The sequence below is a fragment of the Jiangella gansuensis DSM 44835 genome, from assembly GCF_000515395.1.
Taxonomy (GTDB): Bacteria; Actinomycetota; Actinomycetes; order Jiangellales; family Jiangellaceae; genus Jiangella; species Jiangella gansuensis.
Map to the genome: position 1 here is coordinate 3,134,682 of NZ_KI911782.1, position 115,343 is coordinate 3,250,024.

99 protein-coding genes, 1 other RNA gene and 3 pseudogenes (2 of these 103 cut by a window edge) are annotated in these 115,343 nt (G+C 70.9%); 68 read left to right on the forward strand and 35 right to left on the reverse strand.

All coding sequences use genetic code 11. From position 1 onward, the window contains the following. The 3 genes from JIAGA_RS29970 to JIAGA_RS0115040 form a co-directional block, all read left to right on the forward strand. Positions 1–140, forward strand: partial view of a patatin-like phospholipase family protein gene (locus JIAGA_RS29970; protein ID WP_084469699.1) — the 3' portion only. Its footprint begins 856 nt before the window's first position; the window shows 140 of its 996 coding nt (coding positions 857–996); the start codon falls outside the window, past its left edge; it ends in the stop codon at positions 138–140. Positions 141–232: 92 nt separating this feature from the next. After that, positions 233–1,873 carry an L-glutamate gamma-semialdehyde dehydrogenase gene (gene pruA / locus JIAGA_RS0115035; RefSeq protein ID WP_035814362.1) on the forward strand — a complete coding sequence of 547 codons (1,641 nt, stop codon included), beginning with the start codon at positions 233–235 and terminating at the stop codon, positions 1,871–1,873. A gap of 34 nt (positions 1,874–1,907) precedes the next feature. Then, entirely contained in the window at positions 1,908–2,486 is a 579-nt protein-coding gene (locus JIAGA_RS0115040) for a hypothetical protein (protein ID WP_157553193.1), read from the forward strand. A gap of 89 nt (positions 2,487–2,575) precedes the next feature. Here JIAGA_RS0115040 and JIAGA_RS33190 read toward each other — a convergent pair whose 3' ends face one another. Further along, complete coding sequence (locus JIAGA_RS33190; RefSeq protein ID WP_051426122.1) at positions 2,576–3,070, reverse strand: DUF2505 domain-containing protein; 495 nt, start codon at positions 3,068–3,070, stop codon at positions 2,576–2,578. Between the two features lie 32 nt (positions 3,071–3,102). Here JIAGA_RS33190 and JIAGA_RS0115050 point away from each other — a divergent pair, with 32 nt between their 5' ends. After that, positions 3,103–3,927 carry a tryptophan 2,3-dioxygenase gene (locus tag JIAGA_RS0115050; protein ID WP_035812565.1) on the forward strand — a complete coding sequence of 275 codons (825 nt, stop codon included), beginning with the start codon at positions 3,103–3,105 and terminating at the stop codon, positions 3,925–3,927. 223 nt (positions 3,928–4,150) lie between these two features. After that, positions 4,151–9,037, forward strand: a complete 4,887-nt coding sequence (locus JIAGA_RS0115055; RefSeq protein WP_026876303.1) for an NAD-glutamate dehydrogenase — start codon at positions 4,151–4,153, stop codon at positions 9,035–9,037. Positions 9,038–9,221: 184 nt separating this feature from the next. On the opposite strand, the gene JIAGA_RS29980 is transcribed toward JIAGA_RS0115055, so the two are convergent. Next, a complete protein-coding gene (locus tag JIAGA_RS29980) occupies positions 9,222–11,486 on the reverse strand; it encodes an MMPL family transporter (RefSeq protein WP_051426123.1) in 2,265 nt (754 codons plus the stop codon). Between the two features lie 146 nt (positions 11,487–11,632). On the opposite strand from JIAGA_RS29980, the gene JIAGA_RS29985 reads away from it, so the two are divergent. The 8 genes from JIAGA_RS29985 (at position 11,633) to JIAGA_RS0115100 (ending at position 20,169) form a co-directional block, all read left to right on the forward strand. Further along, entirely contained in the window at positions 11,633–12,424 is a 792-nt protein-coding gene (locus JIAGA_RS29985; RefSeq protein ID WP_157553195.1) for a TetR/AcrR family transcriptional regulator, read from the forward strand. A 61-nt stretch (positions 12,425–12,485) separates the two neighbouring features. Continuing rightward, complete coding sequence (gene prfB / locus JIAGA_RS0115070) at positions 12,486–13,604, forward strand: peptide chain release factor 2 (protein WP_026876304.1); 1,119 nt, start codon at positions 12,486–12,488, stop codon at positions 13,602–13,604. Positions 13,605–13,752: 148 nt separating this feature from the next. Then, positions 13,753–14,442, forward strand: coding sequence for a cell division ATP-binding protein FtsE (gene ftsE / locus JIAGA_RS0115075; protein ID WP_026876305.1), 690 nt, complete (start codon positions 13,753–13,755; stop codon positions 14,440–14,442). A gap of 57 nt (positions 14,443–14,499) precedes the next feature. Next, positions 14,500–15,405, forward strand: coding sequence for a permease-like cell division protein FtsX (ftsX, locus tag JIAGA_RS0115080; RefSeq protein WP_026876306.1), 906 nt, complete (start codon positions 14,500–14,502; stop codon positions 15,403–15,405). A 486-nt stretch (positions 15,406–15,891) separates the two neighbouring features. Beyond that, entirely contained in the window at positions 15,892–17,307 is a 1,416-nt protein-coding gene (locus tag JIAGA_RS29990) for a M23 family metallopeptidase (protein ID WP_035812567.1), read from the forward strand. A gap of 45 nt (positions 17,308–17,352) precedes the next feature. Further along, a complete protein-coding gene (gene smpB, locus JIAGA_RS0115090) occupies positions 17,353–17,826 on the forward strand; it encodes an SsrA-binding protein SmpB (protein ID WP_026876307.1) in 474 nt (157 codons plus the stop codon). 176 nt (positions 17,827–18,002) lie between these two features. Further along, on the forward strand, positions 18,003–19,265 hold the full coding sequence (locus JIAGA_RS0115095) for a Glu/Leu/Phe/Val family dehydrogenase (RefSeq protein ID WP_026876308.1): 1,263 nt from the start codon (positions 18,003–18,005) through the stop codon (positions 19,263–19,265). A 208-nt stretch (positions 19,266–19,473) separates the two neighbouring features. Continuing rightward, the gene (locus tag JIAGA_RS0115100) at positions 19,474–20,169 is read left to right on the forward strand and encodes an APH(3') family aminoglycoside O-phosphotransferase (protein WP_035812568.1); all 696 of its coding nucleotides are present in this window, start codon (positions 19,474–19,476) and stop codon (positions 20,167–20,169) included. A 91-nt stretch (positions 20,170–20,260) separates the two neighbouring features. Here the strand turns inward: JIAGA_RS0115100 and JIAGA_RS0115105 are convergent, their stop codons facing one another. Further along, entirely contained in the window at positions 20,261–22,204 is a 1,944-nt protein-coding gene (locus tag JIAGA_RS0115105; RefSeq protein ID WP_026876310.1) for an acyl-CoA dehydrogenase family protein, read from the reverse strand. 149 nt (positions 22,205–22,353) lie between these two features. Here JIAGA_RS0115105 and ssrA point away from each other — a divergent pair. Together ssrA and JIAGA_RS36460 are read left to right on the forward strand one after the other, a co-directional pair. Continuing rightward, positions 22,354–22,725: a transfer-messenger RNA gene (gene ssrA / locus JIAGA_RS33870) on the forward strand. 397 nt (positions 22,726–23,122) lie between these two features. Then, positions 23,123–23,584 (forward strand): NsdA family TPR-like regulatory protein, encoded by a 462-nt coding sequence (locus JIAGA_RS36460; protein WP_483790129.1) that lies wholly within the window; start codon positions 23,123–23,125, stop codon positions 23,582–23,584. Positions 23,585–23,693: 109 nt separating this feature from the next. On the opposite strand, the gene JIAGA_RS0115110 is transcribed toward JIAGA_RS36460, so the two are convergent. Then, positions 23,694–24,047 carry a winged helix-turn-helix transcriptional regulator gene (locus tag JIAGA_RS0115110; RefSeq protein ID WP_026876311.1) on the reverse strand — a complete coding sequence of 118 codons (354 nt, stop codon included), beginning with the start codon at positions 24,045–24,047 and terminating at the stop codon, positions 23,694–23,696. A 116-nt stretch (positions 24,048–24,163) separates the two neighbouring features. On the opposite strand from JIAGA_RS0115110, the gene JIAGA_RS0115115 reads away from it, so the two are divergent. The 3 genes and pseudogenes from JIAGA_RS0115115 to JIAGA_RS34595 all read left to right on the forward strand — a co-directional run bounded on the left by JIAGA_RS0115115 (position 24,164) and on the right by JIAGA_RS34595 (position 25,941). Continuing rightward, positions 24,164–24,847 carry an SDR family oxidoreductase gene (locus tag JIAGA_RS0115115; RefSeq protein WP_026876312.1) on the forward strand — a complete coding sequence of 228 codons (684 nt, stop codon included), beginning with the start codon at positions 24,164–24,166 and terminating at the stop codon, positions 24,845–24,847. A gap of 88 nt (positions 24,848–24,935) precedes the next feature. After that, a pseudogene (locus JIAGA_RS36135) lies at positions 24,936–25,245 on the forward strand (NUDIX hydrolase); the annotation flags it as partial. A gap of 537 nt (positions 25,246–25,782) precedes the next feature. After that, positions 25,783–25,941, forward strand: coding sequence for a hypothetical protein (locus JIAGA_RS34595; protein WP_157553197.1), 159 nt, complete (start codon positions 25,783–25,785; stop codon positions 25,939–25,941). Between the two features lie 104 nt (positions 25,942–26,045). On the opposite strand, the gene JIAGA_RS0115125 is transcribed toward JIAGA_RS34595, so the two are convergent. Beyond that, positions 26,046–26,540: a GNAT family N-acetyltransferase gene (locus JIAGA_RS0115125; RefSeq protein ID WP_051426126.1), complete on the reverse strand. Its 495-nt coding sequence runs from the start codon at positions 26,538–26,540 to the stop codon at positions 26,046–26,048. Between the two features lie 215 nt (positions 26,541–26,755). On the opposite strand from JIAGA_RS0115125, the gene JIAGA_RS0115130 reads away from it, so the two are divergent. The 7 genes from JIAGA_RS0115130 (at position 26,756) to JIAGA_RS0115160 (ending at position 40,054) form a co-directional block, all read left to right on the forward strand. Beyond that, complete coding sequence (locus tag JIAGA_RS0115130; RefSeq protein ID WP_157553199.1) at positions 26,756–29,347, forward strand: LuxR C-terminal-related transcriptional regulator; 2,592 nt, start codon at positions 26,756–26,758, stop codon at positions 29,345–29,347. 86 nt (positions 29,348–29,433) lie between these two features. Continuing rightward, positions 29,434–31,968 (forward strand): helix-turn-helix transcriptional regulator, encoded by a 2,535-nt coding sequence (locus JIAGA_RS35945; protein WP_157553201.1) that lies wholly within the window; start codon positions 29,434–29,436, stop codon positions 31,966–31,968. Positions 31,969–32,303: 335 nt separating this feature from the next. Then, complete coding sequence (locus JIAGA_RS0115140) at positions 32,304–33,614, forward strand: MFS transporter (protein ID WP_051426127.1); 1,311 nt, start codon at positions 32,304–32,306, stop codon at positions 33,612–33,614. 176 nt (positions 33,615–33,790) lie between these two features. Next, positions 33,791–36,634, forward strand: coding sequence for a LuxR family transcriptional regulator (locus JIAGA_RS0115145; protein WP_157553203.1), 2,844 nt, complete (start codon positions 33,791–33,793; stop codon positions 36,632–36,634). Positions 36,635–36,738: 104 nt separating this feature from the next. Further along, on the forward strand, positions 36,739–37,188 hold the full coding sequence (locus tag JIAGA_RS0115150) for a helix-turn-helix transcriptional regulator (protein ID WP_026876318.1): 450 nt from the start codon (positions 36,739–36,741) through the stop codon (positions 37,186–37,188). 5 nt (positions 37,189–37,193) lie between these two features. Further along, a complete protein-coding gene (locus JIAGA_RS0115155) occupies positions 37,194–37,604 on the forward strand; it encodes a VOC family protein (protein ID WP_026876319.1) in 411 nt (136 codons plus the stop codon). A 59-nt stretch (positions 37,605–37,663) separates the two neighbouring features. Then, on the forward strand, positions 37,664–40,054 hold the full coding sequence (locus JIAGA_RS0115160; protein WP_026876320.1) for an ATP-binding cassette domain-containing protein: 2,391 nt from the start codon (positions 37,664–37,666) through the stop codon (positions 40,052–40,054). A 69-nt stretch (positions 40,055–40,123) separates the two neighbouring features. Here JIAGA_RS0115160 and JIAGA_RS0115165 read toward each other — a convergent pair whose 3' ends face one another. The 9 genes from JIAGA_RS0115165 to JIAGA_RS30010 all read right to left on the reverse strand — a co-directional run bounded on the left by JIAGA_RS0115165 (position 40,124) and on the right by JIAGA_RS30010 (position 48,219). Further along, positions 40,124–40,390: a hypothetical protein gene (locus tag JIAGA_RS0115165; RefSeq protein WP_051426128.1), complete on the reverse strand. Its 267-nt coding sequence runs from the start codon at positions 40,388–40,390 to the stop codon at positions 40,124–40,126. Next, on the reverse strand, positions 40,387–41,694 hold the full coding sequence (locus tag JIAGA_RS29995) for a nucleotidyltransferase family protein (protein ID WP_051426129.1): 1,308 nt from the start codon (positions 41,692–41,694) through the stop codon (positions 40,387–40,389). Before JIAGA_RS29995 ends, JIAGA_RS0115165 begins: the two co-directional genes overlap by 4 nt. A gap of 111 nt (positions 41,695–41,805) precedes the next feature. After that, entirely contained in the window at positions 41,806–42,753 is a 948-nt protein-coding gene (locus JIAGA_RS0115175; RefSeq protein WP_026876322.1) for a zinc-binding dehydrogenase, read from the reverse strand. Then, positions 42,750–43,571, reverse strand: a complete 822-nt coding sequence (locus tag JIAGA_RS0115180; RefSeq protein WP_051426130.1) for a carbohydrate ABC transporter permease — start codon at positions 43,569–43,571, stop codon at positions 42,750–42,752. Before JIAGA_RS0115180 ends, JIAGA_RS0115175 begins: the two co-directional genes overlap by 4 nt. Beyond that, positions 43,568–44,521: a carbohydrate ABC transporter permease gene (locus JIAGA_RS30000; RefSeq protein WP_035812569.1), complete on the reverse strand. Its 954-nt coding sequence runs from the start codon at positions 44,519–44,521 to the stop codon at positions 43,568–43,570. Before JIAGA_RS30000 ends, JIAGA_RS0115180 begins: the two co-directional genes overlap by 4 nt. Further along, complete coding sequence (locus JIAGA_RS0115190) at positions 44,518–45,936, reverse strand: ABC transporter substrate-binding protein (RefSeq protein WP_026876324.1); 1,419 nt, start codon at positions 45,934–45,936, stop codon at positions 44,518–44,520. The genes JIAGA_RS30000 and JIAGA_RS0115190 overlap by 4 nt, the downstream gene beginning before the upstream one ends. Beyond that, the gene (locus tag JIAGA_RS33195) at positions 45,923–46,615 is read right to left on the reverse strand and encodes a Gfo/Idh/MocA family protein (protein ID WP_084469702.1); all 693 of its coding nucleotides are present in this window, start codon (positions 46,613–46,615) and stop codon (positions 45,923–45,925) included. Before JIAGA_RS33195 ends, JIAGA_RS0115190 begins: the two co-directional genes overlap by 14 nt. Positions 46,616–46,633: 18 nt before the next feature. Continuing rightward, positions 46,634–46,996, reverse strand: a complete 363-nt coding sequence (locus JIAGA_RS33200; RefSeq protein WP_026876326.1) for a Gfo/Idh/MocA family protein — start codon at positions 46,994–46,996, stop codon at positions 46,634–46,636. Next, positions 46,993–48,219, reverse strand: coding sequence for an ROK family transcriptional regulator (locus JIAGA_RS30010; protein ID WP_051426131.1), 1,227 nt, complete (start codon positions 48,217–48,219; stop codon positions 46,993–46,995). Before JIAGA_RS30010 ends, JIAGA_RS33200 begins: the two co-directional genes overlap by 4 nt. A gap of 229 nt (positions 48,220–48,448) precedes the next feature. On the opposite strand from JIAGA_RS30010, the gene JIAGA_RS35300 reads away from it, so the two are divergent. Continuing rightward, on the forward strand, positions 48,449–48,715 hold the full coding sequence (locus JIAGA_RS35300) for an SH3 domain-containing protein (RefSeq protein WP_051426132.1): 267 nt from the start codon (positions 48,449–48,451) through the stop codon (positions 48,713–48,715). A gap of 132 nt (positions 48,716–48,847) precedes the next feature. Then, positions 48,848–51,649 (forward strand): glycoside hydrolase domain-containing protein, encoded by a 2,802-nt coding sequence (locus JIAGA_RS30020; RefSeq protein WP_084469703.1) that lies wholly within the window; start codon positions 48,848–48,850, stop codon positions 51,647–51,649. Positions 51,650–51,734: 85 nt separating this feature from the next. Here JIAGA_RS30020 and JIAGA_RS0115220 read toward each other — a convergent pair whose 3' ends face one another. Together JIAGA_RS0115220 and JIAGA_RS0115225 are read right to left on the reverse strand one after the other, a co-directional pair. Next, positions 51,735–52,532 (reverse strand): alpha/beta fold hydrolase, encoded by a 798-nt coding sequence (locus tag JIAGA_RS0115220; RefSeq protein ID WP_026876327.1) that lies wholly within the window; start codon positions 52,530–52,532, stop codon positions 51,735–51,737. Positions 52,533–52,551: 19 nt separating this feature from the next. Beyond that, a complete protein-coding gene (locus tag JIAGA_RS0115225; protein WP_026876328.1) occupies positions 52,552–52,848 on the reverse strand; it encodes a DUF1905 domain-containing protein in 297 nt (98 codons plus the stop codon). Between the two features lie 119 nt (positions 52,849–52,967). Here JIAGA_RS0115225 and JIAGA_RS0115230 point away from each other — a divergent pair, with 119 nt between their 5' ends. From JIAGA_RS0115230 to JIAGA_RS30025, 9 genes and pseudogenes are all read left to right on the forward strand, one after another. After that, positions 52,968–53,627 carry a TetR/AcrR family transcriptional regulator gene (locus JIAGA_RS0115230; RefSeq protein ID WP_026876329.1) on the forward strand — a complete coding sequence of 220 codons (660 nt, stop codon included), beginning with the start codon at positions 52,968–52,970 and terminating at the stop codon, positions 53,625–53,627. 157 nt (positions 53,628–53,784) lie between these two features. After that, positions 53,785–53,979: a hypothetical protein gene (locus JIAGA_RS0115235; protein WP_169738872.1), complete on the forward strand. Its 195-nt coding sequence runs from the start codon at positions 53,785–53,787 to the stop codon at positions 53,977–53,979. 16 nt (positions 53,980–53,995) lie between these two features. Beyond that, positions 53,996–54,115: pseudogene (locus JIAGA_RS35675) on the forward strand (ribosomal protein bL36); the annotation flags it as partial. Positions 54,116–54,140: 25 nt separating this feature from the next. Continuing rightward, positions 54,141–54,305 carry a 50S ribosomal protein L33 gene (gene rpmG / locus JIAGA_RS35680; protein WP_026876331.1) on the forward strand — a complete coding sequence of 55 codons (165 nt, stop codon included), beginning with the start codon at positions 54,141–54,143 and terminating at the stop codon, positions 54,303–54,305. 203 nt (positions 54,306–54,508) lie between these two features. Continuing rightward, entirely contained in the window at positions 54,509–54,964 is a 456-nt protein-coding gene (locus JIAGA_RS0115245; protein WP_026876332.1) for a GNAT family N-acetyltransferase, read from the forward strand. 23 nt (positions 54,965–54,987) lie between these two features. After that, positions 54,988–55,317, forward strand: a complete 330-nt coding sequence (locus tag JIAGA_RS0115250) for a type II toxin-antitoxin system Phd/YefM family antitoxin (RefSeq protein ID WP_211239671.1) — start codon at positions 54,988–54,990, stop codon at positions 55,315–55,317. A 3-nt stretch (positions 55,318–55,320) separates the two neighbouring features. Further along, positions 55,321–55,710, forward strand: a complete 390-nt coding sequence (locus JIAGA_RS0115255) for a type II toxin-antitoxin system VapC family toxin (RefSeq protein ID WP_026876334.1) — start codon at positions 55,321–55,323, stop codon at positions 55,708–55,710. Between the two features lie 278 nt (positions 55,711–55,988). Next, positions 55,989–56,990 carry a LacI family DNA-binding transcriptional regulator gene (locus JIAGA_RS0115260; protein ID WP_026876335.1) on the forward strand — a complete coding sequence of 334 codons (1,002 nt, stop codon included), beginning with the start codon at positions 55,989–55,991 and terminating at the stop codon, positions 56,988–56,990. Beyond that, the gene (locus JIAGA_RS30025) at positions 56,987–58,447 is read left to right on the forward strand and encodes a mannitol dehydrogenase family protein (RefSeq protein WP_051426135.1); all 1,461 of its coding nucleotides are present in this window, start codon (positions 56,987–56,989) and stop codon (positions 58,445–58,447) included. The genes JIAGA_RS0115260 and JIAGA_RS30025 overlap by 4 nt, the downstream gene beginning before the upstream one ends. A gap of 376 nt (positions 58,448–58,823) precedes the next feature. Here JIAGA_RS30025 and JIAGA_RS35305 read toward each other — a convergent pair. Beyond that, positions 58,824–59,009, reverse strand: a pseudogene (locus JIAGA_RS35305) (aminoglycoside phosphotransferase family protein); the annotation flags it as partial. 112 nt (positions 59,010–59,121) lie between these two features. On the opposite strand from JIAGA_RS35305, the gene JIAGA_RS0115280 reads away from it, so the two are divergent. The 15 genes from JIAGA_RS0115280 to JIAGA_RS0115355 all read left to right on the forward strand — a co-directional run bounded on the left by JIAGA_RS0115280 (position 59,122) and on the right by JIAGA_RS0115355 (position 71,778). After that, on the forward strand, positions 59,122–59,610 hold the full coding sequence (locus JIAGA_RS0115280; protein WP_026876337.1) for a cupin domain-containing protein: 489 nt from the start codon (positions 59,122–59,124) through the stop codon (positions 59,608–59,610). A gap of 73 nt (positions 59,611–59,683) precedes the next feature. Further along, positions 59,684–59,977, forward strand: coding sequence for a DUF1905 domain-containing protein (locus JIAGA_RS0115285; protein WP_026876338.1), 294 nt, complete (start codon positions 59,684–59,686; stop codon positions 59,975–59,977). Between the two features lie 162 nt (positions 59,978–60,139). After that, positions 60,140–60,799, forward strand: coding sequence for a winged helix-turn-helix domain-containing protein (locus JIAGA_RS30035; protein ID WP_051426136.1), 660 nt, complete (start codon positions 60,140–60,142; stop codon positions 60,797–60,799). A 15-nt stretch (positions 60,800–60,814) separates the two neighbouring features. Then, a complete protein-coding gene (locus tag JIAGA_RS0115295) occupies positions 60,815–60,997 on the forward strand; it encodes a hypothetical protein (protein WP_026876339.1) in 183 nt (60 codons plus the stop codon). 79 nt (positions 60,998–61,076) lie between these two features. Further along, positions 61,077–62,306, forward strand: coding sequence for a cytochrome P450 (locus JIAGA_RS0115300; RefSeq protein ID WP_211239673.1), 1,230 nt, complete (start codon positions 61,077–61,079; stop codon positions 62,304–62,306). Beyond that, positions 62,303–62,503 (forward strand): ferredoxin, encoded by a 201-nt coding sequence (locus tag JIAGA_RS0115305; RefSeq protein ID WP_035812571.1) that lies wholly within the window; start codon positions 62,303–62,305, stop codon positions 62,501–62,503. The genes JIAGA_RS0115300 and JIAGA_RS0115305 overlap by 4 nt, the downstream gene beginning before the upstream one ends. Then, positions 62,500–63,741 (forward strand): NAD(P)/FAD-dependent oxidoreductase, encoded by a 1,242-nt coding sequence (locus JIAGA_RS30040; protein WP_051426137.1) that lies wholly within the window; start codon positions 62,500–62,502, stop codon positions 63,739–63,741. The genes JIAGA_RS0115305 and JIAGA_RS30040 overlap by 4 nt, the downstream gene beginning before the upstream one ends. 11 nt (positions 63,742–63,752) lie before the next feature. Then, entirely contained in the window at positions 63,753–64,703 is a 951-nt protein-coding gene (locus tag JIAGA_RS0115315) for a MurR/RpiR family transcriptional regulator (protein ID WP_026876341.1), read from the forward strand. Further along, on the forward strand, positions 64,700–65,746 hold the full coding sequence (locus JIAGA_RS30045) for a Gfo/Idh/MocA family protein (RefSeq protein WP_051426138.1): 1,047 nt from the start codon (positions 64,700–64,702) through the stop codon (positions 65,744–65,746). Before JIAGA_RS0115315 ends, JIAGA_RS30045 begins: the two co-directional genes overlap by 4 nt. Beyond that, complete coding sequence (locus JIAGA_RS0115325) at positions 65,743–67,107, forward strand: ABC transporter substrate-binding protein (RefSeq protein ID WP_084469707.1); 1,365 nt, start codon at positions 65,743–65,745, stop codon at positions 67,105–67,107. The genes JIAGA_RS30045 and JIAGA_RS0115325 overlap by 4 nt, the downstream gene beginning before the upstream one ends. Continuing rightward, on the forward strand, positions 67,085–68,065 hold the full coding sequence (locus JIAGA_RS0115330; protein WP_051426139.1) for a carbohydrate ABC transporter permease: 981 nt from the start codon (positions 67,085–67,087) through the stop codon (positions 68,063–68,065). Before JIAGA_RS0115325 ends, JIAGA_RS0115330 begins: the two co-directional genes overlap by 23 nt. Then, on the forward strand, positions 68,066–68,935 hold the full coding sequence (locus JIAGA_RS0115335) for a carbohydrate ABC transporter permease (protein ID WP_051426140.1): 870 nt from the start codon (positions 68,066–68,068) through the stop codon (positions 68,933–68,935). Further along, positions 68,932–69,783 (forward strand): sugar phosphate isomerase/epimerase family protein, encoded by an 852-nt coding sequence (locus JIAGA_RS33205; protein ID WP_084469708.1) that lies wholly within the window; start codon positions 68,932–68,934, stop codon positions 69,781–69,783. Before JIAGA_RS0115335 ends, JIAGA_RS33205 begins: the two co-directional genes overlap by 4 nt. A gap of 82 nt (positions 69,784–69,865) precedes the next feature. Beyond that, positions 69,866–70,792: a fumarylacetoacetate hydrolase family protein gene (locus tag JIAGA_RS30055; RefSeq protein WP_084469709.1), complete on the forward strand. Its 927-nt coding sequence runs from the start codon at positions 69,866–69,868 to the stop codon at positions 70,790–70,792. After that, the gene (locus JIAGA_RS0115355) at positions 70,789–71,778 is read left to right on the forward strand and encodes a hydroxyacid dehydrogenase (RefSeq protein ID WP_026876345.1); all 990 of its coding nucleotides are present in this window, start codon (positions 70,789–70,791) and stop codon (positions 71,776–71,778) included. The genes JIAGA_RS30055 and JIAGA_RS0115355 overlap by 4 nt, the downstream gene beginning before the upstream one ends. 46 nt (positions 71,779–71,824) lie before the next feature. Here JIAGA_RS0115355 and JIAGA_RS0115360 read toward each other — a convergent pair whose 3' ends face one another. Beyond that, positions 71,825–74,056 (reverse strand): sialidase family protein, encoded by a 2,232-nt coding sequence (locus JIAGA_RS0115360; RefSeq protein ID WP_169738873.1) that lies wholly within the window; start codon positions 74,054–74,056, stop codon positions 71,825–71,827. A 341-nt stretch (positions 74,057–74,397) separates the two neighbouring features. On the opposite strand from JIAGA_RS0115360, the gene JIAGA_RS0115365 reads away from it, so the two are divergent. Continuing rightward, the gene (locus JIAGA_RS0115365) at positions 74,398–75,171 is read left to right on the forward strand and encodes an SDR family NAD(P)-dependent oxidoreductase (protein WP_026876347.1); all 774 of its coding nucleotides are present in this window, start codon (positions 74,398–74,400) and stop codon (positions 75,169–75,171) included. 25 nt (positions 75,172–75,196) lie between these two features. Then, positions 75,197–75,955, forward strand: coding sequence for a hypothetical protein (locus JIAGA_RS0115370; protein ID WP_026876348.1), 759 nt, complete (start codon positions 75,197–75,199; stop codon positions 75,953–75,955). 105 nt (positions 75,956–76,060) lie between these two features. Here the strand turns inward: JIAGA_RS0115370 and JIAGA_RS0115375 are convergent, their stop codons facing one another. Continuing rightward, positions 76,061–76,249: a hypothetical protein gene (locus JIAGA_RS0115375; RefSeq protein ID WP_026876349.1), complete on the reverse strand. Its 189-nt coding sequence runs from the start codon at positions 76,247–76,249 to the stop codon at positions 76,061–76,063. A gap of 93 nt (positions 76,250–76,342) precedes the next feature. After that, positions 76,343–77,698 (reverse strand): FAD-binding oxidoreductase, encoded by a 1,356-nt coding sequence (locus tag JIAGA_RS0115380; protein ID WP_035812574.1) that lies wholly within the window; start codon positions 77,696–77,698, stop codon positions 76,343–76,345. A gap of 98 nt (positions 77,699–77,796) precedes the next feature. On the opposite strand from JIAGA_RS0115380, the gene JIAGA_RS30060 reads away from it, so the two are divergent. The 7 genes from JIAGA_RS30060 to JIAGA_RS0115415 all read left to right on the forward strand — a co-directional run bounded on the left by JIAGA_RS30060 (position 77,797) and on the right by JIAGA_RS0115415 (position 88,272). Further along, positions 77,797–78,702: a LysR family transcriptional regulator gene (locus JIAGA_RS30060; RefSeq protein WP_051426144.1), complete on the forward strand. Its 906-nt coding sequence runs from the start codon at positions 77,797–77,799 to the stop codon at positions 78,700–78,702. Positions 78,703–79,020: 318 nt separating this feature from the next. Further along, a complete protein-coding gene (locus tag JIAGA_RS0115390; protein ID WP_026876351.1) occupies positions 79,021–80,019 on the forward strand; it encodes an ABC transporter substrate-binding protein in 999 nt (332 codons plus the stop codon). 115 nt (positions 80,020–80,134) lie between these two features. After that, entirely contained in the window at positions 80,135–81,676 is a 1,542-nt protein-coding gene (locus JIAGA_RS0115395) for a sugar ABC transporter ATP-binding protein (RefSeq protein ID WP_026876352.1), read from the forward strand. Next, entirely contained in the window at positions 81,673–82,740 is a 1,068-nt protein-coding gene (locus JIAGA_RS0115400; RefSeq protein ID WP_026876353.1) for an ABC transporter permease, read from the forward strand. Before JIAGA_RS0115395 ends, JIAGA_RS0115400 begins: the two co-directional genes overlap by 4 nt. Further along, positions 82,737–83,777, forward strand: coding sequence for an ABC transporter permease (locus JIAGA_RS0115405; RefSeq protein ID WP_026876354.1), 1,041 nt, complete (start codon positions 82,737–82,739; stop codon positions 83,775–83,777). The genes JIAGA_RS0115400 and JIAGA_RS0115405 overlap by 4 nt, the downstream gene beginning before the upstream one ends. Before the next feature lie 127 nt (positions 83,778–83,904). Then, positions 83,905–86,994: a beta-L-arabinofuranosidase domain-containing protein gene (locus tag JIAGA_RS0115410; protein WP_026876355.1), complete on the forward strand. Its 3,090-nt coding sequence runs from the start codon at positions 83,905–83,907 to the stop codon at positions 86,992–86,994. 87 nt (positions 86,995–87,081) lie between these two features. Next, entirely contained in the window at positions 87,082–88,272 is a 1,191-nt protein-coding gene (locus JIAGA_RS0115415) for a cytochrome P450 (protein WP_026876356.1), read from the forward strand. Positions 88,273–88,296: 24 nt separating this feature from the next. On the opposite strand, the gene JIAGA_RS0115420 is transcribed toward JIAGA_RS0115415, so the two are convergent. The 12 genes from JIAGA_RS0115420 to JIAGA_RS0115475 form a co-directional block, all read right to left on the reverse strand. Continuing rightward, complete coding sequence (locus JIAGA_RS0115420; protein WP_211239674.1) at positions 88,297–88,929, reverse strand: GntR family transcriptional regulator; 633 nt, start codon at positions 88,927–88,929, stop codon at positions 88,297–88,299. A gap of 125 nt (positions 88,930–89,054) precedes the next feature. Continuing rightward, positions 89,055–90,056 carry a proline racemase family protein gene (locus tag JIAGA_RS0115425; RefSeq protein ID WP_026876358.1) on the reverse strand — a complete coding sequence of 334 codons (1,002 nt, stop codon included), beginning with the start codon at positions 90,054–90,056 and terminating at the stop codon, positions 89,055–89,057. 21 nt (positions 90,057–90,077) lie between these two features. Next, on the reverse strand, positions 90,078–90,971 hold the full coding sequence (locus JIAGA_RS0115430) for a dihydrodipicolinate synthase family protein (protein ID WP_026876359.1): 894 nt from the start codon (positions 90,969–90,971) through the stop codon (positions 90,078–90,080). A gap of 79 nt (positions 90,972–91,050) precedes the next feature. Continuing rightward, positions 91,051–92,496: an aldehyde dehydrogenase (NADP(+)) gene (locus tag JIAGA_RS30065; protein ID WP_084469710.1), complete on the reverse strand. Its 1,446-nt coding sequence runs from the start codon at positions 92,494–92,496 to the stop codon at positions 91,051–91,053. A 125-nt stretch (positions 92,497–92,621) separates the two neighbouring features. After that, on the reverse strand, positions 92,622–94,076 hold the full coding sequence (locus JIAGA_RS0115440) for an FAD/NAD(P)-dependent oxidoreductase (RefSeq protein WP_084469711.1): 1,455 nt from the start codon (positions 94,074–94,076) through the stop codon (positions 92,622–92,624). Then, positions 94,057–94,329 (reverse strand): (2Fe-2S)-binding protein, encoded by a 273-nt coding sequence (locus JIAGA_RS0115445; protein WP_026876361.1) that lies wholly within the window; start codon positions 94,327–94,329, stop codon positions 94,057–94,059. The genes JIAGA_RS0115440 and JIAGA_RS0115445 overlap by 20 nt, the downstream gene beginning before the upstream one ends. Positions 94,330–94,483: 154 nt before the next feature. Then, positions 94,484–95,614 carry an NAD(P)/FAD-dependent oxidoreductase gene (locus JIAGA_RS0115450; RefSeq protein ID WP_026876362.1) on the reverse strand — a complete coding sequence of 377 codons (1,131 nt, stop codon included), beginning with the start codon at positions 95,612–95,614 and terminating at the stop codon, positions 94,484–94,486. After that, on the reverse strand, positions 95,604–96,728 hold the full coding sequence (locus JIAGA_RS30070) for an ABC transporter ATP-binding protein (RefSeq protein ID WP_051426146.1): 1,125 nt from the start codon (positions 96,726–96,728) through the stop codon (positions 95,604–95,606). The genes JIAGA_RS0115450 and JIAGA_RS30070 overlap by 11 nt, the downstream gene beginning before the upstream one ends. Next, positions 96,725–97,741 (reverse strand): ABC transporter ATP-binding protein, encoded by a 1,017-nt coding sequence (locus tag JIAGA_RS0115460; protein WP_026876363.1) that lies wholly within the window; start codon positions 97,739–97,741, stop codon positions 96,725–96,727. The genes JIAGA_RS30070 and JIAGA_RS0115460 overlap by 4 nt, the downstream gene beginning before the upstream one ends. Before the next feature lie 4 nt (positions 97,742–97,745). Beyond that, positions 97,746–98,687, reverse strand: coding sequence for an ABC transporter permease (locus JIAGA_RS0115465; protein ID WP_026876364.1), 942 nt, complete (start codon positions 98,685–98,687; stop codon positions 97,746–97,748). Further along, a complete protein-coding gene (locus tag JIAGA_RS0115470) occupies positions 98,684–99,688 on the reverse strand; it encodes an ABC transporter permease (protein WP_026876365.1) in 1,005 nt (334 codons plus the stop codon). Before JIAGA_RS0115470 ends, JIAGA_RS0115465 begins: the two co-directional genes overlap by 4 nt. Positions 99,689–99,695: 7 nt before the next feature. Then, complete coding sequence (locus JIAGA_RS0115475; RefSeq protein ID WP_026876366.1) at positions 99,696–101,363, reverse strand: ABC transporter substrate-binding protein; 1,668 nt, start codon at positions 101,361–101,363, stop codon at positions 99,696–99,698. A 572-nt stretch (positions 101,364–101,935) separates the two neighbouring features. Here JIAGA_RS0115475 and JIAGA_RS30075 point away from each other — a divergent pair. The 4 genes from JIAGA_RS30075 (at position 101,936) to JIAGA_RS0115495 (ending at position 106,690) form a co-directional block, all read left to right on the forward strand. Next, the gene (locus JIAGA_RS30075) at positions 101,936–104,047 is read left to right on the forward strand and encodes a metallopeptidase domain-containing protein (protein WP_051426147.1); all 2,112 of its coding nucleotides are present in this window, start codon (positions 101,936–101,938) and stop codon (positions 104,045–104,047) included. Positions 104,048–104,234: 187 nt separating this feature from the next. Beyond that, positions 104,235–104,681, forward strand: coding sequence for a hypothetical protein (locus JIAGA_RS34600; protein WP_026876367.1), 447 nt, complete (start codon positions 104,235–104,237; stop codon positions 104,679–104,681). Beyond that, entirely contained in the window at positions 104,678–105,247 is a 570-nt protein-coding gene (locus JIAGA_RS0115490; protein WP_026876368.1) for a TlpA family protein disulfide reductase, read from the forward strand. Before JIAGA_RS34600 ends, JIAGA_RS0115490 begins: the two co-directional genes overlap by 4 nt. A 90-nt stretch (positions 105,248–105,337) precedes the next feature. Next, positions 105,338–106,690 (forward strand): PucR family transcriptional regulator, encoded by a 1,353-nt coding sequence (locus JIAGA_RS0115495; protein WP_026876369.1) that lies wholly within the window; start codon positions 105,338–105,340, stop codon positions 106,688–106,690. Between the two features lie 73 nt (positions 106,691–106,763). Here the strand turns inward: JIAGA_RS0115495 and JIAGA_RS30080 are convergent, their stop codons facing one another. Next, positions 106,764–109,070, reverse strand: coding sequence for a M6 family metalloprotease domain-containing protein (locus tag JIAGA_RS30080; RefSeq protein ID WP_051426148.1), 2,307 nt, complete (start codon positions 109,068–109,070; stop codon positions 106,764–106,766). 266 nt (positions 109,071–109,336) lie between these two features. Beyond that, positions 109,337–111,451, reverse strand: a complete 2,115-nt coding sequence (locus JIAGA_RS0115505) for an OmpL47-type beta-barrel domain-containing protein (RefSeq protein WP_026876370.1) — start codon at positions 111,449–111,451, stop codon at positions 109,337–109,339. Positions 111,452–111,696: 245 nt separating this feature from the next. On the opposite strand from JIAGA_RS0115505, the gene JIAGA_RS0115510 reads away from it, so the two are divergent. Next, positions 111,697–112,077, forward strand: a complete 381-nt coding sequence (locus tag JIAGA_RS0115510; protein ID WP_026876371.1) for a PIN domain-containing protein — start codon at positions 111,697–111,699, stop codon at positions 112,075–112,077. 11 nt (positions 112,078–112,088) lie between these two features. Here JIAGA_RS0115510 and JIAGA_RS0115515 read toward each other — a convergent pair whose 3' ends face one another. Continuing rightward, entirely contained in the window at positions 112,089–112,631 is a 543-nt protein-coding gene (locus JIAGA_RS0115515) for a methylated-DNA--[protein]-cysteine S-methyltransferase (RefSeq protein WP_026876372.1), read from the reverse strand. 247 nt (positions 112,632–112,878) lie between these two features. Here JIAGA_RS0115515 and JIAGA_RS30085 point away from each other — a divergent pair, with 247 nt between their 5' ends. The 3 genes in view from JIAGA_RS30085 to JIAGA_RS0115530 are tightly spaced (at most 8 nt apart) and all read left to right on the forward strand, a layout consistent with a single transcriptional unit that may run on beyond the window. Next, on the forward strand, positions 112,879–113,481 hold the full coding sequence (locus tag JIAGA_RS30085; RefSeq protein WP_051426149.1) for a biotin transporter BioY: 603 nt from the start codon (positions 112,879–112,881) through the stop codon (positions 113,479–113,481). 8 nt (positions 113,482–113,489) lie between these two features. Next, positions 113,490–114,776, forward strand: a complete 1,287-nt coding sequence (locus JIAGA_RS0115525; protein WP_026876373.1) for an AMP-binding protein — start codon at positions 113,490–113,492, stop codon at positions 114,774–114,776. After that, a protein-coding gene (locus JIAGA_RS0115530) for a thiolase family protein (RefSeq protein WP_026876374.1) crosses the window boundary here: on the forward strand, positions 114,773–115,343 show its 5' portion. Its footprint extends 587 nt past the window's final position; the window shows 571 of its 1,158 coding nt (coding positions 1–571); its start codon is at positions 114,773–114,775; its stop codon lies beyond the right edge, outside the window. The genes JIAGA_RS0115525 and JIAGA_RS0115530 overlap by 4 nt, the downstream gene beginning before the upstream one ends.

Genomic DNA, 115,343 nt, shown 5'->3' on the forward strand with positions numbered 1-115,343 from the left:
TCGGTCCCGGACCGGAGGACCTGGCCGCCATCGGCGCCAACGTCATGGACACCGGCCGGCGGTTGCGGGTCCTGGAGACGTCGCTGCGGACGTCGGCAACGGCGTTGGCGCGCGGCCGGTTCTGGGCCGACGCTGGTTGACGGGGACCCGTCGGCGATACTGGCAGTGAGCGGGATGACCTCAGCGGGACCGCCCCACGACATCGACCATGACGATCGGAGCTCTGAGTACCATGCCTGGCGCCCTTGATGCCGTGACCAACGTGCCCGCCGCGAAGAACGAGCCGGTGCTGACGTACGCGCCGGGCTCGCCGGAACGGGCCGACCTGGAGAGCGCACTGACCGGCGTCGCTTCCCGCCACCACGAGCTGACCTGCACCATCGGCGGCGACCAGAAGCTCGGCAGCGGCGCGGAAGCCGACGTCGTCCAGCCGCACGCGCACGGGAAGGTGCTGGGAACCTTCCGGCACGCCGGGACCGACGACGCGCAGGCGGCCATCGATGCCGCGCGCGAGGCCGCACCCGGGTGGCGGGCGCTCTCCTACGACGACCGCGCCGCCGTGTTCCTCAAGGCCGCCGAGCTGCTGTCCGGCCCATGGCGGCAGACGCTCAACGCCGCGACCATGCTGGGCCAGTCGAAGACGGCCGCGCAGGCCGAGATCGACGCCGCCTGCGAGCTCATCGACTTCTGGCGGTTCAATGTCGAGTTCGGCCGGAAGCTCCTCACCGAGCAGCCCGTCGCCAACACGCAGGGCATCTGGAACCGGGTCGAGTACCGCCCGCTCGAGGGCTTCGTCTACGCCGTCACGCCGTTCAACTTCACCGCCATCGCCGGCAACCTGCCGACGGCGCCGGCGCTCATGGGCAACACCGTCATCTGGAAGCCCAGCCCCACCCAGCAGCTGGCCGCGCACTACACGATGCGGCTGCTCGAGGCGGCCGGACTGCCGCCGGGGGTCATCAACCTGCTGCCCGGCGACGGCCTGGCGGTCTCCGAGGTCGCGTTGGCGCATCCCGACCTGGCCGGCATCCACTTCACCGGCTCCACGGCCACCTTCCAGAAGCTGTGGCGCACGGTCGGCGAGAACATCGCGTCGTACCGCACCTACCCGCGCCTGGTCGGCGAGACCGGCGGCAAGGACTTCGTACTGGCACACCCCACTGCCGACACCGACGTGCTGCGCACCGCACTGGTGCGCGGTGCCTTCGAGTACCAGGGCCAGAAGTGCTCCGCGGCCTCCCGCGCCTACGTCCCGCGCAGCCTGTGGACCCGGATGCGCGACGACTTCCTGTCGCTCACCGAGTCGCTGAGCATGGGGCCGGTCACCGACCTGTCCAACTTCATGGGCGCGGTCATCGACGAGCGCGCGTTCGCCAAGCACACCGCGGCCGTCGAACGTGCGAAGGCGGACCCGTCGGTCGACGTCGTCGCCGGCGGAGTCCTCGACGACAGCGAGGGCTGGTTCGTCCGGCCCACGGTGATGGAAACCACGGATCCGGAGAACGACGTCCTCACCACCGAGTACTTCGGCCCGCTGCTCGGCGTGTACGTCTACGACGACGCCGAGTTCGACACCGTCGTCAGCCGGATCGAGAACACGTCGACGTACGCGTTGACCGGTGCCATCATCGCGCAGGACCGGACGGCTATCGCCACTACCACAGAAGCGCTACGCTTCGCAGCCGGTAACTTCTATGTCAACGACAAACCAACCGGAGCGGTTGTCGGCCAGCAGCCATTCGGTGGAAGTCGGGCCAGTGGGACGAATGACAAGGCGGGTTCGGTGCAGAATCTTCTACGGTGGACGAGCACGCGTGCCCTGAAGGAGACGTTCGTGCCGCCGACCACGCACGAATACCCGCACATGGGTTGAGCGCACAGCGAACTATGGACATGAGGTGTCAAGCGTGATGGATGACCGGCTGTCGACCAGGCCGTATGTCGCACGAGCGGTGCGGTTGCTCTCCCAGCCCCGGCGGAGCCCGGCGGACGGAGCCCTGGTCACCGCGGTGGCCCTGCGGCTGGCTTCGCTCGACAGCGACAGCGAGACGGCCGAGCGTCTCGTCGCCGCGTCCGACCGGGTCATGGCCGGGGTTGCCGGCCTCATCGGCGAGCAAGCCCCGGCATCGGACTGGAGCGACACCGCCGAGGCGCTGGCGCTCATGATCGCCGGCAGGCCGCTGCAACGCGGCCACCTCATGGCGGCCCGCGCCACGCTGGGCACCGCCGACAAGGTCATCGACTTGTCCGACCGGCTTCGCCGCACTGCCGAGGAGCCCATCGACCGCGACGACCTCGGCCGCGCGCTGGCCATGGCCGTCACCGGCCCGGCCGAGCTGGCAGAGGCACTGCTGGAGCGGGAGAACACCGAGGGCGCTCCGGCGGCCCCGGAGGCTCCGGCTCCACGCCAGCCTGGACGCCGTGCCGGCGCCGCCGAGCGCAACGTTTCGCTGCGGGCACTCGACGGGGGCGTTCCGGGCCGCTGAGCGGTCCAGCCGGCGGCCGCCGCAGCGGTCCCGCCGGCGATGCACCGGCTCAGGCGGCGACGCGGCCGCTCAGCCGGTGTGACATCGGCTCACCGCCGGCCGGCGAGCCAGTCGCGGCCGACCTGCTCCTCGATCTTGGCCGCCTCGGTCAGGCCCTGGTGCACGGCCTGTTCGATCTTGCCGCCGACCAGTGGCAGCGACGCCTTCACCGTCGCCTTGATGGTGACCACGGTGGCGATTCCGTTGGCCGCCAGGCGCATCGTCCCCGTGCACGTGACCGGGGCGCCCAGCATGTCCAGGTCGATGCTGCCGTTGCGTGAACCGTCGGCCGCGGCCGCCTCCCAGATGTCGCGCTGCTTGATGTCGATGGTGTCGCCGACGAACCGGCGGACGAAGTCGGGCACGTCCGGCGGCATGATCCGCTTCAGGTCGATGGTGACGCGGTCGCCGTCGCGGCTGACGTTGACCTCGTGCCGCAGGGCCTTCGCGGCCGTGGTCTTGCGGGCGATGTACGCCTCGTCGGTCAGCATCGCGAAGACGGTCACCGGATCGGCGTCGAAGCGGAGCTCGCTGTACAGGTCCATGGGTCCCAATCCTGGCCCATACGCTGGACGGTGTGACACACGACCACGACTTCAGCGCGGCGGACGCGGCCGTCCAGCCGCCGTCCGCGCGCTTCGGCGAGGACGGTGCCCGGCTCACGTACGGCACCTACCTGCGTCTCTCTGAGCTGCTCGACCAGCAGCGACTGGAGACCGATGCTCACGACGAGCTGCTGTTCATCACGATCCACCAGGTCTACGAGCTGTGGTTCAAGCAGTTGCTGCACGAGGTCGAGGCCGCCCGCGACGCGATGTTCGCCGACCGGCTGTGGTGGGCGCGGCATCTGCTGAAGCGGGTGCACGAGATCGAGCGGATCCTTGTCGAACAGGTCGGCGTACTGGAGACCATGACGCCGCAGGACTTCCTGCAGTTCCGCGCCCAGCTGGCGCCGGCGAGCGGCTTCCAGTCGGTGCAGTTCCGTGAGCTGGAGTTCATCTCCGGGGCGAAGGACGAGGCGTTCGTGCAGCGGTTCCGCGGCCTCACCGACGACGAGCGGGCCCGGTTGCGTCGCCGGCTGGACGAGCCGACCCTGTGGGACGCGTTCCTCGCGGTCCTGCGCGCCCGCGACCTGCCCTCGGGCTCCGACGAGGAGCTGGCCGCGTCGCTGCGGCTGGCCGCCCACGACCGCGCCGAGCACGGCGACGTGTGGGAGCTGGCCGAGGCGTTGCTGGCGCATGACGAGATGGCCGCGGGCTGGCGGGCCCGGCACGTCACCATGGTGGAGCGCATGATCGGCACCAAGACCGGCACCGGCGGGTCGTCCGGTGCCTCGTACCTGCGCAGCCGGCTCGACCTCCGCTACTACCCGCTGCTGTGGGAACTGCGGTCCTGGCTCTAGCCGCCCCGGCCGGAAATGATCACGTCCACCATGGGTGTGTTCGCCTCACCAGGCATGCATCCATGGTGGAGCGTGAGCACCCATGCCGGACGTGATCATTTCCAAGGCGAGGGGATGATCATGAAAGCGGGGGTACGGGGAGCGTAGGAAAGCGCGAACCACTAGTGTCTGAGGCGTTCCGCACAACGGCGTGTGGGGTGTAGCCCCGGGGGTTGGAAAGATCATGCGTAATCGGCTCGACGAAGCCAAGTCCGAGCTTCTCGCCAAGGCCGCGCTCGTCGGCGATCGTGGGCACCGTGGGGACGACGAAGCGTTCCTCCGCCGCTATTTCCGGCATGTCGCCGCCGAGGACCTCGTCGATCGCGACGTCATCGACGTGTACGGGGCGGCCGCCTCGCACCGGCGCTCCGCCCAGCACCGTCCGCAGGGCACCGCCGTCGTCAACGTGTACACCCCCACCATCGACGAGCACGGGTGGGCGTCGGGTCACACCATCGTCGAGGTCGTCATCGACGACATGCCGTTCCTGGTCGACTCCGTCACGATGGCGCTGGCCGAGCACGACCACGCGATCCGGCTGGTCGTGCACCCGCAGCTGGTGGTGCGCCGTGACATCACCGGCCAGTTGGTCGAGATCTGCGACCTCAACGAGAACGACCCGCGCCGCGACCCAGACACCATCGTCGAGTCGTGGATGCACGTCGAGATCGACCGCACCGACGACCCCGAGGACCAAGCGGCCATCGAGCGCCTGCTGGGCGATGTGCTCCGAGACGTCCGGGAGGCCGTGGAGGACTGGCCGCGGATGCGCCAGCGCGCGACCGACATCGCCGACGAGCTGGAGAAGCCGCCCTCGTCCATTGCGCAGCCGGAGGTCGACGAGGCGCGTGAGCTGCTGCACTGGCTCGCCGACGACCACTTCACGTTTCTCGGCTACCGCGAGTACGTCCTGGACAAGGTCGAGGGCGAAGACGTGCTGCGCGCGGTCACCGGCACCGGCCTGGGCATCCTGCGCTCCGATCAGGACCTGTCCGGCTCGTTCGCGAAGCTGCCCCGCGAGGTGCGCGCCAAGGCGCGCGAGAAGCGGCTCCTGGTGCTCACCAAGGCCAACTCCAAGGCGACGGTGCACCGTCCCGCCTACCTCGACTACGTGGGGGTGAAGACGTTCGACGATGCCGGCGAGGTGGTCGGGGAGCGGCGCTTCCTGGGGCTGTTCTCGTCGGCGGCGTACACCGAGAGCGTGATGCGCATCCCGGTGCTTCGGCGCAAGGTGCAGGAGGTCATCGAGCAGGCCGGGTTCGCGCCGTCGGGGCACTCGGGCAAGGACCTCCTGCAGGTGCTGGAGACCTACCCGCGTGACGAGCTGTTCCAGATACCCACCGGCGAGCTCCTGCCGACGGCGCTGGCCGTCGTACATCTGCAGGAACGCCGGCACCTGCGGATGTTCATCCGCCGCGACGACTACGGCCGGTATCTGTCCATCCTGGTCTACCTGCCGCGCGAGCGGTACAACACCGACGTCCGCGAGCGCATCCAGCGCATCCTGCTGGCCGCGACGGAGGGCGACTCCATCGACTTCACCGCCCGGCTCGGCGAGTCGGTGCTGGCCCGGTTGCACTTCGTCATCCGGATGCGCCGCGACCAGGAGCTGCCGGAGATCGACGTGCCAGGGCTGGAGAAGCAGCTGGTCGCGGCCACCCGGTCGTGGACGGACGAGCTCTCCGACGCGCTGGTCGAGCAGGTGGGGGAGGAGGCCGCGGCGAAGCTGCTGCGCCGCTACCGTGGCGGCTTCCCGGAGGGCTACAAGGAGGACTTCCCGGCCCGCACCGCCGTCGCCGACGTGCGCCGCCTGGAGGAACTGCCCGACGACGACGGCCTCGGCATGAACCTCTACCAGCCGGTGGGCGGGCTGGCCACCGAGCGGCGGTTCAAGATCTACCGCACCGGCACGCCGATCTCGCTGACCCAGGTGCTGCCCATCATGTCGCGGATGGGGGTCGAGGTCGTCGACGAGCGGCCGTACGAGATCGTGCGCCGCGGCGGGGACGGCGAGTCCTCCGCGTGGATCTACGACTTCGGGCTGCGCTACCAGGGCCTGCGGGCGGCCGACGCCGACCGGCTCAAGCTGCTGTTCCAGGAAGCGTTCCAGGCGGTGTGGCGTGGCGACGCCGAGAGCGACGGGTTCAACGCGCTGGTGCCGCAGGCGGGGCTGTCATGGCGGCAGGCCTCGATCCTGCGGGCGTACGCCAAGTACCTGCGCCAGGCGGGGTCGACGTTCAGCCAGAACTACCTGGAGGAGGCGCTGTCCGGGCATGTCGAGGTGGCCCGGATGCTCGTGGAGCTGTTCGAGGTCCGGTTCGACCCGGACCGTTACGCCGCCGACGACGACGGGCGCGCCGCCCGTCAGGCCGCGGTCGAGCAGGTGACCGAGCGAGTCGAGGAAGCGCTGGACCAGGTGGCCAGCCTCGATCAGGACCGCATCCTGCGCTCGTTCCTGCGTCTCGTCAACGCGACGCTGCGCACCAGCTACTACCGGCCGAGCGTGGGCGGCCCGCAGACCGTCACCAGCTTCAAGCTCGATTCCCGGTCACTGCCTGACCTGCCGGAGCCGCGGCCGAAGTACGAGATCTGGGTGTACTCGCCTCGGGTCGAGGGCGTGCACCTGCGCTTCGGCGACGTCGCCCGCGGCGGTCTGCGCTGGTCCGACCGGCGCGAGGACTTCCGCACGGAGATCCTCGGACTGGTGAAGGCGCAGGCGGTGAAGAATTCCGTCATCGTGCCGGTCGGTGCCAAGGGCGGCTTCGTCGGGAAGCGGCTGCCCGACCCCGGCGTCAACCGGGAGGCCTGGCTGGCCGAGGGTGTCGAGTGCTACAAGACGTTCATCCGGGCAATGCTCGACATCACCGACAACCGGGCGGCCGACCGCAGCATCGTCCCGCCGCCGCAGGTGGTCCGCCACGACGGCGACGACCCGTACCTGGTGGTCGCGGCCGACAAGGGCACAGCGTCGTTCTCCGACATCGCCAACGACGTGTCCAGAGAGTACGGGTTCTGGCTCGGCGACGCGTTCGCGTCGGGCGGCTCGGCCGGCTACGACCACAAGGCGATGGGCATCACGGCCCGCGGCGCCTGGGAGTCGGTCAAGCGGCACTTCCGGCAGTTGGGCCGGGACATCCAGAGCGAGGACTTCACCGTCGTCGGGGTCGGCGACATGTCCGGCGACGTGTTCGGCAACGGCATGCTGCTCTCGGAGCACATCCGGCTGGTGGCGGCGTTCGACCACCGGCACATCTTCCTCGACCCCGACCCGGATGCGGCGACGTCGTACGCCGAGCGCCGGCGCCTGTTCGAGGTGCCGCGGTCGAGCTGGAGCGACTACAAGACCGAGCTCATCAGCCCTGGTGGCGGGGTGTTCCCGCGCACCGCCAAGACCATCGAGCTGAGCCCCGAGGTCAAGCGAGCACTGGGCATCGACGAGCAGGTGGCGGCCATGACGCCCCAAGAGCTCATGCACGCCATCCTCACCGCGCCGGTCGACCTGCTGTGGAACGGCGGCATCGGCACGTACGTCAAGGCGTCGACGGAGACGCACGGTGACGTCGGCGACAAGGCCAATGACGCCATCCGGGCCGACGCCGCCGAGCTGCGCTGCAAGGTGGTGGGCGAGGGCGGCAACCTGGGGTTCACCCAGCGTGGCCGCATCGAGTTCGCTCTGCGGAGTCCAGAGGGTGGTCGAGTAAATACGGATGCCATCGACAACTCCGCCGGGGTCGACACCTCCGACCACGAGGTCAACATCAAGATCCTGCTCGACAGCGTGGCCCGGGCCGGTGACCTGACCGACAAGCAGCGCAACCAGCTGCTGGCGCAGATGACCGACGAGATCGCCGACCTGGTGCTGGCCAACAACTACGGCCAGAACGTCGCGCTGGCGGAGGAACTGGCCCAGGCCGCCAACCTCGCGCACGTGCACCGTTCGTACCTGTCCAAGCTGGAGGGCAAGGGTCTGCTCGACCGCGCGCTCGAGGCGCTGCCCACGGACCGGCAGATGGCCGAGCGGGTCACCTCCGGCAAGGGCCTGACCAGCCCGGAGCTGTCGGTCGTCCTCGCGTACACGAAGAACCTCATGTACGAGGACCTCCTGGCCAGCGACATGCCCGACGACCCGTACCTGGGTGCCGCGCTGCACGCCTACTTCCCGACGGCGTTGCGCGAGCAGTACCCCGGCCCGATCGACGAGCACCCGCTGCGCCGCGAGATCATCACCAACGTCGTCGTCAACGAGTTGGTGAACACCGCAGGGACGACGTTCGCGTATCGGCTGGGCATGGAGACCGGCGGCACCGCCGACGACCTCGCCCGGGCGCACACCGTCGCCGGTGTGGTCTTCCGGATCCCGGAGCTGATGGCCGCGGTGCAGGAGCTGGACAACGCCGTCGCCGACGACGTCCAGATCCGGATGCGGCTGGAGGGCCGCACCATCGCCGAACGGGCCACTCGATGGCTCACGGTCAACCGGCGCCCGCCCATCGACATCGCCTGGCAGATCGGGTTCTTCGAAGAACCCATCGCGCGGCTGCTGGTGGCGTTGCCGGAGGTCCTGGTCGGCCGCGAGCTCGACCTGTTCCAGGAGCGGCAGGCATCGCTGCGGGAGGCCGGCGTCCCGGCGCCGCTGGCCACCCGGGTCGCGGTGCTGCCGCCGGCCTACTCCGGCCTCGGCATGGTGGAGAACTCGCTCGCCACCGGCACCGACCTGCTCGAGGTGGCGCGGGTGCACTTCACCCTCGGTGCGTTCCTCGAACTCGGCCGCCTGCTGGAGCGCATCATCTCGCTGCCGCGCCACGACCGGTGGCACACCATGGCCCGGGCGGCGCTGCGCGACGAGCTGCATGCGCTGCAGGCATCCCTGACGGCGCAGGTCATCCAGCACACCGACGAGGACGCCGAACCGCAAGCCCGGGTGGAGACGTGGGCGGGTCAGGACGAGGTGGTCGTCGCGCGCACGCAGGAGATCCTGCGCGAAATCGTCGACAGCGACAGCTTCGACCTCGCCCGGCTCTCCGTGGGGTTGCGCGCCGTGCGTGGCCTCCTGCGCCCGGACGGGTCGTAGAACCGCCCCCGCCCGGCCCCGGGCCTTGCCGCCACCCGACCGCCTCCGGTCGCCACGGCCCCGCCCGGCCGACCCCGACCCCGTTGATCTTGGAGTTTGCGCGGAATCAATCGGGCATTTCGCCCCGCGATTGCGCGGAAACTCCAAGATCAACCAGGTGCGATCGGGTGGAGCCAGGGTGGGCTCAGCGGGTGGTGGCGAGCTCCAGGTCCGCGCCCGGCTCGCCCGGCCCGGCCGGAGCGTTCGCCGCCGGCAGGTACACCTCGGGGCGGCCCTCGACGTGCAGCTGCGGCAGCCGGCGCTCCAGCCAGCCCGGCAGCCACCAGTTCGCCCGGCCGATCAGGTGCATCACGGCCGGCACCAGCAGCATCCGCACGACGGTGGCGTCGACGAGGATGGCCGCGGCCATGCCGACGCCGATGACCTTGAGGAAGACCTCCGGGCTCGGGATGAACGCCGCGAACACCGCGATCATGATGGCCGCCGCCGCGGTGATGACCCGCCCCGTTCCGGCCAGGCCTTCGACGATGGCGCGGGCGTTGTCGCCGGTGCGGGTCCATGCTTCGCGCATCCGGCTGATCAGGAACACCTCGTAGTCCATGGACAGCCCGAACAGCACCGCGAACACCAGCACGGGGATGAACGCCGGCATGGGAGTCTCGGTGTCGATGCCGATGAGCTGGCCGGCCCAGCCGCCCTCCAGCACCAGCGCGACCACGCCGTACGCGGCCGCGACGGACAGCAGGTTCATGGCCGCCGCCGTGATCGGTATGACGATGCTGCGGAACGACACCAGGAGCAGCAGCATCGACAGCGTCACCACGCCGCCGATCAGCAGCGGGAGCCGTTCGGCCGTGTTCTCGGTCGAGTCGATGGAGGTGGCTGTCACGCCGCCGACGTGCACGTCCAGCCCGGTCGCCGGCAGGACGTCGTCGCGCAGGGTGTGGATGAGGTCCTCGGTGGCGGCGTCCTGTGGACCGCTGTCGGGGAGGACGGTGAGCATGGCCGCGTCGCCGGCGGGGTTGACGGCAGCGGGCAGGACGGCGGCGACCCCGTCGGTCGCGGCGACCGCCTCGCCCAGCGCCGGCAGCGCGTCCGTGTCCGACGGCGACTGCAGGTCCGTGACCAGCAGCAGCGGGCCGTTCGCACCCGGACCGAAGCCCTCGGAGAGCAGGTCGTATGCCTGCCGCGACGAGCGGTCGGCTTCGTTGTTTCCGGCGTCGGGGAACCCGAACCGGACGCCCAGGAACGGCGCGGCCAGCGCGAGCAGTAGCCCGACGCCGACGACGGTGGCGATGATGCTGTGCCGGTCGATCAGCCGGCCCCACCGCAGCCAGGCTCGGGACGGTTCGACGTGGCCGCCGGCGGCGAGGGTGGCCGGACGCCGTCGTCCCCATGGCAGCCGGAGCCGGTCGACCCACGAGCCGAAGAACCCCAGCAGCGCGGGGAACAGCGTCGCGGCGGCGGCCATGACCACCAGGACGGCCGCGATGGTGACCAGCGCCGCGCCCTGCATGAACGTCAGACCCATGGCGAACAGGCCGAGCATGCTGACCATGACGGTGCTGCCGGCGACCATGACGGCACGCCCGGCGGTGTCGAGGGTGGCCACCGTCGCTCGCTCCGTCTCCAGCCCGGCGGCGCGCCATTCGCGGAAACGGGTGACCATGAGCAACACGTAGTCGATGCCCAGCGCGATGCCCATCATCGTGGCCAGCGCCGTCGACCAGTCCGGCACGTCGACGACGGCTGCGATCAGCCCGGTGAGCATGCCGCTGAGTGCCAGTCCGGCGACGGCCACCAGCAGCGGGAGCCCAGCGGCCACCACCGATCCGAAGGTGATGAGCAGGATGACGGCGGCGGCCGCCATGCCGATGGCCTCCGAGCCGATCTCACCCTGCTCGGCCAGTGCGATGCTCTGGCCGCCGAGAGCGACCTCCAGTCCGTCGCGTTCGGCGGCGTCGGCGGCAGCGATGAGCCGCTCGGTGTCCTCGACCGGCATCGCGTCGGGGTTGGGGACGTCGAGGTTGGCGCGGGCGACGAGGATGTCGCCGTCCGCGGAGATGCCGCCGGGAACGGCGTACGGGTCCTCGACGGCGGCCACGTGCGGCAGCCCGCGCAGCTCGTCCAGGAGCGCCGTCACGTCGGCCTGGATCTCTGGGTCGGTCACCGGGCCGTCGGCGTGGACGACCACGTCGACGGTGTCGCCGGACTGCGTCGGGAATCGAGCTTCCAGCAGGTCCTGGGCCTGCCGGGAGTCCGAGCCAGGGGCGGAGTAGTCCGCCGCGAAGTCGCCTGCGTAGGCCGTCGACAGCCCGACGGCGGCGGCGATGGCCACCAGCCAGGCGGCGACGACGCGCCAGCGGTTCCGGAAGGAGACCCTGGCCAGCCTGCCCAGGAGACCCGGCCCGGGCGGTGGGCCGTCGGATGTGGTCGTGAAGTGGTTCATCGTGCAGTCCCTCGAAACGTCGCGTGACTACGGTGACGTGGCGTCATTGCCGTTATGAGTCGTAACAAACACGATGGCACTGAACTTGTCAAGAGCCTTAACGTCTGTGACGATGCTTAACGGAACGGTCGTGCGAGGAGGTGTACATGGTCGGCGAGGAAGCCGGCGCCAGCGGTGACCCGGAACGGGCCCCGTCGCGGCGGGAACGCGCCCGGGCGGCGACGATCGAGGAGATCAAGCAGGCAGCCCTGAGCCTGATGCGCGAGCAGGGCACCACCGATTTCCGGTTCTCCGACATCGCCCGGCTCATGGGTATGACCGCGCCCGCCCTCTACCGCTACTTCGCCGACCGCGACGAGCTGATCACCGCCATGATCGTCGACGCGTACGACGACCTCGGCCGGGCCGTCGCGGAGGCCCGTGACGAGGTCCCGACCGACGATCCGGGCAACCGGTTCGTCGCTGTCGCTCAGGCGTACCGCCGGTGGGCCCGGGACGAGCCGGAGCGGTTCGCGCTCATTCTCGGGCTACCGGTCCCGGGCTATCACGCGCCCGAGGAAGGTCCCACCACTGAGGCCGCCCGGCGCGCGATGGCCCAGCTCAAGGCGCTGTTCTTCGAGGCCGCCCAGCAGGGTTTGCTACGGCCGCCGCTGTTGCGGGACGTCTCCGACACCGTGACGACATTCCTGGCCACCTCGCCCGGCCCCGAGGTCGAGGCGAAGGTCGCGCCGCCGGAGTTCATCGACGGCCCGCCGGTGCCGCCCGCGACGTTCCAGGCCATGATGCACTGCTGGGCGAGCATGCACGGCTTCGCCAGCCTCGAGGCGTACGGCCATATGGAATGGCTCCCCGAAGAGGTGCGTGAGGCGATCTTCCAGGCGAGCGTCAGCACCGTCGCCGCCGTCGCCGGCCTGCCCGATCCCCGCCCGGCGGACTGAACTGGCGAGGGTAGACCGGCCATGAGGGCGTCGGCCCCAATAGCGCGTACCCTTGTGCGACGTGGCAGTACGTGACTTCGACGCCGAGATCGCCGACCTCTCCCAGACCCTGTCCAGCATCGAGCAGGTTCTCGAGCTGGACAAGATGCGCGAGCGCATCACCGACCTCGAGGAGCACGCCGCCGCGCCGGACCTCTGGGACGACGTCGAGAAGGCGCAGCAGGTCACCAGCCAGCTGTCGTACCTCCAGGCAGAGCTGCGCAAGGTCACGGAGCTGCGTCAGCGCATCGAGGACCTGCCGGTCATGCTGGAACTCGGCCGCGACGAGAGCGACGCCGACGCCATGGCCGAGGTCGAGCGTGAGATCGACGACCTGCGCAAATCCGTCTCCGACCTCGAGATCCGCACTCTGCTGGCGGGGGAGTACGACGAGCGCGAGGCGGTCGTCACCATCCGGGCCGGTGCCGGTGGCGTCGACGCCGCTGACTTCGCCGACATGTTGCTTCGCATGTACCTGCGCTGGGCCGAGCGGCACGGCTACAAGACCGAGGTCCTCGACACGTCCTACGCCGAAGAGGCTGGCCTGAAGTCGGCGACGTTCGAGGTCAAGGCGCCGTTCGCGTACGGCACGCTGTCGGTCGAGGCCGGTACGCACCGGCTGGTGCGCATCTCGCCGTTCGACAACCAGGGCCGCCGGCAGACGTCGTTCGCCGCGGTCGAGGTGATCCCGCTGATCGAGCAGACCGATCACATCGACATCCCGGAGTCCGACATCCGCATCGACGTGTTCCGCTCGTCCGGGCCGGGCGGGCAGAGCGTCAACACCACCGACTCCGCCGTGCGCATCACCCACCTGCCCACCGGGACCGTGGTGTCGATGCAGAACGAGAAGTCGCAGATCCAGAACCGCGCGGCCGCCATGCGCGTGCTGCAGTCGCGGCTGCTCCTGCTGCGTCGTGAAGAGGAGCAGGCTCAGAAGAAGGAGCTGGCCGGCGACGTCAAGGCGTCCTGGGGCGACCAGATGCGCTCCTACGTCCTGCACCCGTACCAGATGGTCAAGGACCTGCGCACCGAGCACGAGGTCGGCAACCCGCAGGCCGTGTTCGACGGCCAGATCGACGACTTCCTCGAGGCCGGTATCCGCTGGCGCATGCACGAGCAGGCCGGTTCGTCGTCGTGACCGCGACCCGTCGAATGGGAACCTTCGTGGTGACTCGCCACGTTGGTTCTCCCAGCGCCGGGACACCGGCGGACGTACACTCACAGACGAGCTTCAGGCGGTCGACGAGCATCGCGGGAGCATCAGGCATCCAGATCGGCGAGGCATCGTGATCCTTTTCGACAACGTCAGCAAGCTGTACCCGACGCAGAACCAACCGGCCCTCGACAGCCTCTCCATGGAGGTCGAGAAGGGCGAGTTCGTGTTCCTCGTCGGGCCGTCGGGCTCCGGCAAGTCCACGTTTCTGCGCCTGACCCTCAAGGAGGAGAAGCCCTCCGGTGGGCGCATCCGGGTGGCCGGCAAGGACCTGCACCGGCTGTCCAACTGGAAGGTCCCGCACCTGCGCCGGCGCATCGGCACGGTGTTCCAGGACTTCCGGCTGCTGCCGAACAAGACGGTGTTCGAGAACGTGGCGTTCGCGCTGCAGGTCATCGGCAAGCCACGGCGGCAGATCAACCGCGACGTCCCCGCCGTCCTCGAGCTCGTCGGCCTCGACGGCAAGGAAGACCGGCTGCCCGACCAGCTCTCCGGTGGTGAGCAGCAGCGTGTCGCCGTCGCCCGCGCGTTCGTCAACCGCCCGCTGATCCTGCTGGCCGACGAGCCCACGGGCAACCTCGACCCGGGCACCAGTGTCGGCATCATGAAGCTGCTCGACCGGATCAACCGGACCGGCACCACGGTCGTCATGGCGACACACGACCAGTCGATCGTCGACCAGATGCGTAAGCGCGTGATCGAGCTCGAACACGGCAAGCTCGTCCGCGACCAGTCGCGCGGCGTGTACGGCTACACCCGCTAGCGCCGACCCCCCCACAGCCAGGGCCGCTCGCGGCCGCCAGCCGAACCGGAAGAAACGATGCGCTTCCAGTACGTCCTGTCCGAGATCGCCACCGGACTACGCCGCAACCTGACGATGACCATCGCCCTGGTCATCGTGGTCGCGATCTCCATCGCGATGTTCGGCACCGGCCTGCTGGTCCGGTCCCAGGCCGAGACCACCAAGGGTTACTGGTACGACCGCATCGAGATCTCGGTCTTCATGTGCAACGAGTACTCCACCGGCGCCGGCTGCGCCGACGGAACGGTCACGGACGCACAGCGCGACACCATCCGGCAGACGCTGGAATCGCACCCCGAGGTCGACGAGGTCTTCTACGAGAACCAGGAGCAGGCCTTCGCTCGGTTCCGCGAGCAGTTCGACGACTCCGACGTCGAGAACATCATCACCCCCGACCAGCTGCCGGAGTCGTTCCGGGTCGCGCTGCAGGACCCGGAGGAGTACGACGGCGTGGTCTCGGCGGTGGCCGGACTGCCCGGAGTCCAGGAGGTCACCGACCAGCGCCAGCTACTGGAGCCGCTGTTCCAGACCCTTGACGGCGTGCAGGTCAGCGCATTCGCCATCACCCTCATCCAGGTGGTCGCGGCGGTCCTGTTGATCGGCAACACCATCCGGCTGGCCGCGTTCAGCCGCCGCCGCGAGACCGGCATCATGCGACTCGTCGGCGCGTCGAACTTCTACATCCAGCTGCCGTTCATCCTGGAGGCGGCCATCGCGGGTCTGCTGGGATCATTGTTCGGTGTGATCGCGCTGTTCTTCGGCGTGGAGCTCGTGGTCGGGCGGTTCATCGCGCCCAACCTGCAGTTCACGTCGTGGGTCGACAGCAGCGACGTGTGGTCCGCGGTGCCATGGCTCCTGCTGGCCGGGGTGGTCATCTCGGTGGTGGCGTCGTTCGTCACCCTGCGCCGCTACCTCCGCGTCTGACCACTCCGCCCAGCGGCGTCGTTGCTGCGCGGGGCGTCCACCGTCCCAGCCGTTGGAAATGATCACGTGGACCATGGGTGTGTTCGCGTCACCAGGGATGCTTGCCTGGTGACGCGAGAAATCGCCTAGGACTGGGCTGTCAGTGGGGCCCAGCGTTCTTCCGCGATATTGACGCGAGCCGGTCCGTCGTCGTCGGCGACATTACCGGCGCGTCGCGCGTGGCCGCCCGTGCCAGGATCACCAGCGCGCCGCGCGAGGGCTGCCCGCACCAGGATCTCTCCCGCTTCACCAGGTCAGCATGCCTGGTGGCGCGAACACACCCATGCCGCACGTGATCATTTCCGCCCCAACCACGAGGAATGACAGATGTGTAATTAGCGCGGGTGGCCTTCGCGCCAGGAGTGAATGATGTTACGGTCATGCACGAGTGGTGCGAAGGGGGCAGCTGTGAAAGCTGTGACTGATGAGATGTCTTGGGGTCGACGGTTGACCGTTCTGGTCGTCACCGTCGGCATTCTGTGTACCGGTCTCAGTCAGGCATGGGCGTCCTCAGATGCCGAAGAACGGCTCAAGGATGCCCAGAACAGCCTGTCCCGCGCGGAGGACGAGCTCGCCCACTCCGCCCAGGCGCTGGCCGCCGCCACCCGCGACTATCAGGCCGCGACGGCGCAGCTGCCGGCGGCGGAGGCGGGGCTGGCCACGGCGCAGCAGAACCTGGCGGTCGCGGAACAGGAGCTGGAGGTCGCGCGTGGCGAGGTCGTCGCGGCGAGGGCCGCCGACAAGGCCGCCGCCGACCGGCTGGCCGAGGCGGAGCAGAAGGTCGCCGACCAGCTCGCCAAGATCGACGACGTCTCTCAGCGCATCGACGACAAGCGGGCATCGATCAGCCAGGTCGCGGTGCAGGCCTACACCCGTGGCGCCGGCGGGGACCTGGCGACCATCGCGGCGATGATGCAGTCGTCGAGCCTCGACGAGATGGCGGCTCGTGCGGCCGCGTCGCGGTCGGTCATCAACGCCGAGAGCAGCATCATGGGCGACCTCAAGGACGACCGGGCGGTGCTGTCCAACGAGCGTGTCGTGCTCGAGGAACTGGAAGCCGAGGCCGAGGTGCTGCGTCAGCAGGCCGCGGAGCAACTGGCGTTGACCGAGGAGCGGGAGCGGGCGGCGGAGGCCGCGCGCTCAGCTGCTCAGGCCGCCAATGACGCCGCTGTCGCCGCCAAGGCCCAGGTCGACCAGTTGATCGCGGCGCAGGGCACCGCGCTGGCCGCCGCCGAAGCGGCCAAGGACGAGGATGCGGCACAGGCCGCGGCGTGGGAGGCCGAGCGCGACCGCATCGCCGCTGAGATCGCGGCCATCGAGCAGCGGCAGCGCGAGGAGGCCGAGCGCCAGAAGCAGGAGCAGGAGCAGGCCGAGCAGGAGCAGGAAGACTCCGGCAACGGCAACGGCGGCGGCGGCTCCGGTGGCGGAGGTGGCGGTGGTGGCGGCTCCGGCGGTGGAGGCGGAGGCGGCGGCAACTCGGCCGCGCTGCAGTTCCCCACGGCCAACCCGCACGTGACGTCGCCGTATGGCATGCGGACCCACCCGATCACCGGTGTGTACAAGCTGCACGACGGCACCGACTTCCGGGCCTACTGCGGCACGCCGATCCGCGCCGTCGCGTCCGGCACGGTCGAGTGGGCTTACTACCGCGGTGCGTACGGCAACCAGGTCGCCGTCAGCCACAGTGGGAAGGTCAGCACGTACAGCCACCTGTCCCGGTTCGCGGTCTCCTCGGGCGAGCGGGTGTCGCAGGGTGAGGTCATCGGCTACTCCGGCACCACTGGCAGCTCGACGGCGTGCCACCTGCACTTCATGCTCTACGTGGGCGGCGACCTCGTGAACCCGATGAACTACCTGGGCTGAAAACGCGTTGGTCGCGGCGCCCGCGGAAATGGGATCATTGGCGTCATGGCACGAGAGCGCGGACGCACCATGGTGGCCCAGAACCGCAAGGCCCGTCACGACTACCACATCGACGACACCTACGAGGCCGGCATCGTGCTCACCGGAACCGAGGTGAAGGCGTTGCGGGCGGGCAAGGCGTCGCTGATCGACGGCTTCGCGGAGGTCCGTGACGGTGAGGTGTGGCTGCGCAACGTCCACATCCCCGAGTACGACCTGGGCACGTGGAACAACCACGCACCCAGGCGCTCGCGCAAGCTGCTGCTGCGCAAGGACGAGATCAGCCGGCTCATCGGCAAGACCCGTGAGACCGGCTTCACGCTCGTCCCGCTCGCGCTGTACTTCAAGGACGGCTACGCGAAGGTCGAGATCGCGCTGGCTCGAGGCAAGAAGCACTACGACAAGCGGCACACCATCGCCGAGCGTGAGGCCAAGCGGGAGGCCGAGCGCGCCATGGCGCGGGCGCGCCGGCGCGGCTGAACGGCGCCGCCGGCTCCCGGCTGACGTCAGACGCGAGCGCCTGTGCGACCGCTGACCATCCGTCCGGCGGTCAGCGCTCGTGACCCATGCCTCACTCCGCGGCCTTGCTTCCCGGCTAAAAAGAAGGAATATTCGTTTTTGAAGTTGCCGTTCGCCTGGAGGCCAGCACCGTGAGCATGGATACCGTCGCCCCCGTCCGCACCCAGAGCCCTGACGTCGCCGTTCGCCGCTACGTCGCCGACGCCGCCCGCGCGGTGCGCCTGCCGGACGACGTCGCCGAGATCCTGGAGACCAGCTACCGCGAGGTGAGCGTTCAGGTCCCGTTGCGTCGCGACGACGGCAGCCTGCTGGTCGCGCACGGCTACCGGGTCCAGCACAACGGCGCCCGGGGGCCGTACAAGGGCGGGCTGCGCTACCACCCGCATGCCGATCTCGACGAGGTCCGGGCGCTGGCCGCGCTCATGACCTGGAAGACGGCGCTGCTCGACCTGCCGTTCGGCGGCGCGAAGGGCGGCATCCAGATCGACCCGACCACCCTGTCCGCACGCGAGCTGCAGTCGGTGACGCGTACGTTCGCGTTGTCGCTGAGTCACGTGCTGGGTGCGTACCGCGACATCCCAGCACCCGACGTCAACACGAACGCCCAGGTGATGGCCTGGTTCATGGACGCCTACAGCAGCCGCCACGGCTACACGCCCGCCGCGGTCACCGGTAAGCCGGTGGAGCTGGGCGGCGCGCCCGGCCGCGAGCAGGCGACCGGGCGCGGGCTGGTGTACATCGTCGAGGCGGCGGCCCGCCGGTGGGGCTGGGATCTCACGGGTAAGCGCGTCGTCATCGAGGGCTTCGGCAACGTGGGCTCCTGGGTGGCGCGGGAGCTGGATGCGCTCGGTGCCCGGGTGGTCGCCGTCAGTGACGTGCGTGGCGGGGTCTTCAACGACAACGGGCTCGACGTCGGCGGTCTGGTCGCCACTGTCGCCGCCGGCGGCACCGTCCCGGACGCCGACGTCGCGCACACCCCGGTCACCCACGACGAACTGCTCACACTCGAGTGCGACATCCTGGTGCCGGCCGCGCTGGGTGGCAGCATCACGGCGGACAACGCCGACGACATCACCGCCTCGCTCGTCGCGGAGGGCGCGAACCACCCGGTCACGCCGGAGGCCGACCGCATCCTCGCTGACCGCGGCGTGCGCGTCATCCCCGACATCCTCGCCAACGGCGGCGGCGTGACCGGCTCCTACTTCGAGTGGACCCAGAACATCCAGCAGTTCCAGTGGAAGGAGGAACGCTTCAACACCGAGCTGCGCGAGCGGCTCGAGGACGCCTTCCACGCCGTCGCCGAGTACGCCGAGCGAGACGGCTGCACCTACCGCCTGGCCGCGTATGCCATCGCTCTCGACCGGGTGGCGAGGGCAGCGCGCACCCGCGGGTACATCTGAGCCCGGCCAGGACGAGGACAGCGGAGCCGGCGGTGACCGTGCGCGAAGTCCGGGTGGACGGGCGATGGTGGTGGGTCCGGTACGACCGGGGCGGCCGGGTCGCGGCGATGGCGGCCGATCTCGCCTCGGTGCAGGTTCTCGACGTCGCCGTGGTGAGATGGCCCCGACGGCCGTCTCACACCGCGCCCCCCGTGACATCCTGACGCCTGTGTGGGAACGCGTGACCGCCGGCGAGTCCGGCGCCGACGTGAGCCGCCGCGACGGCGTCTACCGCAAGCGGTCCGACGACCCGGCCGACGATCTGGTGGGCGAGGCGGAGCGGCTGCGATGGCTGCGCCGCCACGGGATCCCGGCCGCTGAGGTACTCGAATGCCGGCCGGGGCTGCTGGTCACGGCCGAGGTGCCGGGCCGGCCGGCCGCCCAGCCGTGGCCGCGCGACACGCTGCCCCGAGTGGTCGGCGCCCTGGCCGAGCTGGTCCGGGCGCTGCACGCGGTGCCCGTCGCGGAGTGCCCGTTCGACCGCCGGCTGACGACGACGGTCCCGGCCGCTCTGGCCGCCGAGCCCGACCTGGACGATCTCGACGACGAGCGCCGCGGCTGGACGCGCGACCAGCTGGCCACTCAACTGCTAGACACCCGGCCTGGGGACGAGGACCTCGCGGTGTGCCACGGCGACCTCGACCTGCTCAACGTCCTGGTGGAGCCGGAGACGTGCACGGTGACGGGCGTGATCGACGCGGGGCGGCTCGGCGTGGCCGACCGCTGGCTCGATCTGGCCATCGTGACCCGCTCCCTGGAGAGCAATCACGGCGCTGACAGCGCGACACGGTTCCTTGAGTGTTACGGCATCGCGCCCGATCCGGCCAAGCAGGCGTACTACCGCCTGCTCGACGAGTTCTTCTAGGGCGTCTTGTGGATCTTGATGGACGCCGGCGGCGTCCAGGCGTCGATCCGCGGCCGTAGAAGATCCACAAGACATCCCGAGCCCACCCGGATCACTCCGGACGCGTCGACGGCAGCATCCGGCGCGCGACGTTCTCGGACGGTGGCCCTGCGGGGGGCGGCGAGATCCATGGGCCGGTGCCTTCGCTGGCGTCGAGCACGTCGGCGTCGAACCAGCTGTGCTCGCCGGCGAGGACGGCGCGGGCGAGGCTTTCGTCGGCGCGGTCGGTGTTGTGCCACAGCGCGTCGAAGAGCCGCTCGCTGCGCAGCCGCGACTGACGTGCGAATGTGTCGGCCAGCTGGACGGCGGCGGGCTGGCCGTTCTCTCGCAGCATCTGCGCCCGGACACAGCTGGCGGCGACGGCGAACAGTTCGGCCCCGATGTCGACGACCCGCGCCAGGAAGCCCTGCTTCTTCTCCAGCCCGCCCTGCCAGCGCGCCATGGCGTAGAACGTCGAGCGGGCCAACCGCCGCGACGCCCGTTCGACGTAGCGCAGGTGTGTCGCGAGCAGGCCGAACTCCTGGTACGACCTGGGTAGCTGGCCGGCGCCGGTGACCAGTTGCGGCAGCCAGCGCGCGTAGAACCCGGTGGCTTTCACCGCGGCCTTCGCCTTGCCGGACAGGGCGACGTCGGGGTCGATGATGTCGCCGGCGGCCTGCAGGTGGGCATCGACGGCCTCACGGGCGATCAGCAGGTGCATGATCTCCGTGGAGCCTTCGAAGATGCGGTTGATGCGCAGGTCGCGCAGGATCTGCTCGGCCGGGACCGCTCGCTCGCCGCGGGCCGCGAGTGACGCGGCGGTCTCGTAGCCGCGACCGCCGCGGATCTGCACGAGCTCGTCTGCGACCTGCCAGGCGGTCTCGCTGCACCACAGCTTCGCCAGCGCCGCCTCGATACGGATGTCGCGGCGGCCCTCGTCGGCCAGGTGCGCGGACAGGTCGAGGACCGCCTCCTGCGCGAACGCCGTCGCCGCGATGAACGAGACCTTGTGCGCGACGGCGGCGTGCTCACCCACCGGGCGGCCCCACTGCACCCGCTCGGCCGACCACTCGCGTGCGATCTTCAGGCACCACTTCGACGCGCCGGTGCACAACGCCGGGATGGACAGGCGGCCGGTGTTGAGCGTCGTCAGCGCGATCTTCAGCCCGTCGCCTTCGCCGCCGAGGCGGTTCGCCGCCGGCACCCGGACCCGGTCGAACCGGGTGACGCCGTTCTCGATGCCCCTGAGACCCATGAACGCGTTGCGGCGCTCGACGGTGATGCCGGGGCTGTCGGCCTCGACGACGAACGCCGTCACGCCGCCGCGTCCGCCGTCGTGCGCAGGCACCCGAGCCATCACCACGAGTAGTTCGGCCACCACGCCGTTGGTGGTCCACAGCTTGGTGCCGCTGATCTCGTACGTCTCGCCGTCGTCGACGGGTTCGGCGACGGCGGCCAGCCGGGCCGGGTCGGAGCCGACGTCGGGCTCGGTGAGCAGGAACGCGCTGATGGCACCCTGGGCGCAGCGAGGCAGGAAGGCGCGCTTCTGCTCCTCGCTGCCGAACTGCTTGACCGGCTCCGGGACTCCGATGGACTGGTGCGCGGACACCAGCGCCCCGATCGACGGATGGACGTCGCCGAGCAGCATGAGCCCGTGGTTGTAACCGACCTGGGTCAGCCCGAGGCCGCCGTACTCGCGCGGGACCTTCATGCCGAACACACCGATTCGGGCCAGCGCCTTGACGTACTCGTCCGGGATACGCGACTCGCGTTCGATGACGCTGCCGTCGAGCTCGCCGCAGACCGCTCGGAGCCGCTCCAGGAACGCCCTCGTCGCGGCGTCGCCGTCCGCGGCCGGGCGAGGGTGCGGATGGATGAGATCGAGCCGGAACCGGCCCAGATAGAGCTCCTTCGCGAACGACGGCTTGTTCCACCGCGTGTCCCTGGCGGCCTCAGCCACCCTGCGGGCTTCGCGTTCGTCGACGTGGACGGTGCCGGGCCGGGTGCTCGTCGTCATGGCGCCTCCTTCGTTGGTGGCGACGTACCCAATGTTACCCACTGGTAGCACCCTGGGGGAGTGGCCGGGAATCTCACTCGCCTGTCCGGCGTTATACGCGGTAACCTTGTCGAGCCTTCGGGTTCGCCCGAGGTGTTGACAACTCCAGAGGGGCTGAGCGGTTTCGACTTCGCACGTCGAACCAGGGGAAGCGGGCCGAGGAGGCCGCGTTATCTCGTTAACGCTCGCGGCAAACGTTACAAGTGCCAACGCTAAGCGCACTGACTTCGCTCTCGCCGCCTGAGGCTAGGGACTGAAGTCTGTCGACCCGGGGTTGCTTCCGACCCGGTGTTCGGCATCATTCAGGAAGCTCACCTGTCGGTACGGTCGCGGGACCGGCAGGGACACTTACGCGACTGGGCTCGTCACGGTGTACTCGCCTGTGTGATCACCGGAGCCGAGTAGAGGCATAGCAGGCTGCGCCCGGAGAAGCCCTGGAGAAGCGTCGGAGGACCCGGGTTCGATTCCCGGCAGCTCCACTACAGCCGAAGCGGCTGGTCAGGAAGGTTCTGACCAGCCGCTTCGTCGTGTCTTGACCCACTAACGACCCGCTTGGGTTCGCGCCAGACGCCAGGCTCCGCCTGTAGCGAGTCTTCGTCTGACGCTCGTAGGCAGCTGCCAATTTCGCGGAGCAACTCGCCTGTTGATCATCCTTCTGCACAGGTTCCGGTGTGCTTGGAGCGCACGTGAGCGACCTGGTGCCAGCCCGGTAGGTTCTTGGTCAACGATCATGAGTCGGGTGTTAGTGCCGAACCGGCCTTGAGATCGGGTGGGGTGATGTCCATGAGGAGTTCGTCGCATGGTTGGCCCAGCCAGTACCCGGCTTGGCGGAGGCGGTCACCAGGCTGCCTACGTCGGCCGGCCATCTGACGCCACGACCTGGCCCGCGCCGCTCAACACGGCGCTCGCCGGGCTGGCATTGCCGCGTTGGAATCCGAGTGCCACATTGTCGAGGCACACGGGCACGCCGCTGCCAACGACCCAAGTGCCTGCGCAGGGGCGCTCAGAGCCGCCGAACACGCCTTCGCCAGTGACGACACCCCGTCCTGGCTTGCCTACTTTGACGAGGCGTACCTGTCGGCCAAGATCGCACATTGCTTCCGTGACCTCGGGGACTACCGTCGCACTGCGCGGCATGCCGAGCCATCATTGAAAATGACTGACGGGTACACCCGGGGCCGAGTATTTACCTGTGCCTACTTGCTACGGCTCGCGCCCCGGACGGCCCCCGCGAAGCAGCCCGTGTCGGTGGCCAAGCCCTCGACATCGCGGTCGGACTGTCCTCGCAACGCAGCCGGAGCTATCGGCGAGACGTCGCCCACCGACTCCGGCCCCCTTTGAGCCACAGCCGTCCTCAGCGCGGTGGCGGACCGATTCGTTCCGATAGTGGGGCGGGGGATCGAGCCTGCGATGGGCGGATCCGGTGCGGACCGTCTCGTCGGCGCCGGGGTCAGGATGCCTTCGCCGCGGCGCGGGCTGCCTCGATCTGAGGCACGTGCGATTCCGCCCACTGCCGGATCGCGCGCAGCGGTCCGAGAAGCGAGCGGCCGAGCTCGGTCAGCTCGTACTCGACCCGCGGCGGGTTCTCCTCGTACTCGGTGCGGGTGATGAGCCCGTCGGTTTCGAGGGTGCGCAGCGTCTCGGTGAGGACCTTCGGGGTGATGCCCTGGATGTGCGACTGGAGCTGGCCGAAGCGCTTCGGGCCGTGCTCGAGGGCGTTGACGACGAAGACGGTCCAGCGCGCGCCGATCCGGTGCAGCACCGTGCGGGACTTGCACGTCTGCGACATCACGTTGTAGCCCATCGGCCACCGCCCTCTTCGCCATCGGCGTGCTGCCGCTTCCCTTGCAGTAAGCCGGTATCGAAAGCATAGCGTCGGTTCCGGTTCGGCGACCGCCGGCCAGGAGCGAAGGAGGAGCCATGGAGCTGACAAGGCAGCGGGTGCTCGTGATCGGCGGCGGCAAGCGGATCGGCGCCGCGATCGCACGGCGGGCCCGATCCAAAGGCGCCGAGGTGATCGTCGGCGCGCGGAACCCGGATGCGATCCACGACACCGCAAGGATGCAGGCGGTGCGCCTCGACCTCACCGACGAGGCCAGCATCGCAGCGGCCGCCGAGGCGATCGGCCCGATCGATCACGTGGTGACCACCGGTTCGCTTCCCCACGACGCCCCGGTGCGCGAACTCGACCAGGACCTGGTGATCCGTGCCTTCCAGGCGAAGGTGATCGGCCCGCTCATGGTCGCCAAGCACCTCGACATCCGGGCCTCTCTCACACTGTTCTCCGGCGTCGTCGGGTGGAGGCCCGGACCCGGCTCGACGATCAAAGGCATCACCAACGGCGCCGTCGAGTTCGCCGCCCGCCACCTCGCCGCGAACCTCACACCGATCCGCGTCAACGCGATCTCCCCCGGCACGATCGACAGCGGCCTCTGGGACGGCAAGGGCGAGCAGAAAGCAGAGTTCCTCCGCGCCGCCGCCGCGCGGACCCTCGTCGGCCGCTCCGGCACACTCGACGACGTCGCCGACACCGCACTCTGGCTCATGACCGCCGGCTTCGTCAGCGGCGAGACGATCCACATCGAAGGCGGGCGACGCTCGTAGCACCGCGGCATCTCACGTGCCCAGCACTGTCGGCTGAGCCTGGGCGTGAAGACGCCTGCCCCATGTCACACCAATGAATGGAGCGGGCACAGGGTGCGACGCGGTGGTCGAACGCCTGCTGGGCGTGGACTCGAGGGTGATTCCCGCCGCTGACCGGCTGGTGCCCGGCCTGCCCGAGCACCAGAATGTCGGCATCGTCTATCGGGTCCGTATCACCGGCGGCCGACTCCGGCCTGAGGCGAACGGCGAAGTCGCGGAGTCGGTGTGGACGCCGATCCCCGGCGTCGCCTTCCTGCGCCGGTCATCGCTTGTCGATATCGGCCTCGGCCCTGGCCCAGACCGCCCCGGTGACCGGCCACGTCGCTCCCGCTCCGGCCGGCGGCCTGATCCAGCACTGAGGCACGCCAACGTCGACGCGGCCCCGTCTACCGTCTGCCTGGTTGCCTGCGCTGTGGTGTGGTCTGCAGTTATAGGGCCGGAGACTGTTGACCTCGAGGAGCTACTGCCGACACACGTAGACCCGGCGGAACCGGGGGCGCAGCTGGGCTTCTCGCTCGATCGGTGCGTGGGCGAACACTCGAACGGGTCTGAGCCCGTCAGGCGTTGTGAATCCGGTGTCGTCCTCGTCCCAGTCCTTGTAGACGTGCAGGTAGCGAAACCGTTCGTGGAAGCCGTTCGCCTGATACCAGGCGTTGGCGCCATCGCCGTGGCGCCCGCGACGCCACCTCGCAGGATCTCCGGAACCGGGAACGAGTACTCCGCGTGCTCAACACCGGGATGTCAACGTCACGGCTATTCGCACGCTTAGGACCAACTTATGCCAGACGTGTAAGTCACCGGATGATCGTCGTCGATGCCGGCGTGTGGGTGAGGGCGCTGGTCGACGACGGCCACTCGGGCGATGCGTGTCGGCAGGTGCTGAGCGACGATCCCGAGTGCGCGGCGCCGGCACCATCGAGGCGCTGCGGACCATTCGCCGGTTCGAGTCCGCCGAGTTGATCACCACTGCCCAGGCTGACGCGTTCGCCGGAGCGGTCCGGGAGGTCGAGGTCCGGTACACGGGACCGGAGGCGTGGCTTCTCGCGATGATCTGAGACCGACGCCACAACGTCAGCCTGTACGGGGCACCCTACGTCGCGCTCGCCCAACGCTACGGCCGCCCGCCACCGAGAAGATCGGTGAGCCGTTCGCGCCGTGCTCAGGCCTCGAGCTCGCCCTCCAGCAGGCTCATGAGGACCATGTCGTGCCAGCGGCCCTTGCGGCGCAGGGTGTCGCGTGCGCGGCCTTCTTCGACGAAACCCACCTTCTGGTACACGCGGATGGCGGCCGTGTTCTCGTCCGCCACCCAGAGCTGAATGCGGTGCAGGCGCAGCGCGTCGAAGCCGTAACGGCAGATCAGCCGGGTGGCCTCCGTGCCGTAGCCCTGGCTCCAGCAGTCCTTCTCGCCGATGTAGATGTCGAGTTCGGCGGCTCCGGTCTCGGGCTCGGCGCCGCTGAGGGCGACCAGGCCGATCAGTCGGCCGTCGGCGGTGGTCTCGATGCCCAGGACGACGCGGTCGTAGGAGTTCTTCGGACGGCCGGCGTACTCGGCGGCGAATCGCTCACTACTGGTGGGGTAGCTGTGGGCGAACCACTGCATGACCTCGGGGTCGTGATTCCAACGGTGGTGGGCCGCCGCGTCGCTGGGTTCCATGGGTCGCAGCCGTACGAGGTCTCCGCTGAGCAAACCGTGCGCTCCGTTCGTCCGTGGGGAACCGTGCACTCACGAAAGCAGCCGGGACACATCGCCGGCAACAGGTTTTCGATCAACCCCGGCCATCGCGTCATGGTGCGGCGGGCGGGCCGTCTGGTGGTTGACGCCACCCGACCGCCCGGACGATCGAGGACCCACGCAGAATGATGGACGACATGCCGACGCCGCCAGAGGACCCCCGGGACGACGATGTGCCGCGGCAGGTCGTCCACGGGGTCCCGCGACTGTCGCGGGCGCACCTGAGCCGGCCCCGGTTGGTCGAGGCCCTCGACGGCGACGTCGCGCTGCGGGTCGTGCGGGCACCGGCCGGCTACGGCAAGACGTCGCTGCTGGCGGAGTGGGCGCGCCTGGTACGTGACGGTGCCACCCTGTGGGTGAGCGTCGACGACGACTGCCGGACCCGCCTCGGGTTCTGGGGCCGGGTGGTGGCGCTGCTGAACGCCACCGGGGTGGCCGGGGGCAGCGGTCTGGAAGGGCTCGCCGTCACCCGGGACGTCGCCACGAACCTGCCGGCGCTTCTCCTGCACGGTTTCGGGACGCTCCGGCAACCGCTCACCCTCGTGGTCGACGGCTTCGAGAACGTCACCGACCCCGAGGTGGAGGCCGACCTGCTCCGGCTGGTGCGGCACGCCGCCAGCCTGTACCTCGTGGTCGGCACCAGGACCGCAACCGCGCTCGCCGCGACGGAGACGATGCTCTCGCTCGACGCCGTCGTGCTGGACGCACACCAGCTCGCCTTCACCCCGAACGAGGTCACGCAGCTGGGCATTCACGTCGGCAGCTCGCTCACGGCGGGGCAGCTCACCGCGCTGCACGACGCCAGCGCCGGCTGGCCGCTCGCGGTCCGCGCCGGCGTGCAGGCTCCCCGCGAGAACCCGTGGCCGGCGCCCGGTGAACGCGACACCGTCTCGCGGGTCCAGCGGATGCTCATCGACGACCTCGCCGGAGTGCCCGGATTCGACGACCTGGTGACGATGTCCGTCGTCGACGGGTTCACGGTCGAGCATGCACAGCTGCTGGGCGCCGACGTGACGAGCGGGCCCATCCTGGCCGAGGTCGAGGCGCGTGGCCTGGGCGGCTGGGAGGACGGCGTCGCCGGGACGCGGTTCCGGTTGCAGCCGCTGGTCCGGCAGGCGCTGTACGCGCGGCTGGGCGAGACCGCCCGGCGGCGGGCCCACCAGGTGCTCGCCTCCTGGTACGAGCGGAGCGGCGAATACGGCCACGCGTTCGAGTCGGCGCTGATCGCGCAGGACTGGCCGCTGGCCCGCCGGCTCGTCACGACGTCGCTGCACCAGGTGTTCGCGGGCCTCGACCGCGGCTGGATGCGCCGGGTGGAGGTGCCGCGACAGGTCCTGCACGCGCAGCCCGTGCTCGCCCTGGTGGTCGCCGTCGGTCACTACGCGCGCGGCGACGTCGGCAAGGCGATCCGGACGGTGACGGCCGGGGTGGCGAACGTGGAGTGGAAGCGGCTGGCCGACCACAGGCAGGTCAGCGTCGACCACCTGTGGTTCCAGGGCATCCTCGCGGTCGGGTTCCGGTTCGCCGGCCGGGACGAGCTGGTCCAGCCCGCGCTGCGTCGCCTGAACGGGATGTTGCCGCGCGCCACCGGCGCACCGGCGGAACTGCGGTACTTCACCAGTGTCTACGCCACTCAGGCCGCGAGCACCTACCTGCTGCTGGACCGTGTCGACGATGCCGCGGACGTGCTGGCCGACCGGCCTCCGCCGAGTGAGGCGAGCGGCACCCGCGACTGGTACCCGGAGTCGCTCACCGTGCTGGCGCACGCCTCGGCGGGACGGATCGGGCTGGCGCGGGAGGCCCTGGCCGAGTTCGTCGATGCGGCCCTCCCACGCTTCTTCAACGCCGGCTTCTACGCCGTTCCCAAACACGTCGGCGCCGCGTATGTCCATCTGGAGGACCACCGGCCCGACGCGGCGGACGACGAGCTGGCGCAGATCGACCCGCATTGGCCGACGGTGGAGTGGTGGCCGCTGGTCCTGCATGCGCGGGTGCTCCAGCGCTGGCATGCCGCCGGACCAGCTGCGGGGCTGCGGGCACTGGAGTCCGGGATGGCCGAGAAGCGGCAGAAGCCGCTGGGTGGGGCGATGCGGGCGATGCTGACGGCGTTGCGTGCCGAACTCCTGCTGGCGGCCGGCCGCCCGGCCGAGGCGCGGCAGCTTCTTCCGGCCCGCCGGACCCGCACTCACCCACGACTGGCCGTGGCGAAGGCGCGCGGACTGCTCATGGACGGCGACCTCGGCCGGGCTCTCGCCCTCGCCGCCGCACCGGACCACCAGCAGCGCACCACGCCGCGGATCCGGCTCGACCTGCGGCTCATCGCGGCGTCGGCCCGGTTGCGCTCCGGCGACGAAACCGCGGCGGCCCATGCGTTCGACGACGCCGTCCAGCTCGCCGTGCAGACGGGGTTGCGCAGTCCGTTCGCCGCGATGCCCCGGGAGGATTTCGCCGTACTGGTCGCTGCCGTCGCCGGAAGCGACGAACTACGCGCCGACGTCGACCGGCTGCCGGTGCTGTTCCCCGAGCCGGAGGTGCTCGTCCCGCTCACCCGCCGCGAACTGGTGGTGCTCGCCGAGCTCGCCACCCCGGACTCCCTCCCGGTCATTGCCGGCCGGCTCTCCGTGGCCGTCAGCACGGTGAAGACGCAGTGCCGCGCCATCTACCGCAAACTCGGCGTGCCGGGCCGCGAGGCCGCCGTCGCCGAATCCCGCCGGCGCGGCATTCTCTAGACCAGGGGGAGAAACCGGGGGGATAACCCCGACACCGTCGCGTGGACGCGTCGCGGCCCCGGCGTCGCGGTGGTCCGATCGGATCGATGGATCTTCCGCGGCTACCTCCCGACCACGTCCCACGTGGCCGGTTGCTGGCCCGTCTGGACCGGCTGGCCGCGCTCACAGTCGTCGCGGCCCTGCCGGGCTCCGGGAAGACCGCCCTCGTGGCCGACTGGGCGAGACGACGCCGCGAGGACGGCGACGTCGTCGCCTGGATCGACGCGAGCGGTCCGGACGGTACGGGGGACGAGCTGCGCGCACGGGTCGACGCTGCCGTCGAGGCGGGCGCGGGCCGGACCACGATCGTCGTCGTCGACAACGCCGATGCCGCCGACGACGCACTGTGTTCCGTGGTGAGCGCCTCGCCGTGGCTCCACGTGGTGGTCTGCAGCCGCGGCTGGCACCCGCTCGTCGCCTCGGCATGGCGCCGCGGCATCAGTGTCGACACCCTCACCGGGCCGGACCTCATGATGACCGCCGACGAGCTCGACGTCATCGCCGCCGGGTGGGGCCACGGCGGCCGCGACCGCCTGGCCGGCGTCCACGCGCTGACCGCGGGCTGGATGCTCCCGACCCGGATGGTCCTCGACGCCGCGTCCGTCGCCGCCGGGCAGGAGACCGCCAGCAGCTACCTGCGCACGTCCGTCCTCGCGGCCGTGTCCGACGCCGTGACCCGCACCGCGGCGATGCGGCTGGCCCTGGCCCCGTCCGTGACGCCGGTCCACCTCGCGGCGGTCACGGCGGCGATCACCAACGACCACGACGACCGGCCACCCACCGTGGACGACACGCTGGGCCGGCTGCTGCGTGCCGGCCTGCTCATGCCCGGCCGCGGCCGCGAGACCTGGGAGATCGTGCCCGTACTGCGCTCGGCGTTGGCGGCCGGTTACGCGTCGGAGGCGGCAGCCGAGGCCGCCGAATGGCACCGCCGCTTCGCCCACGCACTGTGGGATGCGGGCACCGATCTGGGCACCGCCGCCCGGCATGCCCGGGCCGCCGAGGACTGGGTGTCACTGGTTCGGTTGTGGGACGCGGCGGGCCTCGGCCTGACCGTCGAGCACGCTGACGACGTCGTGGCCGCCTACGGTCGCCTCCACGCCCGGGTCCTCGCCGAGCACCCGGCGCTGCGGGTGCCGGCCGAGGTCGCGCGGGCGCTGCTCGAGCAGCCACGCGGCGTCCGCACCCCGGACGTGATCGCGCGGGCCGTCCTCCGAGCCGGGGAGCCGGTCCTGCGGGCGGAGGGGGTGGGACGGCCGAGCCACCTGCGGGTCCTGGTGCGGTCGGCGGGCGTCGTCGCCGACCGCCTCGACGGCCGGTACGAGCGGGCGATCGCCGGTGCGGCGTCGCTCGACCGCGAACTCACCGAGCGTGACCGCGAGCTGGCGCCAGGCCCGTGGACGATCGACCGCGCCTGGGTGTCGCACCAGCGGGCGCGCAGCCTGCTCCTCGCGGGTGACATCGCCGCCGCCCTGGACGTCGCGACCAGCGCCTTCGCAACGGGTCGCGACGGCGACAGGCCTGCCCTCACCGCGGGCATCGCCGCCGACATCGCCCTGATGCACGCTGTCGGTGGCGACACCGCCGATGCCGCGCACTGGCTCGAGGTCCACGCCGGATACGACGAGTCCGGCCGATGGGCGAGCGACGTCGCCAGGCACTCGATACACATCGCCGGTGCGCTGCTGGCTTTGGACCGGCTGGACCGGGAGACAGCGGAACTGCACCTCGCGGGTGCTGACGAGGAGCCGGAACCGGCCGAACTGTGGCCGTTCCTCGTCCTCGCCATCACCCAGCACGCGCTGCTCTTCGGCGATCCGGCCGCGGCGCTCGCCGTCATCGAGCGCCACGAACGGCTCGACGCGAGGGCCGCCGCGGCGGGCGGAGCAGCCACCCAGGTCCTCCACCGGTGCCGAGCCGACGCGTACCTGGCGCTGGGCGAGGTAAACCCGGCAGGGAGGGTGCTCCAGGACGCGGGGCGCGACGTCCCGTGGTTGCGCGCCGCGCGGGCCAGGTTCCACCTGATCAGCGGCGACGACGCGCGAGCCGTGCGGGTCGCCGCGGCCGGCGTACGGCAGACCACGACCACCACACGCGACCGGATCGATCTGCTCGCGGTCGAGGCCGCGGCCCACGAAGCGCTCGGCGACACCGCGGCCGCCGACCGTGCCTTCGCCCGCGTGAGCGTCCTGGCCACTCGTCTCGGCGCCGTTCGGCCGTACACGCTGATCGACACCGACACCCGCGAACTGCTGCTCAAACGGTCCGGCCTCACCCTCTCTCCCAACGCCCTGGCCCGGGTCGACCGTGCCCGCCGGGTGTTCCCCGCGCGTGCCGACCTCGTCCTGCTGACCGATCGCGAACTGGCCGTGCTCTACGAGCTCACCCGCCATCGGAGCTGGTCCGGCATCGCCGCGGCCCTCGTCGTGGCCCCGAGCACCGTGAAGAAGCAGATCCTGGCCATTTACACGAAGCTCGGCGTCCACGACCGGGAGGCCGCCCTGCTGCGCGCCACCGCCCTCGGCTTCCTCCCCGAACCCGAGGCCGAGCCCGAGCCACCTCCGCGCGGCTTGGTCACCTGATCTCCGATGTGTCACCTGATCGTTCTCTTCGGGGCGATCAGGTGACGCGGCCCGGGAACACCGCAGACCGATGCGGCAGGACGTGCACCTGATCACTTCCAGCATGCGGACGGGAAACGATCAGGTGCACGGAACGCGCGGAAGTGGCCGGTTACGTCGTCTGATCGTGACCTGTCCACATGGTGGAGACGATCAGGTGGCACATCGGAGATCAGGTGACGCCACCACCCTCGGTGATGGGGTGTCTCGTCCGGCGGGATCCTCGAGTTGCGGACCGGTGGTTCCGCGTTCATGATCGGCCTCGGCGATCACGGCCTGTACCGCGCAGCCGCCCCATGCTGCCCCAAGGCGCCGCCGTTTCCGCCGCACCCGACGACGTACGACGAGACGAGACGATCATCACCGCGCTGGACGTGCCGAGCCGTTCTCGGGCTCGATCCCGGCTGTTGCTGCCGCTGCTGGCGGTCGTGATGTTCACCGTCGTCGCGAACTACGCCGCTCTGCTCTCGGTGCTGCTGCCGAACCAGGTCGAGGCCCTCGACGCTGAGAACAAGGTCAGGAACCTGGCGGTCGTGACGTCGGTGTCGTTCGGATTCACGATTCTGGCCCAGCCGCTGGTGGGCGCGCTGAGCGACCGCACCCGCAGCCGGTGGGGGCGCCGCGGGCCGTGGATGCTCGCGGGCGGCGTCGTGGCCGCCGCGTTCCTCTTCGGGCTGGGCGGACTCGGGTCGGTGGCCTGGATCTGCGTGTTCTGGGTCGTCATCCAGTTCGCGCTCAACGCAACCGACATCGCGGCCTCGGCGACGCTGGCCGACCGCGTCCCGCGGGAACGACGAGGGCGGGCATCCGCCGTCGTCGCGGGGGCCGGTATGGCCGGAGCTGCGGCCGGGACGGTGTTCGCGGGCCCGCTTGCCTCGGACCACCGGCCGGTGGCCTACACCGTGCTGGGCGTCGCCGTCGTTCTTGCCGCGGCGGCGTTCGTGGCCGTCGACCGTGAGCGTCCCGACGCGGGTGGCCCGCCGCCGCGGTTCCGGTGGCGGACACTCGTGCGTGGTTTCGTCGTGAACCCCCGCGAGCACGCGGACTTCGCCCGGGCGTTCGGTTCGCGGCTGCTGTTCGTCCTGGGCTATTCGCTGATCCTCGCCTACCAGCTGTACATCCTCACCGACTACGTCGGGCTCACCCGGCATGACGCCAACCGGCTCATCGGGCTGCTCACCGTGGCTGGATTCACCACGACCGTGGTCGGCATCGTCGCCGGGGGCTGGTGGAGCGACCGTATCGGCCGCCGCAAGATCTTCCTGGTCGCCGCGGCCGCCGTCCTGGTCGTGGCGTTGGCCGTCCCGCTCCTCGAGGCGTCGCTGTGGTCGGTGGCGGTCTTCGCCGTCGTGCAGGGACTGGCCGGCGGTCTGTACCTCTCGTGCGGGAACGCCCTGGCCATCGACGTGTTGCCGGACCGGACGGCGGGCGCCGGCAAGGACCTGGGCCTGTTCAACGTCGCCGTCAACGTTCCGCAGACCGTGGCTCCCGCCCTCGCCGCGCTGGTGATCCACGCCTTCGACGGGTACCGCGCGCTGTTCGCGGTGGCGTTGCTCAGCGTCGCAGCGTCCGCCGTCCTGGTCTCCCGTATCCGCACGGTCCGCTGACGCCGGCGCCGGCGCCGGCGTCCTGAGGTACCGGCCGGGGTTCCGGTCGAGGTACCGGCTGTCGCCGAACGCACCCGCTTCCCGCTGTGAGAACGATCCCCTGGTCGAGGGGGCGCCGCTCCCCGCTCCGTGCGCGGAGCGGGGAGCGGCCACCGCGACTCAGGGGGAGAGCACTGGTGCGGTCGACGCGACCGATGGAGCACGGGCTGATCGGCCGGGAGCCCGAGCGGAGTTGGCTGCGGCGGCTCGTCGCGGACGTGGCGTCCGGGCAGGGCGGAGCCGTGGTCGTCACCGGGCCGGCAGGGATCGGCAAGACGGCGCTCCTGCGCGACACCGCGGCCGTGGCCGCGGTCGGCCCCGACGGCGCCGCCGTCGCCGAACCGGACGGCGCCGCCGTCGCCGAACCGGGCGGCGACGCCGGCGACGCACCGGTCCGGGTGGCCCAGGTCGCGGCGGCAGTGTCGGAGCAGGAGTGGCCGTTGTCGGGCCTGCACCTGGTGCTGTCCGGGCTGCGGGCCGTGCAGGCCCTCGGCGGGGACGACGAACCGATGCCGGCCGCACCCGCCTCGCCCGGCGACCGGCACGGCCACGGCGGTGACGACGTGGACACGTACGACGTGGCGCGGCGGACCCTCGACCTGCTCCAGCAGGTGAAGGAGCCGGTGCTGCTCCTCGTCGACGACGCCCACCACCTCGACCCGCGGTCGCAGGAGGTGCTCGGCTTCGTGGCCCGGCGGCTGGCCGCGGTCCCCTTGTTGTTGGTCCTGGCGACCGGCTCGACCGACTTGACCGGCGCGACCGACGCGGCCGCCCCCGTCGTGCCGCTGCGTGGCCTGCACACGCTGGAGCTGGCCGAGCTGTCGAAGCCGGACGCGACCGATCTGGCCGAGTTGGCCGGCGGGCCTATCATGCTGCGTGCCGTCGCGGCGCGGATCGCCGAGCGCGTCGGCGGCAATCCGCGGGCGCTGCTGGACGTCGTCGGGCGCATACCGGACGCCCAGCGGATGGGCCAGGTCGAACTGGACCGGTACCTGCCGCCGTCGCCGGTGCTGCAGGCCCTGCATCTGCCTGAGCTGGACGACCTGGACGAGGAACAACGGTTCGCGCTCCTCGTGGCCACCGGCGACGAGGGCGGCCGGCTGGCGCCGGTGTTGCGGGCCCTGGCAGATCGCGACGCTTCCACCACCAGGTGGCTCCTCGCGGAACACCTGGTGCCGTCCGACGCTGACGTCGTGTTGCGGCGACCGGCCGTCCGGTCGGTCATCTGGCAGGCCGCGACACCGGCCGAGCGGGCACTGGCACACGAGGCCCTGGCGGACGCATACGCCGGCGTCGACCGCGGCCAGCAGCTGTGGCACCTCGCCCAGGCCCGGCAGGAGGACAGTGCATTGGCCGCCGACCTGCACCACCTCGCGGCCGAGCTGACGGAGCGGGGGCAGCTGGAACGGGCCGCGGCGCTCGCCCGCGAGGCCGTGCGCCTGACCCCGGCGGTTGACGCGGACGGTATCGATCGGCTGCTCCTGGCGGGTGAGCTCGCGATGCTCACCGGGCGCCTCGACACGGCGGTGCAGCTGGCCCGGGAGCGGTTCCGGAGAGACACCACGGTGGAGCAACGGGCTGACCTCGCGCTGCTGGAGGTGCGCGCCCGGGACGTGCTCGGCGGGGAGGTGGCGACGGGTCTGGTCACCCGGCACGCCGCGGAAGTCGCCGAGGCGGATCCAGGCCGCGCGGCGAGCCTTGCGCTGGCCGCCGCCATCGGCCTCGCGGGCCGCATGGAGGAGGCCGAGGCCGCCCGGTTCGTCGCGCTCGCGGAGCTGCTAGCGGGACGGTACGAGCCGCCGGTCGGGGACCTTCATCGCCGCGCGGCAGCCCTGGTGGCGTCCGTCAGCGGAGATCTGCGGCGGGCGGTCGGGCTCGTCGATGCCGACACGGAGCCGTCGCATGCCTTCACGGAGGCCGACAGGAACATCCGTCACGCGCAGGTGCTGATTCGCGCCGAGCGCTTCGACCGGGCTCGCCGGCTCCTCGAGGCCACCACGGTCGACGGACGGTTCGCGGAGTCGCCATTGCTGCTGGGCGCGGCGTATTCGGTGCTGAGTGAGCTCGAACTGCGGGCCGGCCGGATCACCGAAGCCCGGGCGGCCGTGTCGTCATGGGACCGCGTCGTCTCCGGCCGGATGGTCCGCGCGGTCGTCCCGGCGCACTTCGTGAGGATCCACGCACTGTCCGGAGAGTACGAAGCGGCATGGGAATGGCGCCGTCGTTCGGTCGAGAGCGCCCGCCGGCACGGCGACTCGTGGGCCGCGGCCATGACCCAGGCGGAGACCGGCGCGATGCTGCTGACGCTGGGCCGCTTCGACGAGGCGGTGTCCGGCCTCGATCATGCCCGCCGGTACGCGCTGCAGCACGCCGATCCGGCGGCCATGGCGATCGAGCCGGACTACGTCGAGGCGTGCCTTCGCGTCGGGGAGACGGAGCACGCTCGTCGCGCTCTCGCCGAGTTCGAGACCAGGGCGTTGCGGGTGCCGACGGCCTGGGCGCGCCATGCTGTGCAGCGCTGCCGCGCCTTGGTGAGCGATGGCGAGGACGCGGTCTCGGTCCTGGAAGCGGCCGCGGAGGACCCGGTGTCACCGGTGGAACTCACCCGCACCCGGCTCTGGCTGGCCGAGTGGCTGCGCCGGCTGGGCCGGCGCTCGGAGGCGCGCCAGTGGCTCCAGCGGGCACGGACCCTGGCGCAGAGCACCGGCGCGATGGCCCTGGCCGCACGCGCTGAGGATGAGCTGCGTGGCGCCGGCGGCCCCGGATCCGCCACCGTGGAGCTCGGCGACCTCACCGACGCGGAACGGCGGATCGCCGTGCTGGTCGCCGCCGGCCGCCGCAACCGCGAGATCGCCGCCGAGCTGTTCGTGTCCGTCCGCACCATCGAAGCGCACCTCGGCCGCATCTTCCGCAAGGCCGGGGTACGGTCGCGGACCGAGCTCGCCAGGGCCGTCGTCGCCGCCGGCTCGGACGACGGCTGACCGCGAGACTCCCGACGGGCCGGCTACGGAGCCGGACGGCATGACGCCGAAGCCGCCGCGGTACGACTCGTTCGCTCACGGCTGGGTATGGCAGGCTTGCCCAGGTGACCAGCAGTCCCGCTGAGCAGCAACGCCTACGCGACCTCGTCCGGCTGCGCCGTGTCCGCGACCGGATCGACCGGGAGTACGCGCAGCCACTGGACGTCGAGGCGCTGGCGCGCGGTGTGAACATGTCGGCCGGACACCTCAGCCGGCAGTTCCGGGTCGCCTACGGCGAGTCGCCGTACTCGTATCTGATGACGCGGCGCATCGAACGTGCGATGGCGCTGCTGCGCCGGGGCGACCTCAGCGTCACCGAGGTGTGTTTCGAGGTCGGCTGCTCGTCGCTGGGCACGTTCAGCACCCGCTTCACCGAACTGGTCGGTGTGCCGCCCAGCGTCTACCGCGCCCGATCGGTGCCCGCCACGGCGGAGATGCCGCCGTGCATCGCGAAGCAGGTGACCAGACCCGTCAGGAATCGAGAAGCGCGGGTCGCGGACCCGCAACTAGCGTGACCGCCATGGACATCAGCATTCACTACGCGTTCCTCCCGCACACCGACGCCGACGCCGCGCTGGGCTTCTACCGCGACACGCTCGGCTTCGAGGTCCGCAACGACGTCGGGTACGACGGCATGCGCTGGATCACCGTCGGCCCGGTCAACCAGCCGGGCACGTCCATCGTCCTGCACCCGCCGGCCGTGGACCCGGGCATCACCGAGGACGAGCGCCGCACCGTCCTGGAGATGATCGCCAAGGGCACGTACACCGCCATCACGCTGGCCACTGACGACCTCGACGGCCTCTTCGGCCGGTTGCAGGCCAGCGGCGCCGACGTCGTCCAGGAGCCGACGGACCAGCCGTACGGCGTCCGCGACTGCGCCTTCCGCGACCCCGCGGGCAACCTGATCCGCATCAACCAACTGGGCTGAGCCGACCGGCCGCCGAGGGGGCCGCGACTGCGGCCCGGAACGCACACGATGGAGAAACGATGAGCATGGCCACGAGGACGACCACCCAGTCGTCCGCGCACGCTGCCGACAGCCACGACCTGATCCGCGTGCACGGCGCGCGGGAGAACAACCTCAAGGACGTGAGCGTCGAGATCCCGAAGCGCCGGCTGACGGTGTTCACCGGTGTCTCGGGCTCGGGCAAGAGCTCCCTGGTGTTCGACACCATCGCCGCGGAGTCGCAGCGGCTCATCAACGAGACCTACAGTGCCTTCCTGCAGGGTTTCATGCCCACGCTGGCTCGGCCGGACGTCGACTTCCTCGACGGCCTGACCACCGCGATCATCGTCGACCAGGAGCGGATGGGCGCGAACCCGCGCTCGACCGTCGGCACCGTGACCGACGCCAACGCGATGCTCCGGATCCTGTTCAGCCGACTGGGTGAGCCGCACGTCGGACCCCCGACGGCGTTCTCGTTCAACGTCCCGACCCGTCGTGCGAGCGGTGTCATGAGCACCGCCAAGGGCGACCGGGTCGAGAAGAACGTGGTGCGCGACGTCGTCTACCTCGGTGGCATGTGTCCGCGGTGCGAGGGCCGGGGAGCGGTGTCCGACATCGACCTGACCCAGCTCTACGACGACAGCAAGTCGCTCAGTGACGGTCCGTTCACCATCCCCGGCTACAACGCCGACGGCTGGAACGTGCGCATCTTCGCCGCCTCCGGCTTCTTCGATCCGGACAAGCCGATCAGCAAGTACACCAAGAAGGAACTCGACGACTTCCTGTACAAGAAGCCGACGAAGATCAAGTTCGAGAACATGAACCTCACCTACGAGGGTCTGATCCCGAGGATCCAGAAGTCGTTCCTGTCCAAGGACGTCGACGCGGTGCAGCCGCACATCCGTGCGTTCATCGAGCGGGTGGCGACCTTCACGGCCTGCCCCGAATGCGACGGCACTCGGCTGAGTGAGGCGGCGCTGTCCTCGAAGATCAACGGGAAGAACATCGCCGACCTGTGCTCGATGCAGATCAACGACCTCGCGGAGTGGATCCGCGACCTCGACGAACCATCGGTGGCGCCCTTGCTGAAGGGACTGGGGGAGAGCTTCGACTCCTTCGTCGAGCTGGGGCTCGGCTATCTCAGCCTCGACCGTCCGTCCGGCACGCTCTCCGGCGGTGAGTCACAGCGGATCAAGATGCTCCGGCACCTCGGATCGTCGCTGACCGACGTCACCTACGTCTTCGACGAGCCCACCATCGGCCTGCACCCGCACGACATCCAGCGGATGAACAACCTCCTGCTGAGACTGCGCGACAAGGGCAACACCGTGCTGGTCGTCGAGCACAAGCCGGAGACGATCGCGATCGCCGATCACGTCGTCGACCTCGGGCCGGGCGCCGGCGGTGGCGGAGGCGAGGTCGTCTTCGAGGGCACCGTCGACGGACTGCGGGGCGCCGACACCATCACCGGCCGCCACCTGGACGACCGGGCGCAGCTCAAGGAGTCGGTGCGCTCGGGGTCCGGCGCGCTCGGGATCCGCGGCGCCAGCACCCACAACCTGCAGGACGTCGACGTCGACATCCCGCTCGGTGTGCTGGTGGTCGTCACCGGGGTCGCCGGCTCCGGCAAGAGCTCGCTGATCCACGGTTCAGTCTCGAAACGCGACGGCGTGGTGGCGATCGACCAGAGCGCCATCAAGGGGTCCCGGCGCAGCAACCCGGCGACCTACTCCGGTCTGCTCGACCCGATCCGCAAGGCCTTCGCCAAGGCCAACGGCGTCAAGCCGGCCCTGTTCAGCGCCAACTCCGAGGGCGCGTGCCCGACCTGCAATGGCGCCGGCGTCATCTACACCGAACTCGGGTTCATGGACACCGTGTCCACCCCATGTGAGGACTGTGGTGGCAAGCGGTTCCAGGCCGCGGTGCTGGAGTACCGGCTCGGTGGCCTGAACATCGCCGACGTGCTCGACCTGCCGGTGGCCGACGCCCACGCCTTCTTCGCCGACGGTGACGCCAAGACCCCGGCAGCGGCTGCCATCCTCGGTCGCCTCCGGGACGTGGGACTCGGCTACGTCACGCTCGGGCAGCCGCTGACCACCCTGTCCGGCGGCGAGCGGCAGCGGCTCAAGCTGGCCAACCAGATGGGCGAGAAGGGTGACGTCTACGTGCTCGACGAGCCGACCAACGGCCTGCACCTCGCCGATGTCGAGCAACTGCTCGGGCTGCTCGACCGGCTGGTCGACTCCGGGAAGTCCGTCATCGTCATCGAGCATCACCAGGCGGTCATGGCGCACGCCGACTGGATCATCGACCTCGGCCCCGGTGCCGGCCACGACGGCGGCCGGGTCGTCTTCGAGGGAACTCCGCGGGCGCTCGTCGACGCCCGCTCCACCCTCACCGGCGAGCACCTCGCGGATTACGTCGGCAGCTGACGGGGTGCCCGCGTCCGGCGGCCGCCGTGGCCACCGGACGCGGGCGTCTACGTTGGGTTCCGCCCGCTGTCAGTCGCCGGGCGGCTCGGCGGGCAGGCCGCTGCGGTACTCCGCCCACGTCGGAAGCGGCTGGGCCGGTTCGTCCAGACGGACCCGCACGCTCTGGAACTCGTAGGCCAGCCGGCGTCGCCGCAGCTCCTCGGCGGCTTCGTCGGCGGCGGCGCGGGCGGACGCGGCGTCGGGATACTGCCGTTCGTCGATGGCGAAGGCCGCGGCGGGGCCGTCGTCGGTGGTCACGTAGCCGATCCAGACCCATGCGTGGTTGGTGCCGGTCACCGTTGCTCGCTCCTGGTCTCGTCCTGGTCGAGAGCGGCCGCCTCGGCCTGCATGCCACGCACCCGGTCCCGCTCGCCGTCGCCGACAGGCACGTACGGCTTGTAGACGGTGTTGTGCTCCAGGTCCGAGGCGATCGAGGCGCGCCGCGTGCACAACTGTATTTCGAACGTGTAGGGAAGGCCGTCGAGGCTCGCCCCGATGATGAACGGAACCACGCGGTAGGCCGGGTTGTGCCGCTTGGGTTCGGCGTACATGTTCTCCATGTCCAGCACGTTTCCGCCGTCGCCGACGCCGTAGCGGTTCACGACGGCGGTGACGACGCCGGCCAGTTCGGCGGTGTCGCCGACGGTGATGCGCGCGCCGACCGCGTCGACGACCTCGCCGACGCGGTAGTCGGGCCGGCCGGGACGGTCGGCGCTGCCGGAAGACATGCGCTGGACCTTGTCGATGATCCCTTCGGTGTCCTTGACCCGCAGACTCACAGCGGCGTCGTCGAACGGCGCGGCCAGCGCTTCGAGTTCGGCGCGCACATACGGCTGGACCTGCCGGCTCAGGCGTCGCACATAGTCGTCGAGCAGGGCACGCTCCTCACGCGTGGGTTCGGCCCCGATGGCGCGGGCGGGGTCGAGGTCGCGGGCGTGGGCGAGGAAGAGCTTCTTGCGGGATCGGCCGTCCGCGGTGGTGAGGGCCTCGGCCGGCACGGGTTCGAACAGCGGGCCGCGGCCGGGGTTCTCGGCGCGGTACTGCTCGAGCGTGCGTCCGGCGAGCGCACGGCCGTCGGCGAGTTCGCTCAGCATTGCGAGTGTGTGGTGACGCCGGCGCGGGTCGGCCAGCGCGCGGGTGAGGTCCAGCGGATGCGCCACGTCGGCGACGAGGCGCGCGACCAGCGCGGCGACGTCTGGGTGCGCCTCACCCAACGCGCCCTCGACGGCGGCGGCGACGTCGTCCGGCTCGGTCCGGCCGGCGGGCGTCGTGCCGGTTACCGCGGGCGTGCCGGCTGCCGTGGGCGTCTCGGGCGTGCCCGGCGCGCCCTCCAGCAGCGCGGTGAGGTCACGGACCTCGCCCGCGACCACGGCCGCGATGTCGCCGGACAGTCCGCGCACGATGTCGGCCATGGCCCTCCCGCCCCGGTCGATCTCGTCCGGCAGCCCGCGTAGCGGCTGGTCGCGTACCGTTCGCAGCGGCGTGGTGATGCCGCCGGTCAGCCTCGTGATCTCGGCGGCCAGCGCGTCGGCTGCCGCCTCGGTCTCGCCGGGCAGCGCCGCCAGCGCCTCGGCCGCGGCGCGGATGGACCGGTCGGACACCCTGCTCACCCCTCACCGCCGGCGACGCGAGCCGACATGAACGTAGGTGCCCGCCCGGTGCGTTCTGTGACACTCGGTGGCCATTGTGATGATCAAGAGCGGGGGTGCTGGTCAGCCGATGTCGACGACCGCTTTGACGAACCCGTCGGGCTTGGACCGCAGCGCCTCGAAGGCCTCGTCGATCTGGTCGAACCGGAAGCGGTGCGTGACCAGCCGGCCCACGTCGATGCGACCGGCGGCCAGGAGGCCCAGCGCGGCCTCCGTGCTGGCGCGCAGCATGGCCCGGTCACGGACGTGGGCGTTGACGACATCGAGGGCCTTCCAGTTCCACGCGCGCACGTCGACCCGGCGGGTGGTCTGGTGGTAGCCGAGGATCGAGATCGCGCCGTGCGCGCGGACGAGCCTGGTTGCGAGGTCGAGCCCCGGTTGGGACCCGGACGCCTCCACGACCACGTCGAACCCGTGACCGGCGGGCGCATCATCGTCTGCGTACGCATGGCCGGGCACCTCTGCTGGTGAGTGGGCGGCGTCCGCACCGCTGGCCATCGCCGCGTGCCGGGCGTCCTCGCGGGGGTCGATCGCGATCAGCTGGGCTACTCCGGCGTTGCGCAGGAACTGGGTCATGAGCAGTCCCATGAAGCCGAGCCCGACGACGGCGACGCGCGCGCCGATCGGCACCGGGGTGCGCCGTAACCCTTCCGCGACGCATCCGAGCGGCTCGGGCAGCGCGGCCGCCGGATCCACCCCGGACGGGACGACCACGACGTCCTGCACGTCGGCGAGGGCCAGTTCGGCGAACGAGTGCGCGATCCGGCCCCCGACCAGGGTGTTCGGCGCGATCGTGACGCCCGGCCCGGCGGCGACGACCTCGCCCACGGGTTCGTGGCCCAGCCGGAGCGGCACCGTGCCGGTCGGGTTCGCCCAGGCCGGTAGGTCGCTCGCGCACACGCCGTTGGTGAGGACGCGTAGCAGTACCTGGCCGGGGCCGGGTTCGTCGACGTCGACGGTGGCGAGCTCGCCTCCGCCGGGTGCGGTGACGGTGTAGGCGCGAGTTCTCATTTGGTGGCTCCTGCGGTCAGGCCGGCGACGAACTGCCGGTTGAAGATCAGGTAGATGATCACGACGGGCAGTGAGGCGATGGTCGTGCCCGCGGCGAGCACGGCGGTGTCGGTGGTGAAGCGCCCCTGAAAGAACGTGAGGCCGATCGGCAGAGTGCGGACGTCGTCGGTCTGCAGGAAGAACAGCGGCACGATGAGCTCGTTCCACGACGTCATGAACTGGAAGACGACTATCGCGCCGAGCGCCGGTACCGCGAGCGGGCGTACCACGGACCACATCAGCCGCAGGTCGCCGGCGCCGTCGATGCGCCCCGCCTCGATCAGCTCCCGGGGCAATGCGCGCAGGTTGGCTCGGAGCAGGAAGATCGCGAACGGCAGGCCGAGTGCCGCCTCGACCAGGATCGCGCCGGTCAGTGTGTTCACAAGACCCAGGGAACGCATTTGGTGGAAGAGCGGGATGATGATCGACCAGATCGGGATCATCAGTCCTAGCAGGAAGAGCATGAACGTCGCGTCCGCCCAGCGCACCCTGAGCACGGCGAGCGCATACGCGGCAGGGAAGGCCAGCGCGACCACCAGCGCGACCGTCCCGGCGGCGACGATCGTGCTGTTGAGCAGGTAGTCGGCGAACCTTCCGGCGTTCCAGGCCGTGACGTAGTTCTCGAACCGCAACGGCCACTCGAGCCCGAACGGGTTGGCGGCCGTCGCACTGGAGGTGCGCAGCGACTGCGCCCAGATCCAGACCAAAGGGACGATTGAGACGAGGGCCATCACGACGAGCGCCGTGTGGATGCTCATCCGTTGCAGGGCGCGGTTCACGGACGCTCCCTCTCTCGTACGCGGAGGAAGATCACGGTGATGATCAGGATGATGACGGTGAGGACGACAGCGGCGGCCGCCGCATAACCCACGCGGTGGGTGACGAACGCCAATGCGTAGATGTAGTAGGCGACGACCTCGGTCGTGTGGCCAGGTCCTCCGTTGGTCATGACGTAGACCAAGTCGAAGGTCTTCAGGGTGTTGATGAAGGAGACAACGAGCAGGAGGGTGATGTGGTTGCGCAGGCCGGGCACCGTGATGTGGCGGAACCGCTGCCGGGCGCCTGCGCCGTCGAGCGCAGCGGCCTCGTAGAGGTGAGGGTCGATGTTCTGCATGCCGCCGAGCAGGATCACCATCGCGAACCCGTAGTAGGTCCAGTTCGCGGTCGCGATGACGGCGGCCATCGCGGTGCCGGACTCCGACAGCCAGCCCCGGGTGAGTGACTCCAGCCCGATGCCCTCCAGCGCGACGTTCAGCAGGCCGGACGTGGGCTGGTAGATCTGGTCCCAGGCGATGCCGACGATGACGAGGGCCATCGTCGCCGGGATGAACAGCAGGGTGCGGAACAACGTCCGGCCGCGGATCCACGACACCGACAGCATGGCCGCGAGCAGCAGCCCGAGTCCCTGCGCGAGCCAGCTGCCGGCTACCCAGAGCAGGTTGTTGCCCAGTGATCCGAGGAAGCGGTCGTCCCCGGCGAGGCGCCGGTAGTTGTCCAGCCCCGTCCACGTGGGAGAAGCGGTGAGTCCGTTCCAGTCGGTGAGGCTGAGCCAGGCGGTCTGCCCGATCGGCCACAGCAGGAATCCTGCGTAGAGGGTGAGCGCCGGCAGGACGAGCCAGTACCCGCGCCATCCCCGCCCACCGCGGCGGGTGCCGCTGGACCGGGATGCTCCGGCGGGCGCGCGCGTGCGTGCAGTCGGCCGGCCGGCGGTGACGGCGGACGTCGTCACCGCGCCGCGTCCCTGGCCTCGTCGAGAGCGTCGTCGAGTGACCTGGTGAAGGTTGCCGCCTCGATCTCGCCGGTGAGGAAGGCCTGGGCGGCGCCGTTCCAGGCGTCGGTCACGAGGGGGCTGGAGCTGAACGCGGTCCAGCGCCCGATCCCGCCACCGTCGTTAGCTGCCCGGACGACCTCCAGGTTCTGCCGCAGCAGGGCCGGGACGTCCGCGTCGGTGCCGTCGTAGTCGGTGGTGGGCAGGACACCTGCCTCCAGCCACCGGCGTTCGGCCTCTGCGGAGAAGTGGACGAAGTCGATCCAGTCCGCGGCGATGTCCGCGACCGTGGAGGACGATGAGATCGCCCAGGACCCGCCGGCGCCTCCGGCTGCCTGCTGCTCCAGCGACGTGTCGATCATCGGGAACGGCACGAAGCGGATGGGGGAGTCGGGGCCGAGCGTGGCCAGCAGGTCCGGTGTGACCCCGGTACCTTCGATGAACATGCCGGCTTCGCCGTTCATGAAGGCCTTCACCGAATCGTCGAAGCTGACGCCGTTGAAGTCGGGGGTGACGAATCCGCGCGCGACCCAGTCACGGGCGATGTCGAATGCTTCCTGGACGTTCCGTGCGCTGTAGGTCCCGTCCGAGTCGAGAGACTCATGCGCGACGATCTCGTCGGCCGGGACCGCCGCGTGCACGGCGGCTCCGACGAGGTGCGACGACGGCCACTGGTCCTTGTTGCCGAAGGCGATCGGAGTCACCCCGGCCTGCGCCAGGGTCCGAGCCGCGGTCAGGAATGCCTCGTAGTCGGTAGGAACCGGCGCTCCGGTCTCGGTGAACAGGGCTTCGTTGTAGAACAGTCCGATCGCCTCGCTGGAGCGGGGGACCGCGTAGAACGTGTCGTCGAACGTCGCGCGTTCCACGATGGACTCCGGCAGTCGGTCGAACCATCCGTACCGGTCGGCGTAGTCCTCCAGCGGGCGGACCAGTCCGTTGGTGGCCAGGACCCCGAGAGTGCTCTCGGACGCGTCGTAGTCGAAGACGTCGGGTGCCGAGCCCGACGCCAGGGCCGTTGGCAGTGTCTTCTGCAGGTCGTCGTAGCTGAGGTACTGGATGTCGACCTGCACCTCCGGGTGCTCGCGTTCCCAGTCAGCGCTGAGTGCCTCCAACACCGGTTGCAGAGCAGGCGTGTCGCCGAACTGGCTGACGATCGTCAGCGTCGCCTCCTCACCGAGGGTGACGCTCTGGGTGTCCTCGGGTTGGGTACCGCCGACGCATGAGGCCGGGACGAGTGCAGCGGCCGCTGTCAGGGCGAGGATCGGTACCGGCCGGCGGCCGAGCCGGTGACGGGTGGTGGCGATGGGCATCGTTGCCTCCTGGACGTGGGCCGCGGCTGCGGCATCGAGGGTCTGGCCGGGATCAGCCGGCGTCACGGTCCTCCGCCCTCGCGGGCCGGGTGATCAGCCGCCGCGCCGCCGCATCCACGAGCGCGACGTGCCGGGCGGCGTCGGTGAAGGACGGCAGTGGTGTCGTGCTCTTCGTTGCCGTTCCGAGCAGTGGCCCGTAGAACGCGCCGAACAGCGCGGTGATCCTCGCGTCGGCGTCGACCGGGGTGCGCCAGAGTCGGCTCACCCGGTGCGGGTTCGCGTGGCCGTCCAGGCGCAGTCGCCGCGCGTCGGCGGCGCGTACGAGCTCGAGCGTCTCTCGGTCGCCGAGCTCCCAGCCGGCGGTGCCCTCGTCGCCGTCGACCTCGACAGCGAGCGTGTTCATGTGTCCCGGTGACACCTGAGACAACGTCAGCGAGATCACGCCGCCGCCGCTGAGGCGGGCCAGGGCGATGCAGACGTCGTCGGCGCCGGAGCGGAGGGTGGTTGCGCGCAAGGTGAGGAAGTCGGCCTCGATCGAGGTGATCCACTGGCCCGTCATGACCTCGACCAGGTCCATCACGTGGCTGCCGATGTCGGCGAGCACGCGCGATCCGCCGGACCGCGCCGGATCGGTTCGCCAGGACTCCTCGGCGCCGAGCTGCCAGTTCTGCAGGTAGTGCGCCCGGACGCTGTGCACCTTGCCGAGCAGGCCGGACCGGACCAGTCCGGCGAGTCGCTCCGCCAGCGGCGCGTACCGGTAGTGCTACCCGACCGTCGAGGCGGTGGCCGAGGCCCGCGCCAGGGCGGCGAGGCCTGCCGCGTCAGCAGCGGTGGTGGCCAGGGGTTTCTCGCAGACTACGTGCAGGCCGGCTGCAAAGGCCGCTCGCGCGGCCGGGACGTGCCGGTCGTTGGGCGTGCAGAGATGGATCGCGTCCAGCTCACCCGCGTCGATGAGCTCGTGCTCCGAGGCGAACGCGGCCGGTACGTCGAGCCTTTTTGCGGCGCGCGCGGCCGACTCACGGGTGGAGCCGCTCACCGCGACCACCTCGACGCCCGCAATCCGCCGCAATGCGGCGACGTGTGCGGCCCCGACGCCCGATGCGCCGGCCACGCCTACCCGGATCACTCGGCGCCCACCGTCGTGGTGGTGGACGTGCGCAGCCGGGTGAGGGTGTCGCCGAGCGCCGCGGGAGTGGTGAGCTCCTCGACGGTCATGACGGCGGCGCCGAGGATCGCCGCGTCGGGGCCCAGCTCGGACGGCACGATCCGCAGGTCGCGGGTGGCCAGTGCCAGGGAACGCCGGTAGATGGTCTCGCGGATTCGGGCGAGGAAAGCGTCGCCGCCGCTTGCCACGCCCCCGGTCACGACGAGGACCGCAGGGTTGAAGAAGTCGACGAGAACCGACAGGACGGTCCCGATGTCCTCGGCCGCCTCGCCGAGGATCCGCCGGCAGTCCTCGTCGCCCAGCTGTGCGAGCTGGGCCACGAGTTGGGCGGTGATCGGTCCCTCCGCGGCGGCGGCGGCCAAGCCGGTGCTCTGACCGCTGATGGCCAGCAGTTCCGCGCGCGCGGCGATGTCGTCGCCACCCGCAGTGGTGACGAGGCTCCCGGCGCTTCCCTGCGCGCCACGGTGCAGCCGGCCGTTGGAGATCAGGCCGGCCCCGACCCACGACCCGATCTTCACCACGAGGGAGTCCGCGACCTTTGCACCGGCTCCCTGGTGCTGCTCGGCCAGTGCCATCAGGTTGACCTCGTTGTCTGCCCAGGCCGGCACGCCGAACCGCACGGCGAGGCGGTCCCGGACCGGCTGGTCGTGCCAGTCGGGGTGCACGGGCGGCTGGACGGTGCGGCCAGTCGCGAATTCAACGGGGCCGGCGATCCCGGCGCCGATGCCGCACAGGGCCAACGCGTCTCCTGCGGCCTCCTGCGCGCGATTCAGCTGCCGTTCCACGAGCGTCTCCAACGTGGCCAACACCGGCTCCGGCCCCTGCCGCATCGACAGGGGGAGCTTCTCGTCGGCCAGGATCCGACCGGTGAGAGTGACCACGGCGGCCCGGACATGAGTCATCGCGACCTCCGCGGCGACGACCACCAGGTTGGAGCGGAACCGGATCCGGGTGGCGCGCCGTCCGCCGGTGCTGCCGAATGCGCCCGCCTCCTCCAGCAGCCCTGCGCCGACGAGGGATCGGATCCGCTCGGAGACGACGGCCTTACTCAGGCCGGTGGCCGCGCCGATCTCCGCCCGGGAGGCTCCGTCCTGCGACGAGCGGATGACGCCGACCATCGCGGCCGCGCTGGCGATGGCTCCACCATCGTTCTTCGTCGGCCGGACCGGCCGTGGATCGCTCATCGCACACCTTAGTCTGTTGATCGGATTACTTCGATCGTAAAACAGTCAAAGCCTCAGCGCAACTCTCGTCGGCGTCATGCCGCCGGTTTGCCGGATTCGGGCGCTAGCGTCGGGAGGTCTGCCCGTCCCATCGAGGAGGAGCGCCAGTGCAGCTCGGGCCCACAGTGGTGGTCACCGATCACGAGATCCCGTCGAGGCGCCGCCGCTGCGGATCACGCCCGGCGAACAGGTGCGGGTTGGTGAGCACGACACCACCTGGCCGGCGTTCGTCTTCGTGACTTTTGAGGGCGGCAGCGGCTGCGTGCCCGAACGCCACCTCGACGCCGCCCGGCCGGTGGCGACGGTGCTGCGCGGTTACACCACGCAGGAGCTGCCGGCTGTCGCGGGCGCTGAGGTTACCGTGCTGGAGGACGACCCCGAGTCGGGCTGGAGCTGGTGCGAGGACGCCGAGGGCCGGACCGGGTGGGTGCCGCACAGCTGCTTTCGTCCGGCCTGACCTGATCATGGCGCTTTTCTCGTCGCCATAGCCGTACACATCGCGCCGTGATCAATGGGGCGACCTCTTGACCAAACCGGCCACCATGCGCGAATCTGCTCGGATCATTCATCGTCCGATCAGGAGTAGGCAATGAGTCGAGGTTTGCGCACCATGCTCGCTCTGGCCGCCGTCGTGGTCACCTCCGCTGCCGTCCTGCCATCCGGCTCGGCACCCGCGTCAGCGGCGACCGGCTCAGCCGCCGTCGACGCCGGACCCGTGCTGTGGCTGCCGACGGGGTCGTTCGCCAGCTCGTCGTTCGTCCGGGTGGAGCGCGACGCCGGCCCCGGCGCGCCGGTCCGGAACGGCGAGGCCCTCCGGCTGGAGTCCCCGGCCGGCGGGCGCGGCTCCGCTCAGCTCGCGGTGCACGCTCCGGACGGGCTCGCCGGGCTGTCCGTGTCGGTGGGCCAGTTGCGTTCCCGGCACGGCGGTGCGCTGCCTGCCGGCGCCGTCCAGGTGCGGTACCCGCAGTTCATCCCGTTCGACTCCGGTGGTGTCGTGGCCGACCCCTTGCGGGAGACCGACGCCGTCGACGTGCCCGAGAACGCGAACCAGCCGATCTGGTTCACGGTCGACATTCCAGGCGATGCCGCGCCGGGGGCCTATACGGCCACCGTGGAGGTCGCCGCCGACGGCGCTGAGCTCGGCCGGTGGCCGCTGCAGGTGATCGTCGCCGACGCCGCCGTGGAGCCGATGGTCGACCGGCCGTTCATGTTGGACCTCTGGGCGCACCCGGACGCCGTCGCCGACCAGACAGGCACCGCACTGTGGAGCGAGGAGCACTGGGCGGCACTGCGTCCGTACCTGCGTGACCTCGCGGTTCACGGCCAGCGGGTGGTCAACGTCGCCGTCACCGAGGACCCGTGGATGGTGGACCACCAGGGCCAGTGGCGGCCACAGACGTGGAGTCACTTCGCCTCCACGGTCGAGTGGCGCTGGGACGGCGAGCGGTTCGACTTCGACTTCAGCGTGTTCGACCGCTACGTGGAGGAGTCCCGGGCGGCCGGCATCGGAGAACGCATCCACGCCTTCGCGATGCTCCAGTTCGACCACCGCGAGCGTTTCGTCTACACCGACACCCGAACGGGCGAGCGGGTGGTCGAGGAGGTCGACCTCGGCGACGAGCGCTACCGGGACGGCTGGGGCCAGTTCCTGGACGCGTTCACCGAGCACCTGACCGAGCGCGGCTGGTTCGACGACGCGTCGCTCGGCTTCGACGAGCGGCCGGCGAACGAGATGGAAGTGGTGTTCGACGTCCTCGCCGACGAGGCGCCGCAGTGGCTGGACAAGGTCGCGATCGCCGCCAACAGCCTGGACGTGCAGGACTTCGCCGAGTACGTCAGCTACAACTACTCGTTCCTGGACAGCGTGCCGGACGAGGACATCGCCCAGCGCCGGGCCGAGGGCAAGCCGACCCTGTTCTACACCTACTTCAACCCGCTGCGGCCCAACACGGTGACCGCCTCGCCGCCGGTCTCGGCGCGGGTACTGGGCTGGGTGGTCGCACAGAAGAACCTCGACGGCTACCTGCGCTGGACCTACAACTCGTGGCCCGAGGACGTCTACGCCGACCCCAGCTTCCGCTACGGCCAGGGCGACGAGTATATCGTCTACCCGGGCGAGGACGGGCCGGTCTCGTCGATCCGCTGGGAGACGTTCACCGACGGCCTGGACGACGCCGAGCTGCTGCGGCTCTACGCCGAGCGTTACGGCCGCGACGACCCGCTGTTCACCCAGGTCCTCGACGCGATCGACCCGCGGGCGGAGAGCAGCGCGCCGGCGTGGTCGGCGATGCTGCTGGGCCGGCACGCCGTCGTCGACGGGCTGCGTCCGGACGGAGACCTGACCGTCGCCGTGTCCCGGCCGGACTCCGAAGTGGTCACGGGCGACACCGTCGAGTTGACCGTCACCGCGACGGCCAGCGGTGAGCGTCCGGTGCCGTCGCCCCGACTGGACCTGCCCGACCAGCCCGGCTGGTCCGCGCAGGTGGTGTCCGCGCCGCGGCCGGGTGCGCTGCTGCCGGGAGAGCAGGCCAGCTGGACCGTGCGGGTCACCGTCGACGACGACGCCGGCGGCTACCTGTACCTCGGTGGCGCGGTGACCGACCCGGGCGGGCGGACCCGCGCGGACTTCGCGACCGACCTGACGGTCCGGCCGCCGGTGGAGCTGACCGGCCCGCCGGCCGCCTCGCCCGCCAGCTCGCCGGACGCGACGGCCCCGGTCACCGTGACGGTGCCGGTGGCCAACGCGTCGAGCCAGGAGCAGGCCGTCGACCTGGTCGTGGGCAACCTCGGGTTCTGGCAGACCGACACGCCGACGTCGCGGGTGACGGTCCCGCCGGGGGAGACCGTGGACGCGACGGTGGAACTGCGGCCGGAGGGCCGGACCGGGTGGACCACCGTCACGGCCGAGATCCGGCACGGTGGCGCCACCATCGGCAGCGGCCGGGTCGACATCGTCTCCGGCGGGCGGCACGTGTCCGAGTGGGAATGGGCGTCGGAGACGAACGGCTGGGGACCGGCCGAACGCAACACCAGCAACGGCGAGGATCAGCCCGGCGACGGCGCCCGGATGACCATCAACGGCCGCGAGTACGGCGTCGGCGTCGGGGTCCACGCGCCGTCGCGGATCACCCTGGACCTGGCCGGCAGCTGCACCCGGTTCCAGACCGACATCGGTCTCGACGACGAGGTGGCCGGCGGGAGCATCCGGTTCCGGGTCGAGGCCGACGGCCGGGAGATCTTCGCCTCGCCGGTCATGACGCAGACCTCGGCCGCGCGCTGGGTCGACCTGGACGTGACCGGCGTGCGGGAGCTGGCTCTCGTCGTCGACGACGGCGGCGACGGCGTCGCGCGCGACCACGGCAACTGGGCCGGCGCCTGGCTGCGCTGCTGAGCGTCCCACTTCTGGAGGCTTATGCACCCTTCCGGGCCCCCTTCAGGGTGCATGAGTCTCCAGAAGTGCGTGGCGGGGCGACGGTTCAGCCTGTGACCGCGGAACTCTCCCGGACGAAACGGGCCAGCTCCGTGGCCATGGGCGCGGATTCCCAGGTGTGATGCGCGCCGGGCAGCTCCGTCTTCGTGGCAGTGGGGATGGCGTCGACGACGGAGTCGGCGGCGACGTACATCTCCGGGAAGGTCTCGGTGCCCATCATGAACCGCACCGGCACCGTGATGCCGGCGAACAGTTCCCGGTGCGGCGCGGAGTCGGCCCACACCAGCGACTCCCCGTCGGCCCGGTAGCTGACGACCTGGGCGACGAACTGCGGGTACATGGGGTCCTTGCGGGACTCCTCGAGCCACTCCGGCGGCATGTCCTTCATGTAGTGGGCGAGCGCGCCGTCGAGGTCGCCGGCGTCCATGCGCCGCTCGACCTCGGCGATCCATGCCGCGGCGGTTCCGGTCGGCGCGATGGGCGCCTCCCAGAGCGCCAGGCCGTCGACCGGCAGGCCGGCGTCGGCGGCGGCGAGCGCGATCGAGCAGCCGGAGGAGTGGCCGCACAGCACCGCCCGGCCGCCGAGCACGTCGATCAGTGCCGACAGTGCCGCGAACTCGCGGTCGAGGCCGATGTTGCCCTCGGCGTGGCTCTCGCCGCGGCCGAGCCGGTCGTAGACCACGGTGGCGATACCCTCCCGGGCAGCCAGTTCCGCGGTCTCGGTGGTCACCGGGTCGATGGCCCGGAAGGGTCCGGCGCCGGCGATGAAGATCAGGCCGGGGCCCTCGCCGTAGCGGTCGTAGGCGACGCGGTCGCCGAGCGCGGTGGTGACGAATTCGGTCATGGTGCGGCTCCGATCGAGGTCAGCTGAGTCGTTGGTCGAGGTGGACAGCGACCTCGTCGCCGCTGCCTTTGCCGGTGGCCGCCCGCAGCGCGGCTCGGATGGGGAGCATGTGCGTGCCGTCGCCCTGGGGCAGCAGGGTGGCCTGGAACGCCTGCCCGTCGAGCGTCCCGGTGACCTTGACCGGCCGGCGGGTGCCGAAGAGCTCACCCGAGGCGGGCACTGTCACGACGGCCCATCCGCCGGGGGTGTCGTCCTGCCGGATGGTCGCGGTGAACCTCACGTCGATGCTGCCGACGGTGATCGCGGTGCTGGTCATGGCTTCGCTCCTCAAGCAAACTGGACGGTCCAGTCCAGTGACACTAGACTGGCCCGTCCAGTCAGGTCAAGCGGCGGCCGGCGTGCGTTGGACGCGGCCCGCCCGCGAAGGGAGCGGTCATGGCCGACGCCACCCCACCGTCCAGAACGAGGTCGCAGGAGAAGCGCCGTGCGATCCTCCAGGCCGCGCAGGAGGTCTTCCTCAGTCAGGGCTATCTGGGCACCAACATGGACCTGGTCGCGTCCCGGTCCGGCGTCTCCAAGCAGACCGTGTACGCGCACTTCGGCAACAAGGAGGCGCTGTTCATCGAGATCGTCACCTCGATGACGGACGCCGCCGGCGACCGCGTGCACCACGACCGGCCCGACCTCGTCGACGAGGCCGTCCTCGAGATCTACCTGCGCGACTACGCCGAGCGGCAGTTGCTCACCGTCATGCAGCCGAGCCTGCTGCAACTGCGCCGGCTGGTCATCGGGGAGGTGGCGAGGTTCCCCGACCTGGCCAGGGTGCTCTACGAACGCGGCCCACGCCGCGCGATCACCCAGATCGCGCAGACCTTCGACACGCTGCGCGAGCGGGGCCTGCTCCGGGCCGACGACGCCGAGGCCGCGGCGGAATGGTTCAACTGGCTGGTCATGGCCGCGCCGTTGAACCGCGCCATGATGCTCGGCGACGCCGCGGTGCCCGGCCGCGACGAGCTGCGCCGGCACGCCGCCGAAGCGGTGCGCATCTTCCTGGTCGCCTTCGGGGCCGCTCCCGGCCGGCCCGCCCTCCCATGATCATCAAGACTTGACCCGGCTATGACCGGGCCAACTCTTGATGATCATGGGATGGTCGGAGGGCCCGGGGAATGTCTGCCGCGCTGGCGGGGGTTAGTGAAAGTGATTCGCAATAGCTAGAGAGGTGGCGGCCGGCGGTCAGCTCAGTATCGGAGCGGTGCGCGGCTGCGGCACCCCGCGGCCGGTCACCCGGATCGTCGTCACCGGACTCGACGACGGCCGGGACGAGGTCGCCGGCGCCTTCGAGCAGTGCCTGCTCGACGACGCCGAAGCCGCCAGGAGAGGAACCCGGTGGGAGGTCTCGGGCGCCGGTTTCGAGTCCTGGCTCGGTGCCGTTCGCCGGGCCGCGTGAACGAAGGGAGACCCCGATGAAGGTCCGCAACTCGCTGAAGTCGCTGAAGAGGGCGCCCGGCTCGCAGGTGGTGCGCCGCCGTGGCGGCGTCTTCGTCATCAACATGCAGAACCCGCGCCTCCAGGCCCGCCAGGGCCGATTCCCGCGAAAGGAGGGCCGCCATGGCCCGAACCGACCTGCGTCCGGTGGTCAAGCTGCGCTCGACCGCAGGCACCGGCTACACGTATGTGACCCGCAAGAACCGCCGCAATGACCCCGACCGCATGATGCTGCGCAAGTACGACCCCGTAGCCCGGCGGCACGTGGAGTTCCGCGAGGAACGCTGACGGCGGCCACGTCGACAATCAGCGCGGCCATGTGTGGTCTGCGACGCCGGCGCCGTCTACGAAGTCCACGGCACCGGGGACCTGGCCGACCTGGGTCGATGACATCGCGACACCCGGTCGCAACGTGCTGAAACCCGCTCGACATCTGGCTCGACGTACGTTCGGACCTGTCAGCGCGGCGCCACAGCACGAAGGTGAACCAGATGAGGATCGCGGTCGACGACCTGACCGGCCCGGAGATCGCCGGCTTCCTCGATGAACACGTCCAGCAGATGCTCTCCATCACTCCGCCGGAGAGCAAGCACGCCCTCGACCTGGACGGGTTGCGGCGGCCGGAGGTCACCTTCTGGACGGCCACGGAGGCCGGACGGGTCGTCGGCTGCGGTGCGATCAAGCGCCTTGACGCCCAGCACGCCGAGCTCAAGTCCATGCGGACGGCGCCCGCCCGGCAGCGCGGCGGCATCGCCTCCCGGCTGCTGGAGCACATCCTCGGCGAGGCGCGGACGGTGGGCTTCGTCCGGATCAGCCTGGAGACCGGCTCGGACGCGTTCTTCCTGCCCGCCCGGCGGCTCTACGAGAAGTTCGGGTTCGGCTACTGCGAACCCTTCGCCGACTACCGGCCGGACCCGCTCAGCGTCTTCATGACCCGCACCCTGTGATCGGCAGCGCGGGGAGCCAGGAAATGTCCCACAACTTCGTGGTACCTTTCGTCATGGTTGCTGTCTCGATCCGGGAGCTGTCTCATGAGACCTCTCGCGTCCTGCGCCGGGTCAAGGCGGGTGAGACGGTGGAGATCACCGAGCGTGGACGGGTTATCGGGCGCATCGTGCCTGCGCGCGACTCTGACGACACGCGTGCCCGATTGACTGCTCAGGGTCGCCTCGAGGTCGCGACGGGTGATCGTCGTGCACTGTTGGCCACGCTGGAGCGTCGATCAGCGTCGGAGCCGGTGGACGCCGAGAACGCTGGGTCGGCTGTGCTGCGTGCGATGCGGGACGATGAGAGGTACTGAGCATTGCTCTACCTCGACACCTCCGCCCTGGTGAAGCTGTGTCGCATCGAGGTGGAGACCAAGGCGCTGATCGACTGGCTGGCGAAGGCGCCCGGTGATTGGGTGACGTCAGGCCTGTCCGAGGTCGAGCTGACGCGGGCAATCTCCCTGGCGGACCCAGCCGCATTGACTCATGTCCCAGGTGTGCTGGCGCAGTGCGACCGGTTGGAACTCGATCGGCAGGTACGTGCCGACGCCGCCGCGCTGCGCCCGCCGGCGCTGCGAACTCTTGATGCTCTGCACCTGGCGACGGCGCTGGAGCTTGCCCCGGATCTGGAGGCTTTCGTGACCTACGACGAGCGGCTGGCCGCCGCCGTGCGTGGCAACGGCCTGGCTGTCGTCGCGCCGTCCTGATCGGCGCAAGGGTTTAGTCGCCGCCGCCCCGGCGTCGCCGCGACATCCCGGCTGGCCGCATCACGGCCGGGCGACAACGAGCCCTGGTCCCCCCGTCGTCAGCGCCAGCCCGGTCGCGGGGTCCGAGCCGCCGCCCGAGGCGGGTCGCCGTGCGATCGCCCGCGGCATCCGATGCGGACGTTTTCATACCGCCGGTAACCCTGATGACCTGTCCTTAAAGCTGTTCGTGCATCGATTGGTAGGATCGTTTGCACTACTGCCGTCCAGGGAGGCCACGGTTGGTCACCGTTCACGACGTCGCGCGAGCCGCCGGCGTCTCCATCTCCACCGTCTCCCGGGCGCTCGCGGCGCCGGAGCGGGTTGCCGAGGGCACGCGTACCCGGGTGGTCGTCGCCGCGCGGGAGCTGGGATACCGGCCGAACTCGGCGGCCAGCCGGCTGCGAGCCGGCCGTACCGACGCCGTCGGCTTCGTGGTTCCCGACCTGGAGAACCCCTACTTCGCCTCGCTCACCAAGGGCGCGCAGGCGCGGGCCCGGGCCACCGGCTACGCGGTCCTGGTCGCCGACACCGGTGAGGACCCCGAGCTCGAGGTGGACCTCGTGCGCGGCATGTGCCCCCAGGTCGACGGCCTGGTGCTGTGCTCGCCGCGGGCGGCCGAACACGACCTCGAGGCCGCTGGTGATCTGCCGCTGGTGCTGGTCAACCGCGAGCTCGGAACCAGCGCGTCGGTCGTCGCCGACGACGCCTCCGGCGTGCGGCAGGCCGTCGAGCACCTGCGTGCCTTGGGACATCGCCGTATCGCCTATGTCGGCGGCCCGGACCGCGCGTGGTCGGACGGGCGCCGCCGCGACGGCCTCGACCGTGCCGCCCGTGAGCTTCCTGACGTGCGCATCGTCCAGCTGGGTGCCTTCCGCCCGCACGTCGCCGGCGGGCACGCCGCCGCGGACCTCGTCGTCGCCTCCGGCGCCACCGCGGTGGTGGCGTACAACGACCTCGTCGCCATCGGGCTCATCGAACGGTTCCGGGCTCGCGGGCTCGACGTGCCCCGCGATCTCAGCGTCGTGGGCTGGGACGACACCTTCGTGGCCACGCTGGCCTCCCCGGCGTTGACCAGCGTCGGTGCCGACTTGCGCGCCTTGGGCGCCGCTGCCACGGACGTCGTGCTCGAGGCCGTGCGGCAGTCCCGGCGCACCGCCGCCGCGGGGCCTTCCGACGACGGCGGCCGGCTGCGGGTTCCCGTGGAACTCGTGGTGCGGGCGTCCACCGGGGTCGCGCCGTGACCGGCCGGCTGGGCGGCGACTGGCTGACGGCCGGAGCCGACACCGCGGACGTCACCCGGCCGCCGGTGCGCCCGGAGCGGGTGGGCATCGTGCACCTCGGCATCGGTGCCTTCCACCGCGCCCACCAGGCCGTCTTCACCGAGGACGCGCTGCTCGCCACCGGCGACACCCGCTGGGGCATCCTCGGGGTCACGCAGCGCTCGGCCACGGTCCGCGACCAGTTGCGCCCGCAGGACGGCCTGTTCGGGGTTCTGACGCTCGGCACGGACGAGTCGTCGCTGCGCGTGGTCGGGTCGGTGCTCGACGTCGCCTTCCCGGCCGAGGAGGCCGCCCGGGTGCTCGCCGCCGTCGCCGCGCCCGACACGCACGTGATCACGCTCACCGTCACCGAGCAGGGGTACGCCCGCACCCCCGACGGCACCCTCGACGTGGCCGCCGTCCGGGCCGACCTCGACGCCCTTGCGAAAGAGCACGAGGGCGACACCGGCGATCACCCGGCCGGCAGTGCCATCGGGCTCCTGGTGCGCGGACTCGCGGCCCGGCACCGGGCCGGTGGTGCACCGATCACCGTGCTGTCGTGCGACAACCTCGCGGAGAACGGCCACGTCCTGGAACGGCTGGTGCGCGAGGCGGTGACCGCGGCGCTGCCGGGCGATGCCGCGGCGCCGCTGCTGTCGTGGCTGGACACCGCGGTCACGTTCCCGGCCAGCATGGTCGACCGGCTGGTTCCGGCCACCACCGACGAGCACCTCGCCGACGTCGCCGCCCGGCTCGGTGTGCGCGACGATGGCGTGGTGGTGGCCGAGCCGTTCCGGCAGTGGGTCGTCGAGGACCGGTTCGCCGGGCCCCGGCCGGCCTGGGAACGGGCCGGCGCGGTGTTCACCGACGACGTGCGGCCCTGGGAACGCGCCAAGCTGCGGCTGCTCAACGGCACCCACTCGTTGATCGCCTACGCCGGCGCGGTCGCCGGGCACACCACCATCTCCGCCGCGGTGGCCGACCCGGCCATCGCCGCACGCGCCCGCACGTACCTGTTCGACGACGCGCTGCCCACGCTGACCGCCCCGCCCGGGCTCGACCTGGCCGCATACGGCGAACAGATCCTCGGCCGGTTCGCCAACCCGCACCTGCGCCACACCACGGAGAAGGTCGCCACGGACGGCACCCAGAAGATCCCGCAGCGGTGGGGCGAGGTGCTGACGCACCGCCTGGCCGCAGGCGTCGTGCCCGAGGGCGCGGCCTACGGGCTGGCCGCGTGGATCGCGTTCGTGCTGCGACGCGTCCGCGACGACGCCCCGCTGCCCGACCCGCGGGCGGACGAGCTGCGCGCCGCCGCCACGGCCTCCGGCGACCCGGTGTCGCGGCTGCTCGCGCTTCCCGGGCTGCTGCCCGCCGAGGCGGCCCGGTCGGCGTCGCTCACGTCCGCGGTGAGCACCGCCGTCGGCCAGTTCCCATGATCATCAAGACTTGACCCGGTCATAGGCGGGTCAAGTCTTGATGATCAAGGGAGTGTCCGTCCGTCACTGGAACAGGTGCCGGTTCGCCTCGCTCCAGGCGACCCGGGACCGCAGTTCGTCGAGGTGGCCGGCCGCCACCCAGTCCGCGTGCGGCTGCCGGCCGGCCGCGGCCAGCCTCCGCACCTGCTCGATGGTGTCGCACTGGACCTCGATGACAGCATCGACCAGCCCAGCCGTGGAGGTCAGGCCGTAGGCGGCGGCGAAGACCTCGATGCGGCGCCGGCGGTCGGGCGGCTCCGGATAGCGCCAGCGCAGACATTCGGCGTCGTCGCGGAAGGGTGCCGAGTACTCGAGGGCGTACGCGACGTCGTGCCTAGCTGAGCACTTCGCGGCCGTGCTCGTCGAGGCCGAGGAATCGCGGAGCGTACGGAAAGCCGACGGCTTCCAGATGCAACAGCAGTGCCTGCACGGCCGCGGACCACGGCATGACCGGCCGGCGCACGGTTTCGCCGACGCGCACCACCCGGCGGTGCGGATCGGCTTGCAGCACCTCCTCGGCCATGCCGCGAATCCGACCAGCCCCGGCGCGGAGGCGACACCGGTTTTCCCCGGCGGCCTAAGCTGGGTTCGCGGCGCGCGCGCCCTCGAGCGGAAGTGACGAGACCATGAGCCTGCTGTCGTATCCCGAGTCCCGCTACCACGGTGACGGCGGCGAGGTGAGCGCTACCTTCCGGCCGGCCGGGCAACGACCGGACCTCACCTATCCGTCCTCCGGCGTCACCATCGACTACCTCGCGACCGGCGCCTCCAGCGACGGCGACTTCGGCCTGTACCGCTGGACGGCCGGGCCGACCGAGTCCGGGCCGGCGCCGCATTTCCACCGGACCATCTCCGAGTCGTTCTTCATCCTCGACGGCACCATGCGCATCTACACCGGCACCGAATGGATCGAGACCCACGCCGGCGACTACGTGTACGTGCCACCCGGCGGCCTGCACGGCTTCCGCAGCGTCACCGGCGTTCCGGCGTCGATGCTCCTGCTGTTCACACCGGGTGCACCGCGCGAGGGCTACTTCGAGGGCCTGATCGAGGTCGCGGGCGGGCAGCTCAGCGATGAGCAGAAGAGCGCCTTCTACGAGCGCCACGACAACCACTGGGCCTGAGCGCCCGCCGTCTCGATGAGTTCCGGGACCGTCGCCGGTCATAACCCACGAGAGCACGACGAGGAGGGCGACCATGACGAACCCGACCCGCGCCGGTGAACTCGACACGGAGTTCACCGCACCCCTGCTGAAGAGCCCGGCCCAGGGCGGCTGGACCTACGTGAAGATGCCCGGCTCCGCCGAGTACTTCGGCACCCGCGGCCTGGTGAAGGTGCGCGGCACCATTGACGGCCACCCGTTCCGCAGTTCCTTCATGGCGATCGGCGACGGCACCCACAAGCTGCCGGTGAAGGCCGACGTCCGCAAGCTCCTGGGCAAGAACCCCGGCGACGACGTCACCGTGCACCTACTCGAACGTCTCGCCTGATCCGCCCCCTGAGATTGATCACGTTCGGCATGGGTGCTCACGCTTCACCATGAATGCTTGCCTGGTGAGGCGTGAGAACGCCTGGGCCAGCTATCGAAGGGGTTCTTGCGAAAGGACCCTTTCGAGCGCTACCGTCGAGCCTTCCGACGGGAGGGGCGGCGCGTGGGCACAGGCGGTGACGAGCGCAGCGGCGCGGGGGAGGGCGGCGACCGGCCGGACGTGCCGGTTCGGCAGCTGCGCGATCCGGCCGAACTGCGGGCGCTCGCACATCCGGTGCGGCTGGCCATTCTCGACCTGCTGGTCCAGCTCGGTCCGGCCACCGCGACGGAGCTGGCCACGGAGCTGCAGACGGAGTCTCCGGCCAACTGCTCCTGGCATCTGCGGCAGCTGGCGCGTTACGGGTTCGTCGAGGAGGCCGGGACGGGGCCGGGCCGGACCCGGCGCTGGCGCCTGATCGATGAGGCCCGGGTGTTCGGAACCGGCGACGAGCCGCCCGAGCTGGCCCGTGCGGTCCATGCCGTCCAGGAGGTCATGCTCGATCGGCAGGTGCGCTCACTCGCGGCGTGGCGGCAGGCCAAGGCGTCCGAGCCGGACGAGTGGCGCACGGCCGCAGTGGAGTCGGAGAGCCAGGTGTGGCTCACCGCCGACGAGCTCGCCGAGCTGTATGCCGAATACGGGCGGATTCTGGAGCGCCATGTCAGGCCGCGGATGGTTCGCAACGATCCGCAGCAGCGGCCGCCGGGCGCCCGGATGGTCCGCCTGGTCGCCTGGATGTTCCCCACCTCTCCGTCCCATGATCATCAAGAGTTGTCCCGGCCATGACCGGAACAACTCTTGATGATCATGGGAGCAGGGTCGCGTAGCCGCCACTACCGCGCCGAGGAGCTGCTGGCCGTGCTCGGCCCCGAGGAACACGGGCCGCGGGTTCGGCTGGAGCTCACCCGCGACTATCACCGCTGGCTCCAGGACGTGCACCGTCAACTCCCCGAGCGGTGGTTGGAGCGCAGCAAGGAGCCGTAGAAGAAGTTTCTTCTCAACTATTGAGTTCGCCATCATTTATTTCTACACTCGCCTCACTGCGACCGAGGAGGGCGAGTCAGTGACCGTGCGGAGCGCGCTGGAGCAGAACGGGAGCCTGCCGGGCTTCCCGATGCCGCGAGAGAACCCGTTCCACCCGCCGGCGGCCTACGCGCAGCTGCGTGCGACCGCCCCGGTCGCCCGGGTCCGGCTGTGGGACGGGAGCACGGCATGGCTCGTCACCGGGTACGAGGAGGCGCGTGCGGTCCTCGCCGACCCGCGGGTCAGCTCGCGCCGGCAGCACCCCGGTCACCCGTTCGCCACGGCCGCTCGAGCCGCGGCCGAACGCACGGAACGGGCCTTCATCTCGCAGGATCCGCCGGACCACGGCCGGCTGCGCAAGATGGTGACGAAGTACTTCACGGTGAAGCGCATCGAGTCCATGCGCCCGGTCGTGCAGGAGATCGTCGACGGCGTCATCGACCGGGCCGAGCGCTCCGGGCCGCCCATCGACCTGGTCGAGCGGGTCGCGCTGGAGGTTCCGGCCCGCACCATCTGCCACCTGTTCGGCATCCCGGCCGAGGAGCGGTTCTTCTTCCAGAGCCGCGACCACGCCCGCAACGCGCTCGACTCGTCGCCCGACGACGTCGTGCACGCCACGAGCGAGATGCTGGCGTACGTCGACGCACTGGTCGCAACGAAGGAGCGCGAGCCGGGCGACGACATCGTCAGCGAACTGATCCGCGACCAGCTGCGCACCGGCGCCGTCGACCGCGATCAGCTGGTCGCGATTCTCCGGCACCTGCTGGCCGCCGGCCACGACACGACGGCGAACATGATCGCCCTGGGCGTTCTGGTGCTGCTGCGGCATCCGGAGCAACTGGCCGAGCTGCGGGCCGCGCCGGACCTGTGGCCGGACGCCGTCGAGGAGCTGCTCCGCTACATCAGCGTCTTCCAGATCTCGCCGAACCGGGTCGCCACCGAGGACATCGAGCTCGCCGGGGTGGTGATCGAGGCCGGCGACGGCATCATCACCCCGCTCGCCGCCGCGAACCGGGACCCGCGGGCGTTTCCCGACCCGGACACCCTGGACATCCACCGCGGTGCCCGCCACCACGTCGCCTTTGCCTACGGCGTGCACCAGTGCCTGGGCCAGCCGCTGGCCCGGTTGGAGCTCGGCGTCGTGTACGAGACCCTGTTCCGGCGCCTGCCCGGACTCGCGCTCGCGGTGGACCCCGACGAGCTGACCGTCCGCCAGTACCTGCTGTCCAGCCTGGCGGAGTTGCCGGTGACCTGGCAGGTGGCCCGATGACACGGATCGTGGTGGACGTGGACGCGTGCGTGGGCGGCGGCCAGTGCGTCCTGGCGGCACCGGACGTGTTCGACCAGGACGACGACACCGGCACCGTCGTGCTGCTCGACGCCGACCCTGGCAGTGAGCACGACGACGCCGTCCGGCAGGCGGTGCGGCTCTGCCCGGCCGTCGCGATCACGGTGGTGCAGCCGTGAGCGGGCCGCGCCGGGTGGTGGTGGTCGGCGCGTCGGCGGCCGGTCTGACGGTGGCCGACGCGTTGCGCGACGGCGGCTTCCCGGGCGACCTGACACTCGTCGGTGCCGAGCCGCACGCACCGTACGACCGGCCGCCGCTGTCCAAGGAGGTGCTTGCGGGCCGGCGCGACCCGGCGGCGACGGCGCTGCGCGACCCGGGACATTACGCCTCCACGGGCATCGACCTGCGGCTCGGCTCGCCCGCGGCGGCAGTGGACCGCACGGACCAGGCCGTCGTCCTCGCCGATGGCCACCGGCTGCCGTACGACGCTCTCGTCATCGCCACCGGAGTGACGCCGCGGCGGCTGCCGGGGGCCGACCGGCTGGCCGGCGTCCATGTGCTGCGAACCGTCGACGACGTCGTGGGCTTCCGCGCCGATGTGGCGGCGGCCCGCAGGGTGCTCGTCGTCGGCGCCGGCTTCCTCGGGACCGAGGTGGCCGCCACCTGCCGTGAGCTGGGCATATCGGTGACCCTCATCGACCCGCGCCCGGTGCCCGCCGAGGCCGCGCTCGGCGCCGTCGTCGGCGGCGCCCTCACCGCCCTCCACGCCGAGAACGGCGTCGACCTGCGGCTGGGCACCGGCATCCGGAACCTCGAGTCCGAACACGGGCGCGTCACGAGCGCCGTACTCACCGACGGCAGCCGGATCGCCGCCGACACCGTACTCGTCGCGATCGGCGCCCGCCCGGCGACCGACTGGCTGGCCGGCAGCGGTCTCCCGGTCGGCGACGGCGTCGAGTGCGACACCGCCGGCCGGGCGGCCGCCGACGTGTACGCCGCCGGCGACGTCGCGTCCTGGCGGCACCCAGACCACGGCCGGATGCGGGTCGAGCACCGCACCAACGCCACCGAGCAGGCCGAGCATGTCGCCGCCGGCATCCTCGGCGCACCCACGCCGTTCCGGCCGGTGCCGTACGTGTGGAGCGATCAGTACGGGGTCCGGCTCCAGGCCTGGGGCGTGACGAGCGCCGCCCACGACGTCGCTGTCGTGGCCGGGAGCATCGAGGAACGCCGGTTCGTCGCGCTCTACGGACGCGGCGGACGCGTCACCGGCGCCGTCGGCTGGCGGATGCCGAAAGCGCTGCGGCAGGCACGCGAGCTGGTGACCGCCGGCGCGCCATGGGCCGAGGCGGTCCGCGCCGGGCCCACCATCGACCGACCGTCACCCCCGCGCACCTCGGCCGCAGCGCACACGTAGAGGAGAACCCCGTGACAGAGACACCATCCCACCCGTCGCGCGAGCCCGGCGACGCCGAGACCCGGTCGGCGCCGCCGTGCCTGGACCGGCTGCGTCAGGCCCGGCCGGAGCTGAGCGGTGCCCGCGCGCGGGTCGCCGACACCGTCCTCACCGACCCGTGGAAGGTGCGTGGCGCCTCCATCCAGGTGCTGGCGCAGATGGCCGGCGTCTCAGAGAACGCGGTCAGCCGGTTCACCCACGCGCTCGGCTACAGCGGGTACCGCGAGTTCGCCCAGGCACTGTCACTGGACCTGGGCAAGACGCTCGGTCTGTACCACTCGCACCCCGTTGACCTGGCGCTGGAGTCGCGCTCCGGACTCGGTGGGCCGCTGGACCTCGTGCAGCGGGTCATGGCACTCGAGGTGGAGTGCATGCAGGACACGCTGGCGAACCTCTCCGAGCCGGCGCTGCGGCACGTGGTCCACCGGCTGGCCGCGGCGCCCGCCGTGCTGCTGGTCGGCACGGGCACGGCCGCGCCGCTGTGCCAGATGCTCGCCTACCGCCTGGCCAGCGTCGGGGTGCCGGTCACCTGGACCGCCGATCCGATGATGATGCTCGCGCACGTGACCCGGCTGAGCCCGGGTGACCTGGTGTTCGGCATCTCGTACTCCGGCCGGTCGCGGGACACCGTCCAGGCGCTGATGTACGCCAAGGAGCGCGGCGTGGAGACCGTCGGGCTGACCGCCAACCCGCAGTCGCCCATCGGCGACGTCACCGACGCGTCGCTCACCATCTTCAGTTCCGCGGTCTCCCGCGGCACCGCCCAGTTCGGCGCCCGGGTGGCCGGTCTCGCCCTCCTCGAAGCCATCGCGACCGCGGTGTCGGAGGAGAAGGGCGGCGGCTCCACGCACGAGCTGGAGGAGCTCGGCGCCACCCAGGCCCGGTTCAACGACCTGCCGTCGGACTGGCGGGGCGAGTCGTGACCGACGCCGCGCTGCGGATGAGTATCGCCGGGGTCGGGCACTGGCACGCGCCGCGGCACGTCGAGGCGTTCGTCGCCGCCGGCGCCACCGTCGTCGCGGTGCAGGACGACGCCGCCGCCACCGCCGAGCGCTGGGCGGTCAGGCTGGCCTGTGCGGCCGAACCGACCCTGGACGACCTGCTCGAGCGTCACGACGTCGACCTGGTGCTCGCCATGCCCCGCCACCGCGGCGCCCCGTCCGTCGTCGGCCGGCTCGTCGAGCACGGAACGCCGTTCGTGGTGGAGAAGCCCGCCGCCGCGAGCGCCGCGGACCTGTGGCCCCTGGTGCACGCCGCCGAAGCGGCCGGCCGGTTCGCCGCGGTGCCGCTGATCAACCGGTACAGCTCGTTCTGGGAGCAGGTCCAGCGGCTGCGGGGCGAGGGGCTGCTCGACCCCACCACGGTCGCGCGCTTCCGCATTGTCAACGGGTCACCGGACCGCTACGTCGAGGACGACGTGGGCTGGGTGCTCGACCCGGACGTCAGCGGCGGGGGAGCGCTGCGCAACCTCGGCCCGCATCCAGTGGATGCCTTCCTGTCGCTGGCCGCCGGCGAGGTCAGCGTGCTCGGCGCGGCGCTGTCGCACCGGCAGCACGCGTTGCCGGTCGAGGAACACGCCGTCGCCCTGCTGCGTGACGAGGCGGGGCTCATCGGGCTGGTGGAAGTGGGCTACAGCGGCCCCGACCGTGACGGCACCGACCACGAGTGGGCGCTGACCGGCGCCGGCTCGTCCGTGCGTGAGCTGCACGACGTCGTCGAGGTCAGCACCGGCTCGGGCACCGTCACGATCGCGTCGCCGTCGGTGATGCAGCGCTACCAGATCTTCGCCGCCGACGTCGTCGACCGGCTCCGTACCGGCCGCCCCGCGCCGGTCACCCTGCGCGAGGCGTGCCGCGCCCTCGACGTCATCGATCGCATCTACGCCGCGGCCGCCACCACGACCGGTACCGCGGTGCCGGCCCTGACACCGGCCGCACCAGGCCCCAACGAAGGAGAGATCCCATGACCAGGAGTGTCAACGGCGCGCCCCTGAGCAGACGAACATTCGTCCGCGGCGTGCTCGGTGCCGCAGCGGTCGGCACCATCGGCGGAGCACTGTCCAGCTGCGGCTCGGACGAGGCGTCCTCCGGCGACGGCAACGGCCGGCTCGTGTTCTGGCACAACTACACCCAGGAAGCGCGCGTCAACTTCATGCGCGACGTCGCCGACCGGTTCGAGGCCGCCCACCCGGGCACCACCGTCGAGATCGAGGTCGTGCCGTTCCCGCAGTTCCCGACGAAGTGGCCGGCCGCGCAGGCGGCCGGTTCGCTGCCCGACGTCACCACCGTGCTGCCGGAGCAGGCGGTCTCGATGTGGCACGCGGGGGCGCTGCACCCGATGGCACCGGTGCTGGACGAACTGGGCGGCGCCTCGGCGTTCGCGCCCGGCCTGGTCGACAAGATCGGGCGGTACCAGGACGAGCAGATCGTGCTGCCGCACTATGTGCACAACCGGCTGCTGGCGCACCGGCGCGACCTCCTGGACGCCGCCGGCGTCACCCTCCCAGAGCGGCCGACCTGGGACGAGGTGCTGACCGCCGCGCAGGCGGCGACCCGCGAACCGGACCAGTACGGCTGGATGCTCAAGCTGTCCGCGGCCGACACCGGCGGCGGCTACCTGCTCTACATGCTCACGCACTCCGCCGGCGGCCGGCTGTTCAGCTCGGACGGCACGGCGCTGCTGGACAGCCCCGAGGTCAAGCGGGCCACGGAGTACCTGGTCGAGATCGGCCGCACCGCCAGCGGCCCGGGCCAGGTCAACTACAACATCAACGACAACTTCTCCCTGATCAATGCCGGCACGACGGTGCTCGCCGAGGTGTCCGGGGCGGAGATCGGGACCGCGGCGATCGAGGCGCCCGACGTGGCGGCCCAGCTGACCACGACGTTCATGCCGACCGACGTGGTGCCGGGGCACCTCATCGGCGCCATCTCCGTCGCGCTGCCGAAGGGGCGCAATCCCACCCTGGCGCAGGAGTTCGCGGCGTTCCTCTACGCGGAGGAGAACTACGTGCCGTTCCTGCACACGATCCCGCTGTTCATGTTCCCGTCGCTGGCCGCGGCGAACGGCCCGGCGTTCTTCGACCACCCCACCATCGCCCAGTACGAGGCGACCGCGCGGCAGACCATGACCGGCATCGAGGAGGGCTTCGCGCCGGGCTTCGAGGACGGCCCGAGCCCGTACGCCGGCCCGGTGTTCTCCAGCCACGTGATCGAGCAGGCGCTGCAGTCGATCCTGGTCGGCGGTGCCGACGTGGACGGTGCGCTCGCCGCGGCCAACCAGACGCTCCAGGCGACCCTCGACGATGTCTCCGCTCGCCTCGGCTGAGCCGGCCGCGGAGCAGCGCCGGGCCGGGTCGCCGGTGGAGCCCGGCCGGCCCGGTGGACGCGCCGGGGTGGCGCGTCTTCTCCGCTGGGCCGACGGGCGCACGCACCTCCTGCTGGTGCTGCCCGGGGTGTTGCTGCTGCTGGCCGTGGTCGCCTACCCGATCGGCTTCAACCTCTGGAACAGCTTCACCAACCGCAACCTGAGCTTCCCCGTCACCAGCTGGGTGGGCCTGGAGAACTACCGGCGAGTCCTCGACGACCCGGCGTTCTACTCCGCCATCGGGAAGACCCTGGTGTGGACGTTCGCCTCCGTGGCCGGCCAGCTCCTGCTGGGGTTCGCCGGCGCGGTGGCCCTGCAGAACGTGCGCCGCGCGCAGACGCCGCTGCGGCTGGGCCTGATCGTTCCGTGGGCGTTCCCGTCCATCGTGCTGGCCTTCAGCTGGCGGTTCATGCTGGACCCGATCGTCGGTGTGGTCAACGACGTGCTGCTGGCCGTGGGCGTCATCGACGCCCCGGTGGCCTGGCTCGGTAACGAGTCGACCGCCATGCCGGCCATCGTGGCCATGAACATCTGGTTCGGCTTCCCGTTCATGATGGTGGCGCTGCTGGCAGGCCTGCAGACCATCCCCACCGAGCACTACGAGTCCGCCCGGGTCGACGGCGCGACGTTCTGGCAGGAGCTGCGCTACATCGTCGTCCCGGCGCTGCGGGCGCTCATCGGAGCGCTCGTGGTGCTCCGGACGATCTGGGTCTTCAACAACTTCGACTTCGTGTACCTCGCGACGGCGGGTGGCCCGGCCGGAGCGACGGAGACCCTGGCCGTCTACGCGTTCCGGGTCGGCTGGTCCAGTTTCGAGATCGGCCGGATGGCGGCGGTCTCGGTGGCGATGCTCGCCGTGCTGGTCGTCATCGTCGCGGTCTACCTGCGGGTGCTGCGGCCGGACCGGGAGGAGGACTGAATGGCGACCGTGCTGACTCCGCGGCACCGGGTGCACAGCGCGTCCGGCCGCAGCCGCGGCGCGCGGATCGGGGCGGCGATCGTCCTGGTGCCGCTGATCGCGTTCGCGGTCTTCCCGCTGTTGTGGATGTTCCTGTCGTCGGTGAAGACCCCGGAACAGCTGTACTCCGGCGACGGCTGGCTGCCTGACGGCATTGACTGGGGCTTCTACCGCCGGGTGCTGGACGGGACGCCGTTCACGTCGTTCATGGTCAACAGCCTGGTGGTCGGGGTCGCCAGCACCGCGATCGTGGTCGTGCTCGCGGCGATGGCCGGATACGGCCTGGCCAGGGGCACGTTCCGGGGCCGTTCCCTGCTGTCGCGCGGTGTCCTGGTGGCGTACGTGTTCCCGACCATCCTGATCGTGATGCCGCTGTTCACCCTGGTCTCCGACCTCGGACTGGCGGGCACCTATCCCGGCATCGTGCTGGTGCACGTGGTGTTCAACTTCCCGTTCTGCGTCTGGCTGATGGTGCAGTACTTCAGGACGCTGCCGCGCGAGATCGAGGAGGCCGGCCGGGTCGACGGGCTCAGCCACGTCGGGGTGTTCGTCCGCATCGCGGTGCCGCTGGCCGCGCCCGGCCTGGCCACCACGGCCATCTTCGGGTTCATCAACAGCTGGAACGAGTTCCTGCTGTCGTTCGTGATCCTCGGCAGCGGCGACCGGCGCACCCTGCCGGTGGGTGTCTACAACTTCGTCGGCAGTGAGGTCGCCGACTGGGGCCCGCTGATGGCGGCGACGACGCTGGCCGTCCTGCCGACGCTGGTGCTCTTCCTGCTGGTGCAGCGGCGCATCACCGGCGGCCTGACCGGTGGCGCGGTGAAGGGATGACGGGAGGCACCGCCGGAGAGGGACGACGGCCGCTGTGGCTGCACTCCATGGCGACGCCGGAGACCGACGCCGTCGGCTGTCTGGAGGTGGCGCACCGGCTGGGGCTGGACGGCATCGAGCTGATCGTCGCCGGCGACTACCCGGCGGCGCTCCCGGAGACGGCGACGCCGGACCAGGTCGCCGCCGTCGTCGCCGCCGCCGACGGGCTGGGGTTGCGGGTCGGCGCGCTGTGTTCGTACGCCCGCGACATCGATGCGGAATCCGCGGCCGGGCGACGAGCGACGGCGGACGCGTTGCGCCGCGCGGTCGACCTGGCCGCGGCGCTGGGCGCCGGCCATGTCCGGGTCCTGGCCGGCCACGACCGTCCCACGGGGGAGCGGCCCGACGCCGTCCGGCGCGCGGCCACGACTCTGCACGACGTGGCTGGGTTCGCGCACGCCGCCGGCGTCAGCCTGAACGTCGAGAACCACATGGACACGCTCGCCACCAGCGCCGCGGCCACCCGCGACCTGGTGCTCGCCACGGCGTCGCCGGCGGTGGGGGTGCTGTACGACCAGGCGAACCTCGCCATCATGGGCGCCGAGCCGGCCGCCGTCGCCGTCGAGCTGCAGCGGGAACTGATCCGGCACGTCCACGTGAAGAACTTCGTGCCGGCCGGCACCGACCGGCGGCCGGTGCCGCTGGCCGACGGCGAGGTGGACTGGTCGACGACGCTGCGGCTGCTCGACGGCTACACCGGGGCGCTGACGTTCGAGTACGAGCGGCGCTGGTATCCCGGCGCACTGCCGCCGGCCGAGATCGGGCTGCCGGCGGACCGCGACTTCGCGCGGGCCCTACTGACCGGGTGATCGGCAGGGCGCGGCCGCCCTCCGCGGGTCGTGGCGCCCTGTCGATCACCGACGTACTGAGCACGGGAATGAGGCTGTACCGATGCATCTGCTGAGCTTTCGTCGTCCGGGAACGACGACACCGACGTGGGGAGTCGCCGACGTGCCGGACGGTGGCGTCGGCGACGACCCCGGCGCGCTGGCGGGTGTCAAGATCGTCGACGCGAGCGGCGCCGGCGGTCCGTACCCGCCGGACGTCGCGACGCTGCTCGAGCTGCCCGCGGCCGAGCGGGACGCCGTGCTGGCCGGCCTCGCGACGCTGCCGGCCGGCCTCGCTCTGGGCGAGGTGGAGCTGCTGGCGCCGATCCCACGGCCGCGCCGCAACGTGTTCGCCGTCGGCGCCAACTACCGCGGCCACGTGGAGGAGTCCGAGCACTCGGCGGGCCCGCCGGCCAGCCCGATCTTCTTCACCAAGGCCACCACGTCGGTGACCGGGCCCGGCGCCGTCGCCGTCGACCCGGCGCTGAGCACCCGGGTGGACTGGGAGGTCGAACTGGCCGTAGTGCTGGGCAGCGGCGGCCGGCACCTGTCGCGCCAGGAAGCCGCGGACGCCGTGTTCGGCTACACCACCGCCAACGATCTGTCCGCCCGCGACCAGCAACACGGCCGGCCGGAGGGACAGTGGTTCCTCGGCAAGAGCCTGGACGGGTTCTGCCCACTGGGCCCGTGGCTGGTCACCCGCGACGAGGTGCCCGACCCGGCCGCGCTGCGGCTCACCCTCACCGTCAACGGTGCGTTGAAGCAGGACTCCACCACCGCGGACATGGTCTTCGACGTCCCGGCCCTGATCGCGGAGCTGTCCCGGTTCGTGACACTGTGCCCCGGCGACATCCTGCTGACCGGCACGCCCTCCGGCGTGGGCGACGCGCGCACCCCGCCGGAGTACCTCGCGCCCGGCGACCGCGTGGTCGCCCACGTCGACGGTGTCGGACCGCTGGTCACGACCATCGTTGCCGCGGAGGGACGGTGAGCGCCCGCGTCGTCGTCGTGATGAGTGACGAGTTGCGCCGCCGGGTCATCGCCGAGCGGGACTGGGATCGGCTGGCCGGCGTCGCCGACGTGACGTTGTTGCCCGACCCCGCGGCCGATCCGGCGACGCTGTTGGCCGCGCCGGTCTGCGTCACCGGCTGGGACACGCCGCCACTGCCGTCGTCGCTGTTCGACGGGACGCACGGGCCGCGGCTGCTCGCGCACACCGGGGGATCGGTGCGGCACCTGGTGCCGGCGTCGGCCCTGGACCACGGGGTGCGCGTGACCCAGGTGTCGGCGGTCCTGGCCGAGGCGGTCGCCGAGTTCGCGGTCATGTCGATCATCGCCGGCCTGCGCGACTTCGTGCCGTTCGCGTCGGCGATGCGAGCGGGCGAGCCGTGGCCTGCGCTCGCGGCCCGGCCACCGGGTCGGCTGCTGCGCGACCAGACCGTCGGCGTCGTCGGTGCCAGCCGCACCGGGCGGGCGACACTGCGCCGGCTGCGTCCGTTCGGCTGCCGCTGCCTCGTGTTCGACCCGTACCTGGACGCCGGCGCGGCCGCCTCCCTGGGCGCCGAGCGCGCCGGCCTCCCGGAGTTGCTGCGCCGCTGCGACGTGGTGTCGCTGCACGCTCCGGTGCTGCCGTCGACGGTGGGGATGATCGGCGCGGCCGAGATCGCGATGCTGCGGCCTGGCGCGCTCGTGGTCAACACGGCGCGGTCGGCGCTGGTGGACAGCGCGGCGCTGCTGGCGGCCGCGGCCGCCGGCCGGGCCCGGGTCATGACGGACGTGTTCGACACCGAGCCGCTGCCCGCCGACGACCCGTGGCGCCGAGCCGACGGCGTCGTCGCCACCCCGCACATCGCCGCGCTGACCGCCGAGACGCTGCACGAGCAGGGCGCGGTGACCGTGGACGAGGTGCTCCGGTACCTCGGCGGGCAGCCCCTGGAGCACGAGATCAGCCCGTCAGCCTTCGCCGAATACGCGTGACCGGCGTGGCGCCCACCGCGGGCGCCACGCCGGCCGCGTCGTTCTGTCAGCGGATCTCGCAGGTCACCCGCATCCAGTCCATCTGGAACCCGGCGGTGTCGCCGTTGTTGCCGGCCGACCACAGCCGGACCGCGGGGTCGGTGTCACGGTCCTGGATGGTCCATCGGGCACCGGTGTCCGCGCCGTTGCGGTAGAGCCGGGCCTCGCCGCCGCTGGCGGTGTCGACCCGCCACGACGCCAGTGCTCCGGCGTTGTTCAGCGCGTAGACGCGGCTCCAGGCGGTCTGGCCCTTCTTGATCGTGTAGACGCCGTCCTGCTGGATCGACAGCATCAGCCGCCGGCTCCGGTTGGTCACACTGACCGCCAGGCTGGTGCCGTGTCCGTTGGACGGGTTCAGCGCGGCGTAGTCGGTGACCTGGGCGCGGAAGTCCACCGAGAAGTCGCACCGGTCGGGCAGCTGCTCGGTGACGGCGTTCTGGCCGGTCCCGGGGCTCTGGATGGTGAGGTGACCGGCCGGCGAGACGGTGCCACCACTGCCGAACGGTTCCCAGCCGACGAGATCGTCGAACGACGTGGAGACCAGGTTCTCCTCCACGCTGACCCAGTTCACCGAGGCGCCGGCGGGTGCCGCGCTGGTGCCGGACGTCGACACCGTCGTGCGGACCGGCGCGGAGCTGGGCGGCATCGACCACTCGACGCCGGTGTCGGCGGAGTCGAAGAACAGCCGGGCGGTGCCGTCGCTCTGCACGACCACGCGGTACTGGTGGTCGTTGCCGTCGATCGCCTGCGTGAACACCCGCTGCCAGTTCGACTGTCCGGCGACCCGGGCGTACACGCCGTCGGACTGGGCCGTCAACGCCAGCTCCCGCGTCCCGTTCGCGACTCGCAGCGCCAGGTTGGCGCCCACGCCCGTCGTCGTGTTCAAGGTGGACGCGGTCGTGATCCGCCCGCTCATCGCGGCGACGAACGTCCCCTGGTACGCGTGGTTCTGGTGCACCGTCGTGGTGGTTCCGGCGGCGTTCGCCAGGTTGAGCCGGCCGCTGGTGACCGTGGCGGTGCCGCCGTTCGCGGTCGTGGTCCACGGCGCGCCGGCGGCATCCCAGTTCTCGTTGATGCCGGTGAACGAGTCGGAGACGTCCAGCTTCACGACCTTGATCGCCGAGGTGTCGTGCTCCCACACGACGAAGAACTTCCCGGGCGCGTACTCGTCGGCCATGGCGTAGGTGTCCCAGCCGGCGCTGTGCGGCCGGGCGACGATCGGCGGCCCGTCGGCCAGGAACCGTCCCGGGCCCCATGGCTGGTCCGGCTTCTTGACCTTGTAATTCAGGATCGAGCGCCAGTGCGGCGGACGGGTCTCGACGGGGCTGGGGAAGATGCCGCCCATCGTGTTGTAGATGGCCAGGAACTGCCCGGTCGAGTCGACCGTGACGTACCCCTTGGTGCCCATGTTCGGGATGTTGCTGTCGAACGCCAGCGGCGACCAGGTGAGCCCGCCGTCGGTGCTCTCGGTCCTCGACATGTACACCGGGCCGGTGTTGTAGTCGTCGGCCGGCACCGCCACTCGGTTGAACATGATGAGCTTGCTGGGGTTCTGTGGGTCCACCACCAGCTGGTTCTCGCCGGACTTGGTGTTCAGCGGGTCCGGCGCGAACGCCCCGGGCGTCCAGGTGACCAGGTCGGTCGAGCGCATGACCGCGACCTGGCCGCCCTTCCAGAACGGTGCGATGTGGTAGTTGCCGTACTTCAGCGGCCGCCCGGCGATGACGAAGCTGGACGGGACCGCACCGAAGTTCGCCGTGTGATTGGTCCAGGTCTGGCCGCCGTCGGTGCTCTTCTTCATGAACGTGGTGACCGGCTGGCCGTTCCGGGAGTCGGCCGGCGTCCTGCCGAGGAAGGCGTACAGGTCGGTGCCGACGCGGTAGAAGATCACGTAGTGCCAGCCGTAGGTGGAGTCCTTCGGTGCCAGCGTGAGTGGGGCACTCCAGGTGTCTCCGCCGTCGGTGGAGTAGGCGTACTTGATGGCGCCGTTGTCGAACTGGTTCAGGGTGTTGCCCTCGCGCCAGGCGGCCACGACGTTGTCCGGGCTGGTCGAGATGATGTCCGGGGTGCGGATGCCGTCACCGTCGAGCAGGGTGAGGTCCGAATGGACCGTCACCTCGTCCGTGAAGCCCTCGGCTCGGGCCGGTGGGGTGGGTGCCAGGACAGCGATGATCAGGGCGAGGGCGGCGGCCACGACACCGATGACGGCGGGTGGGCGGGCCAGGCGTGGTGCATGCATCTTCGGCGGCTCCATGCTCTGCGGAGGAACGTGAGCGCGCGGCACGGCTGGTGAGCGGCGCGGCGCGTGGGACCTGACCCGGTGCGACGACCGGGCCGGGACGTGGGGGTGATCGCTACTGCCAGCAGATGATCATGAGCGTAACAGTTAATACTGAAGTGCGGAAGATGTCATAAATTACTTCTACATTGATCATGGCCTAGATCATGATCAACCGGCAAAGGATCACGACCAACTCCATGATCAACTCGGGTGGGGTGGGGTGCGGTTGACGGGGCGCGAGGCGCTGGCATAGCTTTCGAACTGGTGGTTGCGAGGGTTGAAACGGCGTGGAGGTGGGTGTGCGGGACGGTCGGCTGGCCGGGCGGACGGCACTGGTGACAGGCGCGTCTCGCGGCATCGGGGCGGCCGTGGCCAGGTCGTACGCGGCCGAAGGGGCTGCCGTCGTTCTCGCCCACGAGCCCGACCCGGTGATGGCCACCCTGGCCGAGAAGCTGGCCGTCGAGCTGCGCGAATCCGGCGCCACGGCGGTCGCGCTGGGGGCCGATCTGGCCGATCCCGAGGCGGTCGAGGCGCTGGTGTCAGAGGCACGGCGCGAGGTCGGCCGGCTGGACGTCGTCGTCGCCAACGCCGCTGCCACCGGCAGGGCGCCCTGGCGGGAGATCGGGCTGGACCAGTGGGGCCTGGTCATGGACGTCAACCTGCGCGGCACGTGGCTGCTGGCCCGGGCCGCGCACCCGGACCTGGTGGCCAGCGGGCGCGGGTCGGTCATCACCGTCACCAGCGTCATGGTGGCCACCGGACAACCCGGCGCGCTGCACTACACCTCCAGCAAGGCCGGGATCATCGGGCTGACCCGGGCGCTGGCACGCGAAGTCGGCCCGGACGGGGTCCGGGTCAACGCCGTCATGCCGGGAGCCATCCGCACCGAACACGAGGAGGAACTGGGCGCGGACGAGGACGAGGTCTTCGAGCACGTCACCGCGGCCCAGGCGCTCAAGCGGCGCGGTACCGCCGCCGACCTCGCCGGGACGTTCGTCTTCCTGGCCAGCGACGAGAGCTCGTTCATCACCGGGCAGGTCATCAACGTCGACGGCGGCTGGGCGCATTGGTGATCCGGGCCTTCCGTAGGGTGACGGGATGTTCACCGTTGCCGACCGGGAGGTACTGCGCAGCCAGCTCGTGGCGGCCGCACGGGCCGATTCCCGCATCGTCGCCGCCGCACTGACCGGGTCCGCGGCGTCCGGTGCGCAGGACCGCTGGTCCGACATCGACCTGGCGTTCGGCCTCGCGCCCGGTACCGATCAGGCCGCCGTCATCGCGGACTGGACCGCGGTCATGTACGCCGAGCACGCGGCCGTCGATCACCTGGACGTACCCGTGCGCGGCATCGTCTTCCGGGTGTTCCTCCTGGCCAACACATTGCAGGTTGACCTCGCGTTCGCGCCGGACGGCGAGTACGGCCCGACGGCGCCGACGTTCCGGCCGCTGTTCGGTGCGGCGCCCGAGCAGCCGCCGCCACCGCGCCAGGAGCCGTCGGCCCTGATCGGCATGGGCTGGTTGTACGCGCTGCACGCGCGGTCGAGCATCGCGCGCGGCCGGGTCTGGCAGGCCGAGTACATGATCAGCGGGATCCGCGACCACGTGCTCGCGCTGGCCTGCCTGCGGCACGGGTTGCCGGCGGTGCAGGGACGCGGCGTCGACCAGTTGCCGCCGGAGGTGCTGCGGGCGGCGGCCGGCACGCTGGTGGGTTCGCTCGGCGCGACGGAGCTCGCGAGGGCGTTCCGGGCCGCGGTCGAGACGTTGTTGACAGAGGCCCGGCACGTCGACCCGGACCGGGCCGGCCGTCTGGCCGCCGTGGTGCGAGAGCTCGTCCAGTACGCCGGCCCGGACGCATGATGCGTTCTCGACGGGCGACGCTGACGCCAACTTTCGGCCTGTACGTCACCCCCTGGGAGGGGCGCACCCCTGCGAGACCCGCGACGCGGCCAGGCCCCTAGGCGGTCAGTCTTCGCTACTGGACCGGCCGGCCAGGAACGCGGTCAGCTCCGGATCGGCCGACGTGACGCGGTCGACCTCCTCGCCGCCGTCGCACCGGCACAGCGCGACGACGGTTCCGGAGCTCGTGTGCGCGACCACCCGCCACATCCCGCCCGCGTCCTGCCAGCGCGTCAGCGCGTCCACGACGTCCATGACGCCACCCTAGGGTCGATGCCGGGTACTGCGCGTGCGGGCCGGCCGTCATCAGTGATGGTGGCGCTTGACCGAGCAGCCAGGGGGCCTCGCTCAGCTCACGCCCAGGTGCGGGGCCGGGAACACGCCGCCGGGGTCGCGGACCTGCTTGATCGCGGCCAGCCGGTCGCGAGTCCCGGTACGGAACGCCTCGGGCGCCAGCACGGACGCGGCCGGACCGCCGACGAAGTTGAGAAACCGCAGGCCGGTGCCCCAGGGCGCCAACGCTGACAGCACCGCGTCCCCGGCCGCCGGGCCCAGGCCGATAGCGGCCACGCTGAACGCGGCGTCGTCGTGGTCGAGGGCGTGAGGATGACGCGGCGGACGCGCCAGCGCCCCGCCCAGCTGCCGCACGCCGACCATGATCAGGCCGTCGGCTGACGCATCCGGTCCGGCCGCCGCGATCAGGGCGTCGGCGGCACCCTCGTCGAACGAGCTGAGCATCAGCGAGCGCTCGTCGTAAGCGATCGGCTCGGTCGGGTCGTCATAGACGGCGGCGATATCAGCCAGCGGCAGGCCCGCGACGGTGTCGACGATCCGGGGGCCGATGTCGCGCAGCGGCCGCACCAGCTCCTCGCCCTCGTCGAAAGGGCCGGCGTACGCGATGCGGATGTGCACCGTGAGCCGTCCGCGCAACGGCTCCGGGATGCCGGGCGCGTCCGGCATCCGGACCAGACCGGCCGACGAGTTCATCGCGTCCGGTAACCGCGCTGTCCAGTCCCGCCACGTGTGGACGACATCGGCGGCCCGCTCGGCGGCGAAGACCAGCCCGCCGCCGTACAGCCCCGGCGGCACCACCAGATCGACCTCCATCGCCGTCACCACGCCGAAGCCTCCCTTGCCGCCGCGCAGTGCCCAGAACAGGTCGGCGTTCTGGTCCGGATCGGCGATGACCAGCTCACCGTCCGCGGTGACCACTTCCAGCCGCCGGACCTGGTCGGCGGCCCAGCCGAAAGTCCGGCCGAGCACCGGCAGTCCGCCACCGAGTGTGTAGGAGACCGCGCCGACCAGCGGTGACGATCCGCTCAACGGCGCCAGTCCGGAGGCCGCGGCCGGGTCGATGACCTGCCGCCACCGCACGCCTGCCTCGATCCGTGCCGTCCGCGCGCCCGGGTCGAGCTGCACGCCGTCCAGGCGCCGGGTGCTGATCAGCAGACCGCCCTCCAGCGGGACACCGACGCCGTGACCGGTCGCCTGGGCGACGACCTGGATGCCTTGGTCGGCGGCGAAGCGCACCGCCGCGACCACATCCGCCGTGGACGCCGCGCCTACCACGACGTCCGGACGGTGCTCGCACGCGAGGTTGAAACCGGACCGCTCGTCGTCGTACCCGTTCTGGCCCGGCAGCAGGACGGGCCCCTCGATGCGGCGGGCCAGGCCGGCGACCGCCGGCTGCAGTGTCGTGTTCATGTTCTCGATCCCACTGGAGCTCCGCCCCGCGTACCAGACGGAGATGCCACGTACAGTTATCACTGATCGTGATGAGTCCGGCCGGCTCGAGGAGGTCCGTGGAGCTGCGGCAGCTCGCATACTTCGTCGCCGTTGCCGACGAAGGGGGGTTCGCGCGCGCCGCGGAGTCCCTGCACGTCGGCCAGCCCGCCGTCAGCCAGCAGTTGCGCCGCTTGGAGCGGGAACTCGGCGTCGTGCTGTTCGACCGGACCACCCGGCGGGTCCGGCTCACCGCGGAGGGCGGCCGCCTGCTGCCCGAGGCGCGGGCCGTGCTCGCCGCGGCGGAGCGCACCCGGCGGCTGGCGGCCGAGCTCGCCGGTACCGGCTCGCTGCGGCTCGGCACCAGTCCAGCTCCCGGCCGCCGGCTACCCGACCTGCTCGCCGCGCTCGCGTCCCGGGCGCCGGAACTGCGCGTCCGGCTGAGCACGGTGAAGCTGGCCGAGCGGCTGGCGTCCGTGCGCTCCGGCGTGCTCGACGCCGCTCTGGTCCGCGACGTCGCCGACGCGCCGGGGCTGGAGCTGCTCGCGCTGTGGACCGATCCCGTCGTGGTCGCGCTACCGGCGGGGCACCCGCTCGCCGCACGCGAGACGGTGCGGCTGCGCGACCTCGGCGGCCTGCCGGTCCGGCTTGCCCATCCACGCGCCAACCCGCCCTTCCACCGGCTGGTGGCCACGGCGTTCGAGGCGGCCGGTATCGACCCGCCGGCCGGCCCGCCGTTCACGTCGTTGCGTGAGACGCTCACCGATCTCGCTCACGCCGCCGCGTCGTGGACGCTGTTCTACGAGGTCGGCACGCCGCCGCCGATGCCGGGCGTCGCCTACCGCCGGCTCGCCGGGCTGGTCTCGACGACGTACCTCGCCGTACCCGCCGACCCACCGTCGCCGGCGATCAGGCAGTTGCTGGCCGCCGCCCGCGACCTCGGGCGCGGCACGCCGGACCCTCCGCGACTCGCCGAGCTGGGCTGAGCGGCGACGACCGGGCACCTCGGCCGGGCGGTGCCGCGGGTTCACGCTCGCCCGGGCGTCGAGAGGGTGAGTGTCCGGTTGATCCAGAAATAACGGATGCGTAACACCTCGCTCACCCCTCTGGTGGTCGAGAAGTGTGAACGCTAACAATGGCGTAGTCCAATGTGGCATAGCACTGAGTGCTGGCCGCGGACAGGTAACAGAGCGTCGGCCGTGTGGTGCTAGCGGTGGCACCACAGGCCGTCAGGTGATTTCTCCTATCCGGCACGTGCCCGCGAATAGGTGGACAACCGTTCGATACCCAGGAGGGGTCAACACATGGGCATCAGGAAGCGGGTCACGCAGGCGATCTCCATCGCGGCGGGGGGCGTCCTCGCTCTCGGGCTCGCCGGCTGCTCGGGCGACGACAGCGGTGGCGACGGCGGTGGCGGCGACGGTCTCGTCACCGTCGGTTTCGTCGCGGTCGGACCCGAGGGCGCCTGGCGCGAGGCCAACGAGACCAACATCAGGGAGACGTTCACCGAGGAAGCAGGCTTCGACCTGCGGTACGCCCCGGCACGCAACCTCGACCAGACGTCGCAGATCGACGCGTTCACGTCGTTCGTCGACGAAGGCGTCGACGTCATCCTGCTCTCGGCCACCGAGGGCAGCGGTTGGGAGGACTCGCTGCGGCGGGCGCAGGAGGCGGAGATCCCCGTCATCCTCATCGACCGCGGCATCGAGCCGGACGACGACAGCCTCTACGTGACGCGGATCGCTCCGGACAACTACGAGGTGAGCCAGGGCGTAGCCGAGTGGGCGCTCAGCGCCTTCCCGGACGGCGCGAACTACTTCGTGCTCGAGGGGCCCCCTGGGGTCTCCGTCGTCAACGAGCGCAATGAGGGCTGGAACGACGTCATCGGTGAGCACCCCGAGTTCGTGAGCCTGGGTGCGCAGACGGCGAACTGGTCGACCGAGGAAGCCCGCAGCGTGTTCGAGACCGTGCTGCGCTCCAACAACAACGACGTGCAGATCGTCTTCGCGCAGAACGACGAGATGGGTCTCGGCGCGGCGCAGGCCGTCGAAGAGGCCGGCCTCACGCCTGGCGTCGATGTGCAGATCGCCACGATCGACGGTACCCGCGGTGCGCTCGAGGCGCTGGCGGACGGCCGGCTGAGTTTCGTCGCGGAGTACAACCCGCTCTTCGGTGAGACGGCGCTCGAGATGGTCAACCAGGCGCTGGAGGGCGAGGAGGTCGACTCGTACGTCATCGTGCCGAGCGGGACCTTCGACTCGCCCGAAGCGGCGACCGCGGCACTGCCGGATCGCAAGTACTGATCCCGGTTCGCCTGTCGTACCCGCCGACGTGTGGGCCGGTCCTACGACACCGGCCCACACGTCCGGCGGATCGCCCGGTCCGCGCCCATCGCCGACGAAGACTTTGGACACTCGCATGACTGGATCCCCACCGATCGTCGAGATGCACGGCATCTCCATCGCCTTCCCCGGCGTCAAGGCCCTGGACGGGGTGGACCTGCGCCTGTGGCCGGGTGAGGTGCACGCACTGATGGGCGAGAACGGCGCCGGGAAGTCGACCCTCATCAAGGCGCTCACCGGCGTCTACCAGATCGACGACGGCAAGATCCTGATCGACGGACAGGACCTGCACCTCGGCGGCACGGCGGACGCGCAGGCGGCTGGGATCTCGACCGTCTACCAAGAGGTCAACCTCTGCACCAACCTGAGCATCGGTGAGAACGTCATGCTCGGACACGAGGTCCGCGGCCGGTTCGGCATCGACTGGAAGAAGACCCATCGAGCCGCGACAGACGCGCTGGAGGCCCTCGGTCTCGGGCACCTCGATCCGAAGCGGCCGCTGTCGAGCCTGTCGCTCGCGGTGCAGCAGCTCGTCGCGATCAGCCGGGCCATGGTGCGGCGGGCGAAGGTGCTCATCCTCGACGAGCCGACGTCGAGCCTCGACGCGAACGAGGTCGAGAATCTCTTCACGGTGATGCGGAGCCTTCGCGACCAAGGGGTGGCGATCCTCTTCGTCTCGCACTTCCTCGACCAGGTGTACGCGATCAGCGACCGGCTCACCGTGCTCAGGAACGGCAGGCACGAGGGCGAGTACCTCACGACGGAGCTCGACCGGGCGCAGCTGATCTCCACGATGATCGGCAAGGACATCGCGACGCTCCGGTCGCTCGCATCGAGCCGCCACCCGGCCGGGCGAGACTCAGGCGCGGGCGCCGTCCTCGCCGCGAAGGGCATCGCCCGGCGTGGCTCGATCGAACCGACGGACCTGGAACTGCACCGTGGCGAGGTCGTCGGGTTCGCGGGCCTGCTCGGATCGGGACGCACGGAACTCGCCCGGCTGCTCTACGGCGGCGACAAGCCGGAGGCCGGCGTGATCGAGGTGCACGGCAAGGAGGTCGCGATCAACTCGCCCGCCACGGCCCTGGCGAACCGCATCGCGTTCTCCAGTGAGAACCGGCGCGACGAGGGCATCGTCAAGGACCTGACGGTCCGGGAGAACCTCATACTCGCGATCCAGGCCAAGCGCGGGTGGGCTCGCCGGCTGCCGCGGAAGGAGCAGAACGAGCTCGTCGCCAAGTACCTCGAGGCGTTCGACGTGCGTCCGGCGGATCCCGAGCAGCTCATGCGGAACCTGTCGGGCGGCAACCAGCAGAAGGTGCTCCTGGGCCGCTGGCTGGCGACACAGCCGGACGTGCTCATCCTCGACGAGCCGACCCGCGGCATCGACGTCGGGGCGAAGGCGGACATCCAGCAGGCGGTGGTGGAGCTCGCCGAGCAGGGCGTGAGCGTGGTCTTCATCTCCTCGGAGCTGGAGGAGGTCGTACGGCTGAGCGATCGCATCGTCGTGCTCAAGGACCACCGCGTCATCGCCGAACTCGAGAACGGTCCGAACGTCAGCGCGGAGACGATCGTGTCGCTCATCGCCGACGAGGGCGCGCAGGAGGAGATCGAGGTATGAGCAGCCCCACCACGTCGGCGAGGGCGCGGGCCAGCACAGTTCTGCGGGCTCCGTACTTCTGGGGGATCGTCGCGATCGTCCTGCTCCTCGCCATCAACACGATCCGCGACCCCGGGTATCTCGCCATCTCGGTGCATCCCTCGACGGGGAACCTCGCGGGCAACCTCATCGACATCCTGCGCGCCTCCGCGCCGATCCTCATGATCGCGGTCGGCATGGCGCTCGTCGTCGCCACTCGCGGGATCGACCTCTCGGTCGGGTCCGTCATGGTGGTGGCGGGGGCGGTGTCGATGGAGTTCATGAGCGCGCAGCAGTCGAACTCCGCCGGCACCGCGCTGGTGGCGCTGCTGCTGGCGCTGGGCATCAGCGCGGGGCTGGGTGCCGTCAACGGCGTGCTGGTGTCGGTCGTCGGGCTGCAGCCCTTCATCAGCACGCTGGTGATGATGCTCGCGGGCCGTGGCATCGCCAAGGTCATCACCGGTGGCCAGAACACGACCGCGTCGAACGACTCGTTCCGCTGGATCGCCAACGGCTACGTCCTCGGCATCCCGGTCGTGTTCGTCATCGCCGTGCTCATCGTCGTCGCGGTCGCGCTGCTCGTGCGGCGCAGCGCCCTCGGGCTCATGATCGAGTCGATCGGCATGGACCCCCAAGCCGCCCGGCTGGCGGGCATCAATCGCAGGGCGCTGTTGCTGACGGCGTACATCACCAGCGGTCTCCTCGCGGGCATCGCCGGCGTCTTCGCCACCGCGACCGTCATGACGGTGGACGTGTCGCAGACCGGCTATCAACTGGAGCTCGACGCGATCCTGGCGGTCGTCGTCGGTGGTACGTCACTGGCCGGCGGCAAGTTCTCGATCGCGGGCGCGGCCGTCGGCGCGTTCCTCATCGCGACGCTCGACAAGACCGTGGTCTTCCTCGGCATCTCGTCGTCGGCGACGCCGGCGTTCAAGGCCGCCGTCATCGTCATCGTCTGCTTGCTCCAGTCCGAGCGCGTCCGCGCTCAGATCCCGAAACTCCGCATCGTGCCTCGGCGGGCACCGAAGGAGGTCGCCTCCGCATGAGCGCCATGCAAACGAAAACCCCACCGGCGCAGCCGCGCGGCGTAGCGCGCACGCTGGCAGCGGTGCAGCGCAAGGGCTACATGCAGGCGCTCCCGACCGTCGCCGCACTCGTGATCTTCCTCGGGATGCTCGTCTACGGCGAGATCGCGTACGGGCGCATCGTGCAGTTCAACACCCTCTCGAATCTGCTCGTCAACAACGCGCACCTGGTGATCCTCGCGGTCGGGCTGACCTTCGTGATTTTGACCGGCGGCATCGACCTCTCGGTCGGCGCCGTCATCGCGTTCAGCAGCGTCGTGGGCGTGCTTCTCGTGAACGCGGGATGGAACCCCTGGCTGGTCGTCGCCGCCATGGTCGCCATCGGCTCGGCCTTCGGGCTCGTGTCCGGTGTGCTGGTCCAGTACTTCGGCGTGCAGCCCTTCATCGCCACGCTGGCGATGATGTTCCTGGGCCGGGGGCTGGCCTCGATCCTCAGCACCCAGCCGGAACGGCTCGCGGATGACTCCGGGTTCCGCTCGTTGGGCACGACCTGGAAGATCGTCGATGGCCCGAAGGTCAACGACCTCGTGATCAGTCCCGGTGTGGTGGCTGCGGTCGTCGTGGTTCTCGTCGGTCTCTTCCTGTTGCACCGCACGCGATTCGGACGCACCGTGTACGCCATCGGCGGCTCGGAGCAATCGGCGTCGCTCATGGGGCTCCCCGTGCCGCGGACGAAGGTCTGGGTCTATGTCATCAGCGGCACGCTGGCGGGGGTGGCCGCCGTCGTCTACACCGCCCGGCTCGGGATCGCCCAGAACATCACCGGTATCGGCTGGGAGCTCGACGCCATCGCGGCGGTCGTGATCGGTGGCACGCTCCTCACCGGTGGCGCCGGCTTCGTGCTGGGCTCGGTGGTCGGCGCGCTCGTGCTCGGGCTCATGACCGTGCTCATCACGAGGGACGGCGGGATTCCGCCGGAGACGACGACGATCATCACCGGCGGCATCCTCTTCGTCTTCGTGCTGCTGCAACGCACCGTGGTGCGACAACGACGGTAGCCCGCCACCGCGTGACCACCCCGGAAAGGAGTGATGCCAGCTCACCGTGTGAGCGCTCACATGCTGTGCCGGCACAACACGACGCGTTTCCAACGAGGGCCGAGCTCGAGCGAAGGGAAGTCAGACCATGACCACGTCCGAGAAGCCAGGAGTGAGCCGCCGCACGTTCGTGCGCGCCTCCGCCATCGGGGTCGCGGTGGCCGCGACAGGCAAGGCACTACCGGCGGCCGCGGCGCAGACCACCGCCGCGGCGGACGCCGAGGCACTGGCGGAAATCCCGTACGTCGGTGCGGGAAGCAACACCGCCGTCCGGCCGTTCTGGCCGCACGACATCAGGATCGGCTCCGGGCTGCTGCAGGAGAAGCGCGACCGGATGAAGGCGTTCCTGCAGTCGTTCGACGAACGCCGCTTCCTCATTCTCTTCAACAACCAGGCCGGCCGGCCCAACCCCCCGGGCCTGCAGGTGCCCGGAGGCTGGGAGAACGGTGGCCTGCTGAGCGGACACTGGGCCGGCCACTACCTGACAGCTCTCGCCCAGGCGTACGCGGACGAGGGCGAGCAGGTCTTCAAGGACAAGCTCGACTGGATGGTGGACGAGCTCGCCGAGTGCCAGGCAGCCATCACCGCCCGGATCGGCGGTGGCGGCGGTACGGACCCGGACCCCGAGCAGCCTGCCATCGGCCGCGTCGAGGGACGATTCGGCAGGGCGCTGAAGCTCAACGGCACGAGCAACGCACAGCACGTGCGCCTGCCGCAGGAGGCCGTCTCCCAGCTCACCGACTTCACCATCGCGACCTGGGTCAACCTCGCCGCGGCGCAGAACTGGTCGAGGGTGTTCGACTTCGGGTCGAGCACGACCGTCAACATGTTCCTCACCGCCCGCTCCGGCGTCTCCGGCAACGCGCCCCGGTTCGCCATCACCACCAGCGGCAGCGGCGGTGAGCAGCAGATCAACGGCACGTCAGCCGTCCCGACCGGCCAGTGGGTGCACCTCGCCGTCACCCTCGCGGGCGGCGTGGGCACGCTGTACGTCAACGGCGCCGTTGCCGGCACCAACACGGCCATGACGCTCAACCCGTCGGACCTCGGCGTGCCGGGCAACGTCTGGATCGGCCGGTCCCAGTACGGCGACCCGTACCTGGACGCGTCGATCGACGAGTTCCACATCTTCGACCGCGCCCTCGGTGCGGCGGAGGTGCAGTCGCTTCTCGACGCCCCGGCCGGAACGACCGGTGGCGGGAACATCGCCTGGTACCGGTTCGACGAAGAGAACGGCGCAACCCTGCTCGACTCGTCGTCGAACGGCCGCTCGGCCGGCGTCGTGCCCGTCTCGAGCGGCGGCGAGGAACTCTGGACGCCGACCTACCCCGGCTATCTGGGCGCCATCCCGGAAGACGCCGTGATCCGGTTGGCGCCCCCGCGGTTCGCCGTCTACGGCGGCAACCTGGAGACCAACGTCTGGGCGCCGTGGTACACCCAGCACAAGATCATGCGGGGCCTGCTGGACGCCTACCTGCTGACCGGCAACGCGAAGGCTCTCGACATCGTCGTCAAGATGGCGGAATGGTCGCACCTCGCCCTGACCGTCGGCGACAAGAACCACCCGCAGTACGAGGGCCCGATCACCCGGGACGACCTCAACTACATGTGGGACACCTACATCGCCGGGGAGTACGGCGGCGCCAACGAGGTGTTCCCGGAGATCTACGCCCTGACAGGTGACTCCAAGCACCTCGAGACGGCGAAGTTCTTCGACAACCGGGAGTCGCTCTTCGACGCCACCGTCGAGGACCGCGACATCCTCGTGGTGACCGACCCCGCCAGCCATGGCCGGCGCCGGCCCGCCCGGTTGCACGCCAACCAGCACGTGCCCAATTTCACCGGCTACCTGCGGATCTACGAGCAGACCGGCGAGGCGGACTACCTCCAGGCGGCGAAGAACTTCTACGGCATGGTCGTCCCCCATCGCACGTTCGCCAACGGGGGCACCAGCGGCAACTATCCCGGTTCCAACAACAACATCGAGATGTTCCAGAACCGGGACAACATCGCCAACGCGATCGCCCAGGGCGGCGCGGAGACGTGCACCACCTACAACGTGGCCAAGCTGGCTCGCAACCTCTTCTTCCACACCGAAGACCCGGCGTACATGGACTACTACGAGCGGGCGATCTTCAACCAGATCGCCGGATCGAGAGCCGACACGACCACCACCAGCAACCCGCAGGTGACCTACTTCCAGCCGCTGACACCGGGTGCGAACAAGGGCTACGGCAACACCGGTACCTGCTGCGGCGGAACCGGGTTGGAGAACCACACGAAGTACGAGGAAAGCGTGTACTTCAAGTCCGCCGACGGCTCCGCGCTCTGGGTCAACCTGTTCGTGCCGTCAACGCTGACCTGGGAGGAGAAGGGCCTGGTCGTCTCTCAGGAGACGGCGTTCCCGCGCGAGCAGAGCACCCGGATCACCATCCAGAGCGGCGGTGGCCTGTTCGACCTCAAGCTGCGGGTGCCGGCCTGGGCCGTGAGCGGGTTCACGGTGCGGGTCAACGGTCGTCCGGCGCCGATGCGGGCGGCCGACCCGGGCACGTACGCGACCCTGCGCCGCACCTGGCGCCCCGGCGATGTCGTCGACGTGTCGATGCCGTTCAGCATCCGGATCGAGCGCGCCATCGACCGGCCGGACACCCAGGCCATCTTCTGGGGACCGTTGCTCATGCCGATCCTCGGCAACCCCGGTGGCGGCAGCTACCGCGAGCTGACGCTGTACAGGTACCTCAAGCGGGACGGCGACTACTCGCGCGCGGCCATCACCCCGGCCGGTACGAGCGGGGCAGGGGACCAGCTCTTCACCACGCACGGGTTCACCCTGCGTCCGTGGTACGTCGGCGACACCCAGGCGCACTCGGCGTACTTCCGCCGGGTGGAGCCGCAGATCGTGTTCGGGACCATCGACTCCGGCGTGCCCAACGTGAAGCGCAACGACGGGCTCCCCAACTACGACGTCCCCGTCCAGGGCGTCCCGTCGCCGGGTACGGACGGTCCGACCTTCCTCGACGTGGTCTGGGACAACGCGCCGTTCGCGACGCACGGAGCGTTCGTGTCCACGGTGGCCCGGACGGCCGAGGAGTTCGTGGCGGCAGGGCTGCTGACCCGTGAGCAGAAGGACACGGTGGTCGCCTCCGCCGCGAGTGCGAAGGACGAGCTGGCACCCTGAGTCCGTTCGCCGGCGTGGAGCGTGCCGTGGCCCGGGTCGCGGCACGCTCCACAGCACGACTACAGATGACCTCATCGAAGGTGGCACGTGACTGTCGACTTCAGGCCGTCGGAGTTGTGGGAGCCCGACACCCGCCGCGACCCGCACGCGTTCTACGCGCGCGTGCGGGTCGCGGGCCGGCCGGTCCCGCAGTTCGACCCGGCCGGCAACCGGCTCTGGATCGTCGCGCGCTACGCCGACGTCCTCCACGGCCTCCAGCACCCGGCGATCGGGCACGAGCTGCCCGGACACCAGGTCGCGGGCCTGCCGGTCGCGCATCAGCCGAGCGAGGCGGAGCGGATCGCTGCCCGCCAGCTCATCCAACTGGACCCACCCGACCACACGCGGCTGCGCCGGCTCGTCAGCACCGCCTTCACGGCCCGGACGGTCGCCCGGCTCGAAACATGGATCGCCGGCGTCGCGGCCGACCTGGTCGCGCGGGCCTGCCGGCTGGGCCGCTTCGACGCCGTGGCGGACCTCGCCGATCCACTCCCGGTCAATGTCATCGCGCAGCTCGTGGGCGTCCCAGAGGAGGACCGGGCACGCTTCCGAGCGTGGTCGGCGACCATCGTCTCCGCGGCCGACCACGACGGCTCGGCCACCCTGGCATTCGCTGCCTACATCGACGAGCTGGCCGCGCGCCGCAGGGCGGACCCCCAGGACGATCTGCTCTCGGAGCTCGTCGCGCTGGAGACCCAGGGCGACTCCCTCGATCGCGACGAGCTGGTCGCCATGGTGCAGCTGCTGCTCATCGCCGGACAGGAGACCACCGTCGACGTCATCGTCAACGGCATCCGGCTGCTGCTCACACATCCTGAACAGTGGCATGATCTCCTCGCCGACCCGTCGCTGGCGAGCGCGGTGGTCGAGGAGACCCTGCGCTTCCGCGGTCCGGTCGAGATCGTTCCACCGCGATACACCTTCCGCGACGTCGACATCGCGGGCGACACGATCCCGGCGTTCGAGCGCGTCGGGCTGTCCCTCTGGGGTGCCAACCGGGATCCCTCGGTCTTCTCCCACCCGGACACGTTCGACATCCACCGAACCGACGTCCGCCGGCACATCGCCTTCGGCCACGGGATCCACTTCTGCCTGGGCGCGGCCTTGGGCCGGCTCGAGGCCCGCATCATGCTGGACTGCATCGCCCGCGAGCTGCGCGACCTGCGGCTCGCGGTGGACCCGGCCGAACTGGACGCCTTCCGCCTGCACCACGGGGCCCTGCCGCTGCGGATCGCGTAGGTTCGGCCGCCCGGCCCCGCTCGCCTACTCGGAGTCTCGGCCGGCCCACTCGCGCCGGATGTGGCCGATATGCGTGCGCATGAGGTCGCGCAGCTCCTCGGCCCGGCCGGCCTCGATGAGGTCGCACATCGTCTCGTGCTCCTGCGCGCTGGCGACCAGGCGGCCGGACGCGGCCAGCGCCGACAGCCCGTACAGCCGGGTCTGCGCGCGTAGCTCCTCGACGATGCGCACCAGGCGCTGGTTGCCCGAGGCGCCCAGCAGCCGAACGTGGAACTCGCGGTCGGCGTTGACGTAGTTGATCAGGTCGCTGCGCGCGGCGGCGTCGACGATGGCCGCGGACAGGTTGCGCAGCGCGGCCAGCTCCTTCTCGCTGATGAGCGTGACCGCCTGCGCGGCGATGGGCGGTTCGAGCAGCTCACGGATCTGCGTGATCTGGTCGAGGTCGCCCTCGGAGATGTCGGTGACCTTGAAGCCCTTGTTGCGGACGACCTCGACCAGGCCCTGCTTCACCAGGTCCAGCATGGCCTCGCGCACGGGGGTGGCCGAGATACCGAACCGCTCGGCCAGCCCTGGGGCGGAGTACAGCTCGCCGGGCTTCATCTCACCGGACACGATGGCGCCACGCAGGGCGTCCGCGACCTCTTCTCTGACGCTCATTCGCCGTGCGAAAGACGGCAGAGCCAACTGCCGTAGTTCAGCCATCCATGGTCCTTCCGATGAAGCACGGTGGCCGCACGTCGTAAGAGGCGCGCGCTCGTGCGTGATATCCCACCTGTTCAACCCTAGAGGAGAAAACCCTGTGGAAAGGGGTCTGTCGGGTCAAGGAAGTACTGCGCGGTTCCGGTCACCCAGGCCCGGCCGGTCACCGTCGGGATCACCGCGGGGACGCCGCCGACGGACGCCTCCTCGACCAGCCGCCCGACGAACCGGCTGCCGATCAGGGACTCGTTGACGAAGTCGGTGTCCAGCGGCAGCTCGCCGCGGGCGTGCAACTGTGCCATCCGGGCCGACGTCCCGGTGCCGCAGGGGGAGCGATCGAACCAGCCCGGGTGGATGGCCATCGCGTGCCGGGAGCGGCGCGCGTCGGAGCCCGGGTCGACCAGCTGCACGTGGTGGCACACGTCGATCTCCGGGTTCTCCGGGTGGACCGGGCGGTCGTGCTCATTGATGGCGTCCATGATGGCCAGCCCCGCGTCGAGCAGCCGGTCCTTCTGTGCGACGTCGACGCGGAGGCCAAGTTGGCCGGCATCGAGGATGGCGTAGAAGTTGCCGCCGTAAGCGAGGTCGTACGTGACGGTTCCCCAGCCGGGCACGTCGACCTTCGCGTCCAGCCGGTCGACGAACGACGCGACGTTGCGGATCGTGACCGACTCTGCGGCGCCGCCGGAGGTGGCGACCTCGGCGATGACCAGGCCGGCCGGAGTGTCCAGACGGATGGTGGTGACCGGCTCGGTGACCTCCACCATGCCGGTCTCCACCAGCACGGTCGCGACGCCGATGGTGCCGTGCCCGCACATGGGCAGGCAGCCGGAGACCTCGATGTAGAGCACGCCCCAGTCGGCGTCCGGCCGGGTGGGCGGCTGCAGGATCGCGCCGCTCATGGCCGAATGGCCGCGCGGCTCGAACATCAGCAGCTGGCGCAGATGGTCGGAGTTGTCGATGAACCACCGCCGCCGCTCGGCCATGGTGGCGCCGGGAAGCGTCCCGACGCCACCGGTGACGACGCGCGTGGGCATGCCCTCCGTGTGGGATTCCACGGTGTGGAGGATCCGGGTGGATCGCATCGGCGCACGCTCCTCGGTGGGTCAGGAGTACTTCTCGGCGGCCTTCGCCGTGAGCTCGCGCACGGACGCCTCGTCGGCCGCCAGCATAGGCTGACGGGGCGGCCGCACCGGCCCGCCGTTCCGGCCGATGACGTCCATGGAGAGCTTGATCGCCTGGATGAACTCGGTGTTGAAGTCCCAGCGCAGCAGCGCGTGCAGGTCGCGGTAGAGCGGCAGCGCGGTCTCCAGGTCGTGGTCCAGGACGGCGTGGTAGAGCTTCACACAGGCCTGCGGGAAGGCGCTCGGGTAGCCGGAGACCCAGCCCTTGGCGCCGGCCAGGCCGACCTCGAGGACGGAATCGTCGGTGCCGATGAGGATGTCGAGACCGGGAGCCAGCTCGCGGATCTGGTAGGAGCGCCGGGACTCGCCGGTGAACTCCTTGACGCCGACGATCAGACCCTCGTTGTACAGCTCGGCGAGCAGCGCCGGCTTGAGGTCGATCTTCGTGTCGATCGGGTTGTTGTACGCCGACACCGGGAGACCGACCTTCGCGACCTCTCGGAAATGCTCGATGACGGAGCGGTCGTCACCGCGGTACGCGTTGGGCGGCAGCGCCATGACCACCGGAGCGCCGGCCTCGGCGGCCTGCTCGGCCCAGGCGCGAGCCTCACGGGCACCGTAGGCGCCGACGCCCGGCATGACGGTGAATCCCTCGGGGGCGTTCTCGATGGCGACCCTCACCATCGTGGCCCGCTCCTCGTCCGTCAGTACCTGGTATTCGCCCAGCGAGCCGTTGGGGCAGACGCCGTCGCAGCCGTTCTCCGCCAGCCACCGCACATGCTCGGCGTAGCGGTCGTAGTCCACCGAAAGGTCGTCCCGGAAGAACGTCGGGGTGGCGACCAGAACGCCGTGCCACGGCTTTTCACGACTGGTCATGCGAGGGCTCCATTTCTATGCCATGTAACATTTTACGTGAGTGTCTGCGGACTTCTGTTGCACCTGGGATGGAACGTCGCTACGCCTTCAGAATGCCGTTCACCCGGCGCGGAATGCCCGGGTCCTCGTCCCGCAGTTCCGCGGGAAGCACGTACTGCGGGGCGTTCTGGTAGGAGAGCGGTCGCAGCCAGCGCCGGATGGAGGTGGGTCCGACGGAGGTGTGGCCGCTGACGGTGGCCGACGGGTACGGCCCGCCGTGGTGCATGGCCCAGGTGACGGCCACGCCGGTGGGGAAGCCGCCGAAGAGTAGCCGGCCGGCGCGCTGCCGCAACACGCCGTGCAGGCGCTCGACCAGGTCGGTCTCGCCGTCGGTCGCGTGCACGGTCGCGGTGAGCTGGCCGTCGATGCGGGTCAGGGTGTCGAGGAGTTCGTCGGTGTCGCGGTAGCCGATGACCAGCGCCGTCGGGCCGAAGCACTCCTCGAGCAGTTCGGCGTCGAGGTCGGCGGCGGCGACGGCGAACAGGGCCGGACGGCCCAGCGCGGGGTCGTCGGACCCGGCGTCGGCGCCGGCGGAGAGGCTGCGCAGGCGCGAGTCGGCCGCGCGGCGCGCCGTCTCGGCCTGGTAGGCGTCGCGGATGGTGTCGGTGAGCATCCGGCCGGCGGAGGTCGTCCCGAGTGCCTCGCCCAGCAGGGAACGCAGCCGGTCGCCGTCAGCGCCCTCGGGGGCGAACAGCAGGCCGGGCTTGGTGCAGAACTGACCGACGCCCATGGTCACCGAGCCCACATATGCGCTGGCGAACTCCTCGGCCCGGCTCGCGGCGACGCCGGGCGTCACCACCAGCGGGTTGAGGCTGCCGAGCTCGCCGTAGAACGGAATGGGCTCGGGTCGGGCGGCGGCGAGGTCGTACAGCGCGCGCCCGCCGCGGGTTGAGCCGGTGAAGCCGACGGCGCGCACGTCCGGGTGCCGGACCAGGTCGGCGCCGGCCTCGAGGCCCTCGACCATGCCGAGGATCGTTTCGGGCAGCCCCACCTTGGTGAGGCCGGCGCGCATCGCGGCGAACGTGCGGCGGCTGGTCTCGGGGTGGGCCGGGTGTGCCTTGACGACGACCGGGCAGCCGGCCGCCAGTGCCGAGGCGGTGTCGCCGCCGGGGACGCTGAACGCGAGCGGGAAGTTGCTGGCGCCGAAGATGCCGACGACGCCGACCGGCACGAGAATCCGGCGCAGGTCGGGGCGCGGGCCCATGGGGGTGTCCGCGGCATGGTCGATGGTGGCCTCGACGTAGGAGCCTTCGCGCAGGACCTCGGCGAAGAGCCGGAGCTGGAAGGTGGTGCGGGTGAGCTCGCCGTTCAGGCGGGTGGGCCCCAGGCCGGTCTCGCGGTCGGCGGTGGCGACGATGGCCTCGCGGTCGGCTTCGAACGCGTCGGCGATGGCGTCCAGTGCGTCGGCGCGGCCGGTCCGGCCAGCCTGCTCGAACACCGCGGTAGTCTCCGCCGCGTCGCGAACCGCTTGATCGACAGCAGACATGCTCGGTCTCTCCAGACGGCCGGTGGCCAGATCGACGACGAGTCGGCGTGGGCGGCCCACGCCGACTCGAGTGCTTTCACCAGATTATCTTAGTGACATGTGAAATGTCACTGTTGCGGGGGTGCTCATTCGGGGTTCGCGAGTTCGGTGAGAGTCAAAGGTGCGGCGATGGGGCGCTCCCCGATGCCGCGAAGATCCGCCTCGCCCGGGTGGTCCGCTCCGCTTGCGGACGCGGCCAGGCATGCGGTCGCGTAGCCGCAGACCCGGCCTTGACACCAGCCCATGCCGGCCCGGCTGAGCAGCTTGGCGGTGCGTGCATCGGTGGCGCCCAGGTCGTGCACCGCGCCGCGTACCTCGGCGGCGGTGACCTCCTCGCACCGGCACACCAGCGTGTCGTCGGTCAGCCAGGTCTGCCAGCCGTCGCGCACCGGGTGTACCTCGTGCATGGCAGCAGCGAATCGGCGTAGTGCCCGCCGGCGCCGGCGAAGCGCGGCCGGCACCGTGACGAAGCCGTCGTCGGCCACCCGGGCCGCGGCCCGGCCCGCGATCTCGCCTTCGGCGACGGCCAGCGGCGCACCGCCGATGCCGGTCGCCTCGCCCGCGACATAGACGCCTGGCACGGACGTGCGCTGGTGGTCGTCGACCGCCACCACCAGGGAGCCGTCGACGTCGACTCGGGTCGCGCAGCCCAGGGCCAGCGGCAGCTCCAACTGCGGGGTGAACCCCCACCCGACCGCGGCCGCATCGCATTCGATCACCCGCTCGGTGCCAGGCACCACCCGCCAGCGCGGGTCCAGCCGGGCCACGGTGACCGCCGTCAGCGTGTCGGTGCCGTGCGCGGCGACGATGGCGCTCCGGGTCCGGTAGGGCACGCGATGCCGGGCCAGCGCGGCCGCGTATCCGGCGCCCTCGGTGAGCTTGCCGGCCACCGGCAGGACGGCGGCGGTTCGACGCAGCCAGCCGGTCGGGGCGTTCGCCTCGAAGACCCCGGCGACGTCCGCGCCGCGGGCCGCGAGGCCGGCCGCGACCGGCAACAGGAACGGTCCCGTCCCGCCGACCACGACCCGCCTCCCGGCCACCACCTCATGGCCCTTCAACAGGGCCTGAGCGCCGCCGGCGGTGTACACGCCCGGAAGGTCCCAGCCGCGGAACGGGACCTGCCGGTCGTAACCGCCGGGGGCGAGCACGAGCGCCCGGGCCGGCACCGCCCGTTCGACGCCGTCGGCGACGGCCCGCACCACGAAGCCGGCGTCACTCGTGCCGTCGGCGTTCGTCGTGATGGTCCAGACCTGGTGCCCGTGGAATCGCACGGCACCGGCCACACCGGCGACCAGGCGGCGGAACGTCGTGAGGCCGTGGTGCAGGTCGGCGACGGCGCCGAGATCGCCCTCCGGGTGCCGCCAGTACTGGCCGCCCGGCTGCCGGCCGGCGTCGATCAGCGCTACCCGGGCACCAGCGGCCAGTGCGGCGCCGGCGGCGGCCAGCCCGGCCGGTCCGCCGCCCACGACGGCGACGTCGTACGGCTCGACCGCGGGTGCGGCGCCAGACGGCGAGGTGCGGTCAGACGGCGAGGTGGCCACGGCCGGTTCCTTCCTGGGCTCGCACCCGCATGCCCGCGGTCGCGGGCACCAGGCAGGCCCGCTGGTTGGGCACGTCGTCGACCTCGATCAGGCAGTCGAAGCAGACGCCGATGCCGCAGAACAGCCCACGCGGGCGGTCACCGGCCCGAGTGGTGCGCCAGGCCCGGATGCCGGCCGCCACGAGGGCGGCACCGATGCTCTGGCCCGGGGTGAACGGGATCGTGCGCCCGTCGAAGTCGAAGGTGTGGGTCATGGCCGGCCCCCGTCTCGCGATCGGTGCAACGTCGCAGGTGAGCGATGGTCAAGGCGCCGAAGACCAACGCCCGCGGCCGCGCGGCCGGCCACGATCTGGAGGCCGCCGGCGCCGCCGCATACTCGGCGCCGAGGCGCGCGCACCTCGGCAGTGCTCATGAGAAGCGCTCCGGGCGGAAGGGGGTGACGTCGAGGGACGGCTGCTGCCCGCCGATCAGCTCCGCGATCAGCACCCCGGTGCCCGCCGCGAGCCCGATGCCGGCACCCTCGTGACCGCAGGCGTGGAACAGTCCGGGGGCGCGCGGATCGGCACCGATCACCGGCAGGTGGTCCGGGCAGTACGGGCGGAAACCGCGGTAGGCGCGGATGACCTGCACGCCGGCCAGCACCGGGAACAGCTCGACCGCCCGAGCGGCGAGCGCCCGCAGCACGGGCACGGACAGCGTCCGGTCGTACCCGACCCGCTCGCGGCTCGAACCGATCAATACGGTGCCGGCCTGGGTGCCCTCGACCACCGGCGAGGTCTGCAGGGCGGCGTCGTCGCTGGCCACGTCGGAGACGTACTCCGCCGCGTACACCTTGTGCCGGATCAGCCGCGGCAGTGGTTCGGTGACCAGGATGAAACCGCGGCGGGGGAGCACCGGCACGTCGACGCCGGCCAGCGAGGCGATGTCGCCTCCCCAGGTGCCCGCCGCGTTGACGACGGCGCCGGCCGGGATGTCGCCCGCCGACGTCCGTACACCGGTGACGCGGTCGCCCGAACGCAGGAATCCGGTGACATCGACACCGGTGCGCACCGTGGCGCCGGAGCGGCACGCCGAGCGCAGCAGCCGCGCCGCCGCGAGCATCGGCTGCACCTGCGCGTCCTGCGGGTAGAGGACACCGCCGGCCATGGACGGGTTCAGGTGCGGTTCGTGCTCGGCCAGGTCCGCCGCCGGCACCACGACGGTCTCGACGCCGGCGGCCGCCTGCTCCGCGGCCAGGCCGGCCAGTGCGGCGAAGCCGGCCGCGGAGGAGGCGACGACGAGGCCGCCCTTCGGGTCGTACTCGAACCCGCCGACCTCGTGCCCGAGCGTGTGCCAGCGGCGCGCGGACAGCTGGGCCAGGTCGAGCTCCGCGCCCGGCGGCTTGTCCGAGACCAGGATGTTGCCCTCGCCGGCGCCGGTGGTGCCGCCGGCCACCGGCCCACGGTCGACGACGGTGACCGACAGCCCCGCCTGTGCGACGTGCCAGGCGATGGCAGCGCCGACGACGCCGGCGCCGATCACCACGACGTCAGCGGGCACCAGGAGGCCCTCCGGGAGTCAGACCGCCGGCCACGTGCGCTTCTGTCGTCTCGATGCTGCCGATGTCCTCGGACGCCGCCGACAGCGCGACCTCCTCGGGCTTCACCTCGTGCGGGGTGATCTTCCCCGCCCGGATGTCCTCGGCGAAGTGACAGGCCACCTTGTGCCCGCCGGGCAGCTCGCGCAACGCCGGCCGCTCGGTGTCGCAGCGGGTCTCCTGCTTCCACGGGCAGCGGGTGTGGAAACGGCAGCCGGCCGGCGGGTTCGCCGGCGACGGCAGATCGCCCTGCAGCAGGATGCGGCTGCGGGTCTCCTCGACGTTCGGGTCGGGCACCGGGACCGCGCTCATCAACGCCTTCGTGTATGGGTGCAGCGGCTCCCGGTACAGGTCGGCGGCCGGGGCCTGCTCCACGATGCCGCCGAGGTACATGACCGCGACCGTGGTGCTGATGTGCCGGACGACGGCGAGGTCGTGCGCGATGATCATATAGGTCAGGGAGAACCGCTCCTGCAGTTCCTTCAACAGGTTGATGACCTGCGCCTGGATCGACACGTCCAGTGCCGACACCGGCTCGTCGGCGATGATCATGGCCGGGTTGAGCGCCAGCGCGCGGGCGATGCCCAGCCGCTGCCGCTGCCCGCCGGAGAACTCGTGAGGGTAGCGGTGCACCACCGAGGCCGACAGCCCGACCACGTCGAGCAGCTCCCGGATCCGCCGGGCGTGCCCGGTCGGGCCGCCGGGCTCCTTGTGCGCCCGCAGCGGCTCGGTGAGCAGTGACTCCACACTCTGCCGCGGGTCGAGACTGGCCATCGGGTCCTGGAACACCATCTGGAACTGCCGGCGCACGGCACGCAGTTTGCGCTCGCTGAGCGCCAGCAGATCCTGGCCGTCGAGCGTGACCGAGCCCTTGGTCGGCTCGATCAGCCGCATCACCGCGCGGCCGAGGGTGGACTTGCCGCACCCGGACTCGCCCACCAGGCCGAACGTCGTTCCGGCCTCGATGTCGAGGTCGACGCCGTCGACGGCCTTGACCGCGCCCACGGTGCGCTGGAACAGAGTCCCGGACTTGATGGGGAAGTGGACCTCGAGGTCGCGGACTTCGAGCAGACTCACCGGGCCACGTTCCCTTCGTCGACGAGCAGATCCTGGCCGACCGGCCGCACGCAGCGCACGGCATGACTGTCCAGCGGGGAGCCGAGCTCGGCCACCGGCGGCGGGCCGGCCAGGCAGGCGTCGACCGCCCGGTCGCAGCGCGGCTGGAACGCGCAGCCGCGCTCCCACGCCACCGTGTCGCGCGCGGATCCCGGAATGGTGTGCAGCAACTGCGACGGGTCGTCGTCGTCGATCCGGGGGATCGACTGGAGCAGCCCGTCGGTGTACGGGTGCGACGGCCGGCCGAACAGCTCCTTCGTCCGTGCCGACTCCACGATCCGCCCCGAGTACATGACGTGCACCGTGTCGCAGAGACCCGCCACCACGCCCAGGTCGTGAGTGATCATGATGAGTCCGCAGCCGGACTCCGCGACCAGCGTGCGCAGGAGGTCCAGGATCTGTGCCTGGATGGTGACGTCGAGCGCCGTCGTCGGCTCGTCGGCGATGAGGAGCTTCGGCCGGCAGGCGATCGCGATGGCGATCATGACCCGCTGCCGCATACCGCCGGACAGCTGGTGCGGGTACTCACCGAGCCGGCGCACCGGGTCCGGGATGCCGACGCGGCGCAGCAACTGCTCGGCCTCGGCCTTCGCCTCGCCCTTGGCCAGCCCGGCGTGCCGGGTGAGCACCTCGGTGAGCTGCCGGCCGATCGTGACCACCGGGTTCAGCGAGGTCATCGGGTCCTGGAAGATCATCGCCACGTCGCGGCCGCGGACGTCGCGCAGGTCGCGCTGGGCCATCGAGGTCAGCTCGTTGCCGTCCAGCGTGACCGTGCCGGTCCGTTGCGCACCTCGCGCCGGCAGCAGGCCCATCACGGCCAGCGACGTGACCGACTTGCCCGAGCCGGACTCGCCGACGATGCCGACCGACTGGCCGGCGTCGACGTCGAAGGTGACGCCGTCGACGGCGCGCACTGTCCGCTGGCCGGAACGGGTGAACGTGACCGAGAGGTCGCGCACTTCGAGCAGGCTCATGTCGTCACCGCCGGAACTTCGGGTCGAGGGCCTCGCGCAGCGACTCGCCGACCAGCGTGAAGCCGAGGGCGGCCAGCACGATGGCCAGGCCCGGATAGATCGCCAGCATCGGCGACGACGTCAGGGTGTCCTGCGCGTCGGTGAGCATGCGGCCCCACTCGGGCGCGGACGGGTCGCTGCCGGACAGGCCGAGGAAGGCCAGGCCCGCTGCCTCGACGATCGCCAGCGCCAGCGTGAGCGTGCCCTGCACCAGCACCGGGGTGAACGAGTTCGGCAGCACGTGCCGGAATACGATGGCCGCGCGGGAGATGCCCAGTGACCGCGCCGCCAGCACGTAGTCGGCGCCGCGCTGCCCGAGCATCTCGCCGCGGAGCAGCCGGGCGAAGATCGGCACGTTCACCACGGCGATCGCGATCATCACCGACGTCAGGCTCTGGCCGAGCATCGCCGCGACGGCGATGGCGAACAGCAGGCCCGGCACCGAGAGCATGATGTCGACGATCCGCATGACGACGGTGTCGACCCAGCCGCCGAATGCGCCGGCCAGGATGCCGAGCGCGATGCCGGCCGCGGCGCCCAGCGCCAGTGCCACCACGCCGATCAGCAGCGACTGGCGCGCACCGTAGATGATGCGCGAGAACACGTCGCGGCCGAGCGGGTCGATGCCCAGCCAGTGCTCCGCCGACGGCCCGGGATAGACACCTGGGCGCACCTGGTCGAGCCAGGAGTTGTCGGTGGGGGAGTACGGCGCGATCCACGGCGCGAAGATCGCAACCAGCACGAAGATCGCGATGAGGACCATGCCCACCACGGCCATCGGGTTGCGGAACAGCCGGTGGACGGCCTCCCGGCTGAGGCTGCGCGGCGGGCGCGCCTTCTCGGTGGGATCGGTTTCGGCGGAGCCGGCCGGAACCGGCCCTTCCGCCATCACGTCGCTGGTGGTCATGACACCCTCACCCGCGGATCGAGCAGCCCGTAGACCAGGTCCACGATCATGTTGACGATGACGTAGATCACGGCGATGACCAGGATGAACCCCTGAATGGTCGGGAAATCGCGCTGGACGATGCCGTCGGCCATGAACTTGCCGACTCCGGCGAACGCGAACACCGTCTCGGTGAGCACCGCCCCGGCCAGCATGACACCCAGCTGCAGCCCGATCACCGTCGTGACCGGCAGCATGGAGTTCTTGAGCACGTGCCGCCGGGTGATGGTCCCGGGCAGCAGGCCCTTGGCTTCGGCGGTGCGGACGTAATCCTCGTTGACGACGTTCAGGACCGAGGCCCGGGTGATGCGCACGATCACCGCCAGCGGGATGGACGACAGTGCCACCGCCGGCAGGATCAGATGCTGGATGGCGTCCCAGCTGGCGCCCAGGTTGCCGGTGACGATGCCGTCGAGCACGTAGAAGCCGGTGGGATGCTCGGACCGTGACCGCGGATCTGACCGGCCGGCGGTGGGCAGCCAGCCCAGCTCGACCGCGAAGACGTACTTGAGGATGTAGGCGAGGAAGAAGATCGGGATGGTTACGCCGAGCAGCGAGCCGGACACCACCACGGAGTCGACCCACGACCCGTAACGGCGGGCGGCCAGGTACCCGAGCGGGATCCCCACGCACACCGCGATGAGCAGCGCGGCGAACGCGAGCTCGATGGTGGCGGGGAATCGTCGCACCATCTCCTCGACGACCGGCTGGCCGGTCTGCAGCGACGCGCCGAAGTCCAGCCGGACCGCCCGCCCCAGGAACTGCAGGTACTGCTCCCAGAGCGGGCGGTCCAGGCCGAGCTGTGACTCGATCGCCGCGACCGCCTCCGGGGTGGCTCGCTCGCCGAGCAACGCGTAGGCCGGGCCACCGGGAAGGGCCCGGACCCACGCGAACAGCAGGACCGACAGGCCCAGCAGGATCGGCACGAGCAGCGCGAGCCGCCGGACGATGAATCGCAGCACGTGACGGTCAGCCCTCGATGTCGACGAGCTTGAAGTACTCCAGGCTCACCGGCGACGGGGTGTAGCCGGTGATGTGTCCGGCGACGGCCAGCAGCGGCTGGTTGTGCACGAACGGCACGCCCGGGATGTACTCGTACAGGAGCTGGTTGATCTCTTCGTACAGCGCTTCCCGCTCCGCTTGGTCGGTCAGGCTGAGCGCCTCGTTCAACTTCGCCTGGATGTTCTGGTCTGCGAAGCCGAACTCGGGCCGGTCCTGCCGGAAGAAGGTGCCGACGAAGTTGTCCGGGTCGGCGTAGTCACCGGTCCAGCCGAGCAGGTGGAGCTGGCCGAGCCCGTCGCCCTGGATGTTCTGCAGGTAGTCCGGCGTCCACGGGACGGTCTTCGGGACGATGGTGAAGCCGACGGCCTGCAGGTCGGCGGCGAACGACTCGTATACGGCCTGCGGGTCCGGCATGTACGGCCGGGACACGTCGGCGGGGTACCAGAACTCCAGCGTCAGGTCGGTCTCGCCGGACTGCGCGATGAGATCGCGAGCCAGGTCGGGGTCGTACTCGTAGCCCTCGATGCTGTCGTTGTAGCCCCACTGGTCCGGCGGGAGGAACTGGTTGGCGACGACGGCACCCTCCGGGTACGCGGCGTCGAGGAGGCCCTGCCGGTTCAGTGCGTGCGAGATGGCCTGCCGGATGAGCGGGTTCTGCAGTAGCGGGACCTTGTTGTTGAAGCCGACGTAGCCGACGTTGAAGGCCGGCCGCTCGAGGACCTGGGACCCGCCGGACTCCAGCGCGCCGATGTCCGCGGCGTTGACGCCTTCGTACGCGTCGATCTCGCCGTTCTGCAGGGCCTGCAGGCGAGCCGTCGGGTCCGGGATGGACCGGAAGATGATCTCGTCCAGCGCTGGGGCGTCGCCCCAGTAGTCCTCGTTGCGCTCGAGGACGAGACTCTCACCGCGGTCCCAGCTGACGAACTGGAACGGGCCGGTGCCGGCGACGACCTCACTGCCGAAGCCGCCGGTGTATGAGAAGGAGTCCCCAGTGGCCTCGATGTCGGTGCCGCCCTCTTCGATGGCCTTCGGGCTGGCGATGGAGAACGCCGGCAGCACGAGGCCGGCCAGCAGCGCCGACGAGGGCTCGGTGAGGTGCAGCGTCGCGGTGAGCTCGTCAGTGACCTCACAGGACTGGTACCGGCTGGTGTCGGGGGCGGAGTCGATCTCCTTGGTGGCGAAGCCACCGAACACCGTCTGCCAGTAGTACGTGACGTCACCGCTCTGCGCCGGGCCGGTGAAGTTGTACCAGCGGTCGAAGTTGTAGCAGACCGCTTCGGCGTTGAGCGGTTCCCCGTCGTGGAACGTGACGCCGTCTCGCAGCTGGAAGGTGTAGGTGAGGCCGTCGGGGCTGATCTCCCACTCCTCGGCCAGCCCGGGTGCCACCTCGGTGGTGCCGGGCTCCAGGGCGACCAGGGTCTCGTAGACCTGGAAGATCACCCGGAACGATTCGCCGTCCGACACATAGGCCGCGTCCAGCGTCTTGGGGTCCTCGGACGCACCGAAGACGAAGGTCTTCGGGTCGCCGGAACCTGCGCCGGAGTCGTCGCCGGAATCCTCACCCCCGCAGGCTGCGACCAGCCCGACGGCAGCGGTGAGGGCGACGAGTCGCCCGACGTTGCGGTGCACACGCATGGGTCCTCCTTGGTTCGACGTGCGACAAGGCCGAGGGGGCGGTCTGTTGTCGGTGCCGGTGTGACCGGCGCTTCGACCGGGACGTACCGTGTCGACCGGAACGTACCGTCGCCGTGATGCCGGGCACGGGCAGGTACCCGTGGTCTCCGAGCGCCACAGACGACACATTTACCATCAGAGACGACTCAGTGCGATGTGCTATTGCACTACTGTGTCCTAATCGTAACGCGGTGGATTTCCTCCGACTTGTCCGTTCTTGAGAATGGATCTCGGGGTAGTGGCATAGTGCCAGGAACCCCTTGTTCTACGTGAACTGTGACAGTACAATGTCACCCTCGTCGTTCATTCAGGCTCGTTCCGCACATCCTCCTCGATGCTCCGGCCGGTCGGGCGTGTCCGCAGCGCGCTCGACCGGCCGGATGAGCGGCGGTGCCCGTGCGGACGCGTCCGCCGGGGGCGCGCGGCACCGTTACCACTTCGGCATGCTGAGGGTGGTGACGAGATATGTGCAATGTCGTATTTTATCGCCAACGAAGTGCTGTCCGCCCCCGGGCAGCGCGTGAGGAGAGCGCATGCGCATGAGGCTGAAGACCACTCGGCGACGAGGGGCGGCCGGCGTCGCGGCACTGGCCGTGTCGGCCCTCGTCATCGGCACCGCCGGCGCCGGCCAGGCCGCCCCGCCGGACTTCGAAGTCGCCCCGATCGACCCACAGAGCTGGCAGAACCAGTACGACATGACGTGGGACGACTGGACCGACATTCCCGGCACCGAATGGAACGACCCCGACGTCAAGCCCAGCGATCGCGGGCTGCGCATCGCGCTCGTCGCGGTGGACTTCCCAGACCAGCCGTTCGTCATCACGCAGCCGAAGCAGAGCGACCTGTTCGGGAACCCGCAGATCGACCCGATTTCGCGCGACGAAGTGCCGCAGTTCTACCACGACTTCTACATGATCCCGAACGAGCACAACCGTGGCCGCACCATCCACGAGTACTGGATGGAGCAGAGCCGCGGGAAGCTCGGCGTGAGCGAGATGGACGTGTTCGGTGCCTACCAGGTGCCGCGCAACCTGTTCGAGTACGGCCTCAACGAATGGGGGCAGCAGTCCGCCTGTCCCGAGGGCTTCACCTGTAACGGCAACCTCGACCGCGACGTCGACACGGTCTGGCAGGCCGACCTGGCCGAGAAGGGCATCCCGTGCCCCGACAGCCGGTGCGGCTACGACGTCATCCTGCGGGTCTACGCCGGCTACGACGAGACCAGCATCTGGCAGGAATACGGCGAGATGATGTTCAACACCAAGGAGGACATCCCCGACGAGTGGGGTCCCCCGGAGTGGGTCGACCCGGACAACGAGATGCCGAACTGGGCACCCACCCGCTACGTCGAGTGGACCTCCTGGCGCGCGGCCGCACAGCAGTGGGGCCTGTCGTCCATCCGCCAGGCGGAGAGTTCGGGCACCATCACGCACGAGATGGGGCACTTCTTCTTCCGCATCGGCGACAACAACAACAACCCGTTCACGGACCGGCAGAACCCGCCGCAGCCGTTCCACCGGGTGGGGTCGGCGCCCTGGGACATGATGGACCGCGGCTCGTTCAACGGCCCCGGTGGTCATCACATGCGCTGGGTGGTGCCCCCGAACATGGGCGGGTGGTCCCCGTCCGGCCTGATGGTCCGCAACAAGATCCACGCGGGCATCCTGCCGAAGGAGAACGTCCTCGACGTCAACCGGGAGGCGCTGGCCGAGACCGGTGTCGTCGTCGACACCGTCACCGCGCGGGCCGTCGACCCCGGCCCCGAAGGCACCTCCGCGGTCAAGGTGCGCCTGGACGGCGAGGGCCGGCCGGACCGCACGCCGGACTGTGACATCAACACCGACCCGTTCTGTCACGGCAACACCGGCTGGGACCACTACACGATGGAAGTGGTCGACCAGATGGGCTTCGACTCGTTCAACCCGGACAGCGGCGTGATCATCGCCAAGAACAAGACGAACGAGGACCGCAACAACACCTGCGGTTACAACTGCTTCAACTGGGTCATCGACGCCAACCCCGACGACATCGGCCTGGTCGACTACTACCGTCCTGACGGAACCCCCGTCATGGCGACCATCGCCGACCACCGGCAGCTCAACGACGCCGCCTTCCACGCCGGGCTGAACTCCGGGTCGGAGTACGAGTACGTCGACGAGGCGAACCGGCTGCACTTCTACGTCGTCGACCTCGAGCGCGACGACGAGGGCGTGCTCTCCTACACGCTGGCGGTCCGGTCGCTTGACGGATCCGGCGAGCAGGAGCGCGGGGTCGGGCTGGGCGACGCCGAGGTCGAAGGGCTGCGCACCAGCCAGGCCGCGCAGTGCACCTTCCCGCTCACCAACACCGGCGAGGCCGCGGCGAACACCGCCGGCCACACCAGCGACGTCACCGGGAAGCTCGACAGCGACGTCTACCGGCTCGCCGTCGACTCCAGCGGCAAGGGCTGGACGGCGCAGCTCGACAACGCGCTGACCACCGCCGGCGCCGGCGAGACGGTCGAGGTCCCGGTGTACGTCACCCGGGAGCCGACCGCCGCGCGTGACACCACGGTCACTCTCACCGCGACCTCCGAGAGCGACCCGTCGGCCACTCAGCAGGTCACCTGCACCGTGGCCGTGAAGGACACCAACCCCCGGCGCTGACCTCGCCGGTCCCTTCCCGAAGGCCGGCCCGGGCCCGTCCGACGACGGGCCCGGGCCGGCCGCGAAGGAGACATGCCGATGAGAACCAAGGATGGATCCCGCCGTTCGTCTCGCACCGCACGTCACGCCTTCGCCGCCGCGACCCGCCCTGGCTGCCGGCACCCCGTCGCCTGAGGAGGACACCCCTGTGCGCGCTCTGCTTCGCCGCTCCGGCTGGCTGACGGCGGCCCTGGCGGTCGCCGTCGTGGCCGGCTGTTCCGACGCCGGTGAGACCGGCTCCGACGCGGGCGCCGTCGTGCGGGTGCTGGTCGCCGACGGCAATCTGCGCTCGCTCGGCGAACCATGCAACGGCGCGGGCGCGTTCCGCTCGGTGCACGCCGAGGCCGGCTTCGTCATCGAGGACGCCGACGGGGTCGAGGTGGCCCACGGCGTCCTGCCCGGCGGGACCGCGGCGAAACTCATGGATGTCGATTTCCGCGAGGGGATGCGGCAGCCGACCATGTGCGTCATGGAAGTCGAGGTCGACGGCCTCACCGCGGCCGAGGGCCATCAGTTCGTCGTCGGCGACGGGTTCAGCGCACCCATCGAGGCCACCGACGATGCCGGAATCCTGGGAGAGGTGTTGGTCTCGTGAACCGCAGCGGAGTCGGCGCGCGCGCCGTCGTGGCCCTCGGAATGACCGTCGGCCTGGTGCTCGGGTTGGGCGGGTGTTCGTCGGACGACGACGCCGTTGCCTTCGAGCTGCCCGGGGCCGTGCCCGCCGACGTCCAGTTCGTCGACGCCCCCGCCACGGCGCCGCCGGCACCGGACTTCGAGGTCGAGCTCCTGGACGGCTCGACGCTCGACATCGCCGAGCAGTGGGACGAGCGCCCGGTCGTCCTCGTGTTCTTCGAGTCGTGGTGCGAGCTGTGTGCGAACCAGCAGGACGACATCACCGCGGTGAGCGAGGAGTTCCGCGATTCGGTGCTGGTGGTCGGGATCGGCAACCGGACCAGCGTCGACGACGCCACCGCCTACCTGCGTGAGCACGACATCACCTACCCGATCGGCCTGGACGCCGACGGGGAGATCTGGCGCCGCTACGGAGTCGACGAACCACCCCTGGTGGCGCTGATCGCCAAGGGCGGACAGCTGGTACGCGGCTGGCCCGGCGGCGTCGACGACCTCGGCGCGCAGCTCCGCGAGTTCGTCGTCGAATGACCTGCGGCGATCACACGGGTGCCGCGCACGGATAGGAGCGCTGGCCCAACGGATGACCACGGGGACCGAACGGCGGTAGCGGAGGCGACAGTGGAACTCACGACGCAGCAGATCCTGGAGAACCTGGCCCGGCGCGTCGGCCGGCCCGCCGTGCTCGAGGACCGGTTCATGCGGCTCATCGCCTACAGTGCCCACGACACGCTGCTGGACGGCGTGCGAGAAGACTCCATTCTGCGCCGGCACGCGTCGGCGCAGGTCCGCCACTGGTTGAAGGAGTTCGCGCTGCCGACGCTGCGGCGCCCGCTCCGGCTGCCCGGGAACCCGGGGCTGAACATGCTTCCCCGCGTGTGCGTGCCGGTGCTGCGCCGGGGCAAGCTCCTCGGGCACGTGTGGTTCATCGACCACGACAGCTCCATGACCTCATCCGAGGTGGACCTGTGCGTTCAGGGCGCCATCGAGCTGGCCGAGCGGCTGCACCGGGAAAGCGTCGCCAGTTCCTTCTCGTCCGCTCGGCTGGCCGATGCCATGCACCTGCTGCTGAGCGACTCGCCGATGCGGGCGAAGGCCGCGCGCAGCCTCACCGACGCCGGCTACGTCTCCGCCGACGACGGCGTGGTCGCGGTGGTGCTCCAGGGCGTGCCCGGGCCCCGTGGCGCCGCCGTCGACATCGAGGACGCGCTGGCTCAGACGGTCGCCGACGTCCGCCGCGTGCTGCGCCGCGGCCAGCTCCTCGACCTGATCCGCCGGGACCACGGCGTGCTGCTGTTGTCCTGCGACGCCACTGACGACGCCGGGGCGGTGGGCCGCGGCCGCGTGTCGGGGGACCGGGACCTCGGCGAACGGGTGGACCGGATCGTCGAACTGGCCCGCGCCGCCGTGTCCGCCAGCAGCGGCGCGCCGGCCTCCGTCGTCGTCGGTGTCGGCGGCCGCCGCGACGACCTGGAAGACGCGTACGCGTCGTTCCGGGAGGCCCGCATGTCCGCCGACGCCGCCCGTCTGCTGCCCGGCCTCGGCGACGTCGTGCGGTGGTCCGAGCTGGGGATCCACCAGATCGTCGTCAAACTGGCGTCCCTGGGCGAGGACGTACCGACCGTCCACGCCGGCCTCGCCAACCTACTCGACGACCCGGACGCCCTGCCGCTGCTGGAAACGCTGGAGACGTACCTCGACGTGGCCGGCAACGCCCAGCTCACCGCCGAGCGGCTCAACCTGCACCGCACATCGCTCTACTACCGCCTGCAACGGCTCGAGCAGCTCGCGCACACCAACCTCAAGAGCGGCGCCGAACGCCTGGCGCTGCATCTGTCCCTCAAGGTGGCCCGGATGACCGGCCAATACGCACCCCGCCGCCCCGTCCACGCCGACGACACCGCCGAGACGGCCCTACCGGCCTCCCAGCGCCCCCACAACGTGCACCCCTTCCCGGCAGTCGCCTCCCGCTGAGCCCATGATCATCGGCGATCGACCCCGTCATGACGTGGTCGATCGCCGATGATCACCGGGCGGGTCGTTCGTCCTAGTCGCGCAGGTCCTCGGTCACGGAGACGAGCGCCGCGCTCACCAGGTCGCGGGCACCGGTGTCCGCGAGGTCGGACGCGAGCTCGCTGAACCGGTCCAGGGCCCGCTCGGCCTGCCGGCCGGAGGACCGGGCGGCGATGTCGAGCTGGGCCTTCATCCGCTGGTACTCGCCCTGGCCGAGGAAGCCGTCGGCCCGATAGGAGGCCAGGAGGGCATCCGTGGCCTCGAACGAGGCGTCCACCGCGGCCTCGCCGAGCTCGACCTCGATGGTGACGGTCGCGGTCGGGTCGGTCTCGCTGGTCGCGGTGATGGTGAGGGTCGCCGACTCCGAGGCGTCCTCGCCCGCGGTGGCGTACGCCCACACCGGGACCGTAGCGCCGGCTGCGGCCGCACGCACCTCGTACGGCAGCGACACCTCCCAGCCGGAGCCGGACACCGTCGACGTGATCCGGTACACGTCGGAGGCGAAGAGGCCGGTGCCGGCCTCGCCGCTGTTCGTCAGCGGGACGTTGACCAGTGCGGTCGAGTCGCCGACGGCGTACGTGGCGGCGTCGCCGAGGCTGACGTCACGGGTGTACGGGCCGGCGGCGTCGGTGTTGCGGACCGCGACGTCGTAGAACAGCACGCCGTCGGCGTCCCGGTAGGTGTCCAGGACGTAGAAGTGCAGCTTGTTCGGGGCGTCCAGGTACTCGTACTCGCTGTCGGAAGCGGTCCCGGCGTGGAACGTCGCGTCGTCCAGCTGGCGCGGGTCGCCCTTGACGACGGGGACCGGCTCACCACCGGGCTCGGTGTCGTTGCCCGGACGGTAGAAGTCGATGCGGTCGATGTCCTCCGGGTTCGCGTCGACCAGCCACACCCGCGGGCTGCTGGTGTTGCGGGCCTGGGCGAGCAGGACGCCGTGGCCGGCGACGAACGAGTCGTTGCCGACCCGGTCGACGACCTCCATGGTGAACTTCGTCCAGTTGGCGGCCGGCGTGCAGAAGAACGGGTCGTCCACGCGTGCTTCGCACGTCCCGGTCTCGAACGGGGAGTCCAGCTCGACGTTCAGGCCGACCATGTCGCCGTCTGGAACGGAGGAGCGTGCCTTCAGCGGGGTCACGGCGACGCCCTGCTCGGCGAGGGCAGCGCGGGTGATGTCGACGTACTCGCCCTCCTGCACGACACCGAGCCGCGCGTTGCCGACCGTCTTGAAGTGCAGCGTGTGGTGCGGGCCGAGCGCCGACCCACCGGCATTCGGCACCTGCCAGCGGTTGTGGGTGCCGCCGGGGCCGTTGAACGAACCGCGGCTCATCATCTCCCAGTAACCGGTGCGGTTGCGCCCTTCCGCGGGGTTGAACGGGTTGTTGTAGTTGTCCGGAAGCCCGCGCAGGTGGCTGAACTCGTGCGCGAACACGCTCAGTCCCGAATTCTCCGCCTGAGTCGACGTGCCGCCGCCGGCGTTCGGCCAGTGGTTCGCGGCCGACTGCCACGACGTCCACGGGACGTACCGGGTGGGCACGGCGTTCGGGATCGGGTTGCCGGCGGCGTTCAGCACCGGGCCCTCGGTGGCTCCGGGCGGGCCGAACTCGGCGGGGACGTCCGCGGGGGTGCGGAACATCATCTCGCCGAACTCCTGCCAGGTGGACGTCTCGTCGTGGCCGGCCGTCACGTAGAAGCCGTTGTCGAACCCGCACAGCCCGCCGGTCTCGCAGCCGATGTCGGCGTGCCAGAGTGCGCTGCCGTCGGTACGGACGTTCTTGTTGCAGGAGTCGCCGGCCGGGCAGATGGAGTTCGGCCCGGTCGCCGGAGCGTGCGACTGCGCGCCGTACTCGTGCAGCTTGCCGGGCAGCGTGTACGGGCCGAACACCTCGACCGTGACGCCGATGCGGCCGTGGCTGGTCTCCATCCAGTAGCCGTGCAGTGTCTGACCCTGGTTGTACTCGTTCGGGACCGCGTAGTAGTCGTAGTACCACTGGTTGACGTCTTCGGGCGCCACCGGCTTCCAGGGCGCCAGCGGGTTGCCGAACGGGTGCGACTCCGGGTCCTGGGTGATCAGGAACGCCTGGTCCTCGTAGTCCAGCAGGATCACCGCGGTGCGGTACTGGCTTTCCGACCCCTGGCTGGTGGTGTCGCTGTTCCACTCCTCCGGCCGGATCGGCGTGTAGTCGTCCCAGGTCATCTCGGCCTGGTCCGTCCACTGCTGCTCGTCGACCGGGACGATCGGACCCGCGGCGGCGTCCTCGACGACGCCGTCCTGCGCGGCGGCGCTCACCATGCCCGCCGATGCGGAGAGGGCCAGCGCCGCCACACCGACGACACCTCTCATCCGCCAGGCCTTGACTCTGCGCGAGGACCGTTGACTCGTCGCCACGTCGCACCCTCCCCAACTCGGTGCCGGGCGGAGGTCTCCGGCCCGGTCCGGCGACCGTAGGGCGGCGGCCGCTGCGCGGTCACCGGACATGTGCATGGACATCTCCGGCTTTCATCGGACATCTGTCGATCCGGCGCTGTGGCGTCATTCGGCCCGGATGTGGCGGAGCCGCCGCCGGGTGGGGTCACCTCACACCCGGCGGCGGCTCAGCTGTGTGCGGCTCAGTCGCCGCGGCCGCGGTTGACGATCGTGATCGTGCGCGTCGCCTCGGTGTTGTCGTTCACGTCGTTCGAGCGGTACTCGATCGTGCGCTCGCCCGGTCCGACGACCCGGAACGGCCCGGTGTAGGTCACCCACCGGCCGCCATCGATCCGGTACATCGTCCGGTCGACGCCGGAGCCCCACGAGTCATCGGCTGTGAGGGTCACCGTGGGGTTCACGTACGAGCCGTTGCGAGCCGGACGCTGGTTGAGCAGCAGCTGCGTGGTGGGCGCGTCCACCTCGATCGAGCGCAGCGCCGTCGCCAGGTCCGGCAGCGGGCCGATGTGCTCGCTGGTGTTCGTGGTCTGCGGCCGTCCGGTGGACCGCAGCAGCCCGGTGATCTGCTCCGTCGTCCACGGTCCGAGTCCCACCGATGTCACGTACGACTGCACGGCGACGACGGCGTTGGTGACGATGGGGCCGGCGCCGGAGGTGCCGCTGAACGACCGCGAATAGGACCGGTTGTGGTCGTCGCCGTTCGGGCCGCAGTACACGTTGCAGTAGCCGGTGGTGTAGATGTCCTGACCCCAGCCCTGCAGGTCGAACCGCTGGCCGTAGTTGGAGAAGCTGAGCCGTGCCCTCGCCGGGTCGGTGGCGCGCAACCCGCTGCCGCCGGCGCCCACGAAGATCGAACCCGAGTGCCGGACCGCCGGGTCGAACCACGCCACTCCGTCGCGGGTGTACATCGGGTCGTCGGTGTTGGTGTTGCCGTTGCCGCCGGTCAGGACGACGTTGGCGCCCATCGCCGTCAGGACCTGGTTGGCCTCGAAAACCGCCGGGATCCATTCCAGCGGCGCGTACCGGCTGCCGCCCAGCGGGCTCGCGGTCTGCTGCTCCAGGACCAGCGCGTCACCGGGCTGGACGAACGGCTGGCCGTTCTCGTCCTGCAACGTGGCGACGAACGCCAGCGCCGGGCCGGGCCGCCACGACGTGCGGCCGTTGCCGAGGTCCTCGACCGGCGAGATGCCGTACATCTCGACGTCCGGCACGCCGCCGACCACGCCGAAGCCGTTGTCGCGGGCCATGATCTCGCCGAAGACGGCGGTGCCGTGGTCGTCGCCGAACGTCTCGATGCGCACGAACCGGCCCTGGCCGACGTCGCTGGACCAGTCCAGCTGCAGGTCCTCGTGGAACGGGTTCCAGTTGTACTCGAGGTCGATGACCTTGATGCCGGCGCCGCGCACCCGTGCGTCCTCGCGGACCAGCTCCGCGTCGATGCCGTTGTGCGTGTCCGCCGGGCGCAGGTAGCCCTGCAGCGGGCTGAAGTCCGGCGTGGGCTCCGCGGGCGGCGGGGCCGGTTCCGGCGACGGGTAAGCGTAGACAATCTCCGGCAGTGCGGTGAGCTCGGCCAGGACGGCGTCGACGTCGGCGTCCGCGGGCAGCAGCGCGGTGTACCAGGAGGCCAGGTCCGGGACCGGGGCGGCGCTGCGGGTGCGGGCCTGGGCGGTGGCGGCGGCGAGGTTTGTGGCCTGGGCCGCCTCGACGAACGGAATGAGAGCGTTCACACCGTGCCGGTCGAGGACGTCGGTGACGGCGTCCAGGCTCCGGCCGCTGGTGCTGCGCAGTGTCGCCGCGCTGTCGCCGCGGACCCGGTGACCCTCGGCGAACTTGATCTCCAGGCTCACCTCCGGTCGCACGGACGCGGCGCCGCCCAGGGAGGCGCCGTCGTCGGTGTTCGCCGCGACGTCCAGTGCCGCGGTGGCCGGGTCGAGGTCTCCACCGGCGGCGAGCTCCTCCTTGTCGACGTGCAGGACGAGATCGTCGGCGCCGTCGCCGTCGACGTCGTTGACGTGGCTGATCACGGCGTCGGACTCGGACCGGGCGGGCCGGACGCCGTCGCCGACGGTGACGGAGTCGAGGTCGATCTCCGTGACGTCCACGGCGGGCGAGCCGTGCAGCGTCACCGGGAGCAGGCCGGGGCCGGCCAGGTTCACGGCGTTGCCGGCCAGCCCGGCGGACACGTCAAGCGGTGTCGCAGGATCGGCCGGTCCGGCTTGCGCCGGGGTCGCCATCAGGGCATACCCGGCGAGCGCGACGGCGCCCACCGCCACCCCGGCCTTGAGACGTCGGGTCATGGACGGTCCTCCTTGTCACGGATGCGGTGCATGGCAGTGGACGTGACGGGACGTGATGATCAGGTGAATGTAGGCAAACCAGGAGGATCGGTCACCGGTCAGGTGTCTGAACTCGGGCCGCTGCGTAGCGACATCTGTCCAGTGGGCGGTTTCCTTGCCTTGGCACGCGAAATCGCCGTTCCTGCGCCCGGAATGTCACGATTACTGCGACGACATCGCGTACCAATGCGCCTGCGCGGGCCGCCTTGAAGCTGCTCGCGGATGAAGACCACTCGAAGGCATTCGCCGAGTTCTATGACTCGAACGCCGCGGCGTCCTGGGTCAGTTCGGCGTTACTGCGCATCGAGGTCGTCCGTGCCGTGTCCCGCGTGCTTCCGGCGGCACTTCCGGATGCGCGCGAGCTGCTGACAGCGTTCGACTTCATCGCCATCGACGACGAGATCGTTGATGGGGCGATGAACGAGCCCGATCGGCGGCTCCGGTCGCTCGACGCCATTCATCTGGCCACCGCGCGCGTGCTCGACATAGATCTCGATGCGCTGGTGACGTACGACGACCGTCTTGCCGCTGCCGCCGGCGACGCAGGCCTGGCAGTGCTGCGTCCTGGGCTTGACGAGCGTGGGTGATGACGTAGGCGTTAGGTGGTCAGGCGGGCCGGGTTCCAGTCGAACGTGGGCGGCAAGACGCCTTCCAGGGTGAGCAGCCAGCGCTTGACCTCAAGGCCGTTGCCGCCCGACCCGCCGCTGTAGCCGCCGAGGCCGTCGTGGGCCAGCACCCGGTGGCAGGGCACCACGATGGGGATGGGGTTGGCGCCCATGATGCCGCCGATGCCGCGGGCCGGGACGCCGGTGCCGCTGCGGGCGGCCAGCTCGCCGTAGGTGACCGAGGCGCCGTAGCCGACCGTGTGGTGCAGCGTGCCCAGCACGGTGCGGGCCGAGCCGGTGACGTGACGCCAGTCGATGGGCACGTCGAAGTGCTGCCGCTGCCCGGCGAAGTACTCGGCCAGCTGGGTGAGCACCGGTGCGGTGCGGTCGCTGTCGTCGACCACGGGCAGCCGGGACCGGCCGGTCAGCCCGGCCGGCACGCCCCAGCCCAGCGAGGCCAGCCCGGCCCGGGTGACCGCGACCGCCAGCGGCCCGACCGGGGTGTCGAGCCCGCCGACGGCCACGTCATCGCTCATGCCGCCATTCTGCCGCCGCCCACCGACACAGTCGGTGTGTCCACCGACGGGGCACCCGACTTGGCATGGCGGTGCGGCGTTGTGGAGGATCACCAAGACGCGGCTGCCGCGATGGTGCGATGTGCCGACTATGTCCCGGAGTGGTTCGTCGGTCAGAGTTGACGGGGCCGGCGCGGACAGCGGGCCCGCCGCTACGGCGGTCGGCGAGATCGGACGGACCCGGTGGCCCGTCATGACAGGAGGGTCGATGGCGCGTTCGACGGATGGCCGGTCCAGGCTCCTGGCCGGTGACCTGGCACGGATCGCGGCGTTCGCCGCGTTCATCGCGGTGCTGGGGCTGCCCGGATCGTTCAGCCTGTTCGGCAACGCCGTCCCGGTGACGCTGCAGTCCATGGGGCCGCTGCTGGCCGGTGCCATCCTCGGCGCCAGGCGCGGCGCGCTGTCGGTGCTCCTGCTCCTGGGGCTGGTGGCGGTGGGGCTGCCGCTGCTGGCCGGCGGCCGGGGCGGGCTGGGCGTGTTCGCCGGCCCGTCGGTGGGCTACCTGATCGGGTGGGTGGCATCCGCCGTCGTCGTGGGGCTGATCGTGGAGCGCTCCGGGCGCCGGCCGGGAACTCACTGGGTGATGGCGGCCTGCCTGCTCGGTTCGGCTCTGTCGCTGGCCATCGGGATCCCGGTGCAGGCCGCTGTCACCGGTGTGCCGCTGGCCGAGACGTTCCGGCTCTCGCTGGTGTTCGTCCCCGGCGACGCCGCGAAGTCCGTCATCGCCGCGCTCGTCGCGGCGGGTGCGCAGCGCGCTTACCCCGCGGCCGCACCGGCGGTGTGGCGTGAGCGCGTCGACGGCAGGTCCTGACGGTTCCGATGCCGATCGCTCGCGAGGTCCAGGCGCACGCCGCCGCCCAGCCCCGGCGCGTCGCCGTCCGCTGTGACGGCGTGAGCCGGACCTACGCGCAGTTGGCCCGTGACGCCGAACACCGCGCCGCCGACCACGCCCGCGCGACACCCGGCCGGCTCGTCCCGCTCACGTCCGCGGATCCGATCGACCTGGTGACCGGCGTGCTGGCCGCTGACCTGGCCGGTGCGGTGCCAGTGGTGTGCGACCCCGGCTGGGACCCGGACCATCGCCGGACGGTGCTCGGCGCGCTGCCGCCGACGGTGCCGGGCGCGGCCGAGCACGATCTCGCGTGGGCCGGGTTCACCTCCGGCAGCACCGGCCGGCCGCGCGCCGTCGTCCGCAGCCGCGCCTCGTGGACCGGCAGCTACGCCCCACTGACCCGACTCACCGGCGTCACCGGCGACGACACCGTGCTGGTTCCTGGGCCGCTGGCGTCGTCGCTCTACGCGTTCGCGGCGCTGCACACGCTGGCGCTGGGCGCGACGCTGGTGCTCACGCCCGGGTGGTCGCCGCGGTTCCTGCGGGCGGAACTGCCCGGCGCCGACGTCGTCCACCTCGTCCCGCACGCGCTGGAGACGGCGGTCCGGGCCGGCCGCGGCCGGTTGCGCACCGCTGTCGTCGGTGGGGCGGCACTACAACCCGCCCTGCGGGAGCGCGCTGACGCCGTCGGTGTCGGTATCGTCGCGTACTACGGCGCGGCCGAGCTGTCGTTCGTCGCCGTCGACCCCGACGGGTCCGGGATGCGGCCGTTCCCCGGTGTGGAGGTCGACGTGCGGCCGCCGGGCGAGGTGTGGGTGCGGTCGCCGTGGGTCGCGCACGGCTACCTGGGCTCGGCCGGCCCACTGCGCCGCGACGACGCCGGCTGGGCGACCGTCGGCGACCTCGCCGACGCCGGCACGACGAGGCTACGGCTGCGCGGACGCGGCGACGGCGCCGTGCTGACCGGCGGCGCCACCGTCGTCCCCGAAGACGTCGAGGCGGTACTGGCGGACGTGCCCGGGGTGGCGGGCGTGGTCGTCGTGGGCGTGCCACACGACGCCCTGGGATCGGTGGTGGCGGCCGTCGTCGAGGGCACCACGGTGCGACGGCGCTCCCTCGAGGCAGCTGCTCGTGCGGGGCTGGCACCAGCGCAACGTCCGCGCCGCTGGTACGCCGTCGACCAGCTGCCCCGTACCGCCGCGGGCAAGCCGGACCGGGCGCTGATCGGCGCCGGGGTGGCCGCCGGTACGCTCGCGGCCCGGTCGGTGCCATGAGCGCACCCGTCGTCGTCGCGGCCCGGCGCACGCCCATCGGCACCGCCGGCAGGGCGTTCGGCGACGTGACCGTCGACCGGCTGGTCACCCCCGTCCTCGCCGCGGCCGTCGACGACGTCTGGCCGCTCTCGGCGGCACGTGGCGTCGACGACGTCGTGCTCGGCAACTGCCTGGGCCCTGGCGGCAACATCGCCCGCGTGGCGGCACTGTCGGCCGGGCTCGGGGAGGCCGTGCCGGGCGTGACCGTGGACCGGCAGTGCGGCAGCGGACTGGCCGCCATCCTGCTGGCCGGGCAGGCGATCCGCGCCGGTGACGCGCGCCTGGTGCTGGCCGGCGGGGCGGAGAGCGCGTCCACCGCGCCGCAACGCTCGCACCTGGTGGCTCCGGACGGCGGTGCCACCGGTCCGTACGACCGGGCACCGTTCACCCCGCCGGAGTTCGGCGACCCCGACATGGGTGCCGCTGCCGACGCGCTGGCACGAGCCCGCGGTATCACCCGCGAGCGGCAGGACGCCTACGCCGCCGCGAGCCACGCCAAGGCGCTGGCGGCACGCGACGCCGGCCGGT

What these genes read in the sequence shown, in the direction of transcription:
- pruA (WP_035814362.1), top strand. Translation starts at nt 233, where the DNA reads ATGCCTGGCGCCCTTGATGCCGTGACCAACGTGCCCGCCGCGAAGAAC.
- JIAGA_RS33190 (WP_051426122.1), bottom strand. Translation starts at nt 3,070, where the DNA reads ATGGACCTGTACAGCGAGCTCCGCTTCGACGCCGATCCGGTGACCGTC.
- JIAGA_RS0115055 (WP_026876303.1), top strand. Translation starts at nt 4,151, where the DNA reads ATGCGTAATCGGCTCGACGAAGCCAAGTCCGAGCTTCTCGCCAAGGCC.
- JIAGA_RS29980 (WP_051426123.1), bottom strand. Translation starts at nt 11,486, where the DNA reads ATGAACCACTTCACGACCACATCCGACGGCCCACCGCCCGGGCCGGGT.
- JIAGA_RS29985 (WP_157553195.1), top strand. Translation starts at nt 11,633, where the DNA reads ATGGTCGGCGAGGAAGCCGGCGCCAGCGGTGACCCGGAACGGGCCCCG.
- ftsX (WP_026876306.1), top strand. Translation starts at nt 14,500, where the DNA reads ATGCGCTTCCAGTACGTCCTGTCCGAGATCGCCACCGGACTACGCCGC.
- smpB (WP_026876307.1), top strand. Translation starts at nt 17,353, where the DNA reads ATGGCACGAGAGCGCGGACGCACCATGGTGGCCCAGAACCGCAAGGCC.
- JIAGA_RS0115095 (WP_026876308.1), top strand. Translation starts at nt 18,003, where the DNA reads ATGGATACCGTCGCCCCCGTCCGCACCCAGAGCCCTGACGTCGCCGTT.
- JIAGA_RS0115105 (WP_026876310.1), bottom strand. Translation starts at nt 22,204, where the DNA reads ATGACGACGAGCACCCGGCCCGGCACCGTCCACGTCGACGAACGCGAA.
- JIAGA_RS0115110 (WP_026876311.1), bottom strand. Translation starts at nt 24,047, where the DNA reads ATGGGCTACAACGTGATGTCGCAGACGTGCAAGTCCCGCACGGTGCTG.
- JIAGA_RS0115115 (WP_026876312.1), top strand. Translation starts at nt 24,164, where the DNA reads ATGGAGCTGACAAGGCAGCGGGTGCTCGTGATCGGCGGCGGCAAGCGG.
- JIAGA_RS0115125 (WP_051426126.1), bottom strand. Translation starts at nt 26,540, where the DNA reads ATGGAACCCAGCGACGCGGCGGCCCACCACCGTTGGAATCACGACCCC.
- JIAGA_RS0115130 (WP_157553199.1), top strand. Translation starts at nt 26,756, where the DNA reads ATGCCGACGCCGCCAGAGGACCCCCGGGACGACGATGTGCCGCGGCAG.
- JIAGA_RS35945 (WP_157553201.1), top strand. Translation starts at nt 29,434, where the DNA reads ATGGATCTTCCGCGGCTACCTCCCGACCACGTCCCACGTGGCCGGTTG.
- JIAGA_RS0115140 (WP_051426127.1), top strand. Translation starts at nt 32,304, where the DNA reads ATGCTGCCCCAAGGCGCCGCCGTTTCCGCCGCACCCGACGACGTACGA.
- JIAGA_RS0115155 (WP_026876319.1), top strand. Translation starts at nt 37,194, where the DNA reads ATGGACATCAGCATTCACTACGCGTTCCTCCCGCACACCGACGCCGAC.
- JIAGA_RS0115160 (WP_026876320.1), top strand. Translation starts at nt 37,664, where the DNA reads ATGAGCATGGCCACGAGGACGACCACCCAGTCGTCCGCGCACGCTGCC.
- JIAGA_RS0115175 (WP_026876322.1), bottom strand. Translation starts at nt 42,753, where the DNA reads ATGAGAACTCGCGCCTACACCGTCACCGCACCCGGCGGAGGCGAGCTC.
- JIAGA_RS30010 (WP_051426131.1), bottom strand. Translation starts at nt 48,219, where the DNA reads ATGAGCGATCCACGGCCGGTCCGGCCGACGAAGAACGATGGTGGAGCC.
- JIAGA_RS30020 (WP_084469703.1), top strand. Translation starts at nt 48,848, where the DNA reads ATGAGTCGAGGTTTGCGCACCATGCTCGCTCTGGCCGCCGTCGTGGTC.
- JIAGA_RS0115220 (WP_026876327.1), bottom strand. Translation starts at nt 52,532, where the DNA reads ATGACCGAATTCGTCACCACCGCGCTCGGCGACCGCGTCGCCTACGAC.
- JIAGA_RS0115225 (WP_026876328.1), bottom strand. Translation starts at nt 52,848, where the DNA reads ATGACCAGCACCGCGATCACCGTCGGCAGCATCGACGTGAGGTTCACC.
- JIAGA_RS0115230 (WP_026876329.1), top strand. Translation starts at nt 52,968, where the DNA reads ATGGCCGACGCCACCCCACCGTCCAGAACGAGGTCGCAGGAGAAGCGC.
- rpmG (WP_026876331.1), top strand. Translation starts at nt 54,141, where the DNA reads ATGGCCCGAACCGACCTGCGTCCGGTGGTCAAGCTGCGCTCGACCGCA.
- JIAGA_RS0115245 (WP_026876332.1), top strand. Translation starts at nt 54,509, where the DNA reads ATGAGGATCGCGGTCGACGACCTGACCGGCCCGGAGATCGCCGGCTTC.
- JIAGA_RS0115250 (WP_211239671.1), top strand. Translation starts at nt 54,988, where the DNA reads ATGTCCCACAACTTCGTGGTACCTTTCGTCATGGTTGCTGTCTCGATC.
- JIAGA_RS0115285 (WP_026876338.1), top strand. Translation starts at nt 59,684, where the DNA reads ATGACGAACCCGACCCGCGCCGGTGAACTCGACACGGAGTTCACCGCA.
- JIAGA_RS0115295 (WP_026876339.1), top strand. Translation starts at nt 60,815, where the DNA reads ATGATCATGGGAGCAGGGTCGCGTAGCCGCCACTACCGCGCCGAGGAG.
- JIAGA_RS0115305 (WP_035812571.1), top strand. Translation starts at nt 62,303, where the DNA reads ATGACACGGATCGTGGTGGACGTGGACGCGTGCGTGGGCGGCGGCCAG.
- JIAGA_RS0115325 (WP_084469707.1), top strand. Translation starts at nt 65,743, where the DNA reads ATGACCAGGAGTGTCAACGGCGCGCCCCTGAGCAGACGAACATTCGTC.
- JIAGA_RS0115330 (WP_051426139.1), top strand. Translation starts at nt 67,085, where the DNA reads ATGTCTCCGCTCGCCTCGGCTGAGCCGGCCGCGGAGCAGCGCCGGGCC.
- JIAGA_RS0115335 (WP_051426140.1), top strand. Translation starts at nt 68,066, where the DNA reads ATGGCGACCGTGCTGACTCCGCGGCACCGGGTGCACAGCGCGTCCGGC.
- JIAGA_RS33205 (WP_084469708.1), top strand. Translation starts at nt 68,932, where the DNA reads ATGACGGGAGGCACCGCCGGAGAGGGACGACGGCCGCTGTGGCTGCAC.
- JIAGA_RS30055 (WP_084469709.1), top strand. Translation starts at nt 69,866, where the DNA reads ATGCATCTGCTGAGCTTTCGTCGTCCGGGAACGACGACACCGACGTGG.
- JIAGA_RS0115360 (WP_169738873.1), bottom strand. Translation starts at nt 74,056, where the DNA reads ATGCATGCACCACGCCTGGCCCGCCCACCCGCCGTCATCGGTGTCGTG.
- JIAGA_RS0115370 (WP_026876348.1), top strand. Translation starts at nt 75,197, where the DNA reads ATGTTCACCGTTGCCGACCGGGAGGTACTGCGCAGCCAGCTCGTGGCG.
- JIAGA_RS0115375 (WP_026876349.1), bottom strand. Translation starts at nt 76,249, where the DNA reads ATGGACGTCGTGGACGCGCTGACGCGCTGGCAGGACGCGGGCGGGATG.
- JIAGA_RS0115380 (WP_035812574.1), bottom strand. Translation starts at nt 77,698, where the DNA reads ATGAACACGACACTGCAGCCGGCGGTCGCCGGCCTGGCCCGCCGCATC.
- JIAGA_RS0115390 (WP_026876351.1), top strand. Translation starts at nt 79,021, where the DNA reads ATGGGCATCAGGAAGCGGGTCACGCAGGCGATCTCCATCGCGGCGGGG.
- JIAGA_RS0115395 (WP_026876352.1), top strand. Translation starts at nt 80,135, where the DNA reads ATGACTGGATCCCCACCGATCGTCGAGATGCACGGCATCTCCATCGCC.
- JIAGA_RS0115400 (WP_026876353.1), top strand. Translation starts at nt 81,673, where the DNA reads ATGAGCAGCCCCACCACGTCGGCGAGGGCGCGGGCCAGCACAGTTCTG.
- JIAGA_RS0115405 (WP_026876354.1), top strand. Translation starts at nt 82,737, where the DNA reads ATGAGCGCCATGCAAACGAAAACCCCACCGGCGCAGCCGCGCGGCGTA.
- JIAGA_RS0115410 (WP_026876355.1), top strand. Translation starts at nt 83,905, where the DNA reads ATGACCACGTCCGAGAAGCCAGGAGTGAGCCGCCGCACGTTCGTGCGC.
- JIAGA_RS0115420 (WP_211239674.1), bottom strand. Translation starts at nt 88,929, where the DNA reads ATGAGCGTCAGAGAAGAGGTCGCGGACGCCCTGCGTGGCGCCATCGTG.
- JIAGA_RS0115425 (WP_026876358.1), bottom strand. Translation starts at nt 90,056, where the DNA reads ATGCGATCCACCCGGATCCTCCACACCGTGGAATCCCACACGGAGGGC.
- JIAGA_RS0115430 (WP_026876359.1), bottom strand. Translation starts at nt 90,971, where the DNA reads ATGACCAGTCGTGAAAAGCCGTGGCACGGCGTTCTGGTCGCCACCCCG.
- JIAGA_RS30065 (WP_084469710.1), bottom strand. Translation starts at nt 92,496, where the DNA reads ATGTCTGCTGTCGATCAAGCGGTTCGCGACGCGGCGGAGACTACCGCG.
- JIAGA_RS0115445 (WP_026876361.1), bottom strand. Translation starts at nt 94,329, where the DNA reads ATGACCCACACCTTCGACTTCGACGGGCGCACGATCCCGTTCACCCCG.
- JIAGA_RS0115460 (WP_026876363.1), bottom strand. Translation starts at nt 97,741, where the DNA reads ATGAGCCTGCTCGAAGTGCGCGACCTCTCGGTCACGTTCACCCGTTCC.
- JIAGA_RS0115465 (WP_026876364.1), bottom strand. Translation starts at nt 98,687, where the DNA reads ATGACCACCAGCGACGTGATGGCGGAAGGGCCGGTTCCGGCCGGCTCC.
- JIAGA_RS0115475 (WP_026876366.1), bottom strand. Translation starts at nt 101,363, where the DNA reads ATGCGTGTGCACCGCAACGTCGGGCGACTCGTCGCCCTCACCGCTGCC.
- JIAGA_RS30075 (WP_051426147.1), top strand. Translation starts at nt 101,936, where the DNA reads ATGCGCATGAGGCTGAAGACCACTCGGCGACGAGGGGCGGCCGGCGTC.
- JIAGA_RS30080 (WP_051426148.1), bottom strand. Translation starts at nt 109,070, where the DNA reads ATGAGAGGTGTCGTCGGTGTGGCGGCGCTGGCCCTCTCCGCATCGGCG.
- JIAGA_RS0115505 (WP_026876370.1), bottom strand. Translation starts at nt 111,451, where the DNA reads ATGACCCGACGTCTCAAGGCCGGGGTGGCGGTGGGCGCCGTCGCGCTC.
- JIAGA_RS0115515 (WP_026876372.1), bottom strand. Translation starts at nt 112,631, where the DNA reads ATGAGCGATGACGTGGCCGTCGGCGGGCTCGACACCCCGGTCGGGCCG.
- JIAGA_RS30085 (WP_051426149.1), top strand. Translation starts at nt 112,879, where the DNA reads ATGGCGCGTTCGACGGATGGCCGGTCCAGGCTCCTGGCCGGTGACCTG.
- JIAGA_RS0115525 (WP_026876373.1), top strand. Translation starts at nt 113,490, where the DNA reads ATGCCGATCGCTCGCGAGGTCCAGGCGCACGCCGCCGCCCAGCCCCGG.